The organism is Shinella sp., from assembly GCF_049651085.1.
Taxonomy (GTDB): Bacteria; Pseudomonadota; Alphaproteobacteria; order Rhizobiales; family Rhizobiaceae; genus Shinella.
Map to the genome: position 1 here is coordinate 1 of NZ_JBASBL010000026.1, position 113,896 is coordinate 113,896.

Here is a 113,896-nt window from a genome sequence, read left to right on the forward strand (position 1 = left end):
CGTACGCCTTGAACTCGCCGAAATACTTCGTGATCGCAGCCGTCGTCGACGTCTTGCCATGGTCAACGTGGCCGATCGTGCCGATGTTTACGTGAGGCTTGTTGCGCTCAAACTTGCTCTTTGCCATGTCTTCTTTCCTACTGATCGAAAGTTGGGCTAACCGGCCCTTCCGGTTTGGCAGGCGTTTAAGGCTTTCGCAACGAATGCGCAAGCCTTAAATACGCAGCAAAACATGCCGGAAACGAGCTGAGGCAAGCCAGATCGTCCGCATATCGTGATAAAGAATCATTTTTTCAAGGCAAAGCGTTACGGCAGTAGACTGATTCTTTGCATGAAGACGGGAATGGAGCGGGTGGCGGAAATCGAACCCGTGTATTCAGCTTCGAAAGCTTCCAGAGCCATCCATCACTACAAGCCGGCGCGTCACTACCACTTCCAAACGCGCGTGTCGAATCTCGACGCGCGTCACTTTGACTCTCTTCCTTTCCCGGATCATTCCGCCTCTGGCGGAACACGAACACGAAAGAACAATGATGCTGCCTTTCGGCTGGAGAAACCGAATGCCAGCAGTCAACCATCCTATTCAGCGCGCGCTTAAACCATTCAACGCGCCTTACCACCATTGTTGCAGGGCGCAGTGTCAAAAGGACAAGTGGCGCACGCGCCCGCGACCACCTCATGCTGACAGCATGGAAACGATAGAGAGCCAGCGCACCTTCTGGAATGCCTGGAACGCCGAAAATCGAGAGGCGAGTGTCGGCGAGATCTCGCGTCGGCAGGCCGAGATCATTCTCGAGTGGCTGGGCCAGATCAACCGCAACGATCTGGCCATCATCGAAGTCGGCTGCGGCACCGGATGGCTGTGCCCGCTCCTCACCCGCTTCGGCCAGGTGACAGGCACCGACCTTTCAGACGACGTGCTGCGGCGCGCGCAGGTACGCTGGCCGCAAATCGAGTTCATCGCGGGCGACTTTGCCGCGTTGCCTCTCAAGGCGGAAGCCTATGACGTGGTGGTGAGCCTGGAAGTGCTCTCGCATATCGCCGACCAGCAAGCCTTCATTTCGCAGATCGCCCGGCTATTGAAACCCGGCGGGGTCCTGTTGATCGCCACCCAGAATAGAACCGTTCTTGCGGAACGCTGCCACATCCCCCCACCCCGCCCGGGCCAGTTGCGCAATTGGGTCGATCGGGAAGAGCTTCAAACGCTGCTGCAGAGCCGGTTCCACGTCGAGCGCCTTGTTTCCGCCAGTCCGGTCGCCCACAAGGGCCTGCGTCGCCTGCTGACCGGCCAACGAGTGAACAACGCCCTGCGCGGCGTCATCGGTGATCGCTGGCGTGACTTTCTGGAGCGCCGTGGCTGGGGCTGGACGCTCATGGCGATGGCACGAAAATCCAGGTGACCGCCCAACGCCGAAATCCAGCCCCTGATTCTCATTCAGGTGTTGGCGATGACCTCAAGGCAAGCGGGAAGAGTTCCGGACCGCGCGCTGGAAAGCGCAAGCGACACGAATGGCACGCCGATTTCATAAATCATTGAAAATGTTGGAGCGGGTAGCGGGAATCGAACCCGCGTATTCAGCTTGGAAGGCTGCTGCTCTACCATTGAGCTATACCCGCGGGGGTCATGATCCGAAGCAACGGAATGGTGGAGGGAGTTGGATTTGAACCAACGTAGGCTGAGCCAACGGATTTACAGTCCGTCCCCTTTAACCACTCGGGCATCCCTCCATATTCCGTCGGGATCATGCGACCGGCGGGCAGTGCCTTTCGGCTGCGCCCTCGATCTGGCGGCGTATATGACGGGCGCAATTGATCCTGTCAACACGACGTCACGGAAAAAATTACGAAAAATGTCATCGTCCCCATATGCCGTTCGCATGCCGGGGATTCTGCGCCGGCCGGCGAGCGACCGGCAGCATGCCGCAGTCCGCGGGACTGGTTGTCCATGCGCACAGCGATGATTTTCACCTGTCTTTATCGCAAATCCACTGCACACTTTTGCACGACATGCTTTATATGGCCGCATGAGCAAAGATGACACCGGCGGCAAGTCCGCAAAAGACACCCATTACGCCAACCTTCGCCGCGCCCACCGCGACCAGCGGCGCGAACGCGGCGAGATTCCGACACCCAGGGACGACCGCCGCCGCAAGCCGGCAGACGGCTGGAAGCCGCCTGCCCTCGCCCCCGATCAGGTCTATCTCTACGGCTTGCACACCGTGCGCGCGGCGCTCGACAATCCCGAGCGGAAGATCATCAAGCTTTCGGTGAGCCAGAATGCCGCCCAGCGGCTGGAACTGCCGGATTTCTCCACACTGCCCTATCCGGTAGAGACCGTGCTGCCCTCCGACCTCGACAAAGTGCTCGGGGCCGACGCGATCCACCAGGGCGTGATGCTGGAAACGCGCCCGCTGCCGGTACGCCGGCTGGAAGCGCTGAAGGACAGCCCCCTGCTCCTCGTGCTCGACCATGTGACCGACCCGCACAATGTCGGCGCGGTCATGCGCTCGGCCGTCGCCTTCAATGCCGGCGCCGTCATCACGACGCAGCGCCATTCGCCAACCGAATCGGGCGTGCTCGCCAAGACGGCCTCCGGCGCGCTGGAACTCATTCCCTATATCCAGATCACCAACCTGTCCGATGCGCTGGAAGAACTGCACAAGCTCGGCTTCCTGACGATCGGCCTTGATTCGGAAGGGCCCGCACCGCTGGAAGGCACGCTCTCGGGTCAGCGCATCGCGCTCGTCATGGGCGCGGAGGGCAAGGGCCTGCGGCAGAAGACGCGCGCCACCTGCAAGGCCCTCGCCCGTCTCGACATGCCCGGCGCCATCAAGTCGCTCAACGTGTCGAACGCGGCCGCCATCGCGCTTTACGCCACGCACCGGCATCTGTTCGGCTGAACAACCCGGCACGGAAAACGCAAAGGCCCGCCGGTTTGCGCCGGCGGGCCTTTGCGTTCGCGAGAACGGTCGTCAGCCGACGAGCCGCAGGTTCGCGCGGCCCGAAATGGCGCGCTCGGCTTCCGAGATCGCTTCGATCTTCGAATCGGGGCTGAGGTTCAGCCCCTCGGCGCGCACCACTTCCACATCCGTGATGCCGAAGAAGCCGAGCACGACCTTCAGGTAGCTTTCCTGGTGTTCCATGGCCGCCGCCGGGCCGCTGCTGTAATGACCGCCGCGGGTGGAGACGATGATGACCTTCTTGCCCTTGGCAAGGCCCTCGGGGCCTTCAGCCGTATAGCGGAACGTCTTGCCGGCTACAGCGACGCGGTCGATCCATGCCTTGAGCTGGCTCGGCAGGGAGAAATTGTACATGGGCGCGCCGAGGATGACGGTGTCGGCGGCAAGGAATTCTTCGAGGACGGCTTGGCCCTCGGCGACTTCCGCGGCGATCCGGGCGTCGATTTCTTCCGGCTTGGCATTGGCCGCCATCAGGTGGGCGCCGGAAAGATGCGGCAGCGGGCTTGCGACGAGGTCGCGATAGGTCACAGTAGCGCCCGGCTGTTCTGCCTTGATCTGGGCGACGACGGCCGCGGTAAGGCGGCGGGATACGGAATGGTCACCGAGAATGCCGGAGTCGATATGGAGAACGTTCATGGGTCAGCACCTTTGTTTGATTGGGTGCAACACATATGTTCTGAAAACAATCGCATGATTAGACGGCAAAAATCCAATTTACCGTTTCAAATATGAAACAATAATCAGACATCCACCGGAGAGACACCATGCAGGACCTGAACGATCTCGCGCTCTACGCCGCCGTCGTGCGGCACAAGGGCTTCACCGCAGCAGCCAATGCGCTCTCCGTGCCGAAATCGAAGATCAGCAAGCGGATCGCCGCGCTGGAGGAACGGCTCGGCGTGCGCCTCATCGAGCGCTCGACCAGAAAACTCTCCATCACCGATATCGGCCAGTCCTTCTATGAGCGCTGCGAGGCGGTGCTTTCCGGCGTGGAAGCGGCGGAAGCCGTCGTCGCCGTCGCCAAGGCGGAGCCGGCAGGCACCGTGCGCATGTCGATGCCGCCCGGCTTCGGGCCGGTGGTGGCCAATGTCCTGCCCGGCTTCATGAAGCGCTACCCGCTGGTGCGCGTTTCCATCCTCACTACCGGCCGGCCGGTCGATCTCATCGAGGAGCGAATCGATGTCGCCCTGCGCGTGCGCGACAGCTACGACACCGACCAGTCGCTGATCGTGCGCCGCTTCGGCGGCACGCGACGCTACCTTGCGGCAAGCCCCGCCTTTCTCGACCGCCACGGGCCTATCGACTTCGACACGATCGGCGGCGTGCCGACGCTCTCCATGGAGGAGAACAATCCGCGCGCCATCTGGTCGCTCTACAACGCGAATGGCGACGTGCATGACATTTCCCATACGCCGGTGCTCACCTGCTCGGATTTCAGCGTGCTGGAGCGGGCGACCATCGAGGGGATCGGCGTCGGCCTCCTGCCCGACATGATCGTCGAGCGGGGCTTTCGCAGCGGCCTGCTGACACCGGTCCTGCCGGACTGGTCGAGCGCGGAATCAGCCGTGCACGCCGTCTTCACCTCGCGCCACGGCATGCTGCCGGCCGTGCGCGCCCTCATCGACCATCTCGCCGAAAACCTGCCCCGCTCGATGCAGCATTGCCAGGAAATCGACCCAAAAGGCGGCTTCGACAGCAACTGGTCGATCTGAAGCGCCTCTTTTCGCTTTACAGCGGCGGAGAATATGCTAATTCCCACGCCAGTGCCCTTATAGCTCAGTTGGTAGAGCACCTGATTTGTAATCAGGGGGTCGCGCGTTCGAGTCGTGCTGGGGGCACCATCCACTTGTCTCAAGTGGTTTAAACGAAGCCATAAATTGGCTTCCACCCGTTGAACTTCAATTTTTTCTCGGCCTCAAATAGCGCAGTTTGCGTCACGCAACCTGCTGTCGTCACGGGCACGTTCTCCGGCGTTGCTGACCCCCTGCTCCCTCCCGCAAACGCTCCTCCGCAACACCACCTGATCCAGGTCTGGACCCTCCGTTTCCGCGCGTTCCAGGCGTGTCTTGACGTTTCGCGCAAAACGGAACATAAAGAGAACATTCGGAGGATGCGACGATGCAGAACGATGCCCTGGAACGTGGAACTGCCCTTCTGGAAGCCTGCCGGTCCCTGCGTGAGCGGCAGATGCAGAACCGGCTTGAACTTCAGCGCAAGGCCGCAGCGGTGGCCAAGCCGCTCTATGTCCTGAAGAGCAAGAAGCAGCTGGAGCTGCGCCTCCAGTGATCCCGGCGCGCCGCGCACGGGGCGAGACGGCAGGAGCGCCGGCACACGGGCGCATTGCCGTTCCTCGCCGACTGTCCTATAGGCCTTTGTAGCGTAGCGGTGCCTAGCGGCACCTCATCTGTCTCCCGCCGGCTTACCGGCAACGAGGCTGGCTGCAGCGCATGGCACTCTTGCGGAGGAACGGACGTGACGACAGACAAGGAAGCGGCAAACGGGCAACCGGTTTCGAAGGTCACGGTGGAGAAGGACCGCAGAGGGCATTATTTCTTCGCGCTGACCTATCGCGGCGTCACCTATCCGGTGAAGGGCCCCTTCGCCAGCTCCCTGCAGGCAGCCGTCGCCGGACAGGCCGCGCTCAAGGGCCTCGAAGCGCAGGCGAGCGGCCGCAAGCCCTGAGCACCCGGCCGAAGGCTTCCAGCGATCAGCTGTCATTTTCATATTTTTCAGATGCGCGTACCGTAAGGGCGTGCGACAAAGACCGGCCCGCAACGGGCACGTCTTTGCAGCGAGGATGCGGATCAGGGCATGATGCGTAATTTCACCTCCCTCTCCTTCGTCGCCTCGCAGGCGAGCGAAGCGCAGGAAGCGCGCGACGAGTTGATCGCCATCTATGGCAATGCCGATCCGGAAGAGGCCGATGTGATCGTCGCGCTCGGCGGCGACGGCTTCATGCTCCAGACGCTGCACACGACGATGAATACCGGCAAGCGCGTCTACGGGATGAACCGCGGCTCCATCGGCTTCCTGATGAACCGCTACGAGACCAAGGATCTCGAGGCGCGGATCGAGCATGCGGTGGAAAACGCCTTCCGGCCGCTGGAAATGGTGACCAGCGATGCGAGCGGCCAGGAACGGCGGGCGCTCGCGATCAACGAAGTGTACCTTTTCCGCCAGTCCTACCAGGCGGCAAAACTGCGGGTCAGCATCGACGGGCGCATGCGGCTGGAAGAGCTGATCTGCGACGGCCTGCTTTTGGCAACGCCGGCCGGCTCCACCGCTTACAACCTTTCCGCCCACGGCCCCATCCTGCCGCTGGAAGCCCCGCTGCTGGCGCTCACGCCGGTCAGCCCGTTCCGCCCCCGCCGCTGGCGCGGCGCGCTCCTGCCGAACAAGGTGACGGTGGAGATAGAGGTACTGGAAGCGGAAAAGCGGCCAGTCAATGCAGTCGCCGACAACACCGAGGTCAAGTCCGTCACATCGGTGCGCATCGCCGAATCGGTCGGCCAGTCGGCCCGTATCCTTTCAGATCCGGATCATTCCTGGTCCGACCGGATTCTTGCCGAACAGTTCGATTATTGATGCCGCGATCCCATCTGGACAGGAGTTCGCCATGAAACGGCATATGCTTGCCAGCGCCCTCGCCTTCCTCCTCCTCGCCGGTGGCCCGGCCGCTGCACAGGATGCATCGCCTGTCCCGGAAGCAATCACCTTCGTGGTGAGCACAGGCTTCTGGGAGGAAGCGGCCGAGAACGAGGCGGACGGAAATGCCGTAGCTGCCGCCAAGCCGAAAACGGCCGGTGCAGACCAGACCGCCGCCACACGCCGCGGCTACTACAAGCTGATCGCCTTGCGCCAGCCGGACGGTACGGCGCAGATCCATCTCCAGCAGATCGAGGCGACGGCGGATGGCCCGAAGATCGTCTCCTCCGCCGTGCTGGAAGAGTTTTCCGCGATGAAGCCCTACGTCACGGATATCCGCCCGGAAAATTCGACCGGGATCACCACCCAGCCCGGCCTCTTTGCCACAGTCTACCTGAAGACCGACCCAAAGGCCGCGGAGCCCGATAGCTGGACGGTCCTGATAAACGACCTCGGCGACATCAAGGTCGAGCGGGCGACAAACTGAAAACGGGCGCCGAAGCGCCCGTTTGCCTTGTATCTTCGTCAGCCTCAGTTCAGGTCGTCCACGACCGCATCGGCGCCGCCATTGACGCGGTGAGCGAGCGCGGCTTCCATGAACTCGTTGAGATCGCCGTCGAGAACGTCGGACGGCGCCGTGCTTTCGACCCCGGTGCGCATGTCCTTGACCAGCTGGTAGGGCTGCAGGACGTAGGAGCGGATCTGGTGGCCCCAGCCGATATCCGTCTTCGATGAGGCTTCGGCATTGGCCGCGTCCTCACGCTTCTTCAACTCCGCCTCGTAGAGGCGCGCACGCAACATGTCCCATGCCTTGGCGCGGTTCTTGTGCTGCGAGCGCTCCTGCTGGCAGGCAACGACGATGCCGGTCGGGATATGCGTGATGCGCACGGCCGAATCGGTCGTGTTGACGTGCTGGCCGCCGGCGCCCGACGACCGGTAGGTGTCGATACGGCAGTCGCTCTCATTGACCTCGATGCTGATCGAATCATCGACGACGGGATAGACCCAGACCGACGAGAACGACGTGTGGCGGCGCGCATTGCTGTCATAGGGCGAGATGCGGACGAGCCGGTGCACACCGGATTCCGTCTTCAGCCAGCCATAGGCATTGTGGCCCTTGACGAGCAGCGTAGCGGACTTGATGCCCGCCTCTTCGCCATCGTGGATTTCCAGCAGTTCCACCTTGTAGCCGGATTTCTCCGACCAGCGGGTGTACATGCGCAGCAGCATGTTCGCCCAGTCCTGGCTTTCCGTACCGCCGGCGCCGGAATGGACTTCGAGATAGGTATCGTTTGAATCCGCCTCGCCGGAGAGCATGGCCTCGACCTGCTTGCGCGCGGCCTCGGCCTTGACGCCCCTCAGGGCCTCTTCGGCTTCCTTGACGATGGATTCATCGCCCTCTTCCTCACCGAGCTCGATGAGTTCGATATTGTCGTTGAGCTGCTGCTCGATGGCCTTCACGCCATTGATCGCCTCATCCAGCTGCTGGCGCTCGCGCATCAGCTTCTGGGCTTCCTGGGCGTCGTTCCAGAGGGTGGGATCCTCTGCCTTGTTGTTCAACCAGTCCAGTCGTCTCAGCGCCTGATCCCAGTCAAAGATGCCTCCTCAGCAGGCTTATGGCCTGCTTGGTCTCGTCGATGATACTCTCGATTTCCGCGCGCATGTCCGTTTTCTTCGATGCTGTTTCGTTGGCCCCGAAATAGAGAGGGCGGGCGCGGATGTAAAGCCCGCGCCCGCCCTCAAAAAGCATCCGGCTCGATCAGAACAGGCCGCCGCTGCCGCCGCTCACAGCCTGGTTCGCCTGCGGCGAACTCTTCAGGATCTCCTCCGGCGTCGCAAACTCATCGCCGCCGATAACAGAGAAGACGTCAGCCGGGCCCGTGCCGGGTTTGAAGGCTTCCATGATCGTGTCCGGTTCACCCTCATAGGCCTGCATGCCCGTCTTCCGGTTGACGGCAATGAACTGCATGCCCTCCGGCACGATGAACTTCGTCGGGCGGGTGCCTTCGAGCGCCGCCTGCATGAACTCGTTGAAGAGCGGTGCTGCGAGCGAGCCACCGGTCGCACCACGGCCAAGGGGCGCCGGGGTATCGAAGCCGATGTAAAGGCCGGCGACCAGATCGGGCGTATAGCCGACGAACCAGGCGTCCTTCTCGTCGTTGGTCGTACCGGTCTTGCCGGCCGTCGGACGGTCGAGCTTGACCTTGCCGGCAGCCGTGCCGCGGGTGACGACGCCTTCCATCATCGAGGTGATCTGGTAGGCGGTCATCGGGTCGAGAACCTGCTCGCGATTGTCGACCAGCGTCGGCTCTTCCTGGTTTTCCCAATCGTTGGCGTTGCAGTTCTCGCAGGTGCGCTCTTCGTGGCGGAAGATCGTCTTGCCGTAGCGATCCTGGATACGGTCGATCAGCGAGGGCTTGATCTGCTTGCCGCCATTGGCGAGCACCGCATAGGCCGAGACCATGCGCAGCACGGTCGTCTCGCCGGAGCCGAGCGACATGGACAGCACCGGATACATCTTGTCGTAGATGCCGAAGCGCTCGGCATATTCGGCGACGAGGTTCATGCCCATGTCGTTGGCAAGGCGCACGGTCATCAGGTTGCGCGAACGCTCGATACCCAGACGAAGGGTCGAGGGGCCGGCCGCACCGCCGCCGTAGTTCTGCGGGCGCCAGACTTGGCCGCCGGCGACCATCTCGAACGGCGCATCCATGATCACCGAGGCGGGTGTATAGCCGTTGTCGAGCGCTGCTGCGTAGACGAAAGGCTTGAAGGAGGAACCAGGCTGGCGCATCGCCTGCGTCGCGCGGTTGAACTCCGACTGGCCATAGGAAAAGCCTCCGACCATGGCGAGCACGCGGCCCGTATGCGGGTCCATGGCGACGAGTCCACCCTGCACCTTCGGCGGCTGGCGCAGGCGATAGGTGCCGCCTTCCATCGGTTCGACATAGACGACGTCGCCGACATTGAAGACGCCCGCCGGCGACTTGGCCGTCTTGCGGTCACCCTTGGCCGAACGATAGGCCCAGCTCATGTTCTTGGCCTCGATGCGGCCGGTGACCCGTTCCTCGACGACCTTGCCGGACGCTTCCTTGCGCGGCTGGAGCCCGATATCGGCCCCGCCGTCATCGACCGCCAGCACGGCGGCGAGCTTCCACTCCGGCACGTCGGAAAGCACGCCGACCTTGGCGAGCTCCACACCCCAGTCGCCGCCGATCTCGATGGTCTTGATCGGGCCGTGGAAGCCGCGGCGCTCGTCATAGGTCAGCAGACCGTGCTGAAGCGTCTTGCGCGCAGCAACCTGGATGCGGGGATCGAGCGAGGTGCGGACGGAAAGGCCGCCCTCATAAAGCGCGTTGTCGCCGTAGCGCTCGATGATCTGCCGGCGAACCTCCTCGGAAAAATAGTCCGACGCGAAGAGATAGGTGCCGCGGTGGCGCGGCGTCACGCCGAGCGGCTGGGTCTTGGCTTCCGCGCCGTCGCCCTGGGTGACGTAACCGTTCTCGACCATGCGGTCGATGACCCAGTTGCGACGCTCTATGGCAGCTTCCGCACGGCGGAAGGGATGGTAGTTCGACGGGCCTTTCGGGAGCGCGGCGAGATAGGCGGTCTCGGCTATCGTCAGCTCGGTGACGGATTTGTCGAAATAGGTGAGCGCGGCGCCGGCAATACCGTAGGAGTTGAGGCCGAAGAAGATCTCGTTGAGGTAAAGCTCAAGAATGCGATCCTTCGAATAGGCCTGCTCGATGCGGAAGGAGAGAATGGCCTCCTTCACCTTGCGGTCGATCGTCTGGTCGGAGGAGAGCAGGAAGTTCTTGGCGACCTGCTGCGTGATCGTCGATGCGCCGACCGGACGGCGGCCCGAGCCCATATTCTGCAGGTTGACCACGATGGCGCGGAACAGGCCCGTCACGTCGACGCCGGGGTGCTGGTAGAAATTCTTGTCTTCCGCCGACAGGAAGGCAGCCTTCACGCGATCGGGAATGGCCTGGATCGGCAGATAGAGACGGCGTTCGCGGGCATATTCGGCCATCAGCGCGCCGTTGCCGGCATGCATGCGCGTCGTCACCGGTGGCGCATAGCTGTTCAACACCTCATAATCGGGAAGATCCTTGGTGACACTTCCGAGATAGAGGGCGACCACAGCCGCCACGCCGAGGAAGAACACGGCGCCAATCCCGAAGAAATATCCAATCAGTCTGATCATGAGCCAGTTACCGATGCCTTATGCTTATAATTTCATCGAGCAGACCTGCTACCCGGCCTGAGCCGCCCCGGCTGGTTCGACCGTTGCGCCCTGCCCTTCCGAAGACGAGTCGCCCCATTTTCTCGATCCCCTCTAGCGATCGGAATGTGAGGAAAATAGGGCTTACAGCATGCCTAACGGCTTCGCTACCGCACAATGGCGGCCAATGTCACTTTTCCAGCACAGGCGACATTAGCATGTTCGCAGCCCAAGCGCCTCAGGCTTCGCCGGACAGGCTTAACCGCCATTGGCCACGATGGTGATGCGATATTCTTCCACGGCCTTGGCCACGAGACCGGCAACCTTTTTCTGCCAGGCCGGATCGATCAGCAGCTGCTCGTCGTCCTTGTTCGACATGAAGCCGAGTTCGAGCAGGACCGACGGCACGTCCGGCGCGGTCAGCACGCGAAAGCCCGCATGGCGATGCGGATTGTTGATCAGCAGCACTTCGTTTTTGAAGGTGCTCACGACGCTCCGGGCTAGGTTGATGGAAAAGGCCTGCGTCTCACGGCGCGTCAGGTCGAGCAGGATATCGGCAACTTCCGCCGGCTCGTCCGAAAAGGAGATGCCCGCAATCTGGTCGGAGAGGTTTTCGCGCTCGGCAAGATTGGCCGCCAGGCTGTCCGACGCCTTGTCGGAGATCGTGTAGACCGTCGCGCCGCGAATGTCCTTCTGCTTCAGCGTATCGGCGTGGATGGAGATAAGGAGGTTCGCGCCTTCGTTTCGGGCAAGCTGCACGCGTTGCGAGAGCGAGAGGAATTCGTCTTTGTCGCGGGTCAGGATGGCGCGCGTGCCGGGCAGCTTGTTCAGCGCCTCGGCGAGCTGGCGGGCGAAGGCGAGCGTGACATTCTTTTCCTCCGTCTTCGTAACGCCGCCGCGAGCGCCATTGTCGATGCCGCCATGGCCGGCATCGACCGCGATGACGAAAGGCCCGTCCACCCGGCTCCCCGGCAGCATGACCGGCGTCTCGCCACCCGTCGGAGCAGCGGCCTCCTGCCAGCTTTGCTTTTCCACCTGGTCCTGGAAAGCCTGGTCCGTGACGATGGCCGTATCGATCACGAGGCGATAGCTCGCAGCCCCCTGCTCTTCCTGTACCTCGGCAAGAACCACGCCGATGGGACGCGACGCCGTCAGCACGATGCGCGAGCGGCCTGCGGCCATCGTGCCATATCGAATGTCGGAGAAGATGCCGCGCGCCTCCAGTTCATCCGCCTTGATGCCGAACGCGGTCTCCGGCAGGTCGATCAGGACCCGGTAGGGATTGGCGACGTAGTGGACCTTGAATTCCGGCTTGCGGTCGAAATCGATGACGAGGCGCGTGCGCGCGTCGTCGCCGGCAATGCGCGCACCGAAGACGAGGAGCGGTCCAGCCGGAGCGGAAACGGCATGGGCCGGCGCCGTCACAGAAAGGCACAACAGGGCGACCATCGCAGCGGCGGCGTGGGGGATCTTTTTGGTCAGGAGGCGTAGCATCACCACTGGCAGTCCGTTCGAATCAAACGCGTGGAAACCGCGCGATGCAGCGCAGAACAAGCTCAATAGATGCCCCCATATAGTTAACCAAAGCTTGCAAAAGGGCTGCACCGCCAAAGCGATGCACACAGCCTGCAAATCCATCAAGATTATGACGCTCCGGGCTTTTCCCTTGCCATTGTGATATATCCGCCATAAAAGCAAAATCAGGGAAAAAGAATAGACGGGATAGAATCGCTTAGAGCAGGCAGCCATTCCTTCGGGACTTGGCGCCGAACCGGGCCTTCATCCGCCGTCGCGCTGCTTTTTCCTAGCCGACTAGATCGCGTAAACCGGCGGTGGCCGGAACAGTCAAGGTGGGTTTCCACCACTCGCCCTTACCCAAGGGCAATTTCATCGGACCGTTGAGGTCTATGGCACAGGCATTCTCGTTGGACGTTGATGTTGTCGCAGCGGATTTTATCAGAGGGTAACAGGCACCGGGACGTTCGCGTACCGACCTCCCCTCGTCCGCTTACCCCTCACCGGGGCCCGACGGGAACTTACTTATTCGGCGCATTCCTCTCCTCCACCGGCACTCCCCTTTCAGGGAGCAGTTCGCCGTCAGGATTGCGGTTGCGCCGAGGAGCTCAATCTAAATGGCAGAGAAAATGCTTATCGACGCGTCTCACGCTGAAGAGACGCGCGTCGTTGTCGTACGCGGAAACCGCATAGAAGAATTCGACTTCGAATCCGAACACAAGAAGCAGATCCGCGGCAATATCTACCTTGCCAAGGTCACACGCGTTGAACCGTCGCTCCAGGCGGCCTTCGTTGATTACGGCGGCAATCGCCACGGCTTCCTGGCCTTCGCCGAAATCCATCCGGATTACTACCAGATCCCTCTCGCCGACCGCCAGGCACTGCTGAAGGCCGAAGCCGAGGAACATCGCCGCGACGACGATATCGAGTCGGTCGAGACGGCAACGGATCTGTCCGCTGACAAGGAAACCGACGTAGCGCCGGAATCCGCCGAGACCGACGCGGCCGTCGAGGAAGCTCCAGCCGAGGCGATCGCCGAGACCGTTGCAGAAGCCGAAGTCGTTGAGGCCGTTGCCGAAACCGTCGAGGAAGCTCCGGCCGAAAAGCCGAAGAAGCCGCGCCGCGCCCGCAAGCCCAAGGCAAAGGCAGAGGCAGAGGCAGAGGCAGAGGACGCCCCGGCTGCCGAAGAGGCCGCCGCCCCTTCCGAGGGCAGCGACGACGAGACGCCCGGCGGCGCGATGGCCATGGCCGTCGACACCGACGAGGTTTCCGAGCCGGTCGAGCGTTCGCGCGGCCGTCGCCGGCGCGATGACGACGACGATGATGACGACGATCACAACGGCGAGGAAAAGGAAGTCATCGAATCCGTCGGTGCCGAAGACGCGATGGAAGAGGTTCCGGACCGCGTCCAGCGCAAGCCGCGCAAGCAGTACCGCATCCAGGAAGTCATCAAGCGCCGCCAGATCCTGCTCGTGCAGGTCGCCAAGGAAGAACGCGGCAACAAGGGCGCGGCGCTGACCACGTACCTGTCGCTCGCCGGCCGCTACTCCGTCCTGATGCCGAACACGGCGCGCGGCGGCGGTATTTCCCGCAAGATCACCAACCTTCAGGACCGCAAGCGCCTGAAGGAAATCGCCCGCGACCTCGAGGTTCCGCAAGGCATGGGCGTGATCCTGCGCACCGCCGGTGCGAACCGCACCCGCGTCGAGGTCAAGCGCGACTTCGAATATCTGATGCGCCTTTGGGAGAACGTACGCACGCTGACGCTCGCCTCCACGGCCCCCTGCCTCGTCTACGAGGAAGGCTCGCTCATCAAGCGCTCGATCCGCGACCTTTATAACAAGGACATCAGCGAGATCGTCGTAGCCGGCGAGGAAGGCTACCGGGAAGCCAAGGGCTTCATGAAGATGCTGATGCCGAGTCATGCGAAGGTCGTTCAGCCCTATCGCGACGTGCATCCGATCTTCTCGCGCTCGGGCATCGAAGCCCAGCTCGACCGCATGCTGCAGCCGCAGGTGACGTTGAAGTCCGGCGGTTACATCATCATCAACCAGACCGAGGCGCTCGTCTCGGTCGACGTCAACTCCGGCCGTTCGACGCGCGAGCACTCCATCGAAGAGACCGCGCTCCAGACGAACCTGGAAGCTGCCGAAGAAGTGGCGCGCCAGCTCCGCCTGCGCGACCTTGCCGGCCTCGTCGTCATCGACTTCATCGACATGGAGGAGAAGCGCAACAACCGTGCCGTCGAGAAGCGTCTGAAGGACCACCTCAAGAACGACCGCGCCCGCATCCAGGTCGGCCGGATCTCGCATTTCGGCCTGCTCGAAATGTCGCGCCAGCGCATTCGCGCCTCGGTTCTCGAATCGACGATGCAGACCTGCCCGCATTGCAACGGCACGGGCCATATCCGCTCGCAGTCGTCGGTGGCGCTGCATGTCCTGCGCGGCATCGAGGAATATCTCCTCAAGAACACGACGCACAATATCGTCGTGCGCACGACGCCGGATATCGCGCTCTACCTGCTCAACCACAAGCGCGGCACGATCATCGATTACGAAGGCCGCTTCGGCGTCGACATCATCATCGAGGCGGACTCCCATGTCGGCGCGCAGCATTTTGCGATCGACCGTGGCGAGCCCGTAGAGAACCCGGTCAAGATCGAACAGCTCCTGCACTTCGAACCCGAGCCGGAAGACGATGACGTCGTGATCGAGGAAGAGATCGACGAGGAAGAAGACGAAGCGGGTCCGGCTGCAGCTGCCGCCGCGCAGGACTCTCCTGCCTCGGCGACGTCCGACGAGAACGGCCGCAACAAGCGCAAGCGTCGTCGCCGTCGTCGTGGCCGCGGCCGCGAAAATGGCGAAGGCGCCGACACCGCCTCCTTCGGCGGCGAGCAGGCCGGTGACGAAGACGTGCTCGACGATGACGACGCCGAAGGCGACGAGGGCACGGAAGAAACGCAGGCCCAGACCGACGAAACCGCCGAGCAGCGCCGCAAGCGCCGCCGTCGCGGCAAGCGCGGTGGTCGCCGCAATCGTCCCGAGGACGGTACGGCCGAAGCCGGTGCGGAAGGCGATGAAGCCGACAGCGATGCCGAAGAAGGCGATGCTGCCGAAGCGGTAGCCGTTGTCGAGACGGATGTCGCCGAAGTGGTCGCCGCTGCCGAGGAAGCGCCCGCCGAAGCCGCTGTGGAAGCACCGGTCGAAGCTGTCGCGGAAGAAGAGCCGGCAAAGCCGAAGCGCGCTCGCCGCAGCCGTGCGAAGGTTGTTGAAGAACCCGTCACCGACGAGACCGTCCGCAGCGAAATCGAGGCGCAGCCTGTACCGGCTACCGCCGCAGAGGAAGCAACGCCGCTGGTCGAACCGGAAGTCGAGCAGGCATCCGCCGATCTCGACGCTCCGGCCAAGCCGGTCCGCGCCAACCGCGATATTTCCAAGATCGCGTCGGAGCCGGTGGTGAAGTCTTCGACCACCAAGGAAGCAGCGCCGGACGACGAGCCGGAAAAGCCCAAGAAGGGTGGCTGGTGGCAGCGCCGCGGTTTCTTCTAGGATCCGCCAGCATCACGGAATGACAAAAGGCCCGGTTTCGACCGGGCCTTTTTCGTGTGCGCGGGAATCGGGTGGTTCCTCCTTCGCCCTTCTGCGACATCCCCGTCGTCAGAAATCAGCAAGGAAAATCGCCATGACCCGTCTTGAAAACAAAGTCGCCATCATCACCGGCGCCAGTTCCGGCATCGGCCGCGCCGCCGCCCTCCTCTTTGCCCGGCAGGGAGCGAAGATCGTTTTGTCCGCGCGCGGACGCGAACGGCTCGACGCGGTTGCCGGCGAGGTCCGCGCGGAAGGTGGCGCCGCCATCGCTGTCCCCGGCGACGTCGGCGAGGAAGCGCATCATCAGGCACTGGTCGCGACTGCACAGGCAGAATTCGGCGGCGTGGACATCGCCTTCAACAATGCAGGCACGACCGGGCCGATCGGGCCTTTGCCGGATCTCTCCATGGCGGACTGGCAGGATGTCCTCGACGTCAACCTGACCAGCGCCTTCCTCGCGGCCAAGTACCAGTTGCCGGCCATGGAAGCGCGCGGCGGCGGAAGCCTCGTCTTCACCTCGACCTTCGTCGGCTATACCGCAGGCTTTCCGGGGCTTGCCGCCTATGCGGCGTCGAAGTCTGGCCTTGTCGGCCTCGTGCAGGTGCTTGCCTCCGAATACGGTCCGAGGGGCATTCGCGTGAATGCGCTGCTTCCGGGCGCGACGGATACGCCGATGGGGCGGGACGTCGCCAACACACCGGAAGCCAGACAGTTCATTGCGGGGCTGAACGCCTTCAAGCGCATCGCGGAACCGGAGGAAATCGCCGAGGCAGCACTCTTCCTCTGCTCGGACGCCTCCAGCTTCACCACAGGCACGGCGATGCTGGTCGATGGCGGAGTTTCGATCAACCGGGTCTGAGAAAACGATTCAGGTGATTGAGGATTCGATTCCGTTTCCGGCTGCAAAGCCATGAAACGGAATCGTTTTCCGTTCTCAGGCGAGCCAGGCCTGGAGGCGGTCGACCGCCTCGTTCATCTCCTCGAAGGAGCCGGCATAGGAAAAGCGCATCGTGTGGTGGCCGTCGCGCGGGTCGAAATCGATGCCCGGCGTTGCCGCCACATCGGTCTCGGCCAGCATGCGGCGGGCGAAGGCCATGCTGTCATTGGTGAAGTGGCTGACATCCACATAGGCGTAGAAGGCACCGTCCATCGGTGACGCGATGGAAAAGCCGAGTTCCGGCAGGCGCTTGACGAGGAAATCGCGGTTGACGCGATAGGCATCGCGATAGACGTCCAGTTCCGCTTCCGCGCCGAGCGCGGCTTGCGCCGCGATCTGGGACAGTTCCGGCGCGGAAATATAGAGGCTCTGGGCAATGCGCTCGACCGGACGCACTAGCGCCTCCGGCAACACCATCCAGCCGATGCGCCAGCCGGTCATGCAATAGTATTTCGAGAACGAATTGATAATCACCGCCTCGTCGCCAAATTCCAGCGCCGTCGCCTCTTCGCCGACGAAGGTGAGGCCGTGATAGATCTCGTCGGAGATGAAGGCGATGCCGTTCTCCCGGCAATAGGCGGAAAGCGCCGCAAGATTGGCGCGCCCCGTGACGGTGCCCGTGGGATTGGCGGGACTTGCCAGAAGCACGCCATCGATACGTCCATGCGCAGCAGCGGCCGCTTCCAGCGCCTGCGGCGTCAGCGTAAAGCCGTTTGCGGCGCTCACCTCGATCTCCACCGTCTCGATGCCGAGCGCGGCGAGGATGTTGCGGTAGGCTGGGTATCCGGGGCGTGCGATGGCGACCCTGTCGCCGGCGTCGAACAGCGCCAGGAAGGCCAAGTTGAAGCCGGCGGAAGAGCCCGTGGTAATCGCGATTCGGCCCGGATCGACCGAAACCCCATGGCGATCCCGGTAGAAATCCGAAATGGCGCTTCGCAGCGAAAGGAGGCCGAGCGCATCCGTATAGCCGATGCGGCCGATCTCGAGTGCCCGGCGGGCGGCCTCGCGCGCGGCTTGCGGTGCGGGATGCACCGGCTGGCCGACGGCCATGGAAATCACCGGCCGGCCGGCAGCGCGCCGTTTCGTCGCCTCGGCGAGCACGTCCATGGCGTGAAAGGGTTCGACGGCGCCGCGGCGGGAGAGTTTCATGGGCAATGCCTCCGGTTCTTCGACTGCGCCTTCCTGCCGCAAGAAACGCCCATTCACAATCCCGCGATGGCCGAAAATCCGCCGCTTTTGCCCTATCGTTTGCCGCAGGGTGATCATAAGGTCGTTGAAAGCGCCCACATGCGCATTGACGCACGGGCGCTGCCAATGGCACTTCAGCGGCGCATCACGACGAGGATCTGGACAGACATGACATTCAAGACGAAGCTTGCGGCCACCGTCGCTCTCACCATTGCGGTCGCAGCGCCCCTACCCGCTCTCGCCCTCGACGATGCGCAGAAGAAGGAATTCGGCGAGTTCATCAAGGAGTACCTCGTCGAAAACCCGGAAATCCTGATCGAAGTCCAGGAAGCCCTGCAGAAGAAGCAGGAAGCAGAGCAGCAGGCCAAGGCCCAGTCGGCCATCACCGACAACGAGAAGGCGATCTTCTCCTCGCCCTACGATATCGCGCTCGGCAACCCGGAAGGCGACGTCACCATCGTCGAGTTCTTCGATTACAATTGCGGTTACTGCAAGCGCGCGCTCACCGACATGGAAGAGCTCCTGAAAGAGGACAAGAACATCCGCTTCGTGCTGAAGGAGCTGCCGATCCTCGGTCCCGATTCGCTGGCAGCCCACAAGGTAAGCGCTGCCGTGCGCGACCTTTCGCCGGAGAAGTACGGCGAGTTCCACCGCGCGCTGCTTGGCAGCGAAGGCCGCGCGACGGAAGAGAGCGCCATTGCGCTTGCTGCCGGCATGGGCCTTTCCGAAGCGGATATCCGCAAGACCATGGCCGACAAGCCGCATGACGACGCCGTGCGCGAAGCATATTCGCTGGCGAACGATCTCGGCATCACCGGAACGCCGTCCTACGTGCTCGGCCAGGAAACGGTGTTCGGTGCTGTCGGCGCGGACGACCTGCGCGAAAAGATCGCGAATATCCGCTCCTGCGGCAAGACATCCTGCTGAGAACCGTCATCTTCTTGCCATGCTGGACGTGTTCAGCCTGAGCTGCTTGTGGACAGCGCACCTTACGGCCGGAAAAGCCCCTACCCTTGGGGCTTTCCCTGCGGGAACCGCCGGTCTATAGGTAATCCTCCATCCAGCATGCGGAATTACCAATGGCTTCAACCCTTTTCGTGCTCAACGGTCCCAACCTGAACGCACTCGGCAAACGCGAACCCGGTATCTATGGCGGCCAGACGCTCGCCGATATCGAAGCGCTCTGCAAGGCGGAGGGCGAGAAGCTTGGCGTTACCGTCGAATTCCGCCAGTCCAATCATGAAGGCGACCTGGTCGACTGGATCCACGAGGCCGGCGATACCGCCGCTGGCATCGCCATCAATGCCGGCGCCTATACCCACACATCGATCGCCCTGCACGACGCCATCCGCGCCGTGAAGATACCGGTGGTCGAACTGCACCTTTCCAACGTGCATGCCCGCGAGGAGTTCCGCCACAAGTCGATGATCGCACCCGCCGTAAAGGGTGTCATCTGCGGCTTTGGTGCGCATAGCTATATCCTCGCGCTTCATGCGCTTTCGTCCATCAAGACATAAGAAGAACTAGAGGCTCATTTCCATGTCTGACAAGAAACACGGCATCGATCAGGTTCTGATCCGCGATCTCGCAAACATCCTCAACGAGACGGATCTGACCGAGATCGAAGTGGAGCAGGACGACCTGCGTATCCGCGTCTCGCGCGCCGGCACTCCGCAATATGTCCAGGCACCGGTTGCCGGCCCGGCTCCGGCCTACGCTGCACCGGCCGCAGTTGCCGCCGTAGCAGCAGCGCCTGTCGCAGATGCCCGCAACAACAAGAACGCCGTGACGGCGCCGATGGTAGGCACCGCCTACCTCTCCCCGGCTCCGGGCGCGCGCGCCTTCGTGGAAGTCGGTGCGACCGTCAAGGAAGGCCAGACCATCCTCATCATCGAAGCCATGAAGACGATGAACCAGATCCCGGCCCCGCGTTCCGGCAAGGTCACTGAAATCCTCGTCTCGGATGCCAGCCCGGTCGAATACGGCGAACCGCTGATCATCATCGAATAAGGCGGCCCCCATGATCTCCAAAGTCCTCATTGCCAACCGCGGCGAAATCGCCCTTCGGGTCCTTCGGGCCTGCAAGGAGCTGGGCATCGCCACGGTTGCCGTGCATTCGACGGCCGATGCCGACGCCATGCATGTGCGCCTTGCCGACGAGAGCGTGTGCATCGGTCCGCCCCCGTCGCGTGACAGCTATCTGAACATCCACCAGATCGTCGCGGCCTGCGAGATCACCGGCGCAGACGCCGTACATCCGGGCTACGGCTTCCTGTCGGAAAACGCGAAGTTCGCGGAGATCCTCGACGCGCACGGCATCACCTTCATCGGCCCTACGGCGGAACACATCCGCATCATGGGCGACAAGATCACCGCCAAGCAGACGGCGCTGGAACTCGGCATCCCCGTCGTTCCCGGTTCCGATGGCGAAGTGAAGCCGGAGAATGCGCTGGAAGTCGCCCGCCAGATCGGCTTTCCCGTGCTCATCAAGGCCACCGCCGGCGGCGGCGGCCGCGGCATGAAGGTCGCCAAGACCGAAGCCGATCTCGATGAAGCGGTCTCGACGGCCCGTTCCGAGGCGCTTGCCGCCTTCGGCAACGACGCCGTCTACCTGGAAAAGTACCTCGGCAAGCCGCGCCACATCGAAATCCAGGTCGTCGGCGACGGCATGGGCAATGCGGTGCATCTCGGCGAGCGCGACTGCTCTCTGCAGCGCCGTCACCAGAAGGTCTGGGAAGAGGCAAACTCCCCGGCCCTCAATGTCGAGCAGCGCATGAAAATCGGCCAAATCTGCGCCGACGCCATGAAGAAGCTGAAATATCGCGGCGCCGGCACGGTCGAATTCCTCTACGAGAACGGCGAGTTCTATTTCATCGAAATGAACACCCGCCTGCAGGTGGAGCATCCGATCACCGAGGCGATCACCGGTATCGATCTCGTGCACGAGCAGATCCGCGTCGCCTCCGGCGCAGGCCTGTCGGTACGCCAGGAAGACATCGTGTTTTCCGGCCATGCCATCGAGTGCCGCATCAATGCGGAAGACCCGCGCACCTTCGTGCCCTCGCCCGGCACGATCACGCATTTCCATGCGCCCGGCGGTCTCGGCGTGCGGGTGGATTCGGGCGTCTATCAGGGTTACCGCATCCCGCCCTACTACGACAGCCTGATCGGCAAGCTGATCGTGCACGGCCGTACCCGCGTCGAATGCATGATGCGCCTGCGCCGTGTGCTGGACGAGTTCGTCATCGACGGCATCAAGACGACGCTGCCGCTCTTCCAGGACCTGATCGGCAATCAGGACATCGCCAACGGCGATTATGACATCCACTGGCTGGAAGACTATCTGGCCGACAAGACCGACGCCTGAGGGGCGTCGGTATGGCAGGGCGTCGCAGTCGGAATCCGGAAATAACGCCGGAACTCCTTTTGCGCGCCTATTCCATCGGACTCTTCCCGATGGCCGATTCGGCGGACGACCTGGAACTTTTCTGGGTCGAGCCGGACATGCGCGGCGTCATCCCGCTTGATGGCCTCCACGTCTCGCGCAGCCTCGACAAGGCGATCCGCAAAAAACCCTTCGACATCCGTTTCGACACCGCATTCGATGCGGTGATTGCGGCCTGCGCCGAAGCCGCGCCGGACCGCCCCTCGACATGGATCAACAAGAAGATCAGGTCGCTCTACGGAACCCTGCATCGCATGGGGCATGCCCATTCGGTCGAGGCCTGGGACGGGGACGAACTGGTCGGCGGACTCTACGGCGTTTCTCTCGGGGCTGCCTTCTTCGGCGAAAGCATGTTCTCCCGGCGCACGAACGCCTCGAAGATCTGCCTCGTTTATCTGGTGGAGCGCCTCAAGACTCGCGGCTTCCGCCTGCTCGATACGCAGTTCACCACCGAACATCTGATGACGTTCGGTGCGATCGAAGTGCCGAAGCTCGAATACGAGGACATGCTGGCGGACGCCCTGGCCTCGCCTCACCTGCCGTTTTAAATCTTTAGCTTGAGACAGACGCTACTGCGTCTTCGCGTCGCCGTCCTGCGGCGGCGGTACGTCCGACTTCGCCTTGCATTCGGTCAGCCACACGTCATAGACGGGGTGCTCGACGGCGTTGAGGCCGGGGCTGTCGGCGAACATCCAGCCGGTAAAGATGCGGCGGATCTTGCGGTCGAGCGTGATCTCGTCGACCTCGACGAAGGACGTCACCTTCTGCGCTTCGGTATCGTCGCGGCTGTAGCAAACCTTGGGCGTCACCTGGAGCGCGCCGAATTGCACGGTCTCGCCGATATAGATATCGAAACTGGTGATGCGGCCCGTGATCTTGTCGATGCCGGAGAAGACGGCGACCGGGTTTTCGATGCGCGCGGCATTTGCCGCCACGGGGGCAATGGCAAGGCCGGCGGCCGTCGCGGCGAGCGCAACCGGAAGGAAGCGCCGTACAGCGTTTGCCCGTGAAAACCCGAATATCATGAATGACGTCTCCTGCGATCCGTTCCGGCATTCGCCGGCTGCTTCGAGCTACCGGCGAAATGTGGCCAAATCGGTATCAGCTGCCCGGCGTCCAGGCGTCATAGTCGCCGGTCACGCGCGGACGTTCACCGGTTGCGGCAATCGAGCCCGGCGGACGGTAGGCCTGGGACGTGCCGGTCTGGTTGGCGCGGTGCGGCTTCTGCCAGTCACGCGCCTTGTAGTCCTCGTCGGCCGGGGAGACATTGGTGCGGTGGTGCATCCAGCCGTGCCAGCCCGGCGGGATGGCGGAGGCGTCTGCGTAGCCGTTATAGATCACCCAGCGGCGCGTCCGGCCCTCGGAATCCTTGGAACCGCCCTGATAATAGACGTTGCCGAATTCATCCTCACCAACCTTGGTGCCGAAGCGCCAGGTGTGAAAGCGGGTGCCGATCGTCTGACCGTTCCACCAGGTGAAAATCTGCTTGAGAAGGTTCATGGGCTGGCGTCCTTGGCAGGGCCATGCTGGAAGCGTAGCCCGAGACTGATGGTTCGCCCGCACGAGCGGGTGATATTTTCTTTCGCTTATGGCGCGACACCGCCGGAATGTCCAGCGATTCCCACGCCTTCGCCCACGGCTTTTCGCCGCGGTCAACCGGCAAGCGGCTTCTCGTAGACATGGAGCGGAACACCGGAGACATTGTCCGCCGTGTGCTGCGCCTCACCGACCTTGACGAAGCCATGCGCGCTATAGAACGCGACGGCCGCCGCGTTGCGCGGATCGACCTCGAGGAGCATGGCATTGGCATCCGGGAAGCAGGTTTCAAGCTCGGCGAACAGGTCCCGGCCGATTCCCTGGCGCTGGTAGCGCGGCAGCACATAGAGCTGGTGCAGCAGAACCGTCTTCGGCCGGTCCTTCGACATGGCGGCAAAGCCCATGCCGGCAAGCTCCATGCCGTTGTCGGCCACAACGAACTCGGCTTCCTTGCGTTCCAGCCGCGCTTTCAGTGCCGGCACCGCGTGCCAGCGCGCCGTGATCTCGCTCACCTTGTCCACGCCGTAGAGCGCGTCATAGGTCGCATGCCACGTCTCGGCCAGAAGCGCGCTGACTTTCACCAGATCGCGCTCGCAGGCCGTTCGGACGAAGAACATGATCAGTCCTCGATGCCGAGCTTCGCCTTGACGAGCGACTGCACGGCCTGCGGATTGGCCTTGCCGCCCGTCGCCTTCATCACCTGGCCGACGAACCAGCCGGCAAGCGTCGGCTTGGCCTTGACCTTCTCGACCTGATCGGGATTCGCGGCGATGATCTCGTCGACGGCCTTTTCGATGGCGCCGGTATCCGTCACCTGCTTCAGGCCGCGCGTCTCGACGATTTCAGCCGGGTTGCCACCCTCGCTCCAGACGATCTCGAACAGGTCCTTGGCGATCTTGCCGGAAATCGTGCCGTCCTTGATGAGGTCGATGATGCCGCCGAGCTGTTCGGGCGAAACCGGTGTCTCTTCAATGGCCTTGCCGTCCTTGTTCAAGGCGCCGAGCAGGTCGTTGATTACCCAGTTCGCGGCAATCTTGCCATCGCGGCCAGCGGCCACGGCCTCGTAGTAGTCGGCAATCGCCTTTTCGGAAACGAGCACCGAGGCATCGTAGACCGAAAGGCCCAGATCCTTGACGAAGCGGATCTTCTTGTCGTCCGGCAGTTCCGGCAGGTCGGCCAGAAGCTTGCCGACGAACTCGTTGTCGAATTCCAGCGGCAGCAGGTCCGGATCGGGGAAGTAGCGATAGTCGTGCGCGTCTTCCTTCGAGCGCATCGAGCGGGTCTCGCCCTTGCCCGGATCGAAGAGGCGGGTTTCCTGATCGATCGAGCCACCATCCTCCAGAATACCGATCTGGCGGCGCGCTTCATATTCGATCGCCTGGCCCATGAAGCGGATGGAGTTGACGTTCTTGATCTCGCAACGCGTGCCGAAGCCTTCACCCGGACGGCGCACGGACACGTTGACGTCGGCGCGCATGGAGCCCTCGTCCATGTTGCCGTCGCAGGTGCCGAGATAGCGCACGATGGAGCGCAGCTTGGTCATGTAGGCCTTGGCCTCGTCCGACGAGCGCATGTCCGGCTTGGAGACGATCTCCATCAGCGCGACGCCCGAACGGTTGAGGTCGACATAGGACATGGTCGGATGCTGGTCGTGCATCGACTTGCCGGCGTCCTGCTCGAGATGCAGGCGCTCGATGCCGATCTCGATATCCTCGAAATTGCCCTGACGGTCGGGGCCGAGCGAGATGACGATCTTGCCTTCGCCGACGATCGGGTCCTTGAACTGGGAAATCTGGTAGCCCTGCGGCAGGTCCGGATAGAAGTAGTTCTTGCGGTCGAAGATCGAGCGATGGTTGATCTGCGCCTTCAGGCCGAGCCCGGTGCGCACCGCCTGGCGGACGCATTCCTCGTTGATGACCGGCAGCATGCCCGGCATGGCGGCATCGACGAGCGACACGTTGGCGTTCGGCGCATTGCCGAATTCCGTCGAGGCGCCGGAGAAGAGCTTGGAATTGGAAAGAACCTGGGCGTGCACCTCCAAGCCGATGATGACTTCCCAATCGCCGGTGGCGCCGGGGATGAAGCGTTTCGGATCAGGGGTACGGACGTCGACGAGGGTCATTTTAGGCTCTTGCTGTGCTGTCTTCGGTGCTGTCTCGGTAGAACATATGAGCAGGCGGCGCAAGGTTTACAGCGGGTGCGTCCCGCCGCCGTTAGCCAAGTCGCAAGGATGATCGGCTAAAAGCGGGTAATGGGCACGACAACAACGCTTCTGGTCATTTTTCTTCTCCTCAACGTCGTGACGTTCTGCGTCTACTGGTGGGACAAGGAAGCCGCGCGCGATGGCCATTGGCGCGTTTCCGAAGCGCGGCTGCTGCAGTTCGCGTTCATCGGCGGCAGTCTGGGCGCCTTTGCCGCGCAACGGTTGCTGCGCCACAAGACGCGCAAGGAACCGTTTCGCACGCAGCTGATGGCAATCCTGATTCTGCACGCGCTGCTGATCCCGACGACCCTGATCTTCGGGCCTTCTCTCTATCGCATGCTGCTCGCCGGCTGACGCGCCTCTCGCGGACACGTGTTGACACGCGATCGTATTCGTAACTATTATTGTTACATGAAAAGAAACAGCCGCCTTTCCGCCGTGCTTCACGCACTCATGCACATGGCCGAACGCGAGGAGCCGATGACCTCGGATGATCTTGCCGTCTGCCTCGACACCAATGCCGTCGTCGTCCGGCGCACCATGGCCGGGCTTCGCGACGCCGGCATCGTGCAATCCGGCCGCGGCCATGGCGGCGGCTGGCATTTTGCCAAACCGCTCAGCGACATCTCGCTGCTCGACATTTACAACGCGCTCGGCGAGCCGATCCTCTTCCAGATCGGCCCGGCGACCGAAATGCCGGGCTGCGTGATCGAACAATCCGTCAACCGGGTGATCGGTGACGCACTGACGGATGCCGAGGCGATCCTGATGGCGCGCTTCGCCGGCACGACGCTCGCCGACCTCGCGGTCGATTTCCGCGCGGCGGCAAGGCACGGCCGGCCCGATACCGGCTAAGCCGCAGTCATCCCTATGCCCTGCACCGAACGGACGGCGCCCGCCGGCCGAACGATGCCGCTCGCTCCATAGAAAGGATCCACCATGACCGAAGATGCCATCATCATCGGCGGAGGTTTTGCCGGCCTCTCCGCCGCCATGCAGCTCGCCCGCGCCCGCCGCCGCGTCACCGTTCTCGATACCGGACAGCCTCGGAACCGCTTCGCTTCCCACGCGCACGGCTTCCTCGCGCAGGACGGCCGACCGGGAAGCGATATTCTCGCCGATGCCCGCCGCCAGCTTCTCGCCTACGAAACCGTCACCTTCCACGACGCCCGCGCCGAGCGGCTCGACGGTCAACGCGATGCCTTCTCCGTCGTCACAGGCGATGGCAGACGGTTCAACGCGCGGCGCGTGCTGCTGGCCACCGGGTTCGAAGACCAGTTGCCCGCCGTTCCCGGCCTTGCGGAGCGCTGGGGCAAGACGGTGCTGCATTGCCCCTATTGCCACGGCTACGAGGTGGGCGGCGGCCCGGTCGGCGTCCTGGCGCGCACCGCGGAGGCAGCCCGCTTTGCGGCCGTCGTCGCCGACTGGGGCAATATCACGCTCTTCACCAATGAGGCGCCGGAACCGGACGATGAAGCCCTCGCCGTTCTCGCCGAGCGCAATGTGAAGCTGCGGCCGGGCCGTGTCACCGCCGTAACCGACGGGCCGGACGGCATGCTCTCCGTGGAAACAGGCCCCGGCATGTCGACACTCGTCAAGGCGCTCTTCGTCATGCCCGAGGCGCGGGTGCGCAGCGCCATTCCGGCCGATCGCGGCCTGAAGCTGAAGGAGACCCCCATCGGCAACATCCTCCACACGGACGACACCGGCCAGACCTCCCTGCCCGGTCTCTATGCCGGTGGTGATATCGCGCTCGGCGCAGCCAACATCTCGCTCGCCTCGGCCAATGGCGTGAAGACCGGGGTCTTCCTGCATCATTCGCTGATCTGGCCTGCACATTGACCTTTGCGGACGTCCCGGTTATTTCCGGAGCATCCGTAATGGAGTTTTGATGTCTAATTCGTCTGAGACCTGCTGAGGACCCTGCCCGCCAAAGCTTGCGCGCAGGGTCTGAAAAAACGATGAGCCCTGCCACCCCCGGGTGGCGGAACGTTTTTTCGCGTTCATTCGAACGCCAGACGGATCTTCAGAACAATGGACATTTCGCGCGCCGAACAGCGCATTCTTCACCTGCTCGCTCAGGGCGGCAGGATCGATATCGAAAAAGACGAAACCAGAAAGCTCGTGAGCGTGGCCTGCATCACGCGGGACGGCTGGCGGACGAGCGGGTTGGACATAGACCTGTTCCGCAAGCTGAAACGCCGGCGATGCATCGCCTCTATCGGCGGCAAGCCCTACCGCATCACCCAGCGCGGACTTGAGCTGGTGCGCTCGCAACAGGACAACCAGTGAACGGACGGGAGGCGGGTGAAAGCCCGCCTCCTGATTTTCGCTCTAAAGTCCGCCCGGTCCATAACCGATCGGTTCGTCAGCGATGAGCTGCCGGCGCAGGCCGACCGATTCGACGTCGCGGTCGAGTCGCTCAGAATAGTCGATCGACAGCCAGCTGACCGCATAGCCGTGCTTCCGGAAGAAACCCACGGCCGCAAGATTGCGCGCATGGGTCTGAAGCCGCGCCGCCTCGAAGCCGGCCGCAGCGATCTCCGCTTCCATGGCGGCAAGCAGGGCGGAGCCGAGCCCCATCCTCTGGCGTTGCGGATCGACCCACAGATCGGTGATCTCGTCGTCCAGCGCCTCGCGCGAGGCCCAGCCGAACAGCGCGCTGTCCAACTCGGCGACGGTCACCCGCAGCCATTGGCGAACAAGAAACTGCTGAAAGGTGTTGCGGGCATATCCACGCCGCAGTTGAAGGTCGGCCACGCCGACGACGGCCTGCTCCCAGGCCCGCACGCCGATTTCGACCAGCGTCGGTACGTCTTCTGCGCGGGCATTGCGAACGGTGATCATGCAGCCATGAAAGCACTGTGCGGGACGGTTGGCGAGAGAGGTGGAAGCCTATCCACGGGGATGATGGAAAGCGGGCGCGCAAACAGGCCAGCCGTCCCTGTCAGGCAAGGCTATTGGGCATATCGTCCGTAGCGGCAATGCTTGCCGCTACGGTACGGGTTAGACTGCGAAAGCGCCCTTTACCACCACTTGGCGGGCGAGAAGCGGCCCGCGGCCTGCTCGATGACATGCGCCGTCTTGAAGAGGCTTTCCTCTTCGAAGGGCTTGCCGATGAGCTGAAGGCCAAGCGGCAGGCCCTTATGGTCGAGACCGGCCGGCACGGTAAGGCCCGGCAGACCCGCCATGTTCACCGTCACAGTGAAAATGTCCTGCAGGTACATCTTTACCGGATCGGAAGCGAGGTCTTCATCGGCGATGCCGAAGGCCGAGGACGGCGTGGCGGGGGTCAGGATAGCGTCGACGCCGGCGTTGAAGGCAAGCTCGAAGTCGCGCTTGATCAGCGTGCGGACCTTCTGCGCCTGAAGATAGTAGGCGTCGTAGTAGCCGGCCGACAGAACGTAGGTGCCGATCATGATGCGGCGCTTGACCTCGGTGCCGAAGCCGGCGGCGCGGGTCTTCTCATACATGTCGACGATGTCCTTGCCGTCGACGCGCAGACCGTAGCGCACGCCATCATAACGGGCAAGGTTCGAGGAGGCTTCCGCAGGCGCCACGATGTAGTAGGCCGGCAGGGCATATTTCGTGTGCGGCAGGGAGATGTCGACCACGTCGGCACCGGCATCCTTCAGCCAGGCAATGCCCTTCTGCCACAGCGCCTCGATCTCCTCCGGCATGCCGTCGAGACGGTATTCGCGCGGAATGCCGATGCGCATGCCCTTCAGCGACTGGCCGAGCGAAGCTTCGTAATCCGGCACCGGCAGATCGACGGAGGTCGTGTCCTTGGCGTCGACGCTGGCCATCGATTTCAAGAGGATGGCGGCGTCGCGCACGTCGCGGGCAATGGGACCTGCCTGATCGAGCGAGGAGGCGAAGGCGACGATGCCCCAGCGCGAGCAGCGGCCATAGGTCGGCTTGATGCCGACGGTGCCGGTGAAGGCGGCAGGCTGGCGGATCGAGCCGCCGGTATCGGTCGCGGTAGCGCCGGCGCACAGGAACGCGGCAACGGCGGCAGCCGAACCGCCCGACGAGCCACCGGGCACGAGATCGGCATTGGAGCCGTTCGCACGCCACGGGTTCTTGACCGGACCGTAGTAGGAGCTTTCGTTGGAGGAGCCCATGGCGAACTCGTCCATGTTCAGCTTGCCGAGCATGACGGCGCCGTCGTTCCACAGGTTCTGGGTGACGGTCGATTCGTATTTCGGCTGGAAGCCGTCGAGAATGTGGCTGCAGGCCTGCGTATGAACGCCTTCGGTGGCAAACAGGTCCTTGATGCCGAGCGGAATGCCTTCCAGCGCGCCCGCCTTGCCCGCGGCGATACGGCCGTCGGAAGCCTTCGCCATTTCGCGCGCCTTGTCCGGCGTGACGGCGACATAGGCGTTGAGAGCACCGTTGGCAGCCTCGATCGCGCCGAGATAGGCATCCGTCAGTTCGACGGCGGTGATCTCCTTGGCGCCGAGCTTTTCGCGGGCTTCGGCAATGGTCAGGCGGGTCAGGTCGGTCATGGCTTCGGTCACTTCGGGTCAGGCAGCGGAAAGCTGCTTTTGGTAAAATATGGAATAGGGTGAGGCCGGATAGTCGAGCACGGGGCCGCAGCGGGAAAAGCCGGCCTTCTCGTAGATCGCCCATGCCGCCGGATGCTGGTCGCCGGTTTCCAGGACGAGCGTTGCCAGCTCCTCCCGTTCGGCAGTGGCCAGGATTTCGCCGAGGATGCGCCGGCCGATGCCCTGCCCCTGCCAGTCCGGCCGGGTAAACATGCGCTTCACCTCGCCAACAGTCTCGGAATGGCGCTTCAGCGCGCCGCAGCCGACGACCATGTCGCCATCGCGGGCGATCCAGACCGTGACGGTCGGCTCGGCCATCTGCTCGACGGTGAGGTGATAGCAGGCTTCCGGCGGTGAGAGCGCGTGCAGCACCGTGTTCAGCTCCGCGACCAGCGTGCGAACATCATCCTGCAACGGGCTTTCGACGGCGATGGTAACGGTCAAGGATTACTCCACAACCTTCGGAACCTGGAAGAAATTGCGATCGGTAGCAGGCGCATTGGCGACGACATCGTCGGCCTTGTTGCCGTCGCTGACGATATCCTGGCGCTTGCGCATCGCCATCGGCGTGACGGAGGTCATCGGCTCGACGCCGGCGACATTCACTTCGGACAGCTGCTCGACAAAGCCGAGGATGCCGTTCAGCTCGCCGGTCATGCGGCTTGCCTCTTCCTCGCTGACGGCGATGCGGGCAAGGCGCGCGACGCGCTTCACGGTGGCTAGATCTACGGACATGGATGGTCTCCGCTCTGGAATTTCCTACCCGCTATACTGACCAAGCCCAAGGGGCGCAACGGGGGAATGGCCCCATCCACGCCCCCTCGCCCGTTTTCCGGCCGTTCAGCGCGAGACAGAACCGCCCACCGCCGGCACCTCGATCTTCGCGGATGCGCCGTCCATGGCCGCCACGAAGAGGTCCGCCGTCTGGTCGATGATGCCGAAGGAACCGTAGTGGCATGGAATGACGGTGTCGAACTTGAAGAAGCGCTGGCAGGCGAGCGCCGCCACGGCACCGCCCATGGTGAAGCGGTCGCCGATCGGCACGAGGCCGATGTCCGGCTGGTGCAACTCGTTGATCAGCGCCATGTCGGAAAAGATGTCCGTGTCGCCCATATGGTAGAGCGTCGGGGCGTCCTCGAAATGCAGGACGAGGCCGTTGGCATTGCCGAGCGAATGGGAGACGCCGTCCTCGGTGATCTGCGCGGAGGAGTGCAATGCATTGACGAAGGTGGTGGAGAAGCCGTCGAAGTGAACGGTACCGCCGGTATTGCCCATATCGACCTTCTGGACACCCTTTGCGCCGAGCCAGGCGGCAAGGTCGGCATTGGCCAGCACCGTCGCACCGGTCTCCCGCGCGATCTCGATCGTGTCGCCGACATGGTCGCCGTGGCCGTGGGTCAGCAGCACATGCGTGAGGCCGGCAACGGCGTCCTTGCGGGTCGATTCGTCAAAGGCGGGATTGCCGGTGAAAAACGGATCGATGAGGATCCTTGCCTTGGCGGTTTCGATCCGGAAGGCCGAGTGGCCGAGCCAGGTGATCTTCATGACATTTCTCCTGTTTCAATCCCTGTAGACGACTGAACCGGCGAATGCCGTTCCAATCCCTGGTGGGATCGTTATAAGCGTGGCGATAGAGATGGAGCAACGCCCGGCACCCTGCCGGCACCGCGCCATACAGAAGGAGCTGCCATGAGCAACGACGACTATATCTATGACGAAGCAACCGGCGAATGGCGCCCGGCTTCCGAAATCGCGGCGGACAAGGCTGCGCAGAATGTGGTGCGCGATGCCTCCGGCACCGAGCTTGCCGATGGCGATTCGGTCGTTCTGATCAAGGATCTGAAGGTGAAAGGCGCCGGCCAGACGCTGAAGCAGGGCACGGTCATCAAGACGATCCGCCTCACCGACAATCCGGAAGAGATCGATTGCCGGCATGACGCCATCAGGGGCCTCGTGCTGCGCACGGAATTCGTGCGCAAGCGCTGAGAGGTCTCCCATGGCAACACTGACACTGGAAGAACTGGCTGAAACCCTTGCCCCCGGCCAGCCGATTGCCGGCCTCGATCTCGGCACCAAGACCATCGGCCTTTCCGTGTCCGATCTCGGCCGGCGGCTGGCGACGCCCCGGCCGGTGCTCAAGCGCGTGAAGTTCACCCAGGATGCCGAAGTCCTGCTGGCCTTCGCCGCGAAGGAAAAGGTCGTCGCCTTCGTCATCGGCCTGCCTGTCAATATGGATGGCAGCGCCGGCCCGCGTGTTCAGGCGACACGCGCATTCGTGCGCTCCATGGCCGACAAGACCGACATCCCCTTCATCTTCTGGGACGAGCGGCTCTCGACGGTAGCGGCGGAACGCACGCTGATCGAGATGGACGTGTCGCGCAAGAAGCGGGCCGAACGCATCGATTCGGCGGCCGCCTCCTTCATCCTTCAGGGGGCGCTGGACAGGCTTTCTTCGCTGGCCAGAACAGCCGACGACGACTGATGGCGGGCCTTCCACCACGCCGAGATCTGCTTGCGGCGGCGGAAGGCGATGATGCCGAGCACGATGAAGCTGTCGACGATGATGGCGCGCAGAACGAGCGGCGGAAGGCTTTCCGGCGGAACGCCGAGAATGTTGCCGTAGATCTGGAACACCAGGTCATGCACTTCGCGCGTCAGCATGAAGATGCCGAAGTTCATGTCGTAGTACGACAATCCGTACCAGCCGCCGAGCAGCGCGATGGGCAGCGCCCATAGAATCAGGAACCACTTCATGCCGCCCCCCTCCTCATAGTGAGAAGGTCGCCGGCTGCAAAGATCATCTCGCTGACGGCAACGCCCGCCGCAAGCACGATGAGCGGCAGGACGATATCCACCGCCGCGAAGGAAAACAGGGTCGTCATGACCGAAATCCGGGCCGTTCTGGCCATAGTCAGCACTCGCTCTACATGGTTAACACCAGGTAAACGCTACTTTTGCCCGTTAACCCTCGCCGCGCAACGCAAACCCTTCAACAAGGTTAATTTCCACTCGGCGGCCTCTCGGCAAGGCCCTTGCCTTGCCCGGCGGGCCATGGAATGAGCAACAATCCCACTCCAGCCGATCCGGTTCCATGCTCACCATCTTCGAAAGCATCCTCCCCGTCTTCCTGCTCGTCGTCCTGGGAGCGCTGCTGAAACGCTGGCCGGTGATCGATCGCAACATGTGGGGCGGGCTCGAACAGCTCGGCTTCTACGTGCTGTTTCCGTCCCTCCTCTTCACCACGCTCGCCAATGCGGAATTCTCCGGCATGGCCGCAGGCGATATAGCGATCGGCTCCATCGGGTCGGTGACGTTCATCGCGCTGGTCCTGGCGCTCTCCTGGCCGCTCTTCCGTTCAGCCGGCGTATCGGCGCCCGCCTATACATCCGTCTTCCAGACATCGACGCGCTGGAATGCCTTCATCGCGCTGGCAATCGCCGAAAAGCTCTATGGCCCGCAGAGCCTGGCGCTCGTCGCGCTGGTGGCCACGCTGATCATCATCCCGATCAACCTCTACAATATCGGCATTCTCGTCTGGTTCGGCGGCGGCACGCGCAATCTGAAGACCTTCGCGCACAAGATCGTCAGCAATCCGCTGATCATCGGCTCGGTGCTCGGCGTGGCGGTCAATCTGCTGGATATTCCGATCTACAAGCCCCTGATGCAGGCGGCAGACCTGGTTGCCGGCACCTCCCTCAGCCTTGGCCTCATCATGGTCGGCGCAGGGCTGAAACTTTCCGACGCGCTGAAACCCCGTCCGCTCGCCCTGCTGCCCGTTGGGCTGAAGCTGCTCGTGATGCCGCTGGTGATGACAACCGCAGCCTACGCCCTCGGCATGCGGGGAGAACCGCTTCTGGCGATTGCCATGGGGGCGAGCGTGCCGACGGCCATGAACGGCTATGTGCTGGCCAAGCAGCTGGGCGGCGATGCGCCGCTCTACGCCGCAGTCGCGACGCTGCAGACAATCGCGTCGTTCTTCACCATTCCCATGGTGCTGGCGGCAACCGCCTATCTTGCCGGCGGGTAGAGCAGGTCGACGATGTAAGCCGAATCGAAGCGCGAATCGAGCATGCCGTAGGTCGAGCGCCAGCCGGAAGCGAGGCGCGTTTCAAGGAACGCATCCGCGATGCGGCCGGCACCGGCCCGGTAGAGTTCGGCGGCGGCGGCGGCAAGCGCCAGCTGCTCGACAAGCATGCGGGCAGCCCCCTCGTCACGCTCGCAGAGCGACAGGCAGGCGCGCAGCACATCGACCGTCTTCTTCCCGGCCGGGCCGAGATCGCGGGCAAGGCCGGCGAAGAGCATTTCGAAGAGGTCCCTGCCCCGGCCGATGACGCGCATCAGGTCGAGCGCCATGACATTGCCGGAGCCTTCCCAGATCGCGTTGACCGGCGCCTCGCGGTAGTGCCGTGCGATGGGGCGTTCCTCGACATAGCCGCTGCCGCCGATGCACTCCATCGCCTCGTAGATGAGGGCGGGCGCGATCTTGCAGCACCAGTATTTCGTGACGGGCGTCATGATGCGGGCATAGGCGGCATCTTCCGCGCTGTCGCGCGCCTTGTCGAAGGCGTCGGCAAGGCGCAGCGAAAGCGCGGTCGCCGCCGCAACGTCGAGCGCCATGTCGGCAAGCACGCGCGTCATGATCGGCTGGGCGACAAGCGGCTTGCCGAAGACATGGCGGCCGCGCGTATGGTGGACGGCTTCGGCGAGCGAGGCGCGCATGATGCCGGAGGATGCCAGAGCGCAGTCGAGGCGCGTCAGCGTCACCATGTCGAGAATGGTGCGGATGCCGGCATCCGGCGCGCCGAGCAGGAAGCCGAACGTATCGGAGAATTCCACTTCGGAGGACGCGTTGGAGCGATTGCCGATCTTGTCCTTCAGGCGCTGAAAGCGCAGGCCGTTGCTGGAGCCGTCCTCGAGCAGACGCGGCACGAGGAAGCAGCCGATGCCCTCGCGGGTCTGCGCCAGCATGACGAAGCCGTCGCTCATCGGGGCCGACATGAACCACTTGTGGCCCGTCAGGCGGTAGATGCCCTCGCCGACACGCTCGGCGGTAGAGGTGTTGGCGCGCACATCCGTACCGCCCTGCTTTTCCGTCATGCCCATGCCGAGCGTGATGGCGCTCTTCTGCATGGCCGGCTTGTTGGCGGAATCATATTTGCGCGACAGGATTTTTCGACCCCACTCGCGCTGCACCTGCGGCGAGGTGGAAAGGGCGGCAACCGATGCGCTCGTCATGGTCAACGGGCAGAGATGCCCGCATTCGAGCTGGGCCGTCAGATAGAAGCGCACGGCGCGCGCCTTGTGCGCACGGCCCTGCTCCTCAGGCAGATTTTCCCACAGCGAGGAATGCAGGCCGCTCGCCATGGAGCGGCGCATCAGCGCGTGCCAGGCCGGATGATAGTCGACGACATCGATCCGTTCGCCGCGCGGTCCGTGGGTGCGCAACTGCGGCGCGCCCTCGTTGGCCATGCGGGCAAGCTCCTGCGCCTCCGGCGAGGTCACGTAGCGGCCGATCGCATCGAACTCGTCGCGCAGCCCCTTCGGCATGGCGTCGGTGGCGTCGACCAGCAGCGGGTCGGAGCGATAGGCATTGATGCCCGACCAGAGCGGCGGCTGGTTGAGATCGGCGAGTTTCTGTTCGGTCGTCGTGTCGCGAGTCATGAGCGGGTTCTAGCCCAAGTCGCGACGGGACGAAACGGGGCGCAACGGCCTGCACCCTCTGGATCACCATAAAAGAGTGGGAATGCCCCTCTTCGCCTTGCCGCAGGGAAACCGAGGCTCTATAGACCCCGCGTATCCAACGACAGTTGAGGCGGAGCCCCATGGACTTCTTTCCGCATCGCCACCTTCTCGGCATCAAGGGTTTGACCGAGCAGGAGATCACCCTCCTGCTCGACCGTGCCGACGAAGCGGTGAAAATCTCCCGGCAGCGGGAGAAGAAAACGTCGACGCTGCGCGGCCTGACGCAGATCAATCTCTTCTTCGAAGCCTCCACCCGAACGCAAGCCTCCTTCGAGCTTGCCGGCAAGCGCCTGGGCGCCGATGTGATGAACATGTCGGTCGGCAATTCCTCGGTGAAGAAGGGCGAAACGCTGATCGACACGGCGATGACGCTGAACGCCATGCACCCCGATGTGCTGGTGGTGCGCCACTCCTCCGCCGGCGCGGCTGCCCTGCTTGCGCAAAAGGTCTCCTGCTCGGTGGTCAATGCCGGAGACGGCCAGCATGAGCACCCCACGCAGGCACTGCTCGACGCGCTGACGATCCGCCGCGCCAAGGGCAAGCTCTCGCGCATCATCGTCGCGATCTGCGGCGACGTGCTGCATTCGCGCGTCGCTCGCTCGAACATCCTCCTGCTCAACGCCATGGGCGCGCGGGTGCGCGTCGTCGCACCGGCCACGCTGCTGCCCTCCGGCATTGCCGACATGGGCGCGGAAGTCTACCACTCCATGGAGGAAGGCCTGAAGGATGCGGATGTCGTGATGATGCTGCGCCTCCAGCGCGAGCGCATGTCCGGCGCCTTCGTGCCGTCGGTGCGCGAATACTTCCACTATTACGGCCTCGACGCGGAAAAGCTGAAAGCGGCGAAAGAGGATGCGCTTGTCATGCATCCGGGTCCGATGAACCGCGGCGTCGAAATCGCCTCGGATATCGCAGACGGCCCGCAGAGCGTGATCGAGCAACAGGTCGAGATGGGCGTCGCCGTCCGCATGGCCGTGATGGAAACGCTTCTTCTTTCCCAGAACCAGGGTTTTGGCGCATGACCCGCACGACCGTCCTCAAGAACCTCCGCATCCTCGACCCCTCGCGCAACATCGACGAGAACGGCTCGATCGTCATCGAGAACGGCCAGATCGCCGCCATCGGCAGCAGCGCGCAGAACCAGGGTGCGCCTGAAGGCGCCGAGATCGTCGACGGCCGTGGCCTGATTGCCGCCCCCGGCCTCGTCGATGCGCGCGTCTTTGTCGGCGAACCCGGCGCGGAACACCGCGAAACGATCGAATCGGCCTCCCGCGCGGCTGCTGTCGGCGGGGTGACGACCTTCATCACCATGCCCGACACCGATCCGGTGATCGACGATATCGCGCTGGTTGAGTTCGTTCTGAAGAACGCCCGCGACAAGGCAATCGTCAACATCCACCCGGCTGCTGCGCTGACCAAGGGTCTCGAAGGCCTGGAAATGACCGAATTCGGCCTGCTCAAGGCCGCCGGTGCCGTCGCCTTCACCAATGGCCGCAACCCGATGCACAATGCGCAGGTGCTGCGCCGCGCCATGACCTATGCCCGCGAATTCGACAGCGTCATCGCGCTCGATACCCGCGACAAGTATCTCGGCGCCGGCGGCGTGATGAACGAGGGGCTGCTCGCCAGCTGGCTCGGCCTTTCCGGCTCGCCGCGCGAGGCGGAAGTGATCCCGCTGGAACGGGACCTGCGCATCGCCGGCCTTACCCGCGGCAAGTACCATGCCGCGCAGATTTCCGTGCCGGAATCGGCTGAAGTGGTGAAGATCGCCCGCGACCGCGGCGCCAACGTCACCTGCGGCATGTCGATCAACCACCTGACGCTCAACGAAAACGACATCGGCGAGTACCGCACCTTCTTCAAGCTCTCTCCGCCGCTTCGCGGCGAGGACGACCGCAAGGCAATGGTCGATGCGCTCGCCCGTGGCGAGATCGACATCATCGTTTCCTCGCACGATCCGCAGGACGTCGACACCAAGCGCCTGCCCTTCGCGGACGCGGCGGACGGTGCGATCGGCCTTGAAACGATGCTGGCGGCGGCGCTTCGTCTGCACCATAGTGGCGAAGTCCCGCTGATGCGGCTGATCGATGCGCTCTCCACGCGCCCGGCAAAGATCTTCGGCCTCGACGCCGGTACGCTGGCGCCGGGCGCACGCGCCGATATCGTGCTGATCGACACCGACGAGCCGTGGCTTGCCACCAAGAACCGCTTCGTCTCGCGCTCGAAGAACACACCCTTCGAAGATGCGCGCTTTACGGGACGCGCTGTTAGCACCTATGTTGCCGGCAAACGGGTGCATTCGCTGGGCTAGAACTTGTTTTATCCGCATTGTCCGACGCCGAAGCGATGCCGCTTCGGCTGGAAATGCTCTAGGCGTCTGCACCGCCGCTCGCTGGAAGGGACAGTCTCGGCGAGCGGCAATGAAGCATGGTTCCGGGGGAGAACAAACGTGTCCGACATCTTTACCTGGCAGCTCGGCGCATTGCCGACGCTCGCCGCCCTCGCCTTCGGCTACCTTCTCGGCTCCATACCGTTCGGCCTGATCCTCACGCGGATGGCCGGGCTCGGCGACGTGCGGAAGATCGGCTCCGGCAATATCGGCGCGACGAACGTGCTGCGCACCGGCAACAAGAAGCTGGCGGCGGCAACCCTGCTGCTCGACGCCCTGAAGGGCACGGCCGCAGCCGCGATCGCCTCGCGCTGGGGCGTCGAGGCCGGCATTGCTGCCGGCTTTGCCGCGTTCCTTGGGCACCTCTTCCCCGTCTGGCTCGGCTTCAAGGGCGGCAAGGGCGTCGCGACCTATGTCGGCGTGCTGCTCGGCCTCGTGCCGGTCATGGTCGCGGTCTTCGCTGCGGTGTGGATCGTTCTGGCCTGGCTGACGCGCTATTCGTCGCTCTCCGCCCTGGTTGCAACCGCCGTATCTCCGGTTGTATTGTGGTTTCTCGGCCATGAGAAGGTGGCACTGCTGTTTTCCATCCTCACGCTGATCACTTGGTGGAAACACCGCGCCAATATCAGCCGTCTTCTGAATGGCACGGAAAGCAAGATCGGCAGCAAGGGGTAGAAATGGACGACCTCAGCGCAAGGACACCGGGAGTTGCGCTGACGGAAAGACAGAGGATCGCCTGGCTGCGCCTCATTCGCAGCGACAATGTCGGACCGGCCACCTTTCGCGAACTGATCCATCAATTCGGCAGCGCCGAGGCGGCGCTGGACATGCTGCCGGAACTCTCCCGACGCGGCGGCGCTGCGCGCAGCATCCGCATCGCCGGCAAGGCCGATGCGGAGCGCGAACTGGAGATTGCCGAGCGGCACGGCGCCGCCTTTGTCGGCATCGGCGAACCGGATTATCCCCCGCTGCTGCGCCAGATCGACGGAGCGCCACCGCTGCTTGCCGTCAAAGGCAATCGCACGGTCGCGGCGGCACCGGCGGTCGGTATCGTCGGGGCGCGCAACGCCTCCATCTCCGGCATGAAATTCGCAAGCCTGCTGGCGCGCGAAATCGGCCGCGTCGGCTATTCCATCGTCTCCGGCCTGGCACGCGGCATCGATACCGCCGCCCATCGCGCCAGCCTCGGCACGGGCACCATCGCCGCCATGGCCGGCGGCCTCGACAACCCCTATCCGCCCGAGAATATCGGCCTCCTCGGCGAATTGACCGAAGGCCAGGGCCTTGCCGTCAGCGAAATGCCCTTCGGCTGGGAGCCAAGGGCGCGCGACTTTCCCCGTCGCAACCGGTTGATTGCCGGCATGTCGCTGGGCCTTGTGGTTGTGGAGGCGGCCGTGCGCTCGGGTTCGCTGATCACGGCACGCAACGCGGCCGATTTCGGCAGGCTGGTCTTCGCGGTGCCGGGCTCGCCGCTCGATCCGCGCTGCGAGGGCACAAACGGCCTCCTGAAGGATGGCGCGACGATGGTCACGACACCGGACGACGTGCTGGAAGGCCTGCGCCCGCTATCGGAACCAGACCTCTTCACCCCTCCTCCGGGCGCGCGTGAACCAGCCGAGGATATACCGCCCGCGCTTCGGCTACCGCCCAGCGACGGCGAGCGGCAGCGGATTGCCGAGGCGCTGAGCCAGGTCCCGAGCGAGATCGACGAGATCATTCGCCATACCGGGATCGCGGCCGCGTCCGTCTACCTCGTTCTCCTAGAACTTGATCTTGCCGGCCGACTGCAGCGGCATGCCGGCGGCGGGGTCTCGATCGCCCCGGATTGAAATCGGCCGAAAGCCCGAGAGGATGTCGCCAGCCTCCACATAGGCCATCTCGATCAGATAGCGCAGCATGTCGGCGCCTTCATTGTGTGCGACCGTTCGCAACTCGCCCAGCATCTGTCGGATGTAGGCGATGTTCTCTTCTGCCGTGTGCGGCGGGAGTGTGGGCTTGGCTGGTTTCGGGCTCATAGCATTTCCGTTGTGCCAAGATTTCAGAATCACCGATAGGTTGCAATTCCTATACTTAGAAAACGATACAACGAATATTTATAATTGCAATTGCATAATAAGCTCTCATTGGTTGCATAACGTTGCATCCCACTAATTTCAACCCTACCTCTTGACCCGAACGCTTTCCCTGTTCATGTCGAGACACGACTTTTCGGCGCTGGACGCCCCTTTCGTCGTGCGTGCAAACGCCCGACGCCCCGTATCAGAGAAATGACGATGAATGTTGTAGTTGTGGAATCGCCTGCCAAGGCCAAGACGATCAACAAGTATCTCGGCCCCGGTTATACGGTGCTCGCCTCCTTCGGCCATATCCGCGATCTGCCGGCCAAGGACGGGTCCGTGCGCCCGGACGAGGACTTCGAGATGTCCTGGGAAGTGGACAGCGCCTCTGCCAAGCGCATGAAGGATATTGCCGACGCCGTGAAGGCCTCCGACGGCCTCATTCTCGCAACCGACCCGGATCGCGAGGGTGAAGCGATCTCCTGGCATGTGCTCGACGTGCTCAAGAAGAAGAAGGTGCTGGGCGACAAGCCGGTGCAGCGCGTCGTCTTCAACGCCATTACCAAATCGGCAGTGCTCGATGCCATGCGCAATCCGCGCGACATCGACACGGCGCTGGTCGATGCCTATCTCGCCCGCCGCGCGCTCGATTATCTCGTCGGCTTCAATCTGTCGCCTGTGCTCTGGCGCAAGCTGCCTGGCGCCCGTTCGGCCGGCCGCGTGCAGTCGGTCTCGCTTCGCCTCGTCTGCGACCGTGAATCCGAGATCGAACGTTTCGTTTCCGAAGAATACTGGAACCTCTCCGCCCTGCTGAAGACGCCGCGCGGCGACGAGTTCGAAGCGCGCCTCGTCTCGGCAGAAGGCCAGCGCCTTCAGCCGAAGGCAATCGGCAACGGCGAGGAAGCCAACCGCCTCAAGACGCTGCTCGAGGGCGCGTCCTATCGCGTGGAAAGCGTCGAGGCCAAGCCGACCAGGCGCAACCCGTCCCCGCCCTTCACGACCTCCACCTTGCAGCAGGCAGCCTCTTCCAAGCTCGGCTTCTCCGCCTCGCGCACCATGCAGGTGGCACAGAAGCTCTATGAAGGCATCGATATCGGTGGCGAGACGGTCGGTCTCATTACCTATATGCGTACCGACGGCGTACAGATGGCGCCCGAAGCGATCGACGAGGCCCGCCGCGCCGTCGCCGAACAGTTCGGCGAGCGCTATGTGCCGGAAAAGCCCCGCATCTACTCCACCAAGGCAAAGAACGCCCAGGAAGCGCACGAGGCGATCCGCCCCACCTCCTTCGACCGCACGCCGGACCAGGTGAAGCGCTTCCTCGATCCGGACCAGTTGCGGCTCTATGATCTCGTCTGGAAGCGCGGCATTGCCAGCCAGATGGCGTCTGCCGAGATCGAACGCACGACGGTCGAGATCGAGGCGGACAACGGTGGCAACAAGGCGGGCCTGCGCGCCACCGGCTCGGTCATCCGCTTCGACGGCTTCATCGCGGCCTATACGGACCAGAAGGAAGACGGCGAACAGTCGGACGATGGTGACGATGACCGCCGCCTGCCGGAAATCAATGCGAAGGAGGCGGTCGCCAAGCAGAAGGTGAATGCCACCCAGCACTTCACCGAGCCGCCGCCGCGCTATTCCGAAGCCTCGCTCATCAAGAAGATGGAAGAGCTCGGCATCGGCCGCCCGTCGACCTATGCCGCAACGCTCGCCACGCTGCGCGACCGCGAATACATCACGATCGACAAGCGCAAGCTGATCCCGGAAGCTAAGGGTCGGCTCGTCACCGCCTTCCTCGAGAGCTTCTTCACCCGCTATGTCGAATACGACTTCACGGCGGACCTTGAGGAAAAGCTCGACAAGATCTCGGCCGGCGACCTGGACTGGAAGCAGGTTCTCCGCGATTTCTGGAAGGACTTCTTCGCGCAGATCGAGGACACCAAGGAACTGCGCGTCACCAACGTGCTCGATGCGCTCAACGAGGAACTCGCCCCGCTCGTCTTCCCCAAGCGCGAGGATGGCGGCGATCCGCGCATGTGCCAGGTTTGCGGCACGGGCAAGCTGTCGCTGAAGCTCGGCAAGTTCGGCGCCTTCGTCGGCTGCTCGAACTATCCTGATTGTAACTATACGCGCCAGCTTTCCGCCGATAACGGCTCGGATGCGGATGCAGCCGTGTCGAACGAGCCGCAGAGCCTCGGCAAGGACCCGCATACCGGCGAGGAAATCACCCTGCGCTCGGGTCGCTTCGGGCCCTATGTCCAGCGCGGCGATGGCAAGGAAGCCAAGCGCGCCAGCCTGCCGAAGGGCTGGACGCCGGCAAGCATCGACCACGAGAAGGCGCTCGCCCTGCTCTCGCTGCCGCGCGATATCGGCCAGCATCCCGAAACCGGCAAGATGATCTCCGCCGGTATCGGCCGCTATGGCCCCTTCCTGCTGCATGACGGTGGCTACGCCAATCTCGAGACCGTCGAGGACGTGTTCTCGATCGGCCTCAACCGGGCCGTGACGGTGATTGCCGACAAGGCGTCGAAGGGACCTGGCGGACGCTCGCGCGGAACGCCCGCCGCACTGAAGACGCTCGGCGACCACCCGGAAGGCGGCCCCATCACCGTGCGGGACGGCAAATACGGCCCCTATGTCAACTGGGGCAAGGTCAACGCCACCCTGCCGAAGGGCAAGGCGGCCGACAGCGTCACCATGGAGGAAGCGCTCGTCCTGATCGCCGAAAAGGCCAGCAAGACGCCGGCCAAGGGCAAGGCTCCTGCCAAGGCCAAGGCGGCGAAGACCACCAAGGCTGCCAAGTCGGACGATGCCAAGGCCGCAAAGCCGAAGGCAAAGGCGGCGGCAAAACCCAAGACTGCATCCAAGGCAAAGAAGGCCTGACGGCATGACGAGAGAACCACGCAGCCGGGCAGGATACTCCAAGCGGCCCGGCCGCGCGGATCGCGACCTGCCGCCCGCAGACACGACCCCGATCATCCATGGCGCCGTACCGCCGCGCGATGTGCTGTTGCGCTTCATCGCGGACCACCCGGAGCAGGCCTCCAAACGTGAAATCTCCAAGGCTTTCGGCCTGAAGGGCGAGGCGCGCGTCGAGCTGAAGGCGCTGCTCAAGTCCTTCGAGGAAGACGGGCTCCTGCAGAAACGCCGCAAGTCGCTGGTGCGCCCCGGCGCCCTGCCGCCCGTTGCCGTGCTCGACATCACGACGCGCGATGTGGATGGCGAACTGATCGGGCGTCCGGCCGAGTGGCTGGACGATGCGGGCGTCGCCCCCGCCGTGCTGATCCGTCAGTCGGGTGGTCCACGCAAGGACAAGGCGCCCGTCGCCGGCCTCGGCGACCGGGTACTGGCAAAAATCTTCCCGGCCAAGGAACGCGGCGGCCCGGCCTATACGGCGCGGATCATCAAGGTCCTCGACAAGAAGAAGAATTCCGGCATGGGCGTCTTCCGTGCCGCGCCGAGCGGCGGCGGCGGGCGCATCATGCCGATCGACCGTCGCGGCGAGGAAATGGAAGTCGATGCCGAGTTCACGGCAGGCGCCACGGACGGCGACCTCGTGGAGATCGACGTCGTGCGCATGGGCCGCTACGGCCTGCCGCGTGCACAGATCAAGGGCGTGATTGGCTCGGTCGCCTCGGAAAAGGCGATCTCGATGATCGCCATCCATGCCCACGGCATTCCCTATATCTTCCCTGATGCGGTGATCCGCGAGGCGGACGAAGCCGGCCCGGCGACGATGTCGCACCGGGAGGATTGGCGGTCCCTGCCGCTCATCACCATCGATCCGGCCGATGCCAAGGATCATGACGACGCCGTCTATGCCGAAGCGGATACCTCTCCCGACAATCCGGGCGGCGTGGTCGTCACCGTCGCGATCGCCGATGTCAGCTACTACGTGCGCCCGAAATCCGCCCTGGACCGCGAGGCGCTGAAGCGCGGCAATTCGGTCTATTTCCCCGACCGCGTCGTGCCCATGCTGCCGGAGCGCATCTCGAACGACCTCTGCTCCCTCAAGGAGGGCGTGGATCGTCCAGCGCTCGCCGTACGCATGGTCTTCTCCAAGGAAGGCCGCAAGGCGAGCCACACCTTCCACCGCATCATGATGAAGAGTGCGGCGAAACTCTCCTACCAGCAGGCCCAGACCGCCATCGACGGCGCGCCGGACGACAAGACCGGCCCCATTCTCGAAACGATCCTGAAGCCGCTGTGGGAGGCCTACCGCATCATGACGGTCGGCCGTAACCGCCGCCAGCCGCTCGAACTCGACATGCCGGAGCGCAAGATCCTGCTGAAGCCGGACGGCACCGTCGACCGGGTCTTCGTGCCGCCAAGGCTCGATGCCCACAAGCTCATCGAAGAAATGATGATTCAGGCCAACGTGGCCGCCGCCGAAACGCTGGAGAAGAAGAAGCAGGCCCTGGTCTACCGTGTGCACGACACGCCGTCGCTCGCCAAGCAGGAGACCCTGCGCGAGTTCCTCCACACGCTCGACATTTCTCTGGTGAAGGGCGGCAATCTGCGCTCCAACCATTTCAACGGCATCCTCTCGCAGGCAAAGGACAAGCCCTTCGAGCAGATGGTCAGCGAGATGGTGCTGCGCTCGCAGAGCCAGGCGATCTACAGCCCGGAAAACATCGGCCATTTCGGCCTCAACCTGATGAAATACGCCCACTTCACCTCGCCGATCCGCCGCTATGCGGACCTGATCGTGCATCGCGCGCTGGTGGGCTCGCTCGGGTTTGGCGCGGGCGGCATCACGCCGGACGAAGAGGCCGCGCTGGACGACATCTCGGCGGAAATCTCCACCTTCGAGCGCCGCGCCATGGCGGCCGAACGGGACACGGTCAACCGGCTGATCGCGCACCATCTTGCCGGGCGCATCGGTGAGGAATTCGACGGGCGCGTTTCCGGCGTCACCAAGGCGGGACTTTTTGTCGCCCTGCCGGAGTATGGTGCCGACGGTTTCATACCTATATCCATGCTTGGACGCGACTATTATATCTATGACGAAGCCCATCAGGCTCTGTCCGGCGAAAAGACCGGGCTCGGCTACCGTCTTGGAGACGAAGTGCGCGTGAAACTCGCGGAAGCAGTGCCACTCGCCGGCTCGCTCCGGTTCGACATGGTCAGCGAAGGACGCAAGATGCCGACGGCAGTGCGCTCCTTCCACAAGTCGGGCCGGCGCAAGGGCGGCGCGCCACATCGCCAGCCGGGCACGCGCCCGCCCCGTGGGAAACGCTGAGCAATTCCCGCAATCGTGCGAAGGGAATTGTCTGGAACCAGGATGGCCGGCGCACAAGCCCCGGCAGGAAGGAAATGGATATGCAGGCGAACGAGACCACCGGCAGCACCGTGCATTTTGGCGACACGGCTGCCTCCACGCCAGCAGAACGGCCACTTGGCCGCTCCATCAAGCGCGGCATGCTGAACCGCTGTGCGGCCTGCGGCACCGGCCGCCTCTTCCGTTCCTTCATGAAGCCGGTCGAGAATTGCGCGGCCTGTGGCCAGGACTATACCCACCAGCGCGCCGACGACCTGCCGCCCTATCTCGTGATCACCATTGTCGGCCATATCGTCGTTGGCGGCTACATGGCGACGGACCTGGTCTGGCCGCTCGCCACCTGGCAGCATCTCGCCATCTGGACGCCGATCACGCTGATCCTGTCGCTCCTGATGCTGCAACCCGTCAAGGGCGGCACCATCGGCCTGCAATGGGCATTGAAAATGCACGGATTCGGCAACAAGTCCGAGGAAGCGGAAGCAACGCCCGCCTATGGCGACCGGACGGCATGACACCTGTCCGGCCGGTCGATGCGGCCTCCATCCTGCTTCTCGACCGGTCGGGCGAGAACGTGCGGGTGCTCGTCGGCCGGCGGAGCAGCAAGCATGTCTTCATGCCGGACGTCTATGTCTTTCCCGGTGGCCGGCGTGACGCGGGCGACCGCCTCGTCCCCGTCGCCAGTCCGCTGAACGCACTCGCCTGCGAGCGACTGGCTATCAAGACAGGCGCCCGCTGTTCCGATTCGCGCCTGCGGGCGCTCGGTGTCGCGGCAATCCGCGAACTCTACGAGGAAGCCGGCATCACGGTGGGCACCCCCCTTGCGCAGTCCGCCGCCGGCGCGCTTCCCTTCCAGCCCGATCTCTCCCGCCTGCGTTTCCTCGCCCGCGCCATCACGCCCACCGGCATGGTGCGCCGGTTCGACACGCGGTTCTTCACGCTTTTTACCGACGAGGCCGGTGTCGATCCGGCCGGCGCCACCGCCAGCCACGAACTCGAAGACCTGCGCTGGGTGGATATTTTTGATCATAAGGGCATCGAGATGCCCGACATAACCGTATTGATCCTTGAAGAGCTTCAAAAAAGCATTCAGGAAGACAGGACTTTGCCCTTCGGAAGAGCCGTGCCGCTGTACCACACGCAGCGCGGGCGCTTCCTCAGGGATCTGCTTTGAGGATCGATAGCATATGACGCAGCCGCAATCCGGCACCTCCGGCCCGGTGGAGCATATTCACTGGCGGTCTCTCATTGCAGCCGTCGCCGCCATTTCCGCAGTCGGCATCGCCATCGGCCTCGGTCTTCCGCTGCTCTCCATCATCATGGAGAAGCGCGGCATTTCCTCGACGCTCATCGGCATCAACTCGGCCATGGCCGGCGTTGCCGCGATGATGGCGGCGCCCTGCACGACGCGTCTCGCCCATAGCTGGGGCACGGCGACGACGATGATCGCCGCCATCCTGCTGGCCGCTGTCAGCGGTCTCGGCTTCTACTATATCGAGAATTTCTGGCTCTGGTTCCCGCTGCGAATCGTCTTCCACGGCGCCATCACCACGCTCTTCATTCTGTCCGAATTCTGGATCAATGCCGCAGCTCCGCCGCGCCGCCGCGGGCTCGTGCTGGGTATCTATGCAACCGTGCTTTCGCTCGGCTTTGCAAGCGGCCCCCTGCTCTTCTCGCTTCTCGGCAGCGATGGCGTGCTGCCCTTTGCCGTCGGGGCGATGATCATTCTTCTCGCCGCCGTCCCCATCTTCATCGCCCGCAGGGAAAACCCGATCATTCACGAGAAGCCGGGCCTGCATTTCATGCGCTACATCCTTCTCGTGCCGACGGCGACGGCAGCGGTCTTCATCTTCGGCGCGGTCGAGGTGGGCGGCCTCTCGCTCTTCCCCATCTATGCCACCCGTGTGGGCTTCAGCGAGCCACAGGCGGCCCTGCTGCTCACCGTCATGGGCATAGGCAACATGGCCTTCCAGATCCCCCTCGGCATGCTCTCCGACCGTATGCGGGACCGCAGGCGCCTCCTGACGATCATGGCCGCCATCGGCCTACTGGGGTCGCTTTCCCTGCCGCTCATCTCGCACAGCTGGATGCTGATGGCGGCGGTCCTGCTGGTCTGGGGCGGCTGCGTCGCGGGCCTCTATACCGTCGGCCTCAGCCATCTCGGCTCGCGCCTGCACGGTGCTGACCTGGCATCCGCCAATGCCGCCTTCATCTTCTGCTATGCGGTCGGAACGGTTGTCGGTCCCCAGGCGGTCGGCGCGGCGATGGATATCTCCGGCAACAACGGCTTTGCCTGGGCGATTGTCGCCTTCTTCGGCTTTTACCTCGTACTTTCTCTGGGCCGGATGGTTTTCCGGCCGAAACGGGCTTGACTTTTCGGGCCCGATTTGTAGTTTCCGCGCAGATTTAAAGCCGTAGAGCAGACTGGCTGTCAGCGGCTTCGTTTTTCATAAAGGCAGGACGACCATGGCCAAGGCTACCACCATCAAGATCAAGCTGCTGTCGACGGCCGACACCGGTTTCTTCTACGTAACGACGAAGAACAGCCGCACGATGACGGACAAGATGACCAAGACGAAGTACGACCCGGTCGTCAAGAAGCACGTCGAATTCAAGGAAACCAAGATCAAGTAATCTTGAGAGCCTGACAGGTTCGAAAAAGGCGCTGGACGGAAACGTCCGGCGCCTTTTCTTTTGCTGGTCTGCGACCTGCCGAAACCGGGCGAATCAAAACGCCGCCCCCTTTCCGGGAGCGGCGTTGAATTGGGGGTCGGCCAGACACGACGACGGCACGAGGATTCCGTTTGTGTCGTAGCTGACCGACCGACCCCACGACCCAGGAGATGCGGCGGACCTAGCATCATGGGGTAACCGGTTGTGCGGGATTGCTTCCCGTCCATGAGTTGAGCATCGCGCGAAAAAGGGAAAAGATCAACGAAATCTTAACGCTCGCCCCACAGCTCCTTGTCCCATAGTTAACCGGCAAAGCCTCAACTGTTCCATTGAGCAGCATTTGCGTTGCGCAAGAGAACAGGCCGGAACCTGTCCATCCACAACCATGAAGCGGCTCGGACCGCCACCCCGCAAATACCTGAAGAAGAACACGGCAAGGTTGCGCAAACACAACCCATTGATAAATTTTATCAAAAATAAATTGTACGATTTATAGCCAAATTTAGCCACAGCGACGGGGTTCGAAAAGCCGTGCTTCCCCTGAGTGCTGCACAGCGGCAACTACCCGGAATTTAAGGCAAATGCACGATACGCAACGAAGCTGTGGATAAACCGGACGACAGCGCCGATTCGCCTGTTCAGGCAGCAGCGGCCACAACCCGGTTGCGGCCCGAGCGCTTGGCTTCGTAGAGCGCAGTGTCCGCCCGCTTCAGCAATGCTTCCGGACTGTCGCCCGCCGGAAGTATCGAGGCGATACCGAGCGAGGCGGTAATCGACAGGAACACGTCCATGCCGGGAATGCGGAACGGCTCCTGCTCGATGATCATGCGCAGGCGCTCGGCGACGCTGGCGGCCATTTCGCCGGACGTATCCGGCATGACCAGCACAAACTCCTCCCCGCCATAGCGACAGGCGAGATCGGCGCCGCGCACGGCGGAGCGGACGCGGTTGGCGAATTCGCGCAGCACCGCATCGCCCGCATCGTGGCCATAGGTATCGTTGACGAGCTTGAAGCGGTCGATATCCGCGATGCAGACCGAGAGCGGCCGTCCACGCGCGGTCGCGCGGTCGATCAGCAGCTTCATGTGATTGTCGAGGTAACGGCGATTGTGCAGCCCCGTCAGGCCGTCCGTGACGGCAAGCTCGATGGTCTGGCGCACACTGGCGCGCAGACGGTCGTTGCAGCGCTTGCGGCGGATCTGGGTGAGACTGCGGGCGATCAACTCGTTCGGATCGATCGGCCGCATCAGATAGTCGGTCACGCCGAGATCGAGCGCCCGCACGACGAGATTGTCATCGCCCTGTTCGGCGATCAGCAGGAGCGGCAGGAAGCGCGTGCGCTCCAGCGAACGAAGCTGCGAGCAGAGACGCAGCGGATCGTATTCCTCGAAATTCGCATTGACGATGACGAGTTCGTAGTTGCCTTCGGCAGCCTGGAACACGGCCGCCTGCGGATCGGACATGCAGGTCACGTCGGCGATCGGCTTCAGCGCGCGCGCAATGCGCTCCTGCGAGCTGGCGCGGCCGTCGACGAGCAGGATATTGCCAGGCTCGTCGCCCAGATTGGTATCCAGCCCCTGCTCCATGGAAACAGCGCGCGCGGTTGCCGCACGCATGTGTAGTTCGTCCGTCAGGGTCTTGAGCCGCACGAGGCTTTTCACCCGCGACATGAGCTGGAGATCGTTGACCGGCTTGGTGAGGAAGTCGTCGGCGCCCGCCTTGAGGCCGCGCACGCGATCCGACGGCTGGTCGAGGGCCGTTACCATCACGACGGGGATATGGGCGGTGCGTGGATTGGCCTTCAGCCGCTCGCAGACCTCGAATCCGTCCAGGCCGGGCATCATGATGTCGAGCAGGATGAGGTCGACCTGGGTGCGCTCGCAGATCGCCAGCGCCTCATAGCCGTTTTCCGCCGTCAACACGTCGAAATATTCCGCAAGCAGCCGTGCTTCGAGCAGCTTCACATTCGCTGGAATATCGTCAACGACGAGGATGCGTGCCGTCATACCCTTGTCCCCGCCTTACGCGTCCCCGAGATAGGTCTTAATGGTTTCGATGAATTTCGGTACCGAGATCGGCTTGGAGACATAGGCCTCGCAGCCGCCCTGCCGGATCCGCTCCTCGTCGCCCTTCATCGCGAAAGCCGTGACGGCGATCACCGGGATGACGTGCAGTTCGTCGTCTTCCTTGAGCCACTTGGTGACCTCGAGGCCGGAAACCTCCGGGAGCTGGATATCCATAAGGATCAGATCGGGCCGGTGTTTGCGGGCGAGATCAAGGGCCTCCATACCGTTGCGGGTCTGGATGGTCGTGTAGCCGGACGCCTCGATGAGGTCCCGGAAGAGCTTCATGTTGAGCTCGTTGTCCTCGACTATCATCACCTGTTTGGGCATCGTGCGTCCCTGTTCCTCTCGCCGGCCTTGCAACCTTTTGGGAGATCGATAAGTTGCGGAAAAGCCGAAATCACCCAGCCGGACCGTTGCCACGTTAGCGTCACTTGGTTGATTAAAAGGTAAATTTCCCGAGGAAAAACGATGAAGAGCCAAAAAGATACAACCGCAGCGCAAGATGCGGAGGCGACCGCTATCGCCATCCTCGGCTGGCTCGCGGGCGAACCCGAACTGCTGTCGCGTTTCCTCGCGCTCACCGGTGTTGCGCCCTCGGAGGTTCGCAACGCCGTCGGCGATCCCGGCTTCCTCGCCGGCCTCGTCGATTTCCTCATGAGCCATGAGCCGACGCTCCTCGCCTTCAGCGCGGCGACGGGCATCCAGCCGGAAGCGGTCGTGCATGCCCATGCAATCCTTTCGGGGCCGCACGGCAGCACCGATTTCTGAATTGCCGGCCAGTAAGGGCCATGCGCGTGCCTGTGTATCGTCATGCATTCGGCTCCGGCAACGCTTGAGACTCGTGAGCTTAAGCAGTAATGTCGGAATGTTCAACATTTGTTCCATTCATGAGCACCGCTGCATCGCGTTTTCCGGGCTTCTGTCGTGACTGCCTTTCCGGGCAGCCCGCCGCTCTGCGCCGTTGCCGGGCCTGCGGCAGCCCCCGCCTCGTCTACCATGACGAGCTCTTCGACCTGACACTCGCCCATATCGACTGCGACGCTTTCTATGCGTCGATCGAGAAGCGTGACAATCCGGAACTGGCCGACAAGCCGGTCATCATCGGCGGCGGCAAGCGCGGCGTCGTCTCTACCGCCTGCTATGTCGCGCGCATCCATGGCGTGCGCTCGGCCATGCCCATGTTCAAGGCGCTGGAAGCCTGCCCGAACGCCGTGGTCATCACGCCGGACATGGAAAAATACGTCGCCGTCGGGCGAACGATACGCACCATGATGCAGGAACTGACGCCATTGGTGCAGCCCATCTCCATTGACGAAGCATTCCTCGAACTCAAGGGGACCGAACGGCTGCACCATGATCCCCCTGCCCGCGTGCTGGCGCGCTTTGTCCAGCGCGTCGAGAAGGAGGTGGGCATCACCATCTCGGTCGGGCTTTCCTACTGCAAGTTCCTCGCCAAGGTCGCCTCGGACCTCAACAAGCCGCGCGGTTTTTCCGTCATCGGCGAGGCCGAGGCACTGGAGTTCCTGCGCGACAAGCCGGTACGCCTCATCTGGGGGGTCGGAAAGGCCTTTGCGCAGACGCTGGAGCGCGACGGCATCCGTACTGTCGGCCAACTCCAGACCATGGAGGAAACCGACCTGATGCGCCGCTATGGCGTCATGGGCAAGCGCCTCTTCAACCTCTCCCGCGGCCAGGACGACCGCGAGGTCCATGCCAACGACGCGGCGAAGAGCGTTTCGTCGGAGACCACCTTCTTCGACGACATCTCCAGCTATGACGACCTTGTCACGCATCTGCGCCGGCTCAGCGAGAAGGTGGCCACGCGCCTGCGCAAATCCGGCATTGCGGGCCACACGGTCGTGCTCAAACTGAAGACCGCCGACTTCAAGGGCCGCACGCGAAACCGCAAGCTCGAAGACCCGACCATGCTCGCCGACAAGATCTTTCGCACCGGGATCGAGCTTTTGCGCAAGGAAGTGGACGGCACGAAGTACCGGCTGATCGGCATCGGCGTCAGCGATCTTGCCGATCCCGGCCGCGCCGACCCGCCCGACCTGGTCGATCCTGCCGCCAGCCGCCGCGCCGCGGCCGAAGCCGCGATGAACACGCTGCGCGACAAGTTCGGCAAGGCGAGTGTGGAGACCGGCTACACTTTCGGCAAATCCGGACCCGACCGATTTCACGAAAAATTGACATTCAAATCCACCGGAAAACCCGACCAGCCCACCGAATAGACCCCGGAAAACCAGCATTCCCCCCTGTATCGGGATGGCACAGATCGGGGGATCGCCAGGTCCTATCAAGTCTTCTTTAAGCGAGATGCGCTACCGTTCCCGCCGGTTTGTATTGCGTACGGATGGGTAGCATGAAGTTTCACCTCACGACCGGCATGAGCATATTGGGCCTGATGCTGAGCTGCGCCACCGCGCTCGGCGGAACGCTCGAAGGTCCGCTCCAGATCATGGTGTCCAAGGACCGGCAGGAACTGAAGATCTACGACGGCGGCGTGATGGTCGCCGCCTCGCGCGTCTCCACCGGCAAGGCCGGCCATTCGACGCCCACCGGCATTTTCTCGATCATCGAAAAGAAGCGCAAGCACTTCTCCAACCTCTATGACAATGCGCCGATGCCCTTCATGCAGCGGCTTACCTGGTCAGGCATCGCGCTGCACGCCTCCAACAGCGTGCCGTCCTATCCCGCCTCGCATGGCTGCGTTCGCCTGCCGAACGATTTTGCCAAGACCCTGTTCAGCCTCACCCGCCGCGGAGGCCATGTGCTGGTCACCGATGGCGAGATCGCGCCGCAGCGCATTGCGCATGCCGTGCTGTTCAAGCCTTCCATCGTGGTGCCGGATACGCCGCTTCTCTCCGATGCGGACTTGCGTCCCGCGCTGATCGAGGCAGGCGACAAGAGCGTCGAAGTGGCGATGACCGATCCGAGGCCGGAAGTGCTGCCGCCGATCGTCCAGCGGACCGAACAGGACCCGATCCGCATCCTCATCACCCGCCGCGGCGAGCGCGAGATCCTGCTCGACCTGCAGACGTTGCTGAATTCGCTCGGTTATGACGCCGGCGCGCCGGATGGCCGGCATGGCAAGCAAACCATCACGGCCATCCGTGCCTTCCAGCTCGCCGAAGGCCGCAAGGAAGACGGCATGGTCACCGCCGATCTTCTCGCCGCAGTCTATGCAAAGGCCGGCAAGGGCACGCCGCCGAACGGCCAGATCCTCGTGCGCCAGAAATTCAAGCCGGTCGTTGAGGAGCCGATCACCATCCGCAATCCGGAAATCGCGCTCGGCACGCATTTCCTGCTTGCCCGCGAGGTCGATGCCGACAAGGGCACGGCCGACTGGTACGGCGTGAGCGTGGAAAACCAGCTGTCGCCCGCGACGCTGAAGCGCCTCGGCATTGCCGTCGAGGCCAATGCGGAGGCCCCCGATGCGCTCTCCGCCACGCTCGACCGCCTCGACATTCCGCACGATATGCGCACCCGCATTTCCCGACTGATGGGCGAAGGCGCATCCCTCTCGATTTCCGACACGGGCCTCGGCCCGGAAACCGGCGACGGCACGGACTTCATCACCGTCACCCGCAAGGTGCAGAAAGCCGATGCGACGGCCGTCCCGGGGACGAAAAAGCCGAAGAAAAAGAAGAAATCCTCGGTGACCGTCGTCAATTGACGAGGAACGTGCCGCGGGACGTTTCAGAGGCCTTGTCGCAGCGGTGACAAGGCCTCGCGAGCCTGGCGGAAATGCCCGCCCTCAAACCAGTTCCACATCCAGCACGCCCGGTGTCGAGCGCATGGCGGCGGCGATTTCGGGGGAGATGCGGAAGCGCTCGTTCAGCTCCACCTCGATCTCGCGCTGGCCGCTGTCCTTGATGACGATGAAGGAGACGAGACCGTCTCCCTTCGTGTTCAGATGGGCTGCGACCGACCGCAAGGGGCCTGAATCACGGACATAGACACGCATCGCCTTCTGGGTATGGAGCGATTCCTCCTCGAGCGAGCGCAGCGTCTGGATGCGCAAGCCGATGCCTTCCGGGCGCTCTTCCGCCTGCACGGTCATCACCAGCGATTTACCCGCTTCCAGCAGGTCGCGGTACTGGTTCAGCATTTCCGAAAACAGCACCGCCTCGAACTGGCCGGACGAATCCGAGAAGGCGACGATGCCCATCTTGTTGCCGGTGCGCGTCTTGCGCTCCTGCTTGGAGGTCACCGTTCCGGCAAGGCGGCCGGCGGTGGCGCCGCGCTTCACCGCGGCGGAGAAATCGCCGAAGTTCTGCACGCGCATCTTGGCAAGGATGGGCGCATAGGTATCGAGCGGGTGGGCCGACAGGAAGAAGCCGAGCACCTGGAATTCCCGGTGCAGCTTCTCCGACGCGAGCCAGGGCGTATAGGCGGGCAGCGTGATCACTTCCGGCCCGGTGGCGGCCCCCATGCCGAAAATATCGCCCTGCCCGCTCGCCTTGTTCTCCTGCGCGCGCTGGGCGGCGCCCAGCAGGCGGTCGAGGCCGGCGATCATGGCGGCGCGGTCATGACCGAAGCAGTCGAAGGCGCCGGCGACGATCAGGCTTTCGAAGACGCGCCGATTGACGAATTTCGGATCGATCCGCACGCAGAAATCCTCGAGCGACTTGAACGGCGTATCGCCGCGCACCTGAACGATGTGCTGCACCGCCGCCTCGCCCACGCCCTTGATGGCGGCGAGCGCGTAATAGATGCGGCTCTCACCAGTCTCGAAATGGGCGAACGAGGTCTGCACCGACGGCGGGATGACCTCGATGCCGAGACGGCCGGCATCCTGCCGGAAATCGTTCAGCTTGTCCGTGTTGGACATATCGTAGGTCATCGAGGCGGCGAGGAACTCGACCGGGTAATGCGCCTTCAGATAGGCCGTCTGGTAGGAGACAATGGCGTAGGCGGCCGCGTGCGACTTGTTGAAGCCGTAGTTCGCGAACTTGGCGAGCAGGTCGAAGATGAGGTCGGACTGCGGCTTCGAGACACCGTTCCGGACCGCGCCTTCGACGAAGCGGGCGCGCTGCTTGTCCATCTCCTCCTTGATCTTCTTGCCCATAGCGCGGCGCAGAAGGTCGGCCTCGCCGAGCGAGTAGCCCGACAGGACCTGGGCGATCTGCATCACCTGTTCCTGGTAGACGATAACGCCCTGCGTTTCCTTGAGCAGGTGGTCGATCTTCGGGTGGATCGACTCGATCTCCTCCTCGCCGTGCTTGCGGGCGTTGTAGACCGGAATGTTCTCCATCGGCCCCGGACGGTAGAGCGCCACCAGCGCGATGATGTCCTCGATGCAGTCGGGCCGCATGCCGATCAGCGCCTTGCGCATGCCGGCGCTTTCCACCTGGAACACGCCGACCGTTTCGCCGCGCGAGAGCATCTCGTAGCTCAGCTGGTCGTCGAGCGGCAGGCTCTCGAGATTCACCTCGATATTGCGCTTGCGGATGAAATCGACGGCGGTCTTCAGAACCGTCAACGTCTTCAGGCCGAGGAAGTCGAACTTGACCAGTCCGGCCTGCTCCACCCACTTCATGTTGAACTGCGTGACCGGCATGTCGGAGCGCGGATCGCGGTACATCGGCACGAGCTTGGAGAGCGGCCGGTCGCCGATCACGATACCGGCGGCGTGCGTCGAGGCGTGGCGGTAAAGCCCTTCGATCTTCTGGGCGATGTCGAGCAGGCGCGCGACGACCGGCTCGTTCTCCGCCTCCTCCTGCAGTTTCGGCTCTTCCTCGATGGCCTTGGACAGTGGCATCGGGTTGGCCGGGTTGTTCGGCACCAGCTTGCAGATCTTGTCGACCTGGCCATAGGGCATTTCCAGCACGCGGCCGACGTCGCGCAGTGCCGCGCGCGCCTGGAGCGAACCGAAGGTAATGATCTGCGCCACCTGCTCACGGCCGTATTTCTGCTGCACGTAGCGGATCACCTCTTCGCGGCGATCCTGGCAGAAGTCGATGTCGAAGTCGGGCATCGAGACGCGTTCCGGGTTTAGGAAGCGCTCGAACAGCAGCGAGAAGCGTAGCGGATCGACGTCGGTGATCGTCAGCGCATAGGCGACGAGCGAGCCTGCCCCCGAACCGCGCCCCGGCCCGACGGGAATGTTCTGCTGCTTGGCCCATTTGATGAAGTCGGCAACGATGAGGAAGTAGCCGGGGAACTTCATGCGCTCGATGACGCCCAGCTCGAAATCCAGCCGCTCGCGATAATCCTGTTCGCTATAGCCGGGCGTCAGGCCGAGCAGCGCCATCCGGTTTTCGAGGCCTTCAACGGACTGGCGGCGCAATTCCGCCGATTCGGCGCGCTCGGCCTCTTCCGGGTCGTCCGTCGCGCCGGTGAAACGCGGCAGGATGGGTCCGCGCGTGTTCAGGACGAAGGAGCAGCGCCGTGCGATCTCGATCGTGTTCTCGAGCGCTTCCGGCAGGTCGGCAAAGAGCGTTGCCATCTCCTTGCGGCTCTTGAGATAGTGGTCGGGCGACAGGCGGAAGCGGTTGTCGTCGGAGACCATCGCATTGTGCGCCACCGCCATCAGAGCGTCATGGGCGTCATAATCGTCCGGTGCAGGAAAGAACGGCTCGTTGGTGGCGACCAGCGGCACGTCCTCCGCATAGGCCAATTCCACCATGCGCCGCTCGTGCTGCTTGTCGTAGCGCCCGTGGCGTTGCAGTTCGATATAGAGCCTGTCGCCGAAGACGCGCTTCAGCGCATGGAGCCGAGCGCGGGCAACGGCGGGCTGCCCGGCGAGAAACGGCGTGTCGACAGGCCCGCCGCGCGCGCCGGTCAGCGCGATCAGCCCCTCTGCCCCCTCCTCCAGCCAGCTGAGGGCAATGCGGACCGACTGGCCGCTTTCGCCACCAAGATAGGCCCGGCTGACAAGGTCGACGAGACGCGCATAGCCGGCATCGGTTGCGGCCAGAAGCACGATAGAAGGCAGCTTCTGGAGCTGCGCCTGGCCGCCGCGCCGCTCGCCGTCGCCCTCGTCTTCCATGTCGATAGACAACTGGCAGCCGATCAGCGGCTGGATGCCGTCACCCACCGCCTTCTGTGAAAACTCGAGCGCCGCGAACAGATTGTTCGTATCGGTAATGGCGATGGCCGGCTGCTGGTCGGATGTCGCCTTTCCGATGATCTTCTTGATCGGCAAGGCGCCTTCGAGCAGCGAGAAGGCCGAATGCACGCGCAGATGCACAAACTCCGGCGTCTGGGCCATCTTCTCGTTGTCCGTCGTGCGTGCTTCGTCCGCCATCGTATCTTCCTTCCGGTCAGGGCCGGAAGCTTAAGCGGATTCGGACCCGGCTCGTCCAGAGGTCTCTACATGTTGTAACCGATATCCACGCGCAGGACGCGCGTGGATGGTGGCAATGTCACGGGATTGAGTGAAAACCGTCAGATTCCGAAGAGGATGACGGAAAAGGTGGTGACGAACATGGCCATGGAGGCGAATGCGGCGAGATCACGAATAAAATCGGTCATTGGGGCTCCCTTTCCTTTTCTGTTTTCTTTTTGTTCTATTATTGTTCCAATGTCAACCACTTTTCGGCCGCCCTCTGGACCGGCGCTTTTCAGCGCAATATGGTCGCCGGACCAACCGGAGAAAACGAGATGAAATCCAGGATTGCCGCACTTCTGCTTTCAGCCTGCCTGCCCGCCGTAGCGACGGCAGCCGATTTTCCGGCAGACAGGATCATTGCCATGGCAAGCGGCGACTGGAACAAGGACGGCACGCCGGATCTTGCCGTGGTCGCGACGCCCGGCGACGACAGCGGCGATGACAACGGGATTTATGTCTATGTCGCCAAGCCCGAGGAAAGCCGGCTGACGCTTGCCCTCTCCCTGCCGAACAGCATCTGGGGCAATCTGACGATGTACGGGCAGGAGCCGGAACTGGCAGCGCTCGCCAACGGGTCCTTCACGCTGACGACGAAGAACGAATCGGTCGGACGCAATCGCTGGCGGCAGTCGCTGACCATCGCCTATCGCAACTTCGACTTCATCGTCGCCGGGTACACCTACTCGTCCTACGATACGATCGCGGAGGGTGGCGGCGAGAACAGCACGACCGATTGCGATCTGAACGTCCTGACCGGCAAGGGCAAGAGCGGCGGCCGGCCGGTTGCCGGCAAGGCGCAGTTCGTGCTGCTCAAGGACTGGAAGGACGAAATCGGCCGCTCGATCTGCGGACTGGACTGACGTCAGCCCTCAAGCACGCCGTTTCAGGCCAGCTCGCGCACAAGGCCGTCCTCGATCGTCACGCGACGATCCATCAGGCTGGCGAGTTCGTGGTTGTGGGTGGCGATCAGCGCGGCCAGACCGGACTGGCGCGCGAGCGCTTCCAGCGCCTCGAAGACGTAGCCGGCGGTCTCCGGGTCGAGATTTCCGGTCGGCTCGTCGGCAAGAAGGACGAGCGGGGCATTGGCAACGGCTCTGGCAATCGCGACGCGCTGCTGTTCGCCGCCGGAAAGCTCCGACGGGCGGTGCTCGGCACGGTGGCCGATGCGCATGTAATCGAGCAGCTGGGCGGCGCGCTCGCGCGCTTCCGCCTTGGAAAGGCCGCCGATCAGCTGCGGCATCATGATGTTTTCCAGCGCCGTGAATTCCGGCAGCAGGTGGTGGAACTGGTAGACGAAGCCGATTTCGCCGCGGCGGATCGTGGTGCGCTCGTCGTCCGAAAGCGTGGCGCAGGAGTGTCCGTTGACGAGCACTTCCCCGGCATCCGGCTTTTCCAGCAGGCCGGCAATGTGGAGAAGGGTCGACTTGCCGGTGCCCGATGGCGCGACAAGCGCGACGGTCTCGCCGCTCCTCAGCGAGAAATCCGCCCCCTTGAGGATCGTCAGCAGGGTCTCGCCCTGACCGTAGTGGCGTTCGATACCCTTGAGTTCCAAAGCGAGACGCGCGTTCATGGCGTTCTTTCCTATTCGTACCGCAGGGCCTGGACCGGATCGAGCTTGGAGGCACGCCAGGCGGGGAAGATCGTCGCGATGAAGGAAAGCACCAGCGCCATGATGACGACCGAGACGGTCTCGCCGGCATTCATGTCGGCCGGAAGCTGGCTCAGGAAATAGAGTTCCGGATTGAACAGCGTCGTGCCGGAGATCCAGGAGAAGAACTGGCGGATCGATTCGACGTTGAGGCAGACCAGAACCCCGAGCAGAACGCCGGCAAAGGTGCCGACCGTGCCGATCGCCGCGCCCGTCATGAAGAAGATGCGCATGATGGCGCCGGATGTCGCGCCCATGGTGCGCAGGATCGCGATGTCGCTGCCCTTGTCCTTCACCAGCATGATGAGGCCGGAAATGATGTTCAGCGCGGCGACGAGCACGATCAGCGTGAGGATCATGAACATGACGTTGCGCTCGACTTCCAGCGCCGAGAAGAAGGTGCGGTTGCGCTGGCGCCAGTCGGTCACGAATATCTGTCGCCCGGCCGCGGCCTCGATCGGCTGGCGAAGCTCGTCGACGGCATCGGGATTGGAGACGAACAGCTCGATCGACTGCACGATGCCTTCGGCATTGAAATAGAGCTGCGCCTCATCGAGCGGCATATAGATAATCGAGGCGTCGTATTCCGACATGCCGATCTCGAAGACGGCGGAAACCGTGTAGCTCTTCACGCGCGGGTTCACGCCGAGCGGCGTGACGTCGCCCTCGGGGGCGACAAGCGTGATCTGGCCGCCGGCGCTGAGGCCGAGCGCCTCGGCCATGCGCGAGCCGATGGCGACGCCCCCCGTGGCAAAACCCACCAGGTCGCCGTCCTTGATGTTGTCGGAGACGGCCTTCATCTTGGCGAGATCGTCGGCGCGCACGCCGCGCACAAGCGCGCCGGTGCCCGCCCCTGCCGTGCCGGAGGCCAGCGTCTGGCCCTCGACGAGCGGGATCGCCATGGTGACGCCTGCAACGGCGGAAAGCCGCTCGGCGAGTTTGGCGTAATCGTTCAGCGGCGTGTCGATCGGCTGGACGATCATGTGACCGTTGATGCCCAGAATGCGCGAGATCAGTTCCGTGCGGAAGCCGTTCATCACCGCCATGACGATGATGAGCGTGGCAACGCCGAGCATGATGCCGATGAAGGAGAAGCCGGCGATGACCGAGATGAAGGCTTCCTTGCGCCGGGAGCGCAGGTAACGCCAGGCGACCATCCGCTCGAAAGCGGAGAACGGGCGGCTTTTCGTGAAGACCTGGGTCTCCGTTGCAGATACACCGCTCGCTGCGTCAGCCATGGTTCCTCCCGATGCCCCCGGTCCGCATCAATTGCCGGACGTCAGGCGATTGATGGCCGCCTCGATGGTCAGCGTCTCGCGTTCGCCGGTCTTGCGATCCTTGATCTCGACTTCGCCATTGGCGACGCCGCGCGGACCGGCAATGACCTGCACCGGCGCGCCGATGAGGTCGGCGGTCGCGAACTTGGCGCCTGCGCGCTCGTCCTTGTCGTCATAGAGCACGTCGACGCCGGCATTCAACAGCGCGGCGTAGATCGTTTCGCAAGCCGCGTCGCAGGCCGCATCACCCGACTTCATGTTGATGACGATGGCCTCGAAGGGCGCGACGGCCTTCGGCCAGATGATGCCGTTCTCGTCGTGCGACGCCTCGATGATCGCCGGCACGAGGCGCGTCGGGCCGATGCCGTAGGAGCCCATGTGCACGGTGTGCTCCTTGCCATCCGGGCCCTGAACCTTGGCGCCCATGGCTTCGGAATATTTCGTGCCGAAATAGAAGATATGACCGACCTCGATGCCGCGGGCGGACAGGCGCTCGCCTTCCGGGATCGCTTCGAAGGCCGGCGCGTCATGCATTTCCGAGGTTGCGGCGTAGCGCGAGGTCCACTTGTCGAAGATGGCCCGCAGGCCCGCAACGTCCTCGAAATTGGTATCCACGCCCGGAACGTCGAAATTCAGGAATTCCTTGTGGCAGAAGACTTCCGACTCGCCCGTTTCGGCAAGGATGATGAATTCGTGGCTGAGATCGCCGCCGATCGGGCCGGTATCGGCGCGCATCGGAATGGCGCGCAGGCCCATGCGCGAGAAGGTGCGCAGATAGGCAGCGAACATGCGGTTATAGGCATGAACGGCGCCTTCGCGGTTGAGATCGAAGGAATAGGCGTCCTTCATCAGGAACTCACGCGAGCGCATGGTGCCGAAACGCGGGCGAATCTCGTCGCGGAACTTCAGCTGGATATGGTAGAGGTTGAGCGGCAGGTCCTTGTAGGACTTCACGAACGAGCGGAAGACGTCCGTGATCATCTCCTCGTTCGTCGGACCGTAGAGCATCGGACGCTCCTGGCGATCCTTGATGCGCAGCATCTCCTTGCCATAGGCGTCATAGCGGCCGCTTTCCTGCCAGAGTTCGGCGGACTGCAGCGTCGGCATCAGAAGCTCGACCGCGCCGGAGCGGTTCTGTTCCTCGCGGATGATAGCATTCACCTTGTCGAGAACGCGCTTGCCGAGCGGCAGCCAGGTGTAGATGCCCTGGGATTGCTGCTTGACCATGCCCGCACGCAGCATGAGCCGGTGGGAGACGATCTCAGCCTCTTTGGGATTTTCCTTGAGGATGGGCAGGAAGAAGCGTGAAAGGCGCATATCGGGTTCCAGGGTGACTGATCCGCCCTATTCGGGGAATCGGGCAAAATGACGTTGATTTTCACGCGTTCATAAACGCTTCGCCAAAGGAAGGGAACCCGGCAGGCCACGGCGGAGCAAAGCTGCGAAGCACTGTCCACCACTCTACGCGACCCGGATAAATGTGGCGAAAAAATGAGGGCGCTAATAACAGAAATTGCGCAGGCCATGTCAATGAAAAAATTTTGTTCCACTGTAGCAAAAATGCAAAAAAAGCGGATGACAACGCCTGAGCTTTGGGCTAGTTTCAGGCCACAAAACAGGCAGGAAGCACAAATTCTTGCCATTTCGCGGTCAAGTCTTGGGAGGATCAGATCTTTGGCGCGCGCAGCCGCTGCCACCGCAAAACGGATAGAGATCACGCGATACCTGTAAAACAAGGCTTTAAGCCTTGTTTTTTTTTGCCTTTCGCCGGCCGCCCCTCCGCATCACAATTTGCGCGCCCGGTCCATGCGTCAAAGCCACGCACAAGACTTCACCTGCGACACTGCGCTCACGCGCCATCAGCCGGCCCCTGGCGGATGGCGGTAAAAAAGTGGTGGAAACAGCTTTTCCGATCGAAACTTGACAAAGAGCAAAAGGAAGACTTTTCCAACGTGCCCCGGCACGCGTGGAATAGCTTACCTTCGCCTCGTGACGCCCGTTAGGAAGTGTGGCGGCTTACCTATAGTCAGGCATGAACTGGGGAATGGAGTCGATGCCGTAGCCGAGGCGGACCGAAAGAACATACCAGAGGGCATAGATAATCCCGGAGACGATCGTCGTCCTCAGCACCAGGCGGCCGCCACGGAAGCGCGCCGGCGCACTCTCGACGGTGCCGGACACCACCTCGTTCGCCTCGCCCTGCGTCTTCTGCCCGAAGGGCAAAACGACAAAAAGCGTCAGCCACCAGAGAATGAAATAGACGGCCAGAAAAGAAAAAAACTGCATGGGTGCCCCTCGTGCGACAATCGGCCTTGTACGCTGGTCGGCGAGGAAGTTCAAACGGCGAAACAGCGGCGCGCTGTCACACCTGCTCGAGTTCGACCAGCGTGCCGAGGAAATCCTTGGGATGAAGGAACAGAACGGGCTTGCCATGGGCCCCGGTTTTCGGATTGCCGTCGCCGAGAACGCGCGCGCCACTGGCAACCAGCCGGTCGCGGGCGGCGAGAATATCGTCCACTTCGTAGCAGATGTGATGCATGCCGCCGGCGGGCGATTTTTCGAGGAAGGCGGCGATGGGCGACTTCTCGCCCAGCGGCTCGAGAAGTTCCACCTTGGTGTTCGGCAATTCGACGAAGACCACTGTGACGCCATGCTCCGGTAGAACCTGCGGCGCGGAGACACTTGCCCCGAGCGTATCGCGATAGGTCGCCGTGGCGGCCGCAAGGTCCGGTACGGCGATGGCTATGTGGTTGACCTTTCCGAGCATGTTCACCCCTCTCCCTTTGCCGCACCGGTATCATCCGGTACGGCGGCAGGAAATCAGACTTTGGTCAGGAAGACCGTGACGACGGGCTTCTTGCCCCAGATCTCGTTGGCGGTGGAACGCACGGCGCGGCGCACCGCCTCCCGTACCATCTCCAGATCCTTGCGACGGGCGCGCGGAATGCTTTCGACGGCGCCGAGGACCGCGTCATAGAGCGTATCGCCCATATCCTCGCCCTCGTCGTCATACTGCGGCAGACCAAAGGGCTCGACCTCGGGATCGCCCTGGAAGTCATAGCGGCTGTCGAGCAGGATGCTGACGGCGACATGGCCGACGAAGGCGAGCTTGCGCCGGTCACCGATACCCATCTCCTCATAATCGCCGATGAGATTGCCGTCCTTGAAGATCCGGCCGAACGGCGCCTGATCGACGACTTCGGGCGTGCCGGGTGCAAGCTTCAGCACATCGCCATTGCGCACGCGCGGAACCTCGGCAATGCCGGACTGCTCGGCAAGCTGGGCATGGGCGGTCAGGTGCGCGGCTTCGCCATGCACCGGCACGACCATTTTCGGACGCGTCCAGCCATACATCTGCTGCAGCTCATGGCGGCGCGGATGGCCGGAGACGTGCACCAGCGCCTCGGAATCGGTGATGATGTTGATGCCCTGCTCGATCAGGCCGTTCTTGATGTCGTTGATCGCCTTCTCGTTGCCGGGAATGGCGCGCGAGGAGAAGATGATCGTGTCGCCATCCGTGAAGGCGACGTTGCGCATCTCGTCGCGGGCGATCTTGGCGAGCGCCGCACGCGGCTCGCCCTGGCTGCCCGTCAGGATGACCACGACCTTGTCACGCGGAATGTAGCCGAATTCATCCTCGGCGATGAAGGGCTTCAGGCCTTCCATCAGGCCGATGTCGCGGGCAACCTCCGTCACGCGCTTCATGGAGCTGCCGAGCAGGAGCACCTCGCGGCCGGCGGCTTCCGCGGCCTGGGCGATCGAGCGGATACGGCCGACATTCGAGGAGAAGGTGGTGATGCCCACCCTGCCCTCGGACGCCTCGATGATCTTGGTCAGGCTTTCCGAGACTTCCCGCTCGGACGGCGAAACGCCGTCCCGCAAGGCATTGGTGCTGTCGCAGATCAGCGCCAGAACACCCTCGTCGCCGAGCTTGCGCATGCGCGCCTCGTCCGTCAGCGGTCCGAGCGACGGGTCGAGATCGATCTTCCAGTCGCCCGTGTGAACGACCGTGCCGAGCGGCGTCTTGATCGCCAGCGACATGGGTTCGGGAATGGAGTGGTTGACGCCGATCGCCTCGATCTCGAACGGGCCGACATTGATGCGATCGCCCTGCTTGAAGATCGTCACCGGAATTTCGGTGCGGCTGCGCTCGTAGTTGCGCTTGGCCTCCAGCATGCCCGCCGTGAAGGGCGAGGCATAGACCGGGACGTTGAGAGCGGGCCACAGATCGTTCAACGCGCCGTAGTGGTCCTCGTGCGCATGGGTGATGATGATGCCCTTGAGCCTGTCCCGCTCCTTGGCGAGAAAGCGAATATCGGGCAGCACGAGATCGACTCCCGGCAGGTCCGGGCCGGGGAAGGTGACGCCGCAATCGACCATGATCCACTGGCGGTTTGCCTTCGGACCATAGCCGTAGAGCGCCAAGTTCATGCCGATTTCGCCGACGCCGCCAAGCGGCAGGAACACCAGTTCGTCTTCTTTTGCCATCGGGTTCAAAAAATCCTATCCAAAAAATACGTCGCCGGCCGCGATCAGTCGCGTGCCGCCGTCATCCGTCTCCAGTTTCAGGAGACCTGTATCATCAATTCCCGAAAAGCGCCCAGAAATAGAACGGTCGGGAAGATTGACCGTAATGTTTTCCCCGACGCCGCCCGCCACCTGTTTCCAGCGCTCCATGATCGCTGCGATCCCTCTTCCCCCGTTCCAAAGGGACAGCGTCTCGGCCATCGACTGGAAGAGATAGGCGAAAAGTTCGTCGGGGGAAGCGGACGCGCCAAAATCACGCAGTGTCGCCACCGGATAGAGGCCCGCATCGGGCGCCACCGCGACATTGATGCCGCAGCCGATCACCACCGCATGACGGCCGTCGCCAAGCGGCTCGCCCTCGACCAGGATGCCGCAGACCTTGCGGCGGTCCACCAGGATGTCGTTCGGCCATTTGATCAGGACGTCCGGCGCATCGAGCGGCATGATGCGACTGATGGCATCCTGCACGGCGACAGCAACGGCGAGCGGCAGCGAACCGAGCCGCTCCATCGGCGCCGGATCGGTCAACAGCAGGGATGCGTAGAGATTGCCCGGCTCGGAAAACCAGGCGCGGCCGCGCCGCCCGCGCCCGCCCGTCTGCCGGTTCGCGGTGATCCAGAGACCGGAAAGCGCGCCCTTTCGGGCGCGCTCCAGGCATTCCGTATTGGTCGAGCCCACATCCGTGAGCGCCTCGTGCCGAAAGTCGTCGAGCGACATCCGGCGAGGAGTTTCAGACCCGCTCAAAAGAAGGTCCGTGCCGCAGCTTCTGCGGCCGCGCCGATCGGGCCGCCGATCAGCACATAACCGAGAACGAAGAGGCCAGAGATGCCGAAGACCAGCTTCAGTTCGCCGGATGTGCGGGCGAATTCGCCGGTCGCTTCATCGAACCACATCACCTTGATGATGCGCAGATAGTAGTAGGCGCCGACGACCGAAGCCAGCACGCCGATGATGGCGAGTGCATAGAGCTGCGCCTCGATGGCCGCCATGAAGACGAAGTACTTGGCGAAGAAGCCCGCCATCGGCGGGATGCCGGCCAGCGAGAACATCAGGATCGTCATGACCGTCGCCATGAACGGATTGGTCGAGGAAAGGCCGGCCAGATCGTCGATATTCTCGACATTGCCGCCTTCCTTGCGGCGCATGGCGAGGATGATGGCGAAGGTGCCGAGCGTCATGACCATGTAGATGAGCATGTAGAGCGCGACGCCGCGCACGCCAGCCATGGAGCCGGCGGCAAGACCGACGAGCGCATAGCCCATATGGCCGATCGACGAATAGGCCATCATGCGCTTGATGTTGCGCTGGCCGATGGCGGCGAAGGAACCGAGCAGCATCGAGGCGATCGAGATGAAGACGATGATCTGCTGCCAGTCGGCGACGACCGGCTCGAAGGCGTCGATGACGATGCGCACGAGCATGGCCATGGCGGCAACCTTCGGGGCCGCGGCGAAGAAGGCGGTAACCGGGGTCGGCGCGCCTTCATAGACGTCCGGCGTCCACATGTGGAACGGCACGGCCGAGATCTTGAAGGCAAGGCCGGCAAGGATGAACACCAGGCCGAAGACCAGGCCGAGCGAACGGCCTTCTGCCGACAGGGCCGCGGCGATTTCCTGGAAACCGATATGGCCGGTGAAACCGTAGACCAGCGACATGCCGTAAAGCAGCATGCCGGAGGAAAGCGCGCCGAGCACGAAGTACTTCAGGCCGGCTTCCGTCGAGCGCAGGCTCTCGCGGTTGATCGCGGCAACGACATAGAGCGCCAGCGACTGGAGTTCCAGCGCCAGATACAGCGAGAGCAGGCTGTTGGCCGAGATCATCAGCAGCATGCCGAGCGTGGAAAGCACGATCAGCACCGGAAACTCGAAACGGTCGAGCTGTTCGGAACGGGCGTGGCCGACGGTCATCACCATGGCGGTGATGGAGCCGATCAGCGCCAGCACCTTCATGAACTTGGCGAAGGCGTCGGAGACGAACGCACCGGCATAGGCCTGGCCCTCGCCCGTGGCGAGGACCAGCCAGAGGCCGGAAATGATCAGCAGCGCGACGGCAAGCCCGGTGACGGTCGAACCCGACCGCTCGCCCGAGAAGACACCGACCATCAGCAGAACCAGGGCGCCGACGGCGAGAATGATCTCCGGCGTCGAGAGCTGAAGGCTGGCAAGGATTGTATCAGCAGTCATGTCTTGGGTCCCGTCGTCAGTTCGCCGTCAGCGCAACGGATTGCGCCGCCTGCAGAGCTGCGGAGTATTGGTTGAGAAGGGCGTCGACCGAAGCCGCCGTCACATCGAAGATCGGCGCCGGATAGACACCGTAGAAGATCGTGAGGATCACGAGCGGATAGAGCAGCAGCTTCTCCCGTCCCGAAAGGTCGAGCAGCGACTTGAGGCTTTCCTTCTCGAGCGCACCGAAGATCACCCGGCGATAGAGCCAGAGAGCATAGGAGGCAGAGAGGATGACGCCGGTCGTTGCAAAGAGCGCGACCCAGGTATTGGCGCGGAAAATGCCGATCAGCGTCATGAATTCGCCAACGAAGCCCGAGGTGCCGGGAAGGCCGACATTGGCCATGGTGAAGACCATGAAGGCGACGGCGTATTTCGGCATGTTGTTGACGAGACCGCCATAGGCCGAGATCTCGCGGGTATGCAGGCGGTCATAGACGACGCCGACGCAAAGGAAGAGCGCGCCGGAGACGATGCCGTGCGAGAGCATCTGGAAGATGGCGCCCTGCAACCCTTGAGCATTCGCCGCGAAGATACCCATGGTGACATAGCCCATGTGCGCGACCGACGAATAGGCGATCAGCTTCTTGATATCGTCCTGCATCATCGCGACCAGCGAGGTGTAGATGATAGCGATGACCGACAGCGCGAAGACGAGCGGCGCGAAATAGTCGGAGGCCAGCGGGAACATGGCGAGCGAGAAACGGATGAAGCCGTAACCGCCAAGCTTCAGCAGAACGCCGGCCAGGATGACCGAGCCTGCCGTCGGCGCCTGAACGTGCGCGTCCGGAAGCCAGGTATGCACCGGCCACATCGGCATCTTCACCGCGAAGGAGGCGAAGAAGGCAAGCCATAGCCAGGTCTGCATATGGGCCGGGAAGTTGTAGGCGAGCAGTTCCGTGATGTCCGTCGTGCCGGCCTGCCAGTACATCGCCATGATGGCGAGCAGCATCAGGACCGAGCCGAGCAGCGTGTAGAGGAAGAACTTGTAGGATGCGTAGACGCGATCCTTGCCGCCCCACACGCCGATGATGATGAACATCGGAATGAGGCCCGCTTCGAAGAAGACGTAGAAGAGGACGATATCGAGCGAGACGAAGACGCCGACCATGAACACTTCCAGAAGCAGGAAGGCGATCATGTATTCCTTCAGGCGCTTCTCGACCGAATGCCAACTTGCGAGCACGCAGAACGGCATGAGGAAGGTCGAGAGGATGACGAACAGCATGGAAATGCCGTCGACGCCGAGATGATAGGAAATGCCGGTGCCGAGCCATTCATGCTTCTCGGTCATCTGGAAGCCCGGATTCGAATTGTCGAAGCCGAACCAGATGAACAGCGAGAGCACGAAGGTGAAGACCGTCGTCAGCAGCGAGACGTTCAGGATATTGCGGCGACCATATGCGCTGTCCTCACGGGTCAGCAGCAGGAGCGCCACACCGACGAGCGGGAGAAAGGTGACCGCTGAAAGAATGGGCCAATCGGTCATCAGAGGGAACTCCCGAGCATCATCCAGGTAACGAGTGCTGCAATACCCAGCAGCATCGCGAATGCGTAGTGATAGAGGTAACCGGTCTGGAGGCGGACGACGCGGTTGGTGACGTCCACGACGCGGGAAGCGACACCGTTCGGGCCGAGGCCGTCGATGACCGAGCCGTCACCCTTTTTCCAGAGGAACTTGCCGAGCGCCTTCGCCGGACGGACGAAGATGAAATCGTACAGTTCGTCGAAGTACCACTTGTTGAGCAGGAACAGGTAGAGACCGCGGTGCTGCTCCGCGAGGTACTTCGGCGTCTCCGGCGAACGGATATACATGTACCAGGCAGTGACGAAGCCAACGGCCATGGCGGCGAACGGGCTCCACTTCACCCAGAGCGGAACGTGGTGGAACTCGTTGACGAGGTCGTTGCCCGGCAGCGTGAACAGGGAGCCCTGCCAGAATTCGGCATAGTGGTGGCCGAAGAAATATTCGACGAAGATCACGCCCGCGGCAACCGCGCCAGCGGCCAGCAGATAGAGCGGGATCAGCATGACGGCCGGGGATTCGTGCACATGATGCATGACATCAGCGGAAGCGCGCGGCTTGCCGAAGAAGGTCATGAAGGCCAGGCGCCAGGAGTAGAAGCTCGTGAAGAGCGCGGCGAGGACTAGCATCACGAAGGCGAAGCCTGCGACCGGGCTGTGCGAGGCAAACGTGCTCTCGATGATCGCATCCTTCGAGAAGAAGCCGGCAAAGCCGATGACGGTGCCCGGAATACCGACGCCGGTAAGCGCCAGCGTGCCGATCGTCATCATCCAGAAGGTGATCGGGATGTGCTTGCGCAGGCCGCCCATGTAGCGCATGTCCTGCTCGCCATCGACGGCATGGATGACGGAACCCGCACCAAGAAACAGCAGCGCCTTGAAGAAGGCATGCGTGAACAGGTGGAAGATGGCAGCGCCATAGGCGCCGATGCCGAGTGCCACGAACATGTAACCGAGCTGCGAGCAGGTCGAATAGGCGATGACGCGCTTGATGTCGTTCTGCACGAGGCCGACGGTCGCCGCGAAGAAGGCGGTGATCGCGCCGACCAGCGTGACGACCATCAGGGCGGTGTGCGACAGTTCGAAGAGCGGCGACATGCGGGCGACGAGGAAGACGCCGGCGGTGACCATGGTTGCGGCGTGAATGAGCGCCGATACCGGGGTCGGGCCTTCCATGGCGTCCGGCAGCCAGGTGTGCAGCAGGAACTGCGCCGACTTGCCCATGGCGCCCATGAAGAGCAGCAGGCAGGTGGCGGTCAGTGCACCCGACTTGTCGAGGCTCATGCCGAACAGCGAGATGACCGGATCGGCGGCATCCGCAGCGCCTTCAGCGGGCAGATAGGTCGCGGCCGAGGCAAAGATCGTCTCCAGATTGACCGAGCCGAACAGCACGAACACACTGGAAATACCGAGGATGAAGCCGAAGTCGCCGACGCGGTTGACGATGAAGGCCTTCATGGCGGCGGCGGAAGCCGACGGCTTCTTGTACCAGAAGCCGATCAGAAGGTAGGACGCCAGGCCCACGCCTTCCCAGCCGAAGAACATCTGCAGAAGGTTGTCGGACGTCACCAGCATGAGCATGGCGAAGGTGAACAGCGACAGGTAGGCGAAGAAACGCGGCCGATGCGGGTCATGGTGCATGTAGCCGATCGAATAGACGTGCACGAGCGTCGAGACGGAATTCACGACGACGAGCATGACGGCCGTCAGCGTATCGACCCGGAACGCCCATTCGACGTCGAAGCCGCCGGACTGGATCCAGCGCAGGACGCTGACCTTGACCACTTCCGTCTCGCCCATGGCGACATCGAAGAAGACGAGCCACGACAAGGCGGCGGCGATGATCATGAAGCCGGAGGTGACGTATTCCGACGCCTTGGCGCCGATGGCATTGCCACCGATGCCGGCGATCAGGAATCCGATCAGCGGAAGAAAGACGATTGCTTTGATGATGGTATCCATGACCCGATCAGCCCTTCATCATATTGACGTCTTCGACGGCGATCGAACCGCGGTTACGATAGAAGACGACGAGAATTGCAAGACCGATGGCCGCTTCCGCAGCCGCGACGGTCAGAATGAACAGCGCGAAGACCTGGCCGACGATATCGTTCAGGAAGGCCGAGAACGCGACCATGTTGATGTTGACCGAAAGCAGGATGAGTTCGATCGACATCAGGATGACAATGACGTTCTTCCGGTTGAGGAAGATGCCGAAGACGCCGATGGTAAAGAGGATGGCGCTGACGGTGAGATAGTGGGAAATACCGATTTCCATGATGCTTTTCCTTGTCCGCGCGGCCTCAGATGCCCTGCCCGGGCTTCACCTTGACAACTTCCACGGCGGTTTCCGGCGTGCGGGCAACCTGCCTGGGAATGTCCTGGCGCTTGATATGTTGGCGATGGCGCAGCGACAGCACGATCGCGCCGATCATGGCGACGAGCAGCACGAGGCCGGCGATCTGAAAGAAGTAGACGTAGTGCGTGTAGAGCACGTCGCCGAGGGCTGCCGTGTTGGTCCGTTCGCTGGCTGGCGGGATCGGCATCGAGGCATTGGCGGCGATCTCCGGGGAGAGCGTCGAGCCGCCGACGACGATGATGAGTTCCGCCGCCAGGATGAGACCGACCAGCGCGCCGACCGGAGCGTAATCAAGAACGCCCGAACGCAGCGCCGCGAAGTCGATGTCGAGCATCATCACGACGAAAAGGAAGAGAACCGCCACGGCGCCGACATAGACGACCAGCAGGATCATCGCCAGGAACTCGGCGCCCGTCAGCAGGAACAGACCCGCCGAATTGAAGAAGGTGAGGATCAGGAACAGCACGGAATAGACCGGGTTCCTGGCCGAGATCACCATGAAGGCGGACGCCACTGCCACGAAGGCGAACAGATAGAAGAATAGAGCCTGCAGACCCATTTTGGTGCCTTTTCGTCTTCCCCGGAGGAGGACCCCCTCCCCCGTCGAAGCCTGACGATCCCTCGTCAGGCACGTGCTTTCAATTTGCCTTTACGCTGCCAATCAGCGGTAAGGCGAGTCCATAGCGATGTTGCGGGCGATTTCCCGCTCCCAGCGATCACCGTTCTCGAGAAGCTTTTCCTTGTCGTAGTAGAGCTCCTCGCGCGTCTCGGTCGCGAACTCGAAGTTCGGACCTTCGACGATGGCGTCGACCGGGCAGGCTTCCTGGCAGAAGCCGCAATAGATGCACTTCACCATGTCGATGTCGTAACGCACCGTGCGGCGCGTGCCGTCGTTGCGGCGGGGACCCGCCTCGATGGTGATGGCCTGGGCCGGACAGATCGCCTCGCACAGCTTGCAGGCGATGCAGCGCTCTTCGCCATTCGGATAGCGGCGCAACGCATGCTCGCCGCGGAAGCGTGGAGAGACCGGCCCCTTTTCGAAGGGATAGTTCACTGTCGCCTTCGCACGGAAGAAGTAGCGCATCGACAGGAAGAACGCGCCAACGAATTCCTTGAGGAACAGCGAATTTACGGCTTGCGAAAGACTAGCCATGCTTAAGCTCCAATGCTGCTGAATTCCCGGGAGGTCCTCATGCGGACCAGCCCGTGAGCTTCAGCACGAATGCAACGATAACGACCATGGCGAGCGAGATCGGAAGGAAGACCTTCCAGCCAAGACGCATGAGCTGGTCGTAGCGGTAGCGCGGCACGAATGCCTTCACCATCGCGATCATGAAGAAGACGAAGGATGCCTTCAGGACGAACCAGATGATGCCGGGTACCCAGTTGAGGAACCAGACGTCGACCGGGGGCAGCCAACCGCCAAGGAAGAGGATCGTGGTCAGCGCGCACATCAGGCAGATGGCTGCATATTCGCCGAGCATGAACATCATGTACGGGGTGGAGCCGTACTCGACCATGAAGCCGGCGACAAGTTCGGATTCCGCTTCCGGAAGGTCGAAAGGCGGACGGTTCGTTTCGGCGAGCGCCGAAATGAAGAAGATCACGAACATCGGGAACAGCGCGAGCCAATGCCAGTCCAGGAAGGACGAAGGCAGGCCGAGGCGCGTGCCGAGACCGTCGCTCTGAGAAACGACGATGTCCGTCAGGTTCAGCGAGCCGACGCAGAGCAGAACGGTGACGATGACGAAACCGATGGAGACTTCGTACGAGACCATCTGCGCGGCGGAACGGAGCGCGCCGAGGAACGGATACTTCGAGTTGGAAGCCCAGCCGCCCATGAGGATGCCGTATACTTCCAGCGAGGAGATCGCCAGGATGTAGAGGATGCCGACATTGATGTTGGCGATCACCCAGCCGTCATTGAGCGGCACGACCGCCCAGGTGGCCAGCGCCAGCGTCACGGAGACGAGCGGCGCGAGCAGGAAGATCGCCTTGTTGGCGCTTGCCGGGATCACCGGCTCCTTGAAGACGAACTTCAGAAGGTCGGCGAAGGACTGGAAAAGCCCCCAGGGGCCGACGACGTTCGGGCCGCGGCGAAGCTGCACGGCAGCCCAGATCTTTCGGTCGGCGAGCAGAACATAGGCGATGAAGACCAGAAGCGCGACCAGCAGCAGAAGCGACTGGGCGATCATGATCGCTGCAGGCCAGACATAGGTCGAAATGAAAGCGTCCATAATGCTTTATCCCTTCGCGCTCATTCCGCCGCGACTTTGAAATTGTTGCGAGCCAGTGCCGAGCATTCAGCCATGACCGCGGAGGCGCGCGCTATCGGGTTCGTCAAATAGAAGTCTTTGATCGGAGACGCAAACCCGGAAGTCGCCATCTTCCCGCCTTTTTTCGCAAGTGCGGCAAGATCGGCGATATTCCCGGTCGCAATCTCGTCGATCGCGGCGAAATGCGGGTGTGCCGCATAGAGCTTTGCCCGCAGCTGGGCGAGCGAATCGAACGGCAGCTTCTTGCCGAGCACATCGGAAAGCGCACGCAGGATCGCCCAGTCCTCGCGGGCATCGCCCGGTGCGAAGCCGGCGCGGTTGCCCATCTGGACGCGGCCTTCGGTGTTGACCCAGGTGCCGGACTTTTCGGTATAGGTCGCGCCGGGCAGGATGACGTCCGCGACATGCGCCGCATTGTCGCCGTGCGAGCCGATATAGACCGTGAAGGCGGTCTTCTTCGAGAAGTCCATCTCGTCGGCGCCGAGCAGGAAGAGCACATCCGTGCCCGTCAGCATGTCGGCCGCCTTCTTGCTCCCCTCGCCCGGCACGAAGCCGAGGTCGAGGCCGCCGACGCGGGAGGCAGCGGTGTGCAGCACGGCAAGGCCGTTCCAGTCCGCCTTCACCGCGCCGACGTTTTCGGCAAGCTTGGTGACGGCCGAAAGGACGGCAAGGCCATCGGCGCGCGCAAGCGCACCCTGGCCGATGATGATCATCGGGCGCGCGGCCTTCTTCAGCTTGGCGGCGAACTTGACCGAACCGTCGATGAGGCCCGAGAGCGTGTCCGTGCCGGCGCCGAGATATTCGTAGCCGTAGCGCAGTTCGCCCTCTTCGCCGATCACGCCGATCGGGAAGCTGTCCATGCGCCAGCGCTTGCGGATGCGCGCGTTGAGCACGGCGGCTTCGAGGCGCGGATTGGAGCCCACGATGAGCAGCGCGTCGGCCTGCTCGATGCCTTCGATGGTCGGGTTGAAGAGGTAGCTGGCGCGGCCGAGCGACGGATCGAGCACCGAACCGTCCTGGCGGCAGTCGACATTCGTCGAGCCGAGGGCCGTCATCAGTTCGCGCAGCGCATAAATTTCCTCGACGGAGGCAAGATCGCCGGCAATAGCCCCGATGCGCTCGCCGGACTTGCCGGCAACGGCGCCCTTGATCGCGTCGAAGGCTTCAGCCCAGCTTGCGGGCTGGAGGCGGCCGTCCTTGCGGACATACGGGCGGTCGAGGCGCTGGGTCTTCAGGCCATCCCAGATGAAGCGGGTCTTGTCGGAGATCCACTCTTCGTTGATCTCTTCGTTGACGCGCGGCAGGATGCGCATGACTTCGCGGCCGCGCGTGTCGACGCGGATGGCGGAGCCGACGGCGTCCATGACGTCGATCGATTCAGTCTTGTTCAGTTCCCACGGACGGGCCGTGAAGGCGAAGGGCTTGGAGGTCAGCGCGCCGACCGGGCACAGATCGACCACGTTGCCCTGAAGCTCGGAGGTCATCGCCTGTTCGAGATAGGTGGTGATTTCGGCATCCTCGCCGCGACCGATGAGGCCAAGCTCGGTGATGCCGGCGACTTCCGTCGTGAAGCGAACGCAGCGCGTGCAGTGAATGCAGCGGTTCATGATCGTCTTGACGAGCGGGCCGATATACTTGTCCTCGACCGCACGCTTGTTTTCAGCGTAGCGCGAAGAGTCGATGCCGAAGGCCATCGCCTGGTCCTGCAGGTCGCATTCGCCACCCTGGTCGCAGATCGGGCAATCCAGCGGGTGGTTGATGAGCAGGAACTCCATCACGCCTTCGCGCGCCTTCTTGACCATCGGCGTGGTCGTGAAGACTTCAGGCGATTCCCCGTTCGGGCCGGGGCGAAGATCGCGCACGCTCATGGCGCAGGAGGCCGCCGGCTTCGGCGGGCCGCCCTTTACCTCGACAAGGCACATGCGGCAGTTGCCGGCGACCGACAGCCGCTCGTGGAAACAGAAGCGCGGAACCTCGGCCCCGGCCTCCTCGCACGCCTGAAGCAGCGTGAAGTGATCCGGGACTTCGATTTCTTTTCCGTCGACTTTCAGCTTTGCCATATCTCAATTCCCGCTCTTGACGAGGGTAGTCCCGCGTCGCGCCAGCGCCATTCTCTCCAGCATCCGTTCGGGGCCGCAGCCCTTCCCTTCCGCCTTTGTTCCGTTTCGCCGATCCCGGCGGAGCGTCAGCCCCTGCCCTTTGCCAGCGTCCTTGCCTGCTCCACCCAGCCATCGCGGGCAATTCGCCCGTCGAGGCCGAGTTCGGCTTCGATCCTCGCGACATCCGCAGCCTTCAGGGCTGCAATGTCGGCATAACGCCGGAGACCCATGCCGTTCAGCACCTGCTCCAGCTTCGGCCCGATGCCTGAAATCACCTTCAGGTCGTCGGTCCTGGCGGCTTTTGCGGCCGATGCCTTGCGCACCGGCTTTGTCGCCGCCGTTCCCTGCGTCGCGCTTCTGTCGCGCGCCACCCTTGTCTTCGGCTCCGCGACGGGCTTTTCCGTCCCGGGAACCACGCGCAACACCGGCTTCGCCTTCACGGGCTCCGCCGTTATCGCCTCATCGAGCGCCGCCCTCGTCTGCTTAGCCGCGCTCTGCATCATGCCCAGCATCATCCCGGCCATCTGGCCTGCGATGCCGAAACCGATCGCGCTCGTTGCGACCATGGCAGCCACCGGATGGGCCATCAGCGGATGCAGCGGCACGTCCGGCATTTCCTTCAGCCACGGCGAAAGACCGAACGGGTCGTCGCCGGCGGCTACTGCCGGCGGGGTTTCGGTTGCATTCGCATCCTGGCCCACCGGCTTCGTCATTGTCTTACTCCGCTGCTTCCAGCACCGCACCATGCGCCATGGCATTGGCCGTGTACTGGTCGATACGCGCCTCGATCTCGGGGCGGAAATTGCGGATCAGGCCCTGGATCGGCCAGGCTGCGGCATCGCCGAGCGCGCAGATCGTATGACCTTCGATCTGCTTCGTGACGTCGAACAGCATGTCGATTTCGCGCTTCTGAGCGTTACCGGTGACCATGCGCTGCATGACGCGCATCATCCAGCCGGTGCCTTCGCGGCACGGCGTGCACTGGCCGCAGCTCTCGTGCTTGAAGAAGGCCGAGATGCGCCAGATCGCCTTGATGATGTCGGTGGAGCGATCCATGATGATCATGCCGCCCGTGCCGAAGGAGGACTTGACGTCGCGCAGGCCATCGAAGTCCAGCGTGACATTCATCATGTCCTCGCCCTTGACGACCGGGCAGGATGCGCCGCCGGGGATGACGGCGAGCAGGTTGTCCCAGCCGCCTCGGATGCCGCCGCCGTGCTTTTCGACCATTTCACGGAAGGAGATGCCCATGGCCTCCTCGACCGTGCAGGGCGTGTTGACGTGGCCGGACATCATGAACAGCTTGGTGCCGACGTTGTTGGGGCGACCAAAACTGGAGAACCAGCTTGCGCCACGACGCAGGATCGTCGGCGTGACCGCGATCGATTCCACGTTGTTGACGGTCGTCGGGCAGCCGTAGAGGCCCATATTCGCCGGGAACGGCGGCTTCAGGCGCGGCTGGCCCTTCTTGCCTTCGAGGCTTTCGAGCAGCGCGGTTTCCTCGCCGCAGATATAGGCGCCCGCACCATGGTGGACGTAGACGTCGATATCGTAGCCGAGCTTGTTGTTCTTGCCGAGAAGGCCCGCATCGTAGCACTCGTCGATGGCGGCCTGCAGCGCTTCGCGTTCACGGATGAACTCACCGCGCACATAGATGTAGGCGGCATGCGCGCCCATGGCGAAGGACGCGATGACGCAGCCCTCGATCAGCGTGTGCGGATCGTGGCGCAGGATATCGCGGTCCTTGCAGGTACCGGGCTCGGACTCGTCCGCATTGACGACGAGGTAGTGCGGCCGGCCGTCGGATTCCTTCGGCATGAAGGACCACTTGAGACCTGTCGGGAAGCCGGCGCCGCCGCGGCCGCGCAGGCCCGAAGCCTTGACCTCGTTGACGATCCAGTCGCGGCCCTTTTCGAGCAGCTGCTTGGTGCCGTCCCAATGACCGCGGGCCATGGCGCCCTTCAGCGACTTGTCCTTGGTGCCGTAGATATTGGTGAAGATGCGATCTTGATCTTTAAGCATGATTCACCCCTTTACCGCGGCTTCTTGCCGAAGACGCGGATGTATTCCGCTTCGCCGCCCTTGGCGAGCGCCTTGGCCTGCTTGACCCAGTCGTCCCGCTCGATACGGCCCTTGAAATTCAGATAGCCATCGACCCATTCACGCTCCGCCTTCTTCCAGGCCGCGACCTGGGCGAAGGTGAAGATGCCGAGTTCCTGGAGCGTACCCTCGATCTTCGGCCCGACGCCGGAGATCAGCTTCAGGTCGTCCGGGCTCGCAGGACGCGCGATGCCGGCCGGACGGTTCTTGTCGTCCAGCGACGGCTTGCCAGCGTCTGCTTCCGGCGTCTTCAGCTTCGGATTGGTTTCCTCGGCATCCGTCGTCACCCGCGCGGCATTCGACGGGGGCACGCTGACGCTGTCCTCGTCCGACTTCCTGGCGCGGGTGGTCGTCGTCTTCTTTGCGGCCGCTTCCGGCTCGTTGAGGCTGCTGAGGCCACCGGCAGGAGCCGAAAAGATGCGGTCGACCTGCGGGCCGGTTGCAATCTCTGCACCCTTGCCGGCGTCGAAACGGTCGATGATGTGCTCGAGCTGCGTCGGCGTCAGGTCTTCATAGCTGTCCTTGAAGATCATGATCATCGGTGCGTTGACGCAAGCACCCTGACACTCGACCTCTTCCCAGGACAGCGTGCCGCTCTCGTTGAGATGCAGCGGCTCTGCATGGATGCGCTTCTTGCAGACGTTGATCAGGTCTTCCGCGCCGCGCAGCATGCAGGGCGTCGTGCCGCAAACCTGGACATGGGCGCGCGTACCGACCGGCAGCAGCTGGAATTGCGTGTAGAAGGTCGCAACCTCGAGGACGCGGATATAGGCCATGTCGAGCATGTCGGCGACGGATTCGATCGCCGCCTTGGTAACCCAGCCATCCTGTTCCTGCGCCCGCATGAGAAGCGGGATCACCGCCGATTGCTGGCGGCCCTTCGGATACTTGTTGATCGTTGCCTTGGCCCAGGTCGCATTCTCCTTGGTGAAGGCGAAGCTGGCGGGCTGGACATTATCTTCGGCTAGTCGACGAACGGACATTCTGTAACGCCTTGTCTCAGTTAATCTGCCGGCGCTGCGTCGTCTCAAAGACGAACTCGCAGGCATGCGCCAACGTGTCATTCTGAAGGAAAACGATAGCGCAGCCCATGCCCGCGTCGCCACGAACGGCGCGCGCAAAAGCGGCGGCGGTCGGCATGGCGGCGGTCATGGCAAGGGCTGCGGTCTGCATCAGCGGTCAACCTCGCCGAACACGATGTCGAGCGAACCGAGGATCGCCGATACGTCGGCGAGCTGATGCCCGCGACAGATGAAATCCATCGCCTGCAGGTGCGCATAACCCGGAGCGCGGATCTTGCAGCGGTACGGCTTGTTGGTGCCGTCGGCGACGACATAGACGCCGAATTCGCCCTTCGGCGCCTCGACGGCCGCGTACACTTCGCCGGCAGGTACGTGGTAGCCTTCCGTATAGAGCTTGAAGTGGTGGATGAGCGCTTCCATCGAGCGCTTCATCTGGCCACGCTTCGGCGGAACCATCTTGCCGTCGACCGAGGAGACCGGGCCGACCTTCGCATCGCCGAGCAGGCGATCGACGCACTGGCGCATGATCTTGGCCGATTCGCGCATCTCGATCATGCGGATGATGTAACGGTCGTAGCAGTCGCCGTTCTTGCCGATCGGAATGTCGAAGTCGAGGTCGGAATAGCACTCATAGGGCTGCGAGCGGCGCAGGTCCCAGGCAGCGCCCGAACCGCGCACCATGACGCCCGAAAAGCCCCAGGCCCAGCAATCTTCCAGGCTCACCACGCCGATATCGACGTTGCGCTGCTTGAAGATGCGGTTGCCGGTGAGCAGTTCGTCGATATCGTCGACGGTCTTCAGGAACGGATCGATCCACTTGCCGATGTCTTCCACCAGCTCGTGCGGCAGGTCCTGATGCACGCCGCCCGGACGGATATAGGCCGAGTGCATGCGCGCGCCGCAGGCGCGCTCATAGAACACCATCAGCTTTTCGCGCTCCTCGAAGCCCCAGAGCGGCGGCGTCAGCGCGCCGACGTCCATGGCCTGGGTCGTCACGTTGAGGAGATGCGAGAGGATACGGCCGATTTCCGAATAGAGAACGCGGATAAGCTGGCCACGGATCGGCACTTCGGTGCCGGTCAGCTTCTCGACGGCCATCGCAAAGGCGTGTTCCTGGTTCATCGGCGCCACGTAGTCGAGGCGGTCGAAATAGGGAACGGCCTGAAGATAGGTCTTCGTCTCGATCAGCTTCTCGGTGCCGCGGTGCAGCAGGCCGATATGCGGATCGACGCGCTCGACGATTTCGCCGTCGAGTTCGAGGACGAGGCGCAACACCCCGTGTGCCGCCGGGTGCTGCGGCCCGAAGTTGATGTTGAAATTGCGAACGTTGTGCTCGTTCATACCGCTTGCTCCAGAGGTCGGCGCCCTATCGGTCCGCCTGACCCAAAATCAGTTCTGCTTCGCCTTCTCGTCGCCCGGCAGCACATAGTCGGTGCCTTCCCACGGGGACAGAAAATCGAAGTTGCGGAATTCCTGCTTCAGTTCGACAGGCTCATACACGACCCGCTTGACCTGGTCGTCATACCGCACTTCCACGAAGCCGGTCGTCGGAAAGTCCTTGCGCAGCGGATAGCCCTCGAAACCGTAGTCGGTGAGGATGCGGCGCAGGTCCGGATGGCCCGTGAAGAGAATACCGTACATGTCGTAGGCTTCCCGCTCGAACCAGTCGGCGCCCGGATAGACCGAGCAGGCCGAGGGAACCGGAACGTCCTCGCCGGTCGCGACCTTGATGCGGATGCGCACGTTCTGGCGTGGCGACAGCAGGTGATAGACCACATCGAAACGATCGGCGCGTGCCGGCCAGTCCACGCCGCAAATATCGACGAGGTTGATGAAGCCGCACTGCACATCGTCGCGCAGGAAGGTCAGAAGCTCGACGACGCGTGCGCCATCCGTCTTCAGGGTGAGTTCACCATAGGCGATGTCGGCAGACATAACGAGCCTGCCGGCCGCTTCGCCGATATAGGAGGAAAGCTCCTGGAGGGCTTCGCTCATCTTATAAGTCCCCTGCCCTTAGCGTTCGATCGTACCGGTCCGGCGGATCTTCTTTTGCAGCAGGAGCACGCCGTAGAGGAGTGCTTCCGCCGTGGGAGGACAGCCTGGTACATAGATGTCGACCGGCACCACGCGGTCACAGCCGCGCACCACCGAATACGAATAGTGATAGTAGCCACCGCCATTGGCGCAGGAGCCCATCGAGATGACATAGCGCGGCTCCGGCATCTGGTCGTAGACCTTGCGGAGCGCGGGCGCCATCTTGTTGGTCAGCGTGCCGGCGACGATCATGACGTCGGACTGGCGCGGCGAGGCGCGCGGCGCAAAGCCGAAACGCTCGACGTCGTAACGCGGCATGGACAGCTGCATCATCTCGACTGCGCAGCAGGCAAGGCCGAAGGTCATCCACATCAGCGAGCCGGTACGGGCCCAGGTGATGAGCTCGTCGGTCGAGGTGACGAGGAAGCCCTTGTCGGCGAGTTCGTTGTTGATCTCGCCGAAGAAGGCGTCATTGCTGCCGACGGGCTTGCCGGTATTGGGATCGATGATCCCCTTGGCCTGCGGCGCAACGAGCGTGTTGTTGGTATGAGCTACTCCCATTCGAGCGCCCCCTTCTTCCATTCATAGATAAAGCCGATGGTCAGCACACCGAGGAAGACCATCATCGACCAGAAGCCGAACCAGCCCATGTCGCCAAAGGAAATGGCCCAGGGGAACAGGAAGGCAACTTCGAGGTCGAAGATGATGAAGAGGATCGACACCAGATAGAAGCGGATATCGAATTTCATACGCGCATCATCGAACGCATTGAAGCCGCACTCGTAAGCGGAAAGCTTTTCCGAATCGGGAGCCTTGTATGCGACGGCAAACGGCGCGACCAGCAAGGCAATGCCGATCACAAGCGCGATACCGATGAAGATGGCGATCGGGATATAGGAACCAAGAAGTTCAGTCATTAGCGTCCATCCTGCCTGCTCATGGCGCCGGAGAGACGCCTGTTGGTCAAAGACCTGCAAGCCGAAAAAGTATGTTGCAACGCCACGTCGTTAGCGCAGTGAGCGCCCCCGCGCAAGGCTTAGTCCGGCTTTCGCCGCAATCATTGTACTCTTTTCGGGATTACCCCGAGAAGCCCGTGGCGAAGCCATTTAAATCGTTACGATTCCATGATCGCCGACATCCGGGGCCTTTCGCCGCAGGTGCAAAGAAAAAGCCCTCGCCTTCCCGACGAGCCTTTCAAATGACGCCGGGAACGAGCACCGAAATCGCCCACCTCTTCCCGCGACAGGAATAGGCACGCGCGCGCATCGACCCGCCCATGTGCAGAATCACAAAAGCAGGGCGAGACAGCAAATGCATAGGGAAGAATGAGGCGTAACAGCGAATCTCCGCCGAAGCGCCCTTAAGGCCCTGCGTGAAGAAAATCGCGTAACGATCTGAGAAAGAGAAGAAATGGCGCGAGTGACGGGGCTCGAACCCGCGACCTCCGGCGTGACAGGCCGGCACTCTAACCGACTGAGCTACACCCGCGCATCTTCTTGACCTTGCGGTCCCGCATGTTCGTCCGGCCTTTCGAGTGGCGCGAGTGACGGGGCTCGAACCCGCGACCTCCGGCGTGACAGGCCGGCACTCTAACCGACTGAGCTACACCCGCATCCTCGAAAGCTACCGGATGGCGAAGCATCCGTCCCGAGCGGCCTGAGCCGTTCGATGAGCGGCTAACTACGGGGTTCAGGTTTGGGTGTCAAGCAGGTTTCAAGACAAAAGAATGACGCGCTGCGAAATGTTTCCACACCCTCGTGCATCTCCATGGGACTATTCAAAAAATGCAAAAAACTTTGCGATTGCCTCTTGCGGATTGATCCGGTTCCGCATAGATCACGGCCACCAACGCGGCGGGCGATTAGCTCAGTTGGTAGAGCGCCTCGTTTACACCGAGGATGTCGGCGGTTCGAGTCCGTCATCGCCCACCATTTTCTCCGCCAACAATTCTGCATGCAGGCCCTGATCGACAGGGCGCTAGCGCATGTGTTCGGCCGGCTGGTTTCCTTCACCTGCAAGCACGAATTCACTTTCCCGGAACGGCCGCCTCACCTTTTGGCTCAAAACATGGGAGTCCGAGGCTTCCCCATTGACTCTTCCCTCTTCCCCGGATGGAAAGGGACAGCACATTGAGGAAGGCACCGACCATGCGAAAGATCGCCGTCATTACCTGCATCATGATTGCCGGCCTGTCGCTGGCGGGCTGCGCCGGGCGTCAATGCAGCGATTGGCCGGGGACGTGCATTATTCAGTGAAATGCCTGACGTGAGGCTCGTCAATCGACGGGGCCGCCCAGGAGGCCCCTACGGGCCCCCTCAGCCGGCTCCGCGCCTCAGTGCGTCGTCGGCGTGTCTTCTTCTTCCAGGAACGAGCCTATTCCGTCCCTTGCGATCGTCGCGAGGAACTCGTCGAACGCCTCGCGATCCGTCGCGAAGGGCTCGTCCCATTCGAAAAGGTCCTCGTTCTGGGTGACGACCTCCATTGTCCAGTCGTTCTGCGTGCCTGCCGGGCGATAGATATCGACGAGGACGGTGATATCGTCCTCGGTGTACTCACCCGAAAGTTCGGAATGTTCCAGTTTGGGCTTCTTGGTCATGGCTGGTCGTCCTGCAGGCGATGCCGGAAATCCGAGCCGGCATGATCACGATCGAAGGGATTTGGCGAAACTGAGAACGGCCAGCGTGATCTCGCGGCAGCGACGTGACGTCAATCGGTCGCCCGACCCCGATCTAAAACTATCGGCAGTCGCGTTCTGAAATCCTTGTGACAGAGCGGACGTTCTCCGTCCACCCCTTCCTGAAGCCGTTTGGCTCACACTGCCTGCCTGGCGTGGGTTGGAGCGAACTCCGCAACGAGTTCGTGTTTTTCGCCGGGATAGGTCAGCCGCACATGGGTAATATAGAGATCACCGCTCCAGGTGCGCCGTTCGACGACGAGGCAGGGCGTGCCGGGCGCGATCGCCAGCAGTTCGGCGGCGCGGGCATCGGCGCCGACGGCGCGGATGCGGTGTTCGGCGGCGCTCCACGGTACGCGGCTGATCAGCCAGGCCCCGGGGGCGACGTCAATGAAGGTTTCTTCCGCCGCTTCCGGCACCGCAGCAAGGTTGATGAGGCGGTCTTCCAGGCAAAAAGGGTGTGCGCCTGCGAAATGCACGGCGCTAATGTCCGTCAGCCGGGCCGATTCGTGCAATTTCATCAGCCGCCGGTCGGCGCTCCTTGCGGCCCGGTCGAGGCGCGCACGCCGTTCATAGCGATAGGGCAGCCCAAGCGATTCGACCTCCAGGCGGATATCGTGGATTTCGAGGACGGCCGATTGCGCATGCGGGTGGGTGACGTAGCTGCCGGATTTGCGCCGGCGCTCAATGAGGCCGCGCTTGACCAGTTCGGTAATCGCCTTGTTCACCGTCATGCGCGAACATTGATACTGCTCGGTCAGTTCGTGCTCGAAGGGAATGCGGTGGCCGGGCGGCCATTCGCCGGACAGAATCCTGCCCTCCACATCCTCCAGGATGCGGCGGTGCAGCGAAGGCTCCCGGGTCTCGACCACGCTTCTGTCCTCTTCGTTGGAAATGCTCGCCTCCGCTAGCGGGCACAGATTCGCCCGGTCATTGAATGTCATAGAAAAGGCCGGTGGGCCTTTCAATCGGCTTCAGCCCTCGGCGAGCGCCCGCATCGTGGCGGCAAAGCGCCGGCCGATCGCTTCGCGCAAGCGGTGCCGCCCGCCCTCGACCTGCTTGCGGCCATTCACCCAGACGCAATCGACATCGGCGCCGTTCGCGAAAATCCAGCCGTCGAGCAGTCCGTCGCCGGCAAGATCGAGGCCGTGCCGCGTCCTGACGCCGACGAGGTCGGCCGCATTGCCCATTGCGATTCCCGCCTTCGTGCCGAGCGCTGCGGCGCCGCCGGCAAGCGCGCCGTCGAACAGGGCCCGGCCTGTCGAGCCGCCGGGGACAGCGAGCACATTGCGGGCGCGATGAGCCAGACGCTGCGAGTATTCGAGCTGGCGCAATTCGTCCGGCAGGCCGATCAGCACGTTGGAATCGGAACCGACACCGAATCGACCGCCAGCCGAGAAGAAATCCGGCGCGGGGAATGTGCCGTCGCCGAGGTTGGCTTCAGTCACCGGACAAAGACCCGCAATGGCGCCCGCTTGCGCCATGCCGCGCGTCTCGCCTTCCGTCATGTGCGTCGCATGGATGAAGCACCAGCGACCGTCGACCGTCTGATTCTCCAGCAGCCATTCCACCGGACGGCGGCCGGACCAGGCGATGCTGTCCTCCACTTCCTTCACCTGCTCGGCGATGTGGATATGGATCGGCTTGTCTGCCGCCATTGCGACGACGGCGCTCAGTTCTTCGGGCGTGACGGCGCGCAGGCTGTGCGGCGCGACACCGGTGACGCCTTCCGGCAATCCGTCCGCAAGCGCGCGGCAGCGCTCCAGCAGGGCGGCAAAGGAATCAAGGTCGTTGATGAAACGGCGCTGCCCCTCGCCCGGCGCGGTGCCGCCGAAGCCCGCATGAGCATAGAAGACGGGCAGCAGCGTCAGGGCTACGCCCGTTTCGGCTGCCGCAGCGGCGATCCGCGCGGCCATTTCGCCGATATCGTCGTAGTGTCCGCCATCCTTGTCGTGATGCAGGTAGTGGAATTCGCCGACGCGGGTGAAGCCGGCCTCCAGCATTTCCACATAGAGCTGGGCGGCGACGGCCTCCACATCGTCCGGCGTCATGGAAAGCGCGAAGCGATACATGACATTGCGCCAGCTCCAGAAGGAATCGCTGCCCGGACCGCGCGTTTCCGCAAGTCCCGCCATGCCGCGCTGGAAGGCATGGCTGTGCAGGTTCGGCATGCCGGAAAGAATGGTGTCGTGACGCTCGTCGCCCGATGCGGCGGCGGCATCCGTCTCAAGCGCCGCAATGCGCCCCCCCTCGATGCCGATGCGAACATTCTTCGCCCAGCCGCTCGCCAGCAGCGCCTGCCTTGCATGAATGACGGTCATGGCCTGTCCTTCCTCCCGCTCGCATCCTCGGCGCCCGCCATAAATTGGCTCTTGCGCCGCTGTTATTATGTATATACATTAATCCGATCACAGGGAAGAGGCAATCATGGTGATGGGAACGGAAAAGGACACGGTCCGCGTCTGGCGCAATGCGCGACTGGCAACGCTCGACGAAAGCCTGCCCGGCCTGGGCATCGTCGAAAACGGCGCGATTGCCGTGCGTGACGGCCGCATCGCCTTTGTCGGCCCGCAGGACGCGCTACCGTCGGAATTCTCCGCCGTGGAAGCCGTCGATTGCCAGGGCCGATGGATGACGCCGGGCCTCATCGACTGCCATACCCATCTCGTGCATGCCGGCGACCGCGCCCATGAATTCGAGCTTCGCCTTGCCGGCGCTTCCTATGAGGAGATCGCGCGGGCGGGCGGCGGCATCGTTTCCTCGGTCAAGGCGCTGCGGGCGGCAAGCGAGGACGATCTCGTGCGCCAGACCCTGCCCCGCCTCGACGCACTGATCGCCGAGGGCGTGACGACGGTCGAGCTGAAATCCGGCTACGGGCTGGACACCGAAAACGAGCTGAAATCGCTGCGCGCCGCCCGGCGCATTGCCGAGGAACGCGACGTCACCGTGCGCACCACCTTCCTCGGGGCCCATGCGCTGCCCCCGGAAATGAACGGCGACAAGGCGGCCTATATCGAGAAGGTGGTGGAGGAAATGCTGCCGGCCATCGCGGCCGAAGGACTTGCCGATGCCGTCGACGGGTTCTGCGAGGGCATCGCCTTCTCGCCGGAGGAAATGGCGAAGGTCTTTGATGCCGCGAAGGCGCACGGCCTGCCGGTCAAGCTGCATGCCGACCAGCTCTCCAATCTGCACGGGGCGGAACTTGCCGCCCGCTACGGCGCGCTATCGGCCGACCACCTCGAATATACCGACGATGCGGGCGCGGCCGCCATGGCGAAGGCCGGCACCGTCGCGGTCATCCTGCCTGGGGCCTTCTATTTCATCCGCGAGACGAAGAAGCCACCGGTCGAGCTTTTCCGCAAGCACGGCGTCCGGATGGCGATCGCCACCGATTCCAATCCCGGTACCTCACCGCTCACCTCGCTCCTCCTCACCATGAACATGGCCGCAACGCTCTTCGGCATGACCGTCGAGGAATGCATCGCCGGCACGACCCGCGAAGCGGCCCGCGCGCTCGGCCTCGTCGACGAGGTGGGAACGCTCGAAACGGGAAAATGGGCCGATTTAGTCCTCTGGGACATCGGCCGGCCGGCGGAACTGGTCTACCGCATGGGCTTCAACCCCATGCATGCCCGTATCCGCAGCGGACAGTAATTCGATCAAGCCGCAGCCCTGCGCTGCACCGGGGAATGAACCATGACCATCACACTTCGTCCGGGCTCCGTGCCCCTCAAGACCCTTGAAACCATCTACTGGACCGGCGAGGCCACCAGGCTGGATGCATCCTTCGATGCCGGCATCGAGAGGGCCGCCGCGCGCATCGCCGAAATCGCCAGCGGCGACGAACCGGTCTACGGCATCAATACCGGCTTCGGCAAACTTGCCTCCATCAAGATCGCCCCTGCCGATGTGGCGACGCTCCAGCGCAACCTGATCCTGTCGCATTGCTGCGGTGTCGGCAAACCGCTTTCGGAGAACATCGTGCGCCTCATCATGGCGCTGAAGCTGGTCTCGCTCGGCCGCGGCGCGTCCGGAGTGCGCATCGAGATCGTCCGCCTTCTCGAAGCCATGCAGGCGAAGGGCGTCATCCCCGTCATCCCGGAACAGGGTTCCGTCGGTGCTTCGGGCGATCTTGCGCCCCTCGCCCACATGACGGCCGTGATGATCGGCGAAGGCGAGGCCGTTTACGCCGGCGAGCGCCTTCCGGGCGGCAAGGCGCTGGAAAAGGCCGGCCTGAAGCCGGTCGTGCTGGCCGCCAAGGAAGGCCTTGCGCTCATCAACGGCACGCAGGTTTCCACCGCGCTGGCGCTCGCCGGCCTTTTCCGCGCGCATCGCGCGGCGCAGGCAGCCCTTGTCACCGGCGCGCTCTCCACCGATGCCGCCATGGGCTCTTCCGCGCCGTTCCACCCGGATATCCACACGCTGCGCGGCCACAAGGGCCAGATCGACGCCGCAGCAGCTCTCCGTGCTCTGCTTGCCGGCTCGGTCATACGGGAAAGCCACATCACCGGTGACGAGCGCGTGCAGGACCCCTATTGCATCCGCTGCCAGCCGCAGGTCGACGGCGCATGCCTCGACCTCCTGCGCTCGGCCGCCCGCACGCTCGAGATTGAAGCCAATGCCGTCACCGACAACCCGCTCGTCCTTTCGGACAACAGCGTCGTTTCCGGCGGCAATTTCCATGCCGAGCCCGTCGCCTTCGCCGCCGACCAGATCGCCATCGCGACCTGCGAGATCGGCGCCATCGCCCAGCGGCGCATCGCGCTTCTGGTCGATCCCGCGCTCTCCTTCGGCCTCCCGGCTTTCCTCGCAAGGAAGCCCGGGCTCAATTCCGGCCTGATGATCGCGGAAGTCACCTCCGCCGCCCTGATGAGCGAGAACAAGCAGATGGCGCATCCGGCCTCGGTCGATTCGACGCCGACCTCCGCCAACCAGGAAGACCACGTTTCCATGGCCTGCCACGGCGCGCGCCGCCTCCTGCGCATGACGGAAAACCTCTCCGCCATCATCGGCATCGAGGCGGTGACCGCCGCGCAGGGCATCGATTTCCGCGCGCCGCTCACCACCAGTCCGGAACTGCAGAAGGTCGTTGCGGCGCTGCGTACCGTCGTGGCGACCCTGGACGAGGATCGCTACATGGCCCCGGACCTTGTGAGCGCCGCCACATTCGTTTCCTCCGGCGCACTGGCTGCGTCGATTTCCAAGGGCATCCTGCCCGTGCTGGAGGCGTAACGTGGCCGTCTTCGAGACCCGCCAGGGCACCTCGCCCGTCATTCTCGCCTTCCCGCATACCGGCACGGACCTTCCGGCCGATATCCGCGATCGCCTGAACGACAACGGCCGCATCCTTGCGGATACGGACTGGCACATCGAGCGCCTCTATGCCGGCCTGCTGCCGCAAGCGACCACGGTGCGCGCCACCTTCCACCGCTATGTCATCGACGCCAACCGGGATCCGGCCGGCGTCAGCCTCTATCCCGGCCAGAACACGACCGGCCTCGTGCCCGAAACGGATTTCGACGGCAAGCCGATCTGGAAGGACGGCGAAGCGCCGACCGAAGCGGACATCGCCCACCGGCTCGCCAGTTTCCATGCGCCCTATCATGCGGCCCTTGCCGCCGAGATCGAGCGCGTCAAGGCAATCCATGGCGTGGCGATCCTCTACGACTGCCACTCGATCCGCTCGCTGATCCCCTTCCTGTTCGAGGGACGGCTGCCGGATTTCAACATCGGCACCGACATGGGTCGCACCTGCGATAAGGCAATCGAGGCCGCGACGTTCGAGGTCTGCGCCAAGGCAGAGGGCTATACGAGCATCCTCAACGGCCGCTTCAAGGGCGGCTGGACGACGCGCCACTACGGCAAGCCGGAGGCAGGCGTGCACGCCATCCAGATGGAACTTGCGCAGGCAAGCCATCTCGCCACGGAAGCGCCGCCCTTCGCCTATGACGAGGAAAAGGCCGCACGGCTCCGCATTCCCCTCACAGACATTCTGCACCGTATCGAGGCGCTCGCCTCCACCCTGAAACGCTGATCCGGGAGAACCAGCCATGACCGACAATCCCCGCCACAACATTCGCGAGATCCGCGCTGCCCGCGGCACCGAGCGCACCGCCAAAAGCTGGATGACCGAAGCGCCGCTGCGCATGCTGATGAACAATCTCGACCCGGACGTCGCGGAAAACCCGCATGAACTGGTCGTCTACGGCGGCATCGGCCGCGCCGCCCGCACCTGGGCCGATTTCGACAAGATCGTCGCCTCGCTGCGCGATCTGGAGGAAAACGAGACGCTGATCGTGCAGTCCGGCAAGCCGGTCGGCATCTTCCGCACCCACAAGGATGCGCCGCGCGTGCTGATCGCCAACTCCAACCTCGTGCCGCACTGGGCCACGTGGGACCATTTCAACGAGCTGGATAAGAAGGGCCTTGCCATGTACGGCCAGATGACGGCCGGCTCGTGGATCTATATCGGCAGCCAGGGCATCGTGCAGGGCACCTACGAAACATTCGTGGAAGCCGGCCGCCAGCATTATGGCGGCAACCTCAAGGGCAAGTGGGTGCTGACCGGCGGCCTCGGGGGCATGGGCGGCGCCCAGCCGCTCGCCGCCGTCATGGCCGGCGCCTCCTGCCTTGCCGTCGAATGCAACCCGGATTCCATCGATTTCCGCCTGCGCACCCGCTACATCGACGAAAAGGCTGAAACCCTCGACGAAGCGATGGCGATGATCGATCGCTGGACGAAGGCCGGTGAAGCCAAGTCCGTGGGCCTGCTCGGCAACGCCGCGGAAATCCTGCCGGAAATGGTCCGGCGCGGCATCCGTCCCGACATGGTTACCGACCAGACCTCTGCGCACGACCCGATCAACGGCTATCTGCCGAAGGGCTGGACGATGGCGCAGTGGAAGGCAACGCGCGAAAGCGACCCGAAGGCCGTGGAAAAGGCCGCCCGCGCCTCAATGCGCGAGCATGTCGAGGCCATGATCGCCTTCCAGGACATGGGCATTCCGACCTTCGACTACGGCAACAACATCCGTCAGGTCGCCAAGGACGAAGGTCTCGAAAACGCCTTCGCCTTCCCCGGTTTCGTGCCGGCCTATATCCGTCCGCTGTTCTGCAAGGGCATCGGTCCGTTCCGCTGGGCCGCTCTGTCGGGCGATCCGGAGGACATCTACAAGACCGACGCCAAGGTGAAGGAGCTGCTGCCCGACAACAAGCACCTGCACAATTGGTTGGATATGGCGCGCGAGCGCATTTCCTTCCAGGGCCTGCCGGCGCGTATCTGCTGGGTCGGCCTCGGCGATCGTCATCGCCTCGGTCTCGCCTTCAACGAAATGGTGAAGAACGGCGAGCTGAAGGCCCCGATCGTCATCGGCCGCGACCATCTCGATTCGGGTTCCGTCGCCTCGCCGAACCGCGAGACGGAATCCATGAAGGACGGCTCGGACGCCGTGTCCGACTGGCCGCTGCTCAATGCCCTGCTCAACACCGCCTCGGGCGCCACCTGGGTCTCGCTGCACCATGGCGGCGGCGTCGGCATGGGCTTCTCGCAGCATTCGGGCGTCGTCATCTGCTGCGACGGCTCGGACGAGGCTGCCGAACGCGTCGGCCGCGTGCTCTGGAACGACCCGGCGACGGGCGTCATGCGCCATGCCGATGCCGGCTACGACATCGCCATCGAATGCGCCCGCGAAAAGGGCCTGCGCCTGCCCGGCATTCTCGGGAACTGAGATGCAGCTGCTCCGCAACAGCGACCATCGCCGCATGCCGTGGAAGAACGGCGGCGGCGAGACGGTCGAGGTGATTATCCATCCGCAAGGCGCAGGCCTTGCGGATTTCGGCTGGCGCGTCAGCATGGCAACGGTGGCGAGCGACGGACCGTTCTCCGTCTTTCCCGGGATCGACCGCACGCTGGCTGTCCTTACCGGCGACGGCATGGAACTGACCATCGAGGGGCTTGGCGACAGGTTGCTGACACCGCGCTCGACGCCCCTCGCCTTCCCGGCCGATGCCGCCACCACGGCGCGGCTGACGGGCGGGCCGATCACCGATCTCAACGTGATGACGCGGCGCGGATCTTTCGGGCATCGGCTCGTTCGCCATGAGGTGACGGATGCGCGGCCTTTGCCTGCATCTTCCGGCGAACGCCTGCTGCTGGCGCTCGATCCGCTCGGCGTTTCGACGCCCGACGGCCTTATCGGCCTCCAGCCGCTCGACGCCCTCGTGCTGGCCGGCTCCGATACGGTGGACGTGCTGCCGGTGGGAGAACGCGCCGCGTTCTATCTCGTCGAAATCATGCTGGCCTGATCGCCGTTCCTTGTCCGCTCCCCGGCGGAGTGCTACCTCCCGGCACAAGCATTTTTGTCGGGAGGATTTTTCATGAGACATCGCAAATTCGGCCGTACCGGTTTCACCACTACGGATATCGGCTTCGGCGCCTGGCAGATTGGCGGCGCCTGGGGCGATGTCAGCGAAGCGGACGGCCGCGCCGCCCTTCACGCCGCACTCGATGCCGGCATGACCTTCATCGACACTGCCGACGTCTATGGTGACGGCCGCTCGGAAAAGATCATCGCCGATGTGCTGAAGGAACGCGGCGGCCAGCGCCCGATGGTGGCGACCAAGGCCGGCCGGCGTCTGTCGCCCCATGTCGCGGACGGCTACAACAAGGAAAATCTCGAAGGTTTCATCGACCGGAGCCTGAAGAATCTCGGCATCGAGCGCCTCGACCTTGTACAGCTCCACTGCCCGCCGACGGACGTCTACTATCGCCCCGAGGTCTTCCAGGCGCTGGAGGAGATCAAGGCGGCCGGCAAGATCGCCAATTACGGCGTGAGCGTCGAAAAGGTCGAGGAAGCGCTGAAGGCGATCGAATATCCGGGCGTCGTCAGCGTGCAGATCATCTACAACATGTTCCGCCAGCGCCCGGCGCAGCTCTTCTTCAAGGAAGCCGCCCGCCGCCATGTCGCGGTCATCGCCCGCGTGCCGCTGGCAAGCGGCCTGCTGTCCGGCAAGATCACGCGCGACACCGCCTTTGCCGCCGACGATCACCGCAATTTCAACCGCAACGGCGACGCCTTCGATGTGGGAGAAACCTTTGCGGGCGTGCCCTTCGAAACCGGCCTCCAGGCCGTCGAGGAAATCCGCGCGCTGGCGCCGGCGGGGGCAACCATGGCGGCGTTCGCGCTGCGCTGGATCCTGATGACGGAGGCCGTCAGCGTCGTCATCCCCGGCGCGCGCAATGGCGAACAGGCAAAGGCCAATGCCGCCGCCGCAAGCCTGCCAGCCATTGCCGAAGATGTGATGGAGGCGACACGCGAAGTCTATTACCGCCTCGTCGCGCCACACGTCCATCAGCGCTGGTAGGCCGGCAAGCGCATAAACGGGATTGATAGCGAACATCATGGCTATCTATTTCGTTTATGCGTGCGCGCGCGCTACCGTTCCCCGATCGGTCACAATCACAACAGGGGAACGACCATGAAGAAAACGCTGCTTGCACTGGCTCTCGCAGGCTCCACCCTCCTTTGCGCGCAGGCTTCCGCCGAGACGCTGAAAGTCGGCACCGAGGGCGCCTACCCGCCCTTCAATTTCCAGGACTCGGCCGGCAAGCTCGGCGGCTTCGACGTCGAGATCGGCCTTGCGCTTTGCGAGAAGATGAAGGTCGAATGCGAGGTCGTCGCACAGGATTGGGACGGCATCATTCCCGGCCTCGTCGCCAAGAAATACGACATGATCATCGCCTCGATGTTCATCACCGAGGAGCGCAAGAAGCAGGTCAACTTCACGGACCCCTACTATCTCGCCGCCATGACGCATGCCGCCGCGAAGGGTGCGGGCATCACCGACTTCACCAATGAAGGCATGAAGGGCAAGACGATCGGCGCCCAGTCCGGCACCACCCAGGCCGATTACGCAGCCGCCGTCTATCCCGATGCCGATATCAAGCTCTACCCGACGCAGGACGAAGTGAACCTCGACATGGCAAACGGCCGTCTCGACCTGCAGGTCGGCGACATGATCCCGCTGCTCGACTGGGTCACCAAGAACGACGACGGCAAGGCCTGCTGCGAACTGATCGGCGAACCGATCACCGATCCGAAGTTCGTCGGCGAAGGCGTCGGCATCGCGGTGCGCCAGGAAGACAACGACCTGCGCGAGAAGCTGAACGCCGCCCTGAAAGCCATCCGCGAGGACGGCACCTACCAGAAGATCAACGATAAATACTTCTCCATCGACATCTACACGATGAAGTAAGGCGTTTGGGGGCGGCTTCGGCCGCCCTTTTTTTTCTACGGCCCTGTCTGCCCGGGTGCATTCTTGACAGCTGCCCTCCAGAGGCCCTTGCCTTCCCCCGCGCCGCCGTCCTAGCTACAGCATGCCGATCAATCGTCTCGAACGCTTCGCGCACAATCTCGACTGGAACCTCCTGCGCACCTTCGTGGTGGTGGTGGAGGAAGGCAGCATCACGCGGGCGGCAAACCGCCTGCTGCTGCAGCAGCCGGCCGTCAGCATGGCGCTGAAGCGGCTGGAGCAATCGGTCGGCCACCGGCTGATCGATCGCAGCCCCGGCCGTTTCGAGCTGACGGAATCCGGCGAACGCCTGCATGCGCTCTGCCGCGACATCTTCACCTCCATCGTGCGCCTGCCCGAGGCCATGGAAACCTCCGGAGAGGATATTTCCGGCCACATCACCATCCATACCGTCAGCCATGCCATGAACCCGGCCTGGGATCGGGCGCTTGCCGATTTCTTCCGCCTGCATCCGCGCGTCACCGTGAATGTCAGCGTCGAGACGACGACAGACGTCATCCGCTCGGTGGAGCGCGGCGTGGCGACGCTCGGCCTTTCGGACGGCATCATTCCCGAGGGTCTGGAGAAGACGCCATTCTGCTATGAGCGCTACGCGCTCTATTGCGGGCGCGGCCATCGGCTGTTCGGTGCGCCCGATGCCCGGCCGCAGGACCTGCGCGGCGAACCCTATGTCAGTTTCCTGGCCGACGTGCTCGGCGGGCCGCATATGGGACCGGTGACGGCGGTGCGCGCCGTCGGCTCGTTCGGCCAGCAGGTGCGCGCGCTCGCCTTCAATGTGGAGGAGGTGCTGCGCCTCGTCGTCGCCAATGCCGGGATCGGCATGATTCCGGTTCACCTGACTGCCGCAGCCCTTGCGGCCGGTGAGCTCTGGCAATTGCCGCCTTATGACGTGCTGCCGATGACGGAAACCTTCCGCATCACCAACCCCGGCTCGGCGCTCAACCCGGCAGAACGCGCGTTCCTCGCCCATATCGTCGATGTGCCACCCTGGCGCTGGGGCGAACAACATCAATCCGGCTGATATCCACCTTCATCCCTATAAATTTGAAGAATGTCGGCCGTTTGCCTAGGTCTGGGTCAAACGACCGACGGAGGCACCAATGCAGAGTTTCGACATCGCGATCATCGGCGGCGGCATTGCCGGCCTTTCGCTCGCCTATTTCCTCAGCCCCCACCGTTCCGTCGTCGTGCTCGAGAGGGAAAATGCGCTCGGCTACCACAGCACGGGCCGCTCAGCGGCAGAGTTCACCCTTCGCGACAACCCGCCGCTGGTAAATGCGCTCGCCCGCGCCAGCCATGCCTTCATGACGTCGCCGCCTGCGGATTTCGCGGCCGTGCCGCTTCTCATCCAGCGTGGCAGCATCATTTTCGGCGCGCAGGAAAAGACAGCTTTGGTGCAGCGCCGCTTCGAAGAGGCAAAGGCCCTCGGCATCGCCGTGGAGTGGCTCGACGAAGCCGCCATGCTTGCCCGCGCGCCCATGCTGAGCCCGACCTATGCCGCTGCGGCCTATTTCGACCCCGACTACTGGGACATCGAGGTGGATGCCCTGCTGCAAGCCTATGCCCGCCACGCCCGGCACCACGGCGCGCGCATTCTCGAAAATCGCCAGCTCACCGGCGCCCGGCGCGTTGCGGAAAAATGGTTGATCGAGACAAACGAGGAGACGATTGCCGCCAGCGTTCTGGTGAATGCCGCCGGCGGCTGGGCGGATACGGTCGCGGAGCTTTCCGGCGTCAAACCGATGAACATCGTGCCGCACAGGCGCACGGCCATTACCGTCGACCTGCCGGAAGGCATCGACGCCGGCCGCCTGCCGGAGATGAACGAGATCGAGGATACGTTCTATTTCAAGCCGGAGGGCGGCCGCCTGCTCGCCTCTCCCGCCGACGAGACACCTTGCGAGCCGGCCGACGTGCAGCCGGAGGAACTCGATATCGCCTATGCCGCCCACTACATCGAGGAGGCGACGACGCTCAGCGTGCGCCGCGTCTTCAAGAGCTGGGCTGGAATGCGCAGCTTTGCACCGGATCGCCTGCCCGTCATCGGTGCCGCGAAGGACGAGCCGGGATTCTTCTGGCTTGCCGGCCAGGGCGGCTACGGCATCCTCACCTCGCCCGCCCTCGGCAGCCTCGCGTCCGCGCTTCTGACCGGCGAACCGGTGCCGGAGCCGCTGGCCCGTGAAGGCATAGAGTTCGGGACATTCAGTCCCCATCGCTTCTCCTGAAACGAAACGGGCGCCTCAAGGGCGCCCGTTCTGTTTTCAAGCTTCCGCAGTTGGCGGGGTTGCCGACCCGGCGGCACGCGCCGTGTCGCGATCCTTCCACCAGCGGCTGAGGAACAGCAGGATCGGACCGCCGATATAGATCGACGAGGTCGTTGCGACGACAACGCCGAAAAGCATCGGCCAGGCGAAGGGCTTGACCGTATCGCCACCCCAGATCGCCATCGGCAGCAGCGAGGCTGCGACGGCGACCGAGGTGAAGATGCATCGCATGATCACCTGGTTGATCGACAGGTCGATGAGATCGGAGAACGGCATGGACTTGTACTTGCGCAAGTTCTCGCGCATGCGGTCGTACACCACCACCTTGTCGTTGACCGAGTACCCGATCAGCGTCAGCACGGCGGCGATGGCCGTCAGGTTGAAGTCGATCTGCATCAGCGAGAAGAAGCCGATCATCTTGGTGATGTCGAGCAGCAGCGTCACGATGGCGCCCACGGCAAAGTGCCATTCGAAGCGCCACCAGATGTAGATCAGGATCGCCAGCATGCCGAGGCCGACGGCAAGGAAGCCGGAACGCGCCAGTTCTCCGCTGACCGTCGGGCCGACGACTTCCGTCCGCTCGAAGCTGGCATCCGGGATCACTTCAGCAACCCCGTCACGGATCTGCTGGAGCGCTGCGGTCTGCACCTCTTCGCCGCCCGGCTGGCGCTGGACGCGAACGAGGACGGACGTGCCCTGACCGAATTCCTGCAGCGCCACCTCTCCGAGGTTGAGACCCTCCATCTTCTCGCGCAGCGGCGCCAGATCGATCGGCGTCTTGGACGTCGCCTCGACCTGGATGCCGCCGACGAAGTCGATGCCGTAGTTGAGGCCCGGCGTGAAGAACAGGATGACAGAGCTGATCGAGATGAAGGCCGACATGGCGATCGCGATATAGCGGCCGCGCATGAAGGAGAAGGTCGGAATGGCCCAGACCTGCCCGAAGATCGAATGGATGTCGATCTTCTTCATCTTGCGGCGCATCACCGTCTCGCGCATCAGGAAGCGCACGAAGGTGATCGAGGTGAACATCGAGATCGCAAGACCGATGATCATGGTGATCGCGAAGCCGCGCACCGGACCCGAGCCGAACATGAAGAGCAGGATCATGCCGACCATGGTCGTCATGTTGCCGTCGACGATGGTGGCATAGGCCTTGTTGAAGCCGACATCGAGCGCCTTCATCGCCCCCGCGCCCGCCGCCGTCTCTTCACGGATACGGGCGTTGATCAGGATGTTGGCGTCCACCGCCATGCCGATGCCGAGGATGATACCGGCAATACCGGGCAAGGTGAGCGTGGAGCCGAGAAGGCCGAGCGTGCCGATCGTCAGAACCGTGTGCAGCACGAGGCCGAGGTTGGCGATAAGGCCCCAGGAGCCGTAGAGCACCTGCATCAGGACGACGACGGCGATCAGGCCGGCAAAGCCGGTATAGAGGCCCATGCGGATCGAGTCGGAACCGAGGTTCGGGCCGACCGTGCGTTCCTCGATGATGGTGAGCGGGGCCGGCAGAGCGCCCGAACGCAACAGCGCCGAAAGAACGGTCGCTTCCTGCGGGTTGAAGTTGCCCGAAATCTGGCCCTGGCCGCCGATGATCGGCTCGCGAATGACGGGCGCGGTCAGCACCTTGCCGTCGAGAACGATGGCGAAGGGCTTGCCGACATTGGCCTGGGTGATTTCAGCGAACTGGCGGGCACCGGTGGAATCGAAGCTGAACGAGACGATCGGTTCGTTCGTGCGCTGGTCGAAACCGGCCTTGGCATCGGCCAGACGGTCACCGGAAATGGCGACGCGCTCTTCCACGGCATACTTGCCCGGATCGTTGGCGCCCGGCAGGATCATCACGCCGCGCGGGGCGACGCCGTTCGGATCCACGGTCTGGTCGACCATGTGGAAGCTCATCTGCGCGGTCGAACCAAGCAGCTGGCGCAGGCGCGTCGGGTCCTGCAGGCCCGGCAACTGGACGAGGATGCGGTCGCCGCCGACACGCTGGATGAGCGGCTCGGCAACGCCGACCTGGTCGACGCGGCGACGGATGATTTCAAGGCTCTGCTCGACGGCAGCCGACATGCGCTCGTTGATACCGGCTTCCGTCAGCGTGACGTTGATCGCCAGCCCATCGGTCGAGATTTCGATGTCGGAAGAGCCGGCACCGAAGCCGAGCGTCGTTGTCGGCGTGGCGAGCTTGCGCACTTCCGGCAACACCTTGTCGAGTGCAGCCTGATCGGGCAGCGTCACGGTCAGCGTCGTGCCGGCAAGGCGAGCCGCCGAAGCGCGCTGGCCCGCCGTGCGCAGGATGGCGCGCGTATCGTTGAGCAGCGCATCCATGCGCGCCTTGCGCAGCGCCGCGGAATCGACCTCGAGCACGAGATGCGAGCCGCCCTTCAGGTCGAGACCGAGGGTGACGGGGTTGGCGGGCAGGAGATGCCCGTATTTGGCCTGTTGTTCGGCCGTCAGCATGTTCGGCACGGCCGCAAGCACCCCGAAAAGGATGATGATGGCGGTGGCAAACAGTGCCCATTTGGAGGTTTTCATGGGGGTGTTCCACTTCAACTGCCGGAAAGCGCGCCACGATGGGTCGACGCCGTCCGCTGGGATCGAAATTTCAATCGAATGGCGCGGCGTCAACGACGCCACAGGGCCTCAGGCGGCAAAAGCCGGAGGCGCGCGGCTGCGGAACGCGGCATTGCCGGAGAGAGCCGGCGCAACGTCGTCAGCAGCGACAAAGGCCTCGGACGAGGCGATTTCAAAGGGATAGAGCACCGGGCCGGCGCCCGGCAGGAACGCCTTGCCGGCGGCTTCACCGTCCGGCAAGCCGGTCTTCGCCTTGGCGACCCGCCGCTCCGCATGACCGTTCGCCGGAAACCAGAATTCGTCGCCGGCGTTGGAAAGCGGCGACGGTGCGACGCCGCCCTCAGCGGCGGTACGCTGCGGATGGCCGGGATTTGCGGTATTTTCAGGCAGCGAGAACTGCGAGAGGAACAGCGTGAAGAGCAGCACGAGGAAGCCGACGGGTGCAAAACCCCGCTCCCACATGGTCGCCTCTTTCCCGGTCCTCATTGTCATGCCTATCCGTTTCGTAAAGGCGAAGCGCCGCGCGAAGCAGGCTTCGCAGCGGTAGCAATCGTGCGCCAAGAACCATTTACCACAGGGCAAGTCAAGTTCCGGACGTTAACGCTTTCTTGAGAGTGCAAACGTTTCAGCCCTCACAATTCATGGAGCGTGACCTCCGGGCAGGCTTCCAGCGCGAGATCCTTCAAGTGCTGGTGATGCGTCAGATAGATCACCTGTCCGCCCTTCGCCATGTCGCCCATGACGCGCAGGGCATTCAGCGCGCGCCTGTCGTCGAAGGTCTCCATGATGTCGTCGGCAATGAAGGGCACGATCTCGCGGCTCGCGGCGATCTCGTGATAGCCCGCAACGCGCAGCGCAAGGTAGAGCTGGAAGCGCGTGCCCTTGGAAAGATCCCTTGCAAGCTTCGAGCCGCCCCCGGCGGCATTGACGACAAGGAACTCGCTATCCTTTTCCAGCACCGTCGAAAGCCCGGCATATTCGCCGCCAGTAATGTCCCTGAAGGTCTTCGACGCCCGCTCCATCATGGCGCTGCGGTGACGCTCGCGATAGAGCCGCAAAGCCTGTTCCGCCGCCAATATGCCGGCGCGGGTCGCAAGGTAGCGCCGCGATTTCTCCGCAAGCTCGATCAGCGCCGTGCGCCGGCGCTCCTCCAGCGCGGCCGCCTCGTCGCTGCCGGCGATCCGTGCAAGCGCCTCATCCGCCCGCGCCCGCGCCAGATGCTGCTCCTGCACCTCGCGGTCCAGGTCATCCAGTCTGGCGGACAGATCGCTCTTTTCCCCGGCAAGCTGGTCCTCGTCGACCGCCGCAAGCAGCGCTTCGGCTTCCTCACAGGTCTCCACGCGCATCTGCTGCGCAAGATCGCGCGCCGCATCGTCCACGCGTCCGAGAATGTCATCCCGCTTGCGATAGGCTTCGAGCAACAGTTCCGCCTCGCCCAGCGTATCGCAACCGAGGAAGGAAAAGATTTCGGATAGTCGCACCGTCAGAACGGCGCGCCGTTCCTCCAGCGCCCGCTCCTCCTCGCCAAGCCGCACCAGCGCCTTGTCGATCGCCTCGCGTCTTTCGCGGACCGCTTTGGCGGCGGAGAGCCGATGGGAGAGGTTCGCGACGGTGGACAGCGGATCATCCGCATTGAACGGCTCGGAAAGCCGCTCCGCAAGGCGGCGTGCGTGGCTGGAATAGTCCTGCTGGTCGCGGCGCATGCCAGCAATGCGATGATCCAGTTCGCCGCGCCGCTCGACGTTCGTGCCGAGCGCCTGCAAGGCGGGAAGCAGGGTGGCAAGGCGGTCCGGCTCGGCAGGCGCCTTTTCCGAAGCAAGCCATGTGCCGGCGATCTCGCCTGTCCATGCCTCCTGCCACGCCGCAAGCGCCCCCGCGGCTTCCGCCGCAGCCTTACGGCGCATGTCGACATCCGCCTTTGCGCGGACAAGACGCTCGGCTGCGGCAAGCCGCTCGGCGCGAGCGGCCTTCAACGCCTCCAGCCGGTCTTCAGCGTGGAAAAGCGCTTCATCGAGAGCGATGCTCTCGGCAAGCCCCGCCGCAAGAAGAGCTGAAAGCCGCGACAGCAGGTCCGCCGCCTCTTGCTCGACGAGATCGGCCTCCACCGTCTGGCGTGCAAGATCGCCGCGCTTTTCCAAAACCGCGTCCCGACGTTCGAGCCAGGCGGCAATCTCTGCCAGCGGCGTTGCTTCCGGCAAGCCGCAACGGCGGCCAAGGGCCGACACTTCCGCATCGATCCTTGCAGCCGCCTGTTCGAGGCGCATGCTCTCATTTTGGAACGTCTCAAGCCGCGCCATGCCTTCAGCCGTCGTGCGCTCGAGGACGCGCAGTTCCGAAAGGCGGTCGGCGTTGCGCAAGCGCGTGTCCATGGCGCGATCATCGGCGTGCATTGCGTCTTGGAACGTTGCCGCAGTCTCGCGGTCGAGACGCGCCAGATGCGTATGCCAGGCGGTCTCGCGCGCCGCTCTCAATTGGCCCGCCTGTTCTTCTCCCGTCGCGCCCGTCACCTTCCGCAGCGCATCGAGCGTTGCCCGCGCGGCGGTGACATCCAGCTCCAGCGCGGCGACCTGTTCGTGCTGCCGGCGCAATGCCTCGCTCGCCGCGTCCTGTTGCTGGCGCAGGCTCATGATTTCGCCCGATGCCGGAACCTGCATGCCCTCCAGCGTTTCAACCGTGCCGACCCAGGGGGCAAGGCGCGCCACTGCGCCATCCATCTCCTGCCGCGCAAGCGCGAGGCGGCGTCGTGCATCGCGCAAGCGCGCCACAATATCGCCGGAACGGGCCGCCCGTATGACGGCGCCGAGCGTGACCTGCAACGCCTCTTCGCGCCCTGCCTCCTCCGCGGACACGGTACCGGCCTTGCCGCCTGCCGCAGCCAGCGCCTTTTCCGCTTCGGCCTGCTCGCGAAGCGCGGCTTGCGACCGTTCGGCAAGCGCTGCCCGGCGTGAAAGAAGAGACGTCAGCTTGTCGGCAAGGCCCGGCGGAAGCAGGACTTCCAGTGGATCGGCCTGCGGCGGCAGGCCAAGCGCGGCGAGCCCCGTGCCGATCATCGCGACAAGCCCGTCGCGGTCCGCTTCCCGATGGGAAAGATCCATCGCAGCGGTGCGGAAGCGCGCTTCGAGCGACGAGCCGGAGAGCGCCGCTATATCGGCCTCGGCTACCAGCACGGCGTCGTCTTCGAAAAGGCTCTCGCGCTCCTCCTCATGGCGCTCGCGGTCCGTAACGACCCGCGCGACCCGTGCGGCGATCTCCGTTTCCTCCCGGGCAAGTTCGCCAAGGAGGGATCGCCAGCCCACCGGCGGCGACGCGCCGAGGTCGAAGGCGCCGAGTTCGGCCCGCAAGGCCCGCAGGCGGCGAAGATAGGGCAGCGCGGAAAGGCTGCGCTCCACCTGCGCCAGCGCGGCGCGCGCCTCACGCCGGGCGGCCGTCACCTCCTCGTGCCGGGCGGCGGCGGCATCGCGCTCGCGCACCAGCACGCCATAGTCGCGGGCCGCGACGTCCAGCGCCTTGCGTTCCGTGGCCAGTGCGTCGATTTCCGCCTTCAGGGCGGACAGGCCGTGCTTGCGGCCGGAGGGGCGGTAAAACTCGTCGGCTTCCGCCTTCAGCGCGGCAATGCCGGACGCAAGGTCGGAAAGGCCGGAACTGGCGGAAAACAGCATGGCGCCGAGTTCGCCTTCGCTCTTCAGGATGTCCTCGCCGCCCTTTTCGATGCTCTCGTCATCGAGCGAGAACATGGTGCGATAGGCGTTGCGGTCCATTCCGCCAAGCACGGAGGCAAAGAGCGTATCAGGCAGCGGCCGGTCGTCGCCAGCCACGAGCGAGGCCTGGTTGCGCTTGAGGCGATAGGCTTCGTGGCGTTCCGTACCCACAGAAAACTGCCCGCCCACGCGCATCAGCGGATAGGGGTGCAGGAAGCCATAGGCGCTCGATTTCTCGATGCCGAAGAGGAGATCGAGATAGGCGGAGAAGAGTGTCGATTTGCCGGCCTCGTTCGGGCCGTGCACGAGATGGAAATCCGGCTTGCCCGGCTTTGCCGTGCCGAAATCGAGGCTGCGGTCGGTGAACTTGCCGTAGCGAACGAGGTCCAGGCGATCAAGACGCATGCGCTAGGCTCTCTCGCTGTCGCCGAGGCGGGCGAGGACGGAATCGGACCCCCGCAGCGCAAGATCGGACAGCAGCGCCTCCTCAGCGGCCTCGTCCGGCGCCAGCAGGCTGCGCGCTTCCTTCGGGAGCTGGCGCAGGAGATCGGCCAGCGTTTCACGCAATTCCTCGCGATAGGCATGGCTCTGCACAACGTCCGCGTGCATCAAGTGCGAAAGCTCGTCGACCGGCCCGGTATCGGACCCCGTCGACGTAGCCGGTGCCGAGACGGCAAGCTCGACCGCCTCGATCCAGCATTCGCCCAGCGAAGCAGCAAGGTTCTGGATTTCGCCAAGCAGCAGATCCTCGTCACGGCGCAGCCGCCATGCAAGTGGCGTAGCGCCCGTTAGCATGAGACGGGCGACAAGATGCGCGCCGTTCGCCGCCCCCCGCGCCTCGCCGAGCACGGTTTCGATATGGTCGAGCATGCCGGGCCAGTCATTGCTGCTGGAGAGATCGATGGAAAGCCGCTCGAAGAGCGCGATGGCCACGTGATGTTCCTCGCAGGTGATCTCGCCGTCATCGGTAATGGTGGCGAGCGTCACGCCCTTCGGTCCACCCTCGTTGATATCGCGGCCCTGCGGATTGCCGGGCATGACGATCCAGGGCTTTTCGAGATGTACCCGGCGCTGGTGGATGTGGCCGAGCGCCCAGTAGTCGAAACCATGCGCCGAGAGGTCGCTAAGGCCGACGGGGGCATAGGGGTCATGGCTGCTCGCACCGGCAAGGCTGGTATGCATGAGACCGATATTGACGGCATCGGGCACCGGCGCGCGGTAGGTCGGCAGCAGAGAGCTTGGCGCGTGCGGGTTCGCAAAGCTGACGCCGTGGACGTGAATCTCCCGGCCGCTCGCCAGCGCCCCTGCCCGCACCGGTTTGCCGCGCCCGTCGAAGACATGCACGTTCGGCGGAAAGGTCAGCTCCCGAGTGATCTGCGACTGCGCATCGTGATTGCCGCGAATGAGGAAGACAAGGATGCCGGCCGCGTCGAGCCGCCGCATCTGGCCCATCAGGAACAGCGCCGTCGCCATGGAGGTCTGGGAGCCGTCATAGAGGTCGCCGGCGATGATGACGGCATCCACCGTCTCCGCAATGGCTAGGTCCACGATGCGTTCCAGCGCCTTGCGCGTCGCGCCCCGCACGAGATCGCCGAGGTCGGCATTGCGCAACGCGAGCGAGGTGAGCGGCGAATCGAGATGCAGGTCGGCGGTGTGAATGAAGCGGAAAGGCATGGCCGACAATCGCCTCGGCATGCCGTGGGGTCAATGCTTGCCGCAACGCGAGGAGCGTTATGCAGGAAAGAAATCATTATTTCCCGGAACAGCCTGAAAACAGGCATGAAAAACCGCTCGTTGCCGAACCGTTAGCGTTTACAACGATCGTTCAATATCTATGATCAACTTTATCGAAAAACATCGTGATCATTTGACATGGTCCCTCATAATACCTACATTGTACCTCATGACTAGCACGATAGAAATCTCCCAAGGCATGTTCAAACTCTACCACCAGGTGAGTCGCCTGGTGAATGAGTGCATGATGGACGAAGGCGTATCGCTCGCCCGCAGCAAGTTCCTGCTTCTTCTGGAATGCCAGGGCCCGCAGCGGTCGACGGACATCGCCTGCGCTCTCGGTTTCGCGCCCCGTACGGTGACGGAAGCGATCGATGGTCTCGAGCGTGACAAACTTGTCAAGCGCGACCCCGATCCGAAGGACCGACGCGCCAAGATCGTTTCGATTACGGATATGGGCCGGACCGTCATCTCGGCCGCCCAGCAGCCGCAACACAAGATGATCGAGGCGATCTTCAACGTCCTGACCGAAGACCAGAAGCAGCACATGAAGGAAATCATCAGCTGTCTCAGCGAGAAGACCGACGAGCTGCAACAGGCAAGAGACAAGAGCGAGGGCATGGCTGAAGCAGCGCCTGCCCGTTCCCTGCAAGCCGTCGGCTGAGCCGGACGGCGCTAAAAACGAAAGGCCGGGGTCGCAAGATCCCGGCCTTTCTCTTGTCCGCCATCAGTAGAGAGCCGGCGCCGCTCCCGCACGAAGCAGCGCCGGCTTTCCAGTCTTACATCGCGTTGATCGGGCCAATGCCGAAGAACAGGGTCTCGCCGGAAGAACCATCGACGCCGTCATTGTCGGTCACGACGAAGCCGTTGCCGGCGGCATCGATGGCAAAGCCCTCGACCTTGTCGACGACATAGCCGTTGGTGGCGCTCTTGAGGTCAGGAATGAGATCGCGGACCTCTTCCTTCTTTACAACCGGCAGTTCACCACCCAGCTTGGCCGGCTTCAGGTCGGCGAGCGCCACGCGGTAGAGCTTCTTCAGCCTGGCCACATCGCCGATCAGGTTGTCACGCTCGAGGATATAGGCATAGTCGCCATTCGCGGTGATCTCGGAAAGGCCGACCCAGCCGCTTTCCGTCTTTTCAAGCGGGTAGCGCACGGCGCCCCATTCCTTCGAGGAAGGCTTGTAGGAGACGAGCTTCACGAAGCCCTTCTCGTCGTCGCCCCACTCACGCTGCATGGCCATCCACAGCACCTTGTCGTCGCCTTCGCCGACGCTGGTGATGCCCTCGAAGCCGAAACGCTTCTCACCGGCGCGCAGCTCGGCGGGAATGGCGATTTCCTTCTGGATCTCACCCTTCTCGTTCACCTGGATGATGGCGTGGCTGTAGAGCTTGTCGGCATCGCCCTCGTTGGCGAGCCAGAAGCCGCCCTCGCCGTCCGGCGTCAGGCCTTCGCTGTCGAGCTTCTGGGCGGCAGCGCCGTTACGCGTGATGCGCAGGGCATCGACGATCTTCGCCGGCTTCTGCGTGGCATCGATCGTGAAGATCGTCGGCTGCGATGCGTAGAAGGAGTCGTTCACGGCATAGAGCATGCCCGGCTTGTCCTTGACCGGGGCCAGCCCCGAAAGCGCGCCGAAGCCGATCAATTCGCCATCCTTCTCGGTGGAGATGATCTGCGGGTAGGCCGCTTCGCCCTCCGCACGCTCGTAGATCATGACATGCGAGCGGGCGCCGCCATCCTCGACGAGGTCGGTTTCATTGGCGGTCACGAAGAGATTGCGGCTGGGAATGGCGACCGCGCCTTCCGGACCGACGCCCGACGGCAGAAGCTGGAGCAGTTCAGGCTCGGCGCCGGTATCCTTGTAGACCCCGACGATGGAGGCGCGCTCGGCCAGCACGAAGAACAGGTTGTCGTCGCCAAACCTTGCCGCTTCCAGGCCTTCCGGCTCGACGCCCTTCTTGTTGCGCTTGTCGGGATAGTGGCCGATCTTCGCGATCTCGCGCTCGAAACCGGCACCGTTCTCGTGGAGAACCTTGCCCTGCTTGTCGAAGATGGTGAAGCCGCGGGCGCCGCCCTTCCAGTCGCCTTCATTGGCGACGACGAGGCGGTTGTCGTCCAGCCACTTCACGGCGTCGGGCTCGCGGGCGACGTCCTTCATCTCGCCGGTGAACTTGAGCGCGCCGTCCTTCTTCGTGTCGATGCCTTCAAGGCTGACGGTGCCGGCGGAGAAATGGCTCTTCACCGCGCCGGTCTTGCCGTCGACGATGACGATATGGTTGTTTTCCTGCAGCGTGACGGCGATTTCATCAAGACCGTTGAAGGAGACGAATTCCGGCTCCGGGTCGTCGCCGGCAATGTCGGCAAGGCCCGTCAACGTGACGCGCTTCAGCGAGCCGCAATCGACGACGCCGTCTTTCAGCGACACCAGCACCAGATCGCCGGCCGGCATCTGCGGGAGGGCTCCGTCATTGAGCTCCTCGTCGCGCTCGTTCTCGATGGCGATCGCCGCGATCGTCTTGTCCTTGTTGAGGGCGATGGAGTCCGGCTGACCACCGATGTCGCAGGTGGCATCGATCGCCTTCGAGGCAACATCCACCTGGACGAGCGCGCCCGACGGCTTCACGAAGCTTTCGCGCGTGTTGATCGCGACCAGCGCCTTGCCGCCGGCGATCGTTACCGAGGTCGGCTCGCCCTCGAAGGAGACGGAGCCGCCGGCCTTCGGGGCCTTGGCATCGGTAATGTCGATGAAGCCGATCGCCTTGTTCGGGCTGTCGGAATAGACGAGCGTGTTGCCGTCCTCGGAGGCTGCGATGATTTCGGATGAGGTCGGCGTCGCCTTGTCCACGCCTTCCGGCAGGTTGTCGGCAACGGTGAAGGACGCAATGCGATTGAATACGGGCTCTGCGCTGGCGGCAGGAGCCACCGATGCGGCGAGGACCGCCGCGAGCGCGGCAGTGAGAGAACGGGTTTTCATGAAATCCTCCGGGATCCGGTCAATAGGAACCCGGCGGTTCTGCGGCTTTCGTGTTACAGCGCGATGACAACAGGGCGACACCCGCCACCCTTCCCCGCAAATAAAAAGGGGTCCGGATAGACCGGACCCCTGCCCTGAACTTCAGGATTTGCGGCGGAGTGGATAACCGCTCTGCCCACAGCGCGGCGCGTCATGATCGACGCACAGGAAGCGCTGTAGAACTTCAAGGCTGCTGCCGTCGTCCCGAAACCGGTAGGGTTCAAGGATCATGCAACGGCGTCGTATCAGCTGTTGACTGCGTCCTTCAGACCCTTGCCGGCCGAGAACTTCGGCACGTTGCGAGCCGGGATCTCGATCTCGGCGCCGGTCGAAAGGTTGCGGCCCTTGGAGGCTTCGCGACGCGATACGGAGAAATTGCCGAAACCGACGAGACGAATGTCACCGCCGTTCTTGAGTTCGCCCTGGATCGTCTCGAAAACGGCGTCGACAGCAGATGCTGCGTCCGTCTTGGACAGGCCGGACTTCTCAGCCACTGCGGATACGAGTTCATTCTTGTTCATGTTTCCACCCCTTTCTTACGGTTTGAAACGACTCTTTCAAGTCGGGGGCAGAATACGCATCACCTTTCTCCCCGCAAGAAAATTTCGTCGGAATCCCCTGAGAAACCGGGGTTTACACACGATTTTTAACGAAAAAGACCGGCCCCGAGGCCGGTCTTTTGCTGTTTTCCGGGAAAACGCCGGGCGCTCGGCCCGGCCTTGCGGCTCAATGCGCGATTGCGGCAGCGCTGTCTTCAGCCGATTCGACCGCCGGAACCTTGGCTGCTTCAGCCGCGGCACTGTCCCATTCGATCGGCTCTGGCGTGCGCAGCAGGGCATGCGCGATCACCTCGCCCATGCGCGATACCGGGATGATCTCCATGCTGTTCTTCACGTTGTCCGGGATCTCCGCCAGGTCCTTGGCGTTCTCTTCCGGGATCAGCACCTTCTTGATGCCGCCGCGAAGCGCTGCAAGCAGCTTCTCCTTGAGGCCGCCGATCGGCAGAACCCGGCCGCGCAGCGTCACCTCGCCCGTCATCGCGATATCCTTCGAGACCGGAATGCCGGTCATGATGGAGACGATGGCGGTCGCCATGGCGATACCGGCCGAAGGACCGTCCTTCGGCGTCGCGCCTTCCGGCACGTGCACGTGGATGTCCGTCTTGTCGAAGCGCGGCGGCTCGATGCCGAAATCGACGGCGCGCGAGCGGACATAGGACGCCGCTGCCGAAATCGATTCCTTCATCACGTCCCGCAGGTTGCCGGTCACCGTCATCCGGCCCTTGCCACCCGGCAGGCTCACGCCTTCGATCGTCAGCAGCTCGCCGCCGACTTCCGTCCAGGCAAGCCCCGTGACGACGCCGACCTGATCCTCACGCTCGGCTTCGCCGTGCCGGAAGCGCGGAACGCCGAGGAAGTCGTGGATGTTTTCCGCCGTGACCTCGACACGCGTCGCCTTGCCCTTGATGATCTCGGTCACCGCCTTGCGGGCGAGCTTCATCAGTTCACGCTCGAAGTTTCTGACCCCCGCCTCGCGGGTGTACTGCTGGATGACCGCCATCAGCGCGCCGTCCGTGACCGAATATTCCTTCGGCTGCAGCGCGTGGTCGCGGATCGCCTTCGGCAACAGGTGCCGCTTGGCGATCTCCAGCTTCTCTTCTTCCGTGTAGCCGGCAATGCGGATCACTTCCATGCGGTCCATCAGGGGCGCCGGGATGTTCAGCGTGTTTGCCGTCGTCACGAACATGACGTTGGACAGGTCGTATTCGACTTCCAGGTAGTGGTCCATGAAGGTCGAGTTCTGTTCCGGATCAAGCACCTCCAGCAGGGCCGAAGACGGATCGCCGCGGAAATCCATGCCCATCTTGTCGATCTCGTCGAACAGGAAGAGCGGGTTGGACTTCTTCGCCTTCTTCATCGACTGGATGACCTTGCCGGGCATCGAGCCGATATAGGTGCGGCGGTGGCCACGGATTTCGGCCTCGTCCCGCACGCCGCCAAGCGCCATGCGGACATATTCGCGGCCGGTCGCCTTGGCGATCGACTTGGCGAGCGAGGTCTTGCCGACGCCCGGAGGACCGACGAGGCACAGGATCGGGCCCTTGATCTTGGTCGAGCGGGCCTGCACGGCGAGATACTCGACGATGCGCTCCTTGACCTTGTCGAGGCCGAAATGATCCTCGTCGAGAATCTTCTCGGCATTGTTCAGGTCGGTCTTGATCTTCGACTTCTTGCCCCACGGAATACCCGTCAGCCAGTCGAGATAGTTGCGCACGACGGTGGCTTCCGCCGACATCGGGCTCATCTGGCGCAGCTTCTTCATTTCGGCGTCCGCCTTTTCGCGGGCCTCCTTGGAGAGCTTGACCTTGGCGATCTTTTCTTCCAGCTCGGCCATCTCGTCGCGGCCGTCCTCGCCGTCGCCGAGTTCCTTCTGGATCGCCTTCATCTGTTCGTTCAGGTAATATTCGCGCTGGGTCTTCTCCATCTGGCGCTTTACACGCGAGCGGATGCGCTTTTCGACCTGCAGAACGGAAATCTCGCCTTCCATGAAGCCGAGCGCCTTTTCAAGGCGCAGCTTGACGCTGGTCGTCTCGAGCATTTCCTGCTTCTCGACGATCTTTATGGAAAGGTGCGAGGCGACGGTATCGGCCAGCTTCGAGTAATCCTCGATCTGGCTAGCGGCACCGACGACTTCCGGCGAAATCTTCTTGTTGAGCTTGACGTAGTTCTCGAACTCGGAGACCACCGAGCGCGACAGCGCCTCGATCTCGACGGGGTCCTCTTCCGGCTCGGCCAGCACATGGGCCATTGCCTCGTAGAACTCATCGCGCTCCGTATAGCCGTCGATCTCGGCGCGCGCGCGGCCCTCTACCAGCACCTTGACGGTGCCGTCGGGAAGCTTCAGCAACTGGAGAACGTTGGCGACGGTGCCGATGCGGTAGATGGCGTCGGTTTCCGGATCGTCGTCGGAGGCGTTGATCTGGGTTGCAAGCATGATCTGCTTGTCGGTGCCCATCACCTCTTCGAGCGCGCGGATCGACTTCTCGCGCCCGACGAACAGCGGCACGATCATATGCGGGAACACCACGATGTCGCGCAGGGGCAGGACCGGGAAGGCCGTGGAATCGTGCGGCGCAGACGTCTTCTTCGTCATGTCATTTCCTTTCAAACGTCCCGTTTCCGGGAGGCCGGTCCACGCAGCGCCTTGGAGACGTCGGGCCGGTAATCTTTTCCATCCACAAGTGGCGTGCGGTCAACACTTTTTCAAGTCCGACCACGGAGTGCCCCCACCCCGTGCCGGGCCAGACGAACAAGCGAAAGGAAGTCTAGTCTTCCGCGCTGTCGCGGAACTTGCGGCCTCCCCCGGGCATACGCACCGGAGCTTACGCAAAACAGATTCGACGCTTCCATCTTCGCCCGCCACGCGCCTTTTCGCAACCGCCCATGTGGAGCCGGAAGATGCCGTATCATGGCCCGCCTGATCCGGGCCAACCAGTCACGAAATGCCGCGAGTTGCCTGAAACGAAAAGACCCGCCGACGGCGGGTCCTTCCTCAACCGATTTGCAGCCATCAGGCCGAAACGTTGGCCTTCTCGTCGGACCGTTCCGAGTAAATGTAGAGCGGACGGGCCGACCCCTTCACCACTTCGTCGGAGATGACAACCTCCCGCACGCCTTCCAGCGTCGGAAGCTCGAACATCGTGTCGAGCAGGATCTTTTCCATGATCGAGCGCAGGCCGCGCGCGCCGGTCTTGCGGATGATCGCCTTGCGGGCGATCTCGCGCAGGGCGTCCTCGTGGAAGGACAGCTCCACGTCCTCCATCTCGAACAGGCGCTGGTACTGCTTGATCAGTGCGTTCTTCGGCTCGGACAGGATCTGGATCAGCGCATCCTCGTCGAGGTCTTCGAGCGTCGCCAGGACCGGCAGACGGCCGATGAATTCCGGGATGAGGCCGAACTTCACCAGATCTTCCGGCTCCAGTTCGCGCAGGACTTCGCCGACGCGGCGATCTTCCGGCGAACGAACCTGCGCGCCGAAGCCGATCGACGTCTTTTCGCCGCGGGCCGAGATGATCTTGTCGAGACCGGCAAAGGCGCCGCCGCAGATAAACAGGATGTTCGTCGTGTCGACCTGCAGGAATTCCTGCTGCGGATGCTTGCGGCCACCCTGCGGCGGAACGGAGGCAACCGTGCCTTCCATGATCTTCAGAAGCGCCTGCTGCACGCCCTCGCCCGAAACGTCACGGGTTATCGAGGGGTTGTCGGACTTGCGCGAGATCTTGTCGACTTCGTCGATATAGACGATGCCGCGCTGCGCGCGCTCGACATTGTAGTCGGCCGCCTGCAGAAGCTTCAGGATGATGTTTTCCACGTCCTCGCCGACGTAACCGGCTTCGGTCAGCGTCGTGGCGTCGGCCATGGTGAAGGGCACGTCGATGATGCGCGCGAGCGTCTGGGCGAGATAGGTCTTGCCGCAACCGGTCGGGCCGACCAGCATGATGTTCGACTTCGCCAGTTCCACGTCCGTGCCCTTGGCGGCATGCGCCAGGCGCTTGTAGTGGTTGTGCACCGCCACCGACAGGATACGCTTGGCCTGCTGCTGGCCGATGACATATTCGTCGAGGACCTTGATGATATCCTGGGGCGTGGGAACGCCATCGCGGGATTTCACCATCGAGGTCTTGTTCTCCTCGCGGATGATGTCCATGCACAGTTCGACGCATTCATCGCAGATGAACACCGTCGGGCCGGCGATCAACTTCCGGACCTCGTGCTGGCTCTTGCCGCAGAATGAACAATAGAGAGTATTCTTGGAGTCGCCGCCGTTGCTGCCGCTGACCTTGCTCATATCACTTTCCTTCCAGCACGCCGTTCATCTCCCGGAAGATGGCCGGACCACTCAAACTACCTTTGCGGAACCACGCGCTCAAGCGCTGCCCTCAAAGGCTCCAGGGGTACTGACCGGATGAGGGGCAAGGCCCCAAAGCCGGTGGCAACGAATCCCCACCGAAATACCAAATGCTAGGCCGTCAAAAACCAACATAGCATTAACGACCGATATTAACGGCTTTATGGTGCGGATAAAGCCCCGTGACCATTACAAATGTGTCACATATGCCTCAGCCGCACACAAAAACCTTGATCTTACGCGCCCTCGGCACCCTCGATCGCCTCGCGGCTCGTGATGACGCGGTCAATAAGACCCCAGTCCTTCGCCTCGTCCGCGCTCATGAAGTGGTCACGATCGAGCGTCTGCTCCACTTCCTCATAGGTGCGGCCGCAGTGCTTGACGTAAACCTCGTTCAGCTTGCGCTTCATCTTGAGGATGTCCTTGGCGTGGCGCTCGATATCGGACGCCTGGCCCTGGAAACCGCCGGACGGCTGGTGAACCATGATGCGGGCGTTCGGCGTCGCAAAGCGCATGTCCTTGTGGCCGGCGGCGAGCAGCAGCGAGCCCATCGACGCGGCCTGCCCGATGCAGAGCGTCGATACGGCGGGCTTGATGAACTGCATCGTATCATAGATCGCCATGCCGGACGTGACGACACCGCCCGGCGAATTGATGTAGAGCGCGATCTCCTTCTTCGGGTTTTCCGCCTCGAGGAAGAGAAGCTGCGCGCAGACGAGCGTTGCGATGTGATCCTCGACGGGACCCGTCAGGAAGATGATGCGTTCCTTAAGGAGACGCGAATAAATGTCGTAGGAACGCTCGCCGCGGTTGGTCTGCTCGACGACCATCGGCACCAGAGCCATGGCGGTATCTACGGGATTTCTCATGTCAATCCTTCATCTCAAGTGCCCTGAAACCCGTCGCCAAGCGTTGGGAATCAGCAAGTTTCGTCCTCCCTACATAGAGTGTCAGGGTAGCGGACTTCAAGACGGCCAAGCGTTTTGCCGCGCTCTATGCCAGAATGCGGTTAATCGGCGCGAGGCGGAAACAGGATTTCCACAACCCAACCGCCGACAGGGTGAAGGAAGGATGAACCCGGCCATCCGCTCCGCCCTGCATTCGCGGGCGCCTGTCGCCCTTTTCGTCGGACGGAGACCGCCATGACGACACGATCGATCGCAGCCCTCGGGCTCCTTCTTCTATCAGCGACGGGCGCGCTTGCCCAGCAGGCGTCCGACACAGTGTCTCCCGAACGGGCGACCGGCCTTGCGACAGCGAAAGTCGTGGCAGCGAAGGACCACATGGTGGCCGCGGCCCATCCGCTGGCGGCGGCGGCCGGAGAACAGGTCCTTGCCGCTGGCGGCAGCGCAATCGATGCAATGGTCGCCGTCCAGACCGTGCTCGGCCTCGTCGAGCCGCAATCCTCCGGCCTCGGCGGCGGCGCCTTCCTCGTCTACCATGACGCGGAGGCCAAACGTATCGTCACGCTCGACGGCCGCGAGACGGCGCCGATGGAGGCAACGCCGAAACTCTTCCTGGACGACAAGGGCGAGCCGATGGCGTTCTTCGACGCGGTCGTCGGCGGCCGCTCGGTCGGCACGCCCGGCACCGTCATGCTGCTACAGGAGGCTCACAACCGCTGGGGCCGGACGCCCTGGAAGGACCTCTTTGCGCCGGCGGAAAAACTTGCCCGCGACGGCTTTGCCGTCTCGCCGCGCCTTGCTAGCCTGATCGCGGCGGAAGGCGACGATCTCAAAGCCTTCGAGGCGACGACCGCCTATTTCTTCGGCGCGGACGGGGCTCCCCTGAAGGCCGGCACCGTGCTGAAGAACCCCGCCTATGCCGAAACGCTCTCGGCCATCGCCAAGGGCGGTGCGACAGCTTTCTACGGCGGCGCGATTGCCGAGGCGATGGTCGATACGGTGCGCATGGCCGGCAAGAAAGCCGGCGTGCTCTCGCTCGCCGACCTTGCCAACTACCGGGTGAAGGTGCGCCAGCCAGTCTGTATCGACTATCGGGCGCTCGACATCTGCGGCATGGGACCGCCCTCCTCCGGCGCGGTCGCGATCGGCCAGATGCTGGGCATGCTGGAGAATTTCGACCTCAAGGCGCTCGGCAAGGACAACCCGGAAAGCTGGCGGCTGATCGGCGACGCCCAGCGTCTCGCCTTTGCCGACCGCGGACGCTATCTCGCCGACACCGATTTCGTGCCCGCCCCGATCAAGGGCCTCATCGACAAGACCTATCTCGGCGAGCGGGCGAAGCTGCTCGACGGCGATAAGGCGCTTGGCGACGACGCTGTTGTGGCCGGCAAGCC

Annotated in this window: 103 protein-coding genes and 6 tRNA genes (1 of these 109 cut by a window edge); 48 read left to right on the forward strand and 61 right to left on the reverse strand. The window is 63.2% G+C overall.

The features are described 5' to 3' along the window. Positions 1-127: GTP-binding protein (locus WA950_RS15995; RefSeq protein ID WP_424552968.1), on the reverse strand; the 127-nt coding region annotated here is incomplete at its 3' end. Positions 128-530: 403 nt separating this feature from the next. On the opposite strand from WA950_RS15995, the gene WA950_RS16000 reads away from it, so the two are divergent. Then, on the forward strand, positions 531-1,400 hold the full coding sequence (locus tag WA950_RS16000; protein ID WP_424552713.1) for a class I SAM-dependent methyltransferase: 870 nt from the start codon (positions 531-533) through the stop codon (positions 1,398-1,400). Positions 1,401-1,543: 143 nt separating this feature from the next. Here WA950_RS16000 and WA950_RS16005 read toward each other — a convergent pair. After that, positions 1,544-1,617: transfer RNA gene (locus tag WA950_RS16005), tRNA-Gly, on the reverse strand. Positions 1,618-1,643: 26 nt separating this feature from the next. Further along, positions 1,644-1,728 (reverse strand) — tRNA-Tyr (locus WA950_RS16010). Positions 1,729-2,024: 296 nt separating this feature from the next. Between WA950_RS16010 and rlmB the strand changes: the two genes are divergently transcribed. After that, on the forward strand, positions 2,025-2,900 hold the full coding sequence (gene rlmB, locus WA950_RS16015; RefSeq protein ID WP_424552714.1) for a 23S rRNA (guanosine(2251)-2'-O)-methyltransferase RlmB: 876 nt from the start codon (positions 2,025-2,027) through the stop codon (positions 2,898-2,900). Positions 2,901-2,972: 72 nt separating this feature from the next. Here rlmB and WA950_RS16020 read toward each other — a convergent pair whose 3' ends face one another. Beyond that, positions 2,973-3,596, reverse strand: a complete 624-nt coding sequence (locus WA950_RS16020; RefSeq protein WP_424552715.1) for an FMN-dependent NADH-azoreductase — start codon at positions 3,594-3,596, stop codon at positions 2,973-2,975. A gap of 128 nt (positions 3,597-3,724) precedes the next feature. Here WA950_RS16020 and WA950_RS16025 point away from each other — a divergent pair, with 128 nt between their 5' ends. The 6 genes from WA950_RS16025 to WA950_RS16050 all read left to right on the forward strand — a co-directional run bounded on the left by WA950_RS16025 (position 3,725) and on the right by WA950_RS16050 (position 7,092). Continuing rightward, positions 3,725-4,672 carry a LysR family transcriptional regulator gene (locus WA950_RS16025; protein ID WP_424552716.1) on the forward strand — a complete coding sequence of 316 codons (948 nt, stop codon included), beginning with the start codon at positions 3,725-3,727 and terminating at the stop codon, positions 4,670-4,672. A 53-nt stretch (positions 4,673-4,725) separates the two neighbouring features. Further along, positions 4,726-4,801: transfer RNA gene (locus tag WA950_RS16030), tRNA-Thr, on the forward strand. Positions 4,802-5,078: 277 nt separating this feature from the next. Beyond that, positions 5,079-5,246 (forward strand): hypothetical protein, encoded by a 168-nt coding sequence (locus tag WA950_RS16035; RefSeq protein WP_424552717.1) that lies wholly within the window; start codon positions 5,079-5,081, stop codon positions 5,244-5,246. 186 nt (positions 5,247-5,432) lie between these two features. After that, positions 5,433-5,642 carry a hypothetical protein gene (locus WA950_RS16040; protein ID WP_424552718.1) on the forward strand — a complete coding sequence of 70 codons (210 nt, stop codon included), beginning with the start codon at positions 5,433-5,435 and terminating at the stop codon, positions 5,640-5,642. Between the two features lie 129 nt (positions 5,643-5,771). Next, positions 5,772-6,545, forward strand: coding sequence for an NAD kinase (locus WA950_RS16045; protein WP_424552719.1), 774 nt, complete (start codon positions 5,772-5,774; stop codon positions 6,543-6,545). Between the two features lie 31 nt (positions 6,546-6,576). Continuing rightward, a complete protein-coding gene (locus tag WA950_RS16050; protein ID WP_424552720.1) occupies positions 6,577-7,092 on the forward strand; it encodes a hypothetical protein in 516 nt (171 codons plus the stop codon). Positions 7,093-7,136: 44 nt separating this feature from the next. Here the strand turns inward: WA950_RS16050 and prfB are convergent. From prfB to WA950_RS16065, 3 genes are all read right to left on the reverse strand, one after another. After that, positions 7,137-8,268 (reverse strand): peptide chain release factor 2 gene (gene prfB / locus WA950_RS16055; RefSeq protein ID WP_424552721.1). Its coding sequence is split into 2 segments (ribosomal slippage): positions 7,137-8,198 and positions 8,200-8,268, totalling 1,131 coding nucleotides; the frame shifts between segments, so codons are not numbered across the junction. Positions 8,269-8,364: 96 nt separating this feature from the next. Further along, a complete protein-coding gene (locus WA950_RS16060; RefSeq protein ID WP_424552722.1) occupies positions 8,365-10,812 on the reverse strand; it encodes a penicillin-binding protein 1A in 2,448 nt (815 codons plus the stop codon). Positions 10,813-11,088: 276 nt separating this feature from the next. Beyond that, positions 11,089-12,324 carry an N-acetylmuramoyl-L-alanine amidase gene (locus WA950_RS16065; protein WP_424552969.1) on the reverse strand — a complete coding sequence of 412 codons (1,236 nt, stop codon included), beginning with the start codon at positions 12,322-12,324 and terminating at the stop codon, positions 11,089-11,091. A gap of 638 nt (positions 12,325-12,962) precedes the next feature. Here WA950_RS16065 and WA950_RS16070 point away from each other — a divergent pair. Together WA950_RS16070 and WA950_RS16075 are read left to right on the forward strand one after the other, a co-directional pair. Continuing rightward, positions 12,963-15,893 carry an Rne/Rng family ribonuclease gene (locus WA950_RS16070; protein ID WP_424552723.1) on the forward strand — a complete coding sequence of 977 codons (2,931 nt, stop codon included), beginning with the start codon at positions 12,963-12,965 and terminating at the stop codon, positions 15,891-15,893. Between the two features lie 133 nt (positions 15,894-16,026). Continuing rightward, positions 16,027-16,791, forward strand: a complete 765-nt coding sequence (locus WA950_RS16075; RefSeq protein ID WP_424552724.1) for an SDR family oxidoreductase — start codon at positions 16,027-16,029, stop codon at positions 16,789-16,791. Between the two features lie 75 nt (positions 16,792-16,866). Here WA950_RS16075 and WA950_RS16080 read toward each other — a convergent pair whose 3' ends face one another. Then, a complete protein-coding gene (locus WA950_RS16080; protein WP_424552725.1) occupies positions 16,867-18,018 on the reverse strand; it encodes a pyridoxal phosphate-dependent aminotransferase in 1,152 nt (383 codons plus the stop codon). A gap of 207 nt (positions 18,019-18,225) precedes the next feature. Between WA950_RS16080 and WA950_RS16085 the strand changes: the two genes are divergently transcribed. From WA950_RS16085 to aat, 5 genes are all read left to right on the forward strand, one after another. Beyond that, positions 18,226-18,984, forward strand: a complete 759-nt coding sequence (locus tag WA950_RS16085) for a DsbA family protein (protein WP_424552726.1) — start codon at positions 18,226-18,228, stop codon at positions 18,982-18,984. A 152-nt stretch (positions 18,985-19,136) separates the two neighbouring features. Continuing rightward, positions 19,137-19,574, forward strand: coding sequence for a type II 3-dehydroquinate dehydratase (gene aroQ / locus WA950_RS16090; protein WP_424552727.1), 438 nt, complete (start codon positions 19,137-19,139; stop codon positions 19,572-19,574). A 22-nt stretch (positions 19,575-19,596) separates the two neighbouring features. Continuing rightward, entirely contained in the window at positions 19,597-20,067 is a 471-nt protein-coding gene (accB, locus tag WA950_RS16095; protein ID WP_424552728.1) for an acetyl-CoA carboxylase biotin carboxyl carrier protein, read from the forward strand. A gap of 10 nt (positions 20,068-20,077) precedes the next feature. Next, the gene (gene accC, locus WA950_RS16100) at positions 20,078-21,424 is read left to right on the forward strand and encodes an acetyl-CoA carboxylase biotin carboxylase subunit (protein ID WP_424552729.1); all 1,347 of its coding nucleotides are present in this window, start codon (positions 20,078-20,080) and stop codon (positions 21,422-21,424) included. A gap of 11 nt (positions 21,425-21,435) precedes the next feature. After that, positions 21,436-22,050: a leucyl/phenylalanyl-tRNA--protein transferase gene (aat, locus tag WA950_RS16105; protein WP_424552730.1), complete on the forward strand. Its 615-nt coding sequence runs from the start codon at positions 21,436-21,438 to the stop codon at positions 22,048-22,050. A gap of 21 nt (positions 22,051-22,071) precedes the next feature. Here aat and WA950_RS16110 read toward each other — a convergent pair whose 3' ends face one another. The 4 genes from WA950_RS16110 to gatB all read right to left on the reverse strand — a co-directional run bounded on the left by WA950_RS16110 (position 22,072) and on the right by gatB (position 25,160). Then, positions 22,072-22,527, reverse strand: a complete 456-nt coding sequence (locus WA950_RS16110; RefSeq protein WP_424552731.1) for a DUF2155 domain-containing protein — start codon at positions 22,525-22,527, stop codon at positions 22,072-22,074. 76 nt (positions 22,528-22,603) lie between these two features. Then, complete coding sequence (locus WA950_RS16115) at positions 22,604-23,002, reverse strand: NADH:ubiquinone oxidoreductase subunit NDUFA12 (protein ID WP_424552732.1); 399 nt, start codon at positions 23,000-23,002, stop codon at positions 22,604-22,606. 152 nt (positions 23,003-23,154) lie between these two features. Continuing rightward, positions 23,155-23,655: an N-acetyltransferase family protein gene (locus WA950_RS16120; protein ID WP_424552733.1), complete on the reverse strand. Its 501-nt coding sequence runs from the start codon at positions 23,653-23,655 to the stop codon at positions 23,155-23,157. Between the two features lie 2 nt (positions 23,656-23,657). Beyond that, positions 23,658-25,160, reverse strand: a complete 1,503-nt coding sequence (gene gatB, locus WA950_RS16125) for an Asp-tRNA(Asn)/Glu-tRNA(Gln) amidotransferase subunit GatB (protein ID WP_424552734.1) — start codon at positions 25,158-25,160, stop codon at positions 23,658-23,660. Positions 25,161-25,289: 129 nt separating this feature from the next. On the opposite strand from gatB, the gene WA950_RS16130 reads away from it, so the two are divergent. The 4 genes from WA950_RS16130 to WA950_RS16145 all read left to right on the forward strand — a co-directional run bounded on the left by WA950_RS16130 (position 25,290) and on the right by WA950_RS16145 (position 27,533). Next, entirely contained in the window at positions 25,290-25,595 is a 306-nt protein-coding gene (locus WA950_RS16130) for a DUF1294 domain-containing protein (protein WP_424552735.1), read from the forward strand. A 57-nt stretch (positions 25,596-25,652) separates the two neighbouring features. Further along, positions 25,653-26,096: an RrF2 family transcriptional regulator gene (locus tag WA950_RS16135; RefSeq protein ID WP_424552736.1), complete on the forward strand. Its 444-nt coding sequence runs from the start codon at positions 25,653-25,655 to the stop codon at positions 26,094-26,096. Between the two features lie 84 nt (positions 26,097-26,180). Continuing rightward, entirely contained in the window at positions 26,181-27,083 is a 903-nt protein-coding gene (locus tag WA950_RS16140) for an NAD(P)/FAD-dependent oxidoreductase (RefSeq protein WP_424552737.1), read from the forward strand. Positions 27,084-27,275: 192 nt separating this feature from the next. Continuing rightward, positions 27,276-27,533 carry a YjhX family toxin gene (locus WA950_RS16145; protein WP_424552738.1) on the forward strand — a complete coding sequence of 86 codons (258 nt, stop codon included), beginning with the start codon at positions 27,276-27,278 and terminating at the stop codon, positions 27,531-27,533. Positions 27,534-27,575: 42 nt separating this feature from the next. Here the strand turns inward: WA950_RS16145 and WA950_RS16150 are convergent, their stop codons facing one another. From WA950_RS16150 to WA950_RS16170, 5 genes are all read right to left on the reverse strand, one after another. Beyond that, on the reverse strand, positions 27,576-28,088 hold the full coding sequence (locus WA950_RS16150) for an N-acetyltransferase family protein (RefSeq protein ID WP_424552739.1): 513 nt from the start codon (positions 28,086-28,088) through the stop codon (positions 27,576-27,578). 179 nt (positions 28,089-28,267) lie between these two features. Then, complete coding sequence (gene gatA, locus WA950_RS16155) at positions 28,268-29,749, reverse strand: Asp-tRNA(Asn)/Glu-tRNA(Gln) amidotransferase subunit GatA (RefSeq protein WP_424552740.1); 1,482 nt, start codon at positions 29,747-29,749, stop codon at positions 28,268-28,270. An 18-nt stretch (positions 29,750-29,767) separates the two neighbouring features. Next, on the reverse strand, positions 29,768-30,232 hold the full coding sequence (locus tag WA950_RS16160) for a GNAT family N-acetyltransferase (RefSeq protein ID WP_424552741.1): 465 nt from the start codon (positions 30,230-30,232) through the stop codon (positions 29,768-29,770). A gap of 3 nt (positions 30,233-30,235) precedes the next feature. Then, complete coding sequence (gene gatC / locus WA950_RS16165; protein ID WP_424552742.1) at positions 30,236-30,523, reverse strand: Asp-tRNA(Asn)/Glu-tRNA(Gln) amidotransferase subunit GatC; 288 nt, start codon at positions 30,521-30,523, stop codon at positions 30,236-30,238. A gap of 105 nt (positions 30,524-30,628) precedes the next feature. Then, the gene (locus tag WA950_RS16170; RefSeq protein WP_424552743.1) at positions 30,629-31,333 is read right to left on the reverse strand and encodes a metal-dependent hydrolase; all 705 of its coding nucleotides are present in this window, start codon (positions 31,331-31,333) and stop codon (positions 30,629-30,631) included. A 144-nt stretch (positions 31,334-31,477) separates the two neighbouring features. On the opposite strand from WA950_RS16170, the gene WA950_RS16175 reads away from it, so the two are divergent. Next, positions 31,478-31,774, forward strand: coding sequence for an alkylphosphonate utilization protein (locus WA950_RS16175; protein ID WP_424552744.1), 297 nt, complete (start codon positions 31,478-31,480; stop codon positions 31,772-31,774). A 10-nt stretch (positions 31,775-31,784) separates the two neighbouring features. Continuing rightward, entirely contained in the window at positions 31,785-32,270 is a 486-nt protein-coding gene (gene ruvX / locus WA950_RS16180) for a Holliday junction resolvase RuvX (RefSeq protein WP_424552745.1), read from the forward strand. Here the strand turns inward: ruvX and WA950_RS16185 are convergent. Further along, complete coding sequence (locus WA950_RS16185; protein WP_424552746.1) at positions 32,216-32,542, reverse strand: DUF6105 family protein; 327 nt, start codon at positions 32,540-32,542, stop codon at positions 32,216-32,218. The two genes, ruvX and WA950_RS16185, sit on opposite strands and share 55 nt — an antisense overlap. Then, a complete protein-coding gene (locus WA950_RS16190; RefSeq protein ID WP_424552747.1) occupies positions 32,539-32,670 on the reverse strand; it encodes a hypothetical protein in 132 nt (43 codons plus the stop codon). Before WA950_RS16190 ends, WA950_RS16185 begins: the two co-directional genes overlap by 4 nt. 209 nt (positions 32,671-32,879) lie before the next feature. Between WA950_RS16190 and WA950_RS16195 the strand changes: the two genes are divergently transcribed. Beyond that, positions 32,880-33,815, forward strand: coding sequence for an AEC family transporter (locus WA950_RS16195; protein ID WP_424552748.1), 936 nt, complete (start codon positions 32,880-32,882; stop codon positions 33,813-33,815). On the opposite strand, the gene WA950_RS16200 is transcribed toward WA950_RS16195, so the two are convergent. Continuing rightward, complete coding sequence (locus WA950_RS16200) at positions 33,797-35,449, reverse strand: acyl-CoA dehydrogenase family protein (RefSeq protein WP_424552749.1); 1,653 nt, start codon at positions 35,447-35,449, stop codon at positions 33,797-33,799. The two genes, WA950_RS16195 and WA950_RS16200, sit on opposite strands and share 19 nt — an antisense overlap. A 161-nt stretch (positions 35,450-35,610) precedes the next feature. Here WA950_RS16200 and WA950_RS16205 point away from each other — a divergent pair, with 161 nt between their 5' ends. From WA950_RS16205 to dprA, 4 genes are all read left to right on the forward strand, one after another. Then, positions 35,611-36,552: an aspartate carbamoyltransferase catalytic subunit gene (locus tag WA950_RS16205; RefSeq protein ID WP_424552750.1), complete on the forward strand. Its 942-nt coding sequence runs from the start codon at positions 35,611-35,613 to the stop codon at positions 36,550-36,552. Beyond that, complete coding sequence (locus WA950_RS16210) at positions 36,549-37,841, forward strand: dihydroorotase (protein WP_424552751.1); 1,293 nt, start codon at positions 36,549-36,551, stop codon at positions 37,839-37,841. The genes WA950_RS16205 and WA950_RS16210 overlap by 4 nt, the downstream gene beginning before the upstream one ends. Positions 37,842-37,988: 147 nt before the next feature. Beyond that, positions 37,989-38,594: a glycerol-3-phosphate 1-O-acyltransferase PlsY gene (gene plsY / locus WA950_RS16215; RefSeq protein ID WP_424552970.1), complete on the forward strand. Its 606-nt coding sequence runs from the start codon at positions 37,989-37,991 to the stop codon at positions 38,592-38,594. 2 nt (positions 38,595-38,596) lie between these two features. Beyond that, positions 38,597-39,748, forward strand: coding sequence for a DNA-processing protein DprA (gene dprA, locus WA950_RS16220; protein ID WP_424552752.1), 1,152 nt, complete (start codon positions 38,597-38,599; stop codon positions 39,746-39,748). Here dprA and WA950_RS16225 read toward each other — a convergent pair. Continuing rightward, positions 39,680-39,934 (reverse strand): hypothetical protein, encoded by a 255-nt coding sequence (locus WA950_RS16225; protein WP_424552753.1) that lies wholly within the window; start codon positions 39,932-39,934, stop codon positions 39,680-39,682. The genes dprA and WA950_RS16225 overlap by 69 nt on opposite strands. Before the next feature lie 258 nt (positions 39,935-40,192). On the opposite strand from WA950_RS16225, the gene topA reads away from it, so the two are divergent. The 6 genes from topA to rpmG all read left to right on the forward strand — a co-directional run bounded on the left by topA (position 40,193) and on the right by rpmG (position 47,888). Next, the gene (topA, locus tag WA950_RS16230) at positions 40,193-42,859 is read left to right on the forward strand and encodes a type I DNA topoisomerase (protein ID WP_424552754.1); all 2,667 of its coding nucleotides are present in this window, start codon (positions 40,193-40,195) and stop codon (positions 42,857-42,859) included. 4 nt (positions 42,860-42,863) lie between these two features. After that, positions 42,864-45,218: a ribonuclease R gene (gene rnr, locus WA950_RS16235; RefSeq protein WP_424552755.1), complete on the forward strand. Its 2,355-nt coding sequence runs from the start codon at positions 42,864-42,866 to the stop codon at positions 45,216-45,218. Between the two features lie 80 nt (positions 45,219-45,298). Then, positions 45,299-45,769, forward strand: coding sequence for a DUF983 domain-containing protein (locus WA950_RS16240; protein WP_424552756.1), 471 nt, complete (start codon positions 45,299-45,301; stop codon positions 45,767-45,769). Continuing rightward, the gene (locus WA950_RS16245) at positions 45,766-46,428 is read left to right on the forward strand and encodes an NUDIX hydrolase (RefSeq protein ID WP_424552757.1); all 663 of its coding nucleotides are present in this window, start codon (positions 45,766-45,768) and stop codon (positions 46,426-46,428) included. Before WA950_RS16240 ends, WA950_RS16245 begins: the two co-directional genes overlap by 4 nt. Positions 46,429-46,441: 13 nt before the next feature. Beyond that, positions 46,442-47,626, forward strand: coding sequence for an MFS transporter (locus WA950_RS16250; RefSeq protein WP_424552758.1), 1,185 nt, complete (start codon positions 46,442-46,444; stop codon positions 47,624-47,626). 94 nt (positions 47,627-47,720) lie between these two features. Beyond that, positions 47,721-47,888 (forward strand): 50S ribosomal protein L33, encoded by a 168-nt coding sequence (gene rpmG / locus WA950_RS16255; protein ID WP_023512792.1) that lies wholly within the window; start codon positions 47,721-47,723, stop codon positions 47,886-47,888. A 677-nt stretch (positions 47,889-48,565) separates the two neighbouring features. Here rpmG and WA950_RS16260 read toward each other — a convergent pair. Beyond that, a complete protein-coding gene (locus WA950_RS16260) occupies positions 48,566-49,933 on the reverse strand; it encodes a PleD family two-component system response regulator (RefSeq protein ID WP_424552759.1) in 1,368 nt (455 codons plus the stop codon). Between the two features lie 15 nt (positions 49,934-49,948). Continuing rightward, complete coding sequence (locus WA950_RS16265; RefSeq protein WP_003547430.1) at positions 49,949-50,320, reverse strand: response regulator; 372 nt, start codon at positions 50,318-50,320, stop codon at positions 49,949-49,951. A 141-nt stretch (positions 50,321-50,461) separates the two neighbouring features. Here WA950_RS16265 and WA950_RS16270 point away from each other — a divergent pair, with 141 nt between their 5' ends. The 3 genes from WA950_RS16270 (at position 50,462) to WA950_RS16280 (ending at position 53,672) form a co-directional block, all read left to right on the forward strand. Beyond that, a complete protein-coding gene (locus tag WA950_RS16270) occupies positions 50,462-50,761 on the forward strand; it encodes a DUF3572 domain-containing protein (protein WP_424552760.1) in 300 nt (99 codons plus the stop codon). Positions 50,762-50,850: 89 nt separating this feature from the next. Continuing rightward, on the forward strand, positions 50,851-52,227 hold the full coding sequence (locus WA950_RS16275) for a DNA polymerase IV (protein ID WP_424552761.1): 1,377 nt from the start codon (positions 50,851-50,853) through the stop codon (positions 52,225-52,227). A gap of 131 nt (positions 52,228-52,358) precedes the next feature. Further along, positions 52,359-53,672, forward strand: coding sequence for a L,D-transpeptidase family protein (locus tag WA950_RS16280; protein WP_424552762.1), 1,314 nt, complete (start codon positions 52,359-52,361; stop codon positions 53,670-53,672). 81 nt (positions 53,673-53,753) lie between these two features. On the opposite strand, the gene dnaE is transcribed toward WA950_RS16280, so the two are convergent. Further along, complete coding sequence (dnaE, locus tag WA950_RS16285; protein ID WP_424552763.1) at positions 53,754-57,248, reverse strand: DNA polymerase III subunit alpha; 3,495 nt, start codon at positions 57,246-57,248, stop codon at positions 53,754-53,756. Positions 57,249-57,604: 356 nt separating this feature from the next. On the opposite strand from dnaE, the gene WA950_RS16290 reads away from it, so the two are divergent. Next, on the forward strand, positions 57,605-58,192 hold the full coding sequence (locus tag WA950_RS16290) for a hypothetical protein (RefSeq protein ID WP_424552764.1): 588 nt from the start codon (positions 57,605-57,607) through the stop codon (positions 58,190-58,192). 23 nt (positions 58,193-58,215) lie between these two features. Here the strand turns inward: WA950_RS16290 and WA950_RS16295 are convergent, their stop codons facing one another. The 25 genes from WA950_RS16295 to WA950_RS16415 form a co-directional block, all read right to left on the reverse strand. Then, complete coding sequence (locus WA950_RS16295; RefSeq protein ID WP_424552765.1) at positions 58,216-58,902, reverse strand: ABC transporter ATP-binding protein; 687 nt, start codon at positions 58,900-58,902, stop codon at positions 58,216-58,218. 11 nt (positions 58,903-58,913) lie between these two features. Continuing rightward, a complete protein-coding gene (locus WA950_RS16300; protein ID WP_424552766.1) occupies positions 58,914-60,218 on the reverse strand; it encodes a lipoprotein-releasing ABC transporter permease subunit in 1,305 nt (434 codons plus the stop codon). A gap of 27 nt (positions 60,219-60,245) precedes the next feature. Beyond that, on the reverse strand, positions 60,246-61,574 hold the full coding sequence (gene proS / locus WA950_RS16305) for a proline--tRNA ligase (RefSeq protein WP_424552767.1): 1,329 nt from the start codon (positions 61,572-61,574) through the stop codon (positions 60,246-60,248). Between the two features lie 699 nt (positions 61,575-62,273). Next, positions 62,274-62,543 (reverse strand): DUF1467 family protein, encoded by a 270-nt coding sequence (locus WA950_RS16310; RefSeq protein ID WP_424552768.1) that lies wholly within the window; start codon positions 62,541-62,543, stop codon positions 62,274-62,276. A 76-nt stretch (positions 62,544-62,619) separates the two neighbouring features. Continuing rightward, positions 62,620-63,024 carry a methylmalonyl-CoA epimerase gene (gene mce / locus WA950_RS16315; RefSeq protein ID WP_424552769.1) on the reverse strand — a complete coding sequence of 135 codons (405 nt, stop codon included), beginning with the start codon at positions 63,022-63,024 and terminating at the stop codon, positions 62,620-62,622. A 53-nt stretch (positions 63,025-63,077) separates the two neighbouring features. After that, positions 63,078-64,745 carry a ribonuclease J gene (locus WA950_RS16320; RefSeq protein WP_424552770.1) on the reverse strand — a complete coding sequence of 556 codons (1,668 nt, stop codon included), beginning with the start codon at positions 64,743-64,745 and terminating at the stop codon, positions 63,078-63,080. A gap of 15 nt (positions 64,746-64,760) precedes the next feature. Continuing rightward, positions 64,761-65,501, reverse strand: coding sequence for a biotin--[acetyl-CoA-carboxylase] ligase (locus WA950_RS16325; protein WP_424552771.1), 741 nt, complete (start codon positions 65,499-65,501; stop codon positions 64,761-64,763). Positions 65,502-65,524: 23 nt separating this feature from the next. Continuing rightward, the gene (nuoN, locus tag WA950_RS16330) at positions 65,525-66,967 is read right to left on the reverse strand and encodes an NADH-quinone oxidoreductase subunit NuoN (protein WP_424552772.1); all 1,443 of its coding nucleotides are present in this window, start codon (positions 66,965-66,967) and stop codon (positions 65,525-65,527) included. Between the two features lie 16 nt (positions 66,968-66,983). Beyond that, entirely contained in the window at positions 66,984-68,495 is a 1,512-nt protein-coding gene (locus tag WA950_RS16335; RefSeq protein ID WP_424552773.1) for an NADH-quinone oxidoreductase subunit M, read from the reverse strand. After that, entirely contained in the window at positions 68,495-70,492 is a 1,998-nt protein-coding gene (nuoL, locus tag WA950_RS16340; protein ID WP_424552774.1) for an NADH-quinone oxidoreductase subunit L, read from the reverse strand. Before nuoL ends, WA950_RS16335 begins: the two co-directional genes overlap by 1 nt. 7 nt (positions 70,493-70,499) lie before the next feature. Beyond that, positions 70,500-70,808: an NADH-quinone oxidoreductase subunit NuoK gene (gene nuoK / locus WA950_RS16345; RefSeq protein ID WP_424552775.1), complete on the reverse strand. Its 309-nt coding sequence runs from the start codon at positions 70,806-70,808 to the stop codon at positions 70,500-70,502. A 25-nt stretch (positions 70,809-70,833) separates the two neighbouring features. Next, on the reverse strand, positions 70,834-71,448 hold the full coding sequence (locus tag WA950_RS16350) for an NADH-quinone oxidoreductase subunit J (RefSeq protein ID WP_424552776.1): 615 nt from the start codon (positions 71,446-71,448) through the stop codon (positions 70,834-70,836). Between the two features lie 102 nt (positions 71,449-71,550). Further along, on the reverse strand, positions 71,551-72,042 hold the full coding sequence (gene nuoI, locus WA950_RS16355) for an NADH-quinone oxidoreductase subunit NuoI (protein WP_424552777.1): 492 nt from the start codon (positions 72,040-72,042) through the stop codon (positions 71,551-71,553). A 37-nt stretch (positions 72,043-72,079) separates the two neighbouring features. Beyond that, complete coding sequence (gene nuoH, locus WA950_RS16360; RefSeq protein ID WP_424552778.1) at positions 72,080-73,126, reverse strand: NADH-quinone oxidoreductase subunit NuoH; 1,047 nt, start codon at positions 73,124-73,126, stop codon at positions 72,080-72,082. 20 nt (positions 73,127-73,146) lie between these two features. Further along, on the reverse strand, positions 73,147-75,225 hold the full coding sequence (gene nuoG / locus WA950_RS16365) for an NADH-quinone oxidoreductase subunit NuoG (RefSeq protein ID WP_424552779.1): 2,079 nt from the start codon (positions 75,223-75,225) through the stop codon (positions 73,147-73,149). Positions 75,226-75,350: 125 nt separating this feature from the next. After that, positions 75,351-75,977 carry an NADH:ubiquinone oxidoreductase gene (locus WA950_RS16370; RefSeq protein WP_424552780.1) on the reverse strand — a complete coding sequence of 209 codons (627 nt, stop codon included), beginning with the start codon at positions 75,975-75,977 and terminating at the stop codon, positions 75,351-75,353. 4 nt (positions 75,978-75,981) lie between these two features. Then, entirely contained in the window at positions 75,982-77,286 is a 1,305-nt protein-coding gene (gene nuoF / locus WA950_RS16375) for an NADH-quinone oxidoreductase subunit NuoF (protein ID WP_424552781.1), read from the reverse strand. Between the two features lie 11 nt (positions 77,287-77,297). Continuing rightward, a complete protein-coding gene (nuoE, locus tag WA950_RS16380) occupies positions 77,298-78,347 on the reverse strand; it encodes an NADH-quinone oxidoreductase subunit NuoE (protein ID WP_424552782.1) in 1,050 nt (349 codons plus the stop codon). 16 nt (positions 78,348-78,363) lie between these two features. Further along, positions 78,364-78,537, reverse strand: coding sequence for a hypothetical protein (locus WA950_RS16385; protein ID WP_424552783.1), 174 nt, complete (start codon positions 78,535-78,537; stop codon positions 78,364-78,366). Beyond that, positions 78,537-79,727 carry an NADH-quinone oxidoreductase subunit D gene (locus WA950_RS16390; protein ID WP_424552784.1) on the reverse strand — a complete coding sequence of 397 codons (1,191 nt, stop codon included), beginning with the start codon at positions 79,725-79,727 and terminating at the stop codon, positions 78,537-78,539. The genes WA950_RS16385 and WA950_RS16390 overlap by 1 nt, the downstream gene beginning before the upstream one ends. A 48-nt stretch (positions 79,728-79,775) precedes the next feature. Then, positions 79,776-80,381: an NADH-quinone oxidoreductase subunit C gene (locus tag WA950_RS16395; protein ID WP_424552785.1), complete on the reverse strand. Its 606-nt coding sequence runs from the start codon at positions 80,379-80,381 to the stop codon at positions 79,776-79,778. Between the two features lie 18 nt (positions 80,382-80,399). Beyond that, a complete protein-coding gene (locus WA950_RS16400; RefSeq protein ID WP_424552786.1) occupies positions 80,400-80,981 on the reverse strand; it encodes a NuoB/complex I 20 kDa subunit family protein in 582 nt (193 codons plus the stop codon). Further along, complete coding sequence (locus WA950_RS16405) at positions 80,972-81,337, reverse strand: NADH-quinone oxidoreductase subunit A (RefSeq protein ID WP_424552787.1); 366 nt, start codon at positions 81,335-81,337, stop codon at positions 80,972-80,974. The genes WA950_RS16400 and WA950_RS16405 overlap by 10 nt, the downstream gene beginning before the upstream one ends. 494 nt (positions 81,338-81,831) lie before the next feature. Further along, positions 81,832-81,908 (reverse strand) — tRNA-Asp (locus WA950_RS16410). A gap of 47 nt (positions 81,909-81,955) precedes the next feature. Further along, positions 81,956-82,032: transfer RNA gene (locus WA950_RS16415), tRNA-Asp, on the reverse strand. A 243-nt stretch (positions 82,033-82,275) separates the two neighbouring features. Between WA950_RS16415 and WA950_RS16420 the strand changes: the two genes are divergently transcribed. Further along, positions 82,276-82,351: transfer RNA gene (locus tag WA950_RS16420), tRNA-Val, on the forward strand. A 401-nt stretch (positions 82,352-82,752) separates the two neighbouring features. Here WA950_RS16420 and WA950_RS16425 read toward each other — a convergent pair. From WA950_RS16425 to WA950_RS16435, 3 genes are all read right to left on the reverse strand, one after another. Then, entirely contained in the window at positions 82,753-83,016 is a 264-nt protein-coding gene (locus WA950_RS16425; protein WP_424552788.1) for a hypothetical protein, read from the reverse strand. A gap of 215 nt (positions 83,017-83,231) precedes the next feature. Continuing rightward, a complete protein-coding gene (hutC, locus tag WA950_RS16430; RefSeq protein ID WP_424552789.1) occupies positions 83,232-83,966 on the reverse strand; it encodes a histidine utilization repressor in 735 nt (244 codons plus the stop codon). Between the two features lie 102 nt (positions 83,967-84,068). Beyond that, entirely contained in the window at positions 84,069-85,415 is a 1,347-nt protein-coding gene (locus WA950_RS16435; RefSeq protein WP_424552790.1) for a formimidoylglutamate deiminase, read from the reverse strand. Positions 85,416-85,521: 106 nt separating this feature from the next. Between WA950_RS16435 and hutI the strand changes: the two genes are divergently transcribed. The 9 genes from hutI to WA950_RS16480 all read left to right on the forward strand — a co-directional run bounded on the left by hutI (position 85,522) and on the right by WA950_RS16480 (position 95,630). Next, the gene (gene hutI, locus WA950_RS16440) at positions 85,522-86,748 is read left to right on the forward strand and encodes an imidazolonepropionase (protein ID WP_424552791.1); all 1,227 of its coding nucleotides are present in this window, start codon (positions 85,522-85,524) and stop codon (positions 86,746-86,748) included. A 42-nt stretch (positions 86,749-86,790) separates the two neighbouring features. Further along, entirely contained in the window at positions 86,791-88,326 is a 1,536-nt protein-coding gene (hutH, locus tag WA950_RS16445) for a histidine ammonia-lyase (protein ID WP_424552792.1), read from the forward strand. Position 88,327: 1 nt separating this feature from the next. Beyond that, positions 88,328-89,128, forward strand: coding sequence for an N-formylglutamate deformylase (hutG, locus tag WA950_RS16450; RefSeq protein ID WP_424552793.1), 801 nt, complete (start codon positions 88,328-88,330; stop codon positions 89,126-89,128). 16 nt (positions 89,129-89,144) lie between these two features. After that, on the forward strand, positions 89,145-90,821 hold the full coding sequence (gene hutU, locus WA950_RS16455; protein WP_424552794.1) for a urocanate hydratase: 1,677 nt from the start codon (positions 89,145-89,147) through the stop codon (positions 90,819-90,821). A gap of 1 nt (position 90,822) precedes the next feature. Then, positions 90,823-91,398, forward strand: coding sequence for a HutD family protein (locus WA950_RS16460; protein WP_424552795.1), 576 nt, complete (start codon positions 90,823-90,825; stop codon positions 91,396-91,398). A 72-nt stretch (positions 91,399-91,470) separates the two neighbouring features. Further along, the gene (locus WA950_RS16465) at positions 91,471-92,457 is read left to right on the forward strand and encodes an aldo/keto reductase (protein ID WP_424552796.1); all 987 of its coding nucleotides are present in this window, start codon (positions 91,471-91,473) and stop codon (positions 92,455-92,457) included. Positions 92,458-92,571: 114 nt separating this feature from the next. Continuing rightward, a complete protein-coding gene (locus WA950_RS16470; RefSeq protein WP_424552797.1) occupies positions 92,572-93,348 on the forward strand; it encodes a transporter substrate-binding domain-containing protein in 777 nt (258 codons plus the stop codon). 121 nt (positions 93,349-93,469) lie between these two features. After that, positions 93,470-94,426, forward strand: a complete 957-nt coding sequence (locus tag WA950_RS16475) for a LysR family transcriptional regulator (RefSeq protein WP_424552798.1) — start codon at positions 93,470-93,472, stop codon at positions 94,424-94,426. A gap of 79 nt (positions 94,427-94,505) precedes the next feature. Beyond that, a complete protein-coding gene (locus tag WA950_RS16480; RefSeq protein ID WP_424552799.1) occupies positions 94,506-95,630 on the forward strand; it encodes an NAD(P)/FAD-dependent oxidoreductase in 1,125 nt (374 codons plus the stop codon). Positions 95,631-95,666: 36 nt separating this feature from the next. Here WA950_RS16480 and secD read toward each other — a convergent pair whose 3' ends face one another. The 4 genes from secD to WA950_RS16500 all read right to left on the reverse strand — a co-directional run bounded on the left by secD (position 95,667) and on the right by WA950_RS16500 (position 103,615). Further along, entirely contained in the window at positions 95,667-98,204 is a 2,538-nt protein-coding gene (gene secD / locus WA950_RS16485) for a protein translocase subunit SecD (RefSeq protein ID WP_424552800.1), read from the reverse strand. Between the two features lie 108 nt (positions 98,205-98,312). Next, complete coding sequence (locus WA950_RS16490; protein ID WP_424552801.1) at positions 98,313-98,729, reverse strand: hypothetical protein; 417 nt, start codon at positions 98,727-98,729, stop codon at positions 98,313-98,315. Between the two features lie 146 nt (positions 98,730-98,875). Then, complete coding sequence (locus tag WA950_RS16495; RefSeq protein WP_424552802.1) at positions 98,876-102,346, reverse strand: AAA family ATPase; 3,471 nt, start codon at positions 102,344-102,346, stop codon at positions 98,876-98,878. A gap of 3 nt (positions 102,347-102,349) precedes the next feature. Next, the gene (locus WA950_RS16500) at positions 102,350-103,615 is read right to left on the reverse strand and encodes a metallophosphoesterase family protein (RefSeq protein ID WP_424552803.1); all 1,266 of its coding nucleotides are present in this window, start codon (positions 103,613-103,615) and stop codon (positions 102,350-102,352) included. A gap of 259 nt (positions 103,616-103,874) precedes the next feature. Here WA950_RS16500 and WA950_RS16505 point away from each other — a divergent pair, with 259 nt between their 5' ends. Beyond that, positions 103,875-104,339: a MarR family winged helix-turn-helix transcriptional regulator gene (locus tag WA950_RS16505; protein WP_424552804.1), complete on the forward strand. Its 465-nt coding sequence runs from the start codon at positions 103,875-103,877 to the stop codon at positions 104,337-104,339. A 115-nt stretch (positions 104,340-104,454) separates the two neighbouring features. Here WA950_RS16505 and WA950_RS16510 read toward each other — a convergent pair whose 3' ends face one another. The 5 genes from WA950_RS16510 to clpP form a co-directional block, all read right to left on the reverse strand. After that, positions 104,455-106,650, reverse strand: a complete 2,196-nt coding sequence (locus tag WA950_RS16510) for an esterase-like activity of phytase family protein (protein WP_424552805.1) — start codon at positions 106,648-106,650, stop codon at positions 104,455-104,457. A gap of 284 nt (positions 106,651-106,934) precedes the next feature. Next, entirely contained in the window at positions 106,935-107,210 is a 276-nt protein-coding gene (gene hupB / locus WA950_RS16515; RefSeq protein ID WP_424552806.1) for a DNA-binding protein HupB, read from the reverse strand. A gap of 205 nt (positions 107,211-107,415) precedes the next feature. After that, a complete protein-coding gene (lon, locus tag WA950_RS16520; protein ID WP_424552807.1) occupies positions 107,416-109,842 on the reverse strand; it encodes an endopeptidase La in 2,427 nt (808 codons plus the stop codon). A gap of 417 nt (positions 109,843-110,259) precedes the next feature. Continuing rightward, on the reverse strand, positions 110,260-111,537 hold the full coding sequence (clpX, locus tag WA950_RS16525; protein WP_424552808.1) for an ATP-dependent Clp protease ATP-binding subunit ClpX: 1,278 nt from the start codon (positions 111,535-111,537) through the stop codon (positions 110,260-110,262). 296 nt (positions 111,538-111,833) lie between these two features. Then, the gene (gene clpP, locus WA950_RS16530; RefSeq protein ID WP_424552809.1) at positions 111,834-112,466 is read right to left on the reverse strand and encodes an ATP-dependent Clp endopeptidase proteolytic subunit ClpP; all 633 of its coding nucleotides are present in this window, start codon (positions 112,464-112,466) and stop codon (positions 111,834-111,836) included. Between the two features lie 273 nt (positions 112,467-112,739). Here clpP and ggt point away from each other — a divergent pair, with 273 nt between their 5' ends. Next, positions 112,740-113,896, forward strand: the 5' portion of a protein-coding gene (gene ggt / locus WA950_RS16535) for a gamma-glutamyltransferase (RefSeq protein WP_424552810.1). The gene runs 598 nt beyond the window's last position; only the first 1,157 of its 1,755 coding nucleotides appear in the window; its start codon is at positions 112,740-112,742; its stop codon lies off the right edge, out of view.

Bases quoted from the DNA above. Each gene is read 5' to 3' on its own strand.
- WA950_RS16000 (WP_424552713.1), top strand. From the start codon at position 531: ATGATGCTGCCTTTCGGCTGGAGAAACCGAATGCCAGCAGTCAACCAT.
- rlmB (WP_424552714.1), top strand. From the start codon at position 2,025: ATGAGCAAAGATGACACCGGCGGCAAGTCCGCAAAAGACACCCATTAC.
- WA950_RS16020 (WP_424552715.1), bottom strand. From the start codon at position 3,596: ATGAACGTTCTCCATATCGACTCCGGCATTCTCGGTGACCATTCCGTA.
- WA950_RS16025 (WP_424552716.1), top strand. From the start codon at position 3,725: ATGCAGGACCTGAACGATCTCGCGCTCTACGCCGCCGTCGTGCGGCAC.
- WA950_RS16035 (WP_424552717.1), top strand. From the start codon at position 5,079: ATGCAGAACGATGCCCTGGAACGTGGAACTGCCCTTCTGGAAGCCTGC.
- WA950_RS16045 (WP_424552719.1), top strand. From the start codon at position 5,772: ATGATGCGTAATTTCACCTCCCTCTCCTTCGTCGCCTCGCAGGCGAGC.
- WA950_RS16050 (WP_424552720.1), top strand. From the start codon at position 6,577: ATGAAACGGCATATGCTTGCCAGCGCCCTCGCCTTCCTCCTCCTCGCC.
- WA950_RS16060 (WP_424552722.1), bottom strand. From the start codon at position 10,812: ATGATCAGACTGATTGGATATTTCTTCGGGATTGGCGCCGTGTTCTTC.
- WA950_RS16065 (WP_424552969.1), bottom strand. From the start codon at position 12,324: ATGCTACGCCTCCTGACCAAAAAGATCCCCCACGCCGCCGCTGCGATG.
- WA950_RS16070 (WP_424552723.1), top strand. From the start codon at position 12,963: ATGGCAGAGAAAATGCTTATCGACGCGTCTCACGCTGAAGAGACGCGC.
- WA950_RS16075 (WP_424552724.1), top strand. From the start codon at position 16,027: ATGACCCGTCTTGAAAACAAAGTCGCCATCATCACCGGCGCCAGTTCC.
- WA950_RS16080 (WP_424552725.1), bottom strand. From the start codon at position 18,018: ATGAAACTCTCCCGCCGCGGCGCCGTCGAACCCTTTCACGCCATGGAC.
- WA950_RS16085 (WP_424552726.1), top strand. From the start codon at position 18,226: ATGACATTCAAGACGAAGCTTGCGGCCACCGTCGCTCTCACCATTGCG.
- aroQ (WP_424552727.1), top strand. From the start codon at position 19,137: ATGGCTTCAACCCTTTTCGTGCTCAACGGTCCCAACCTGAACGCACTC.
- accB (WP_424552728.1), top strand. From the start codon at position 19,597: ATGTCTGACAAGAAACACGGCATCGATCAGGTTCTGATCCGCGATCTC.
- accC (WP_424552729.1), top strand. From the start codon at position 20,078: ATGATCTCCAAAGTCCTCATTGCCAACCGCGGCGAAATCGCCCTTCGG.
- aat (WP_424552730.1), top strand. From the start codon at position 21,436: ATGGCAGGGCGTCGCAGTCGGAATCCGGAAATAACGCCGGAACTCCTT.
- WA950_RS16110 (WP_424552731.1), bottom strand. From the start codon at position 22,527: ATGATATTCGGGTTTTCACGGGCAAACGCTGTACGGCGCTTCCTTCCG.
- WA950_RS16115 (WP_424552732.1), bottom strand. From the start codon at position 23,002: ATGAACCTTCTCAAGCAGATTTTCACCTGGTGGAACGGTCAGACGATC.
- WA950_RS16120 (WP_424552733.1), bottom strand. From the start codon at position 23,655: ATGTTCTTCGTCCGAACGGCCTGCGAGCGCGATCTGGTGAAAGTCAGC.
- gatB (WP_424552734.1), bottom strand. From the start codon at position 25,160: ATGACCCTCGTCGACGTCCGTACCCCTGATCCGAAACGCTTCATCCCC.
- WA950_RS16130 (WP_424552735.1), top strand. From the start codon at position 25,290: ATGGGCACGACAACAACGCTTCTGGTCATTTTTCTTCTCCTCAACGTC.
- WA950_RS16135 (WP_424552736.1), top strand. From the start codon at position 25,653: ATGAAAAGAAACAGCCGCCTTTCCGCCGTGCTTCACGCACTCATGCAC.
- WA950_RS16140 (WP_424552737.1), top strand. From the start codon at position 26,181: ATGACCGAAGATGCCATCATCATCGGCGGAGGTTTTGCCGGCCTCTCC.
- WA950_RS16145 (WP_424552738.1), top strand. From the start codon at position 27,276: ATGGACATTTCGCGCGCCGAACAGCGCATTCTTCACCTGCTCGCTCAG.
- WA950_RS16150 (WP_424552739.1), bottom strand. From the start codon at position 28,088: ATGATCACCGTTCGCAATGCCCGCGCAGAAGACGTACCGACGCTGGTC.
- gatA (WP_424552740.1), bottom strand. From the start codon at position 29,749: ATGACCGACCTGACCCGCCTGACCATTGCCGAAGCCCGCGAAAAGCTC.
- gatC (WP_424552742.1), bottom strand. From the start codon at position 30,523: ATGTCCGTAGATCTAGCCACCGTGAAGCGCGTCGCGCGCCTTGCCCGC.
- WA950_RS16170 (WP_424552743.1), bottom strand. From the start codon at position 31,333: ATGAAGATCACCTGGCTCGGCCACTCGGCCTTCCGGATCGAAACCGCC.
- WA950_RS16175 (WP_424552744.1), top strand. From the start codon at position 31,478: ATGAGCAACGACGACTATATCTATGACGAAGCAACCGGCGAATGGCGC.
- ruvX (WP_424552745.1), top strand. From the start codon at position 31,785: ATGGCAACACTGACACTGGAAGAACTGGCTGAAACCCTTGCCCCCGGC.
- WA950_RS16185 (WP_424552746.1), bottom strand. From the start codon at position 32,542: ATGAAGTGGTTCCTGATTCTATGGGCGCTGCCCATCGCGCTGCTCGGC.
- WA950_RS16190 (WP_424552747.1), bottom strand. From the start codon at position 32,670: ATGACGACCCTGTTTTCCTTCGCGGCGGTGGATATCGTCCTGCCGCTC.
- WA950_RS16195 (WP_424552748.1), top strand. From the start codon at position 32,880: ATGCTCACCATCTTCGAAAGCATCCTCCCCGTCTTCCTGCTCGTCGTC.
- WA950_RS16200 (WP_424552749.1), bottom strand. From the start codon at position 35,449: ATGACTCGCGACACGACGACCGAACAGAAACTCGCCGATCTCAACCAG.
- WA950_RS16205 (WP_424552750.1), top strand. From the start codon at position 35,611: ATGGACTTCTTTCCGCATCGCCACCTTCTCGGCATCAAGGGTTTGACC.
- WA950_RS16210 (WP_424552751.1), top strand. From the start codon at position 36,549: ATGACCCGCACGACCGTCCTCAAGAACCTCCGCATCCTCGACCCCTCG.
- dprA (WP_424552752.1), top strand. From the start codon at position 38,597: ATGGACGACCTCAGCGCAAGGACACCGGGAGTTGCGCTGACGGAAAGA.
- WA950_RS16225 (WP_424552753.1), bottom strand. From the start codon at position 39,934: ATGAGCCCGAAACCAGCCAAGCCCACACTCCCGCCGCACACGGCAGAA.
- topA (WP_424552754.1), top strand. From the start codon at position 40,193: ATGAATGTTGTAGTTGTGGAATCGCCTGCCAAGGCCAAGACGATCAAC.
- rnr (WP_424552755.1), top strand. From the start codon at position 42,864: ATGACGAGAGAACCACGCAGCCGGGCAGGATACTCCAAGCGGCCCGGC.
- WA950_RS16240 (WP_424552756.1), top strand. From the start codon at position 45,299: ATGCAGGCGAACGAGACCACCGGCAGCACCGTGCATTTTGGCGACACG.
- WA950_RS16245 (WP_424552757.1), top strand. From the start codon at position 45,766: ATGACACCTGTCCGGCCGGTCGATGCGGCCTCCATCCTGCTTCTCGAC.
- WA950_RS16250 (WP_424552758.1), top strand. From the start codon at position 46,442: ATGACGCAGCCGCAATCCGGCACCTCCGGCCCGGTGGAGCATATTCAC.
- rpmG (WP_023512792.1), top strand. From the start codon at position 47,721: ATGGCCAAGGCTACCACCATCAAGATCAAGCTGCTGTCGACGGCCGAC.
- WA950_RS16260 (WP_424552759.1), bottom strand. From the start codon at position 49,933: ATGACGGCACGCATCCTCGTCGTTGACGATATTCCAGCGAATGTGAAG.
- WA950_RS16265 (WP_003547430.1), bottom strand. From the start codon at position 50,320: ATGCCCAAACAGGTGATGATAGTCGAGGACAACGAGCTCAACATGAAG.
- WA950_RS16270 (WP_424552760.1), top strand. From the start codon at position 50,462: ATGAAGAGCCAAAAAGATACAACCGCAGCGCAAGATGCGGAGGCGACC.
- WA950_RS16275 (WP_424552761.1), top strand. From the start codon at position 50,851: ATGTCGGAATGTTCAACATTTGTTCCATTCATGAGCACCGCTGCATCG.
- WA950_RS16280 (WP_424552762.1), top strand. From the start codon at position 52,359: ATGAAGTTTCACCTCACGACCGGCATGAGCATATTGGGCCTGATGCTG.
- dnaE (WP_424552763.1), bottom strand. From the start codon at position 57,248: ATGGCGGACGAAGCACGCACGACGGACAACGAGAAGATGGCCCAGACG.
- WA950_RS16290 (WP_424552764.1), top strand. From the start codon at position 57,605: ATGAAATCCAGGATTGCCGCACTTCTGCTTTCAGCCTGCCTGCCCGCC.
- WA950_RS16295 (WP_424552765.1), bottom strand. From the start codon at position 58,902: ATGAACGCGCGTCTCGCTTTGGAACTCAAGGGTATCGAACGCCACTAC.
- WA950_RS16300 (WP_424552766.1), bottom strand. From the start codon at position 60,218: ATGGCTGACGCAGCGAGCGGTGTATCTGCAACGGAGACCCAGGTCTTC.
- proS (WP_424552767.1), bottom strand. From the start codon at position 61,574: ATGCGCCTTTCACGCTTCTTCCTGCCCATCCTCAAGGAAAATCCCAAA.
- WA950_RS16310 (WP_424552768.1), bottom strand. From the start codon at position 62,543: ATGCAGTTTTTTTCTTTTCTGGCCGTCTATTTCATTCTCTGGTGGCTG.
- mce (WP_424552769.1), bottom strand. From the start codon at position 63,024: ATGCTCGGAAAGGTCAACCACATAGCCATCGCCGTACCGGACCTTGCG.
- WA950_RS16320 (WP_424552770.1), bottom strand. From the start codon at position 64,745: ATGGCAAAAGAAGACGAACTGGTGTTCCTGCCGCTTGGCGGCGTCGGC.
- WA950_RS16325 (WP_424552771.1), bottom strand. From the start codon at position 65,501: ATGTCGCTCGACGACTTTCGGCACGAGGCGCTCACGGATGTGGGCTCG.
- nuoN (WP_424552772.1), bottom strand. From the start codon at position 66,967: ATGACTGCTGATACAATCCTTGCCAGCCTTCAGCTCTCGACGCCGGAG.
- WA950_RS16335 (WP_424552773.1), bottom strand. From the start codon at position 68,495: ATGACCGATTGGCCCATTCTTTCAGCGGTCACCTTTCTCCCGCTCGTC.
- nuoL (WP_424552774.1), bottom strand. From the start codon at position 70,492: ATGGATACCATCATCAAAGCAATCGTCTTTCTTCCGCTGATCGGATTC.
- nuoK (WP_424552775.1), bottom strand. From the start codon at position 70,808: ATGGAAATCGGTATTTCCCACTATCTCACCGTCAGCGCCATCCTCTTT.
- WA950_RS16350 (WP_424552776.1), bottom strand. From the start codon at position 71,448: ATGGGTCTGCAGGCTCTATTCTTCTATCTGTTCGCCTTCGTGGCAGTG.
- nuoI (WP_424552777.1), bottom strand. From the start codon at position 72,042: ATGGCTAGTCTTTCGCAAGCCGTAAATTCGCTGTTCCTCAAGGAATTC.
- nuoH (WP_424552778.1), bottom strand. From the start codon at position 73,126: ATGGACGCTTTCATTTCGACCTATGTCTGGCCTGCAGCGATCATGATC.
- nuoG (WP_424552779.1), bottom strand. From the start codon at position 75,225: ATGGCAAAGCTGAAAGTCGACGGAAAAGAAATCGAAGTCCCGGATCAC.
- WA950_RS16370 (WP_424552780.1), bottom strand. From the start codon at position 75,977: ATGACGAAGCCGGTGGGCCAGGATGCGAATGCAACCGAAACCCCGCCG.
- nuoF (WP_424552781.1), bottom strand. From the start codon at position 77,286: ATGCTTAAAGATCAAGATCGCATCTTCACCAATATCTACGGCACCAAG.
- nuoE (WP_424552782.1), bottom strand. From the start codon at position 78,347: ATGTCCGTTCGTCGACTAGCCGAAGATAATGTCCAGCCCGCCAGCTTC.
- WA950_RS16385 (WP_424552783.1), bottom strand. From the start codon at position 78,537: ATGCAGACCGCAGCCCTTGCCATGACCGCCGCCATGCCGACCGCCGCC.
- WA950_RS16390 (WP_424552784.1), bottom strand. From the start codon at position 79,727: ATGAACGAGCACAACGTTCGCAATTTCAACATCAACTTCGGGCCGCAG.
- WA950_RS16395 (WP_424552785.1), bottom strand. From the start codon at position 80,381: ATGAGCGAAGCCCTCCAGGAGCTTTCCTCCTATATCGGCGAAGCGGCC.
- WA950_RS16400 (WP_424552786.1), bottom strand. From the start codon at position 80,981: ATGGGAGTAGCTCATACCAACAACACGCTCGTTGCGCCGCAGGCCAAG.
- WA950_RS16405 (WP_424552787.1), bottom strand. From the start codon at position 81,337: ATGACTGAACTTCTTGGTTCCTATATCCCGATCGCCATCTTCATCGGT.
- WA950_RS16425 (WP_424552788.1), bottom strand. From the start codon at position 83,016: ATGACCAAGAAGCCCAAACTGGAACATTCCGAACTTTCGGGTGAGTAC.
- WA950_RS16435 (WP_424552790.1), bottom strand. From the start codon at position 85,415: ATGACCGTCATTCATGCAAGGCAGGCGCTGCTGGCGAGCGGCTGGGCG.
- hutI (WP_424552791.1), top strand. From the start codon at position 85,522: ATGGTGATGGGAACGGAAAAGGACACGGTCCGCGTCTGGCGCAATGCG.
- hutH (WP_424552792.1), top strand. From the start codon at position 86,791: ATGACCATCACACTTCGTCCGGGCTCCGTGCCCCTCAAGACCCTTGAA.
- hutU (WP_424552794.1), top strand. From the start codon at position 89,145: ATGACCGACAATCCCCGCCACAACATTCGCGAGATCCGCGCTGCCCGC.
- WA950_RS16460 (WP_424552795.1), top strand. From the start codon at position 90,823: ATGCAGCTGCTCCGCAACAGCGACCATCGCCGCATGCCGTGGAAGAAC.
- WA950_RS16465 (WP_424552796.1), top strand. From the start codon at position 91,471: ATGAGACATCGCAAATTCGGCCGTACCGGTTTCACCACTACGGATATC.
- WA950_RS16470 (WP_424552797.1), top strand. From the start codon at position 92,572: ATGAAGAAAACGCTGCTTGCACTGGCTCTCGCAGGCTCCACCCTCCTT.
- WA950_RS16475 (WP_424552798.1), top strand. From the start codon at position 93,470: ATGCCGATCAATCGTCTCGAACGCTTCGCGCACAATCTCGACTGGAAC.
- WA950_RS16480 (WP_424552799.1), top strand. From the start codon at position 94,506: ATGCAGAGTTTCGACATCGCGATCATCGGCGGCGGCATTGCCGGCCTT.
- secD (WP_424552800.1), bottom strand. From the start codon at position 98,204: ATGAAAACCTCCAAATGGGCACTGTTTGCCACCGCCATCATCATCCTT.
- WA950_RS16490 (WP_424552801.1), bottom strand. From the start codon at position 98,729: ATGAGGACCGGGAAAGAGGCGACCATGTGGGAGCGGGGTTTTGCACCC.
- WA950_RS16495 (WP_424552802.1), bottom strand. From the start codon at position 102,346: ATGCGTCTTGATCGCCTGGACCTCGTTCGCTACGGCAAGTTCACCGAC.
- WA950_RS16500 (WP_424552803.1), bottom strand. From the start codon at position 103,615: ATGCCTTTCCGCTTCATTCACACCGCCGACCTGCATCTCGATTCGCCG.
- WA950_RS16505 (WP_424552804.1), top strand. From the start codon at position 103,875: ATGTTCAAACTCTACCACCAGGTGAGTCGCCTGGTGAATGAGTGCATG.
- WA950_RS16510 (WP_424552805.1), bottom strand. From the start codon at position 106,650: ATGAAAACCCGTTCTCTCACTGCCGCGCTCGCGGCGGTCCTCGCCGCA.
- hupB (WP_424552806.1), bottom strand. From the start codon at position 107,210: ATGAACAAGAATGAACTCGTATCCGCAGTGGCTGAGAAGTCCGGCCTG.
- lon (WP_424552807.1), bottom strand. From the start codon at position 109,842: ATGACGAAGAAGACGTCTGCGCCGCACGATTCCACGGCCTTCCCGGTC.
- clpX (WP_424552808.1), bottom strand. From the start codon at position 111,537: ATGAGCAAGGTCAGCGGCAGCAACGGCGGCGACTCCAAGAATACTCTC.
- clpP (WP_424552809.1), bottom strand. From the start codon at position 112,466: ATGAGAAATCCCGTAGATACCGCCATGGCTCTGGTGCCGATGGTCGTC.